Here is a 115,343-nt window from a genome sequence, read left to right as displayed (position 1 = left end):
CAGCGCCATCCCGGTAAAAACGGGATCGCGCCACGGGAGCGCTTTCAGCCAGCCGAAATACCCCTCACCGCCGCGCTGGCGAGCCCCGTGTTCCATGCTCGCGACGACGGTGAAGGCAGTCAAGAGACTCGGCAACAGCAGGAACATCGTGTTCGTCATCGCGATGAACTTGTACCCTTCCGCGATGCCGGGGTCGAGGTACTGGTGGTGGATACCGACCGGCGTCGACAACACCAGAAAGAGCACGAACACGACGCGGGCAAGCGGATCGCTAAACAGTTTCCCGCCCGAGAGCTTCGGCAGCATGATGTACCACATCATGTACGCCGGCATCAGCCAGAAGTAGACGACCGGATGCCCGAAGTACCAGAACAGCGTTCTGGTGAGCAGCGGGTTGACGGTGTCGATCAGGCCGAGCGACCACGGGAGCAGAAACGCGAGGATCGCGATGGCGACGCCGAGGCTCGAGAGGACCCAGAAGATGGTCGTCGTCAACACCATGAACGTCGGCAGCGGGATCCGTTCGTCCGGGTTGTCACGCCGCCAGGCGAGGAAGCTCCGGAACCAGTCGACGCCCGCGATCCACGTGCCGACGACGAACAGCGCGAGTCCCAGATAAAACAGCGGGTGGCCCTTCAGCGGCGCGTAGAAGGTAAACAGCACCGACGAACTCATGTCGATCGAGTCGGTGAAGCCGGCGAAGACCGGCACGATTGCCGTAATGGAGCCGAGTACCATCAGCCCGTACCAGCCCCACGAGAAGCGGAGATCCTCGAGCTCCCGGTCGAGACTGGTCGTCACTGCCCACGTGAAAATTCCCACGAGGAAGAAGATCGTGAACGTGATCGCGAGCAAGACCCCGTGAGCTGTGAGCACGGTGTAGTAGTCCGCAGAGTCGATAAACCGGTACACGTTCGTCCGGTGGAGCGTCTGGATGATGCCGAACAGTCCCCCCAGTGCGAGTGCCACGAACGAACTGTAAAACGCCGCACGGACGAGTTTCGCCTCGTCCGGGAAGTCGTCGATGTACGCGTTACTCATCGGCATCACCTCCGGCGGACTCGTCGGTGCTGTCGTCAGTCTCGTCTTCGAGTTCGTCGACGACCGTCACCGTTCCGCTCTCCTCGTAGCCGTCGACGGTGACCGTCCAGTCGTGCTCTCCCTCGCCGGGGTCCGTCGAGTCGAGCGTGAACGTCGTCTCGGCGGTTTCGTCGCCACCGACGGAGATGTCTTGCTCGCGCGTCTCGCCGTCGATCTCGAGCGTGACGGTCGTCTCGAGGTCCTCGAGCATCCCGTTCTCGACCGTGGCGTTGACCGTCGCGGTGTCGCCGATCGCGACTTCGTCGTCGGCCTCGACCGAGAGGTCGGTCATGTCGAACTCGTCTTCCGGGACGACGTGAAGTTGGCCCTCCATAGTGTGATGGCCCGGCCCGCAGTACTCACTGCAGACGATGCCGTACTCCTTCGGTTCGTCGAACTCGACGGTCATCTTCGACACCTCGCCCGGGAGGACCATCGTGTTGATGTTCGTCCCGGGGACGCTGAAGCTGTGTGTCACGTCGAAACTCGTCACGTAGAAGGTGACCGTGCTGTTTGCCGGCACTTCGATCGGATCGGGCTGGAACATGAACGTCTGTGCGATGACGGTGACCTCGTACTCGTTCTCGCCGACCTGTTCGACCCCGGGATCGCTGAACCGTTCGTCGTCGCCGAGGTTACTCGGGTTGACGGTTTCCTCCTGATCGCTGACCATCGCGATTCCGAGTCCGACCGATCCGTACGCGATCGTCGCGATGAAGCCGACGATCAACAGCATGGCCGCGACCAGCCACAGCTTCTCGTAGGTGTGGATGTTCATGCGAGCCCCCCCACCGCCAAGAAGCCGCTCACGACCGTCGGTCCGTTACCGAGGAACTCGACGAAGTACATGAAAAACCACAGGAACACCAAAATCAGGAAGTAAATCCCGATCAGCGCGAGCGTCCCTACGGGATCGTACTCGTCGTGTCCGATCTCTCGCGTTTGTGTTTGCGTTTCCACCGCTTTGCTCATACGGCGGTGTAGGGAAAGTCTCCCCTTAACCCATAGAGCCATTCCCAACCCGCAGGAACGGGGGTTATTATTTATATTCCGCTCGCCCGGAGACGCCCGTATGGAACTCGAGGAGCTTACGCCGCGGCACGCGCTGCCGTTCGGATTGCTGGCACTGGTGCCGCTCGCCCTGTACGGACTCGACAGTTCTCCGATCGCCGGCGTCGTCGCTACGACGAACGTCCTGATCATCATGGCCAGCCTCTACGTCGCGTTTCAGCCCGTTCCGGGACACCACGACCACGGCTCGAACGGCGCGTCGGTGTAACCGCACATGTTCAGTCTCGAGGTGCTGGCTTCGGCCCACGATCACGGAGGGAGTACGGCGGCCGCCGGGAACGCCGATCTGCTGGTGTTTCTGCTCGTCGGGCTGCTCGCGGGCGCACACTGTCTGGGGATGTGTGGTCCGTTGGTGAGCACGTACGCCGATCGGATGCGATCGCGAGGCGGCGACCACCGCGGCGGGACCGGCGTCGAGCGACGGGAGACGCTGTCGCTTTTCGAGGTCCGACAGCACGGCCTGTTCAACCTCGGCCGGACCGCAAGCTATGCGGCGCTTGGCGGCCTGTTCGGGCTGCTGGGCGGGCTCGCGATCACGTCGGCCGATGCCGTCACGGCCGTCGGCGACGCGGTCCGGGGAACGGTCGGCATCCTCGTCGGAATCGCGATCATCGCAAGCGGGTGCTACTACCTCCGGGGCCGGGCCGGTGTTCCGCACGGGCTCCCGCTGGTCGGCCCGCTCTTCCGGCGGCTCTCGGGGCTGCTCGCGAGCCGGGTCGACAGGCTCGCCGGCTCGCCCGGGATCGTCGGGCTCGGAGCGGTCCACGGGCTGCTTCCGTGTCCGATCATCTACCCGGCGTACCTCTATGCGTTCGCGCTCGGCGATCCGGTCCGGGGGGCGCTATCGCTTGCGGTGCTCGGGGTCGGAACGGTTCCGACGCTGTTCCTGTACGGAACGTTGCTTACATCGCTCGAGACGAACCACCGGGTCCGGCTTCACCGGGCACTCGGCGGCGCGTTTCTCGTCCTCGGCTACATCCCGTTACAACACGGGCTGATGCTGCACGGCGTCCACTCCCTCCCGCACCTTCCGGTCCCGTTCTACCAGCCGCTGTGACCACACCCACACACCGATGAATCGATCCTCCGCAAAGCCCGCATCCAACGAACGCGCCGCCGATTCCGGGTCCGCCGGAAACGAGTGTACGCTCTGTTCGTTTCCGACGCCGGCCGACCCGATCACCGCGGCCGACGTCGAGGGGCAGTTTTGCTGTCAGGGCTGTCTCGAGGTCCACCGGACGCTCGCGACCGTCGAGGACGCGGACGCCGAGGCGGTCCGGGAGCGCCTCGAGACCGACTCCAGCCTCGACGACCTGGAGGCCGACGGCGAGGAGACCTTCCTCGCCGTCGACGGCATGCACTGTTCGACCTGCGAGGCGTTTCTCGAGACGCGGGCGACCAACGCGGCGGGCGTGCTCGGGGCGGAAGCGAGTTACGCCACGGACACGCTACGGCTGGTGTACGATCCCGACGTCCGCGAGAAGGAGACGCTCGCGGATCTCGTCTCGGGATACGGATACGAAGCGCGCGACCGGGCGGCGGGACGCGACGAGGGGTCACGGGACGACGCGCTCGTGAAGTTCCTGATCGGCGGTGGGCTGTTCGGGATGATGGTGATGGTGTGGTACGCGGTCTTTCTGTATCCGACCTACTTCGGGTATCCGCCGCTCGCGGATTTCGGGGGGTATGACGGCTACTATCTGGTCGTGAACATCTGGCTCATGACGTCGTTCGTGCTCTTCTATACGGGGTATCCGATCCTGCGGGGGGCGTACGTGAGCCTGCGAGCCGGGATGCCGAACATGGATCTGCTCGTCTCGCTGGCCGCGGTAGGGGCCTACGCCTACAGCACGCTCGCGATGGTCCTCGGTCGGACGGACCTCTACTTCGACGTCTCGGTCGCGATCGTCCTCGTCGTGACGGCCGGTACCTACTACGAAGGACTGATCAAGCGCCGGGCGACGGGGCTGCTGTCCGATCTCACGGCGGCACAGGTCGACGAGGCCCGGCGGGCCGACACCGGCGAGACGGTCCCCCTGTCGGCAGTCGATCCCGGCGACCGACTCCTCGTTCGCCCCGGCGAGCGGGTGCCGCTCGACGGGACGATACGCGAGGGGCAAGCCGCGGTCGACGAATCGCTGATGACAGGCGAATCGCTCCCCGTCGAGAAAGCGCCCGGCGACCCGGTCCGCGGCGGCACCGTCGTCACGGACGCACCGCTGGTCGTCGAGGTCGGCGAGGAGGCCGAAAGCACCCACGACCGGCTGGTCTCGCTGCTCTGGTCGATCCAGAGCTCCCGGCCGGGCGTCCAGCGGCTCGCCGACAAACTCGCGACGATCTTCGTCCCGCTCGTCGTGGCGCTTGCCGTCGGCGTCACGGCCGGGCTGCTCGCGACCGGTTCGAGCCCCGGAACGGCGTTTCTCGTCGGTCTGACGGTCGTAATCGTCTCCTGTCCCTGCGCGCTGGGACTCGCGACGCCGCTTGCGATCGCGTCCGGGATACAGACGGCGGCGAAACGGGGGATCGTCGTCGCCGCGGAGACGATCTTCGAGGACGCACCCGACGTCGACGTCGTCGTGCTCGACAAGACGGGGACGCTCACCACGGGTGCGATGGCCGTCGAGTCGATCCACGTCGCAGATGTCGACGAAACCGGCCACGGTGACACGGCCGCGAGCGCGGAGTCGGACCGCGACGAGCCGACCCTCCTTCGGCACGCCGCGGCCGTCGAAGCACACTCGAAGCACCCGATCGGAACCGCTATCGTCGACGCCTGGTGTAAGCGGGAAGCAGTCGACGAGGGCGTGCCGGACGACGCCGCGAACGACGCTATCGGCGAGGTCGACGGCTTCGAACGACACGTCCGGGGGGTCAGCGGCCTCGTCGACGGCAACCGCGTCGTTGCCGGCCACCCCGACTGCTGTCGCGAACGGGGACAGACGATCCCCCCGACGCTCGAGTCGCGGATCGAACGGGCACGAGCCGACGGTAACGTCCCGGTCGTCGTCGGCTGGGACGGCCGTGCTCGCGGTGTGATCGTCGTCGGCGATACGCCGCGGGAACGCTGGCGAGAAACCGTCGAAACCCTCTCTTCGGACCGCGAAGTCGTCGTTCTCACCGGGGACGAGGGCGCGGCTGCGGACCGGTTCCGGGACGCCGTCGGCGTCGACGAGGTCTTCGCCGGCGTGCCGCCCGAGGCGAAAGCCGAAACGGTCCGGCGGCTTCGAAGCCGGGGCACCGTCGCGATGGTCGGCGACGGGAGCAACGACGCCCCCGCACTGGCCGCCGCGGACGTCGGGATCGCGATGGGGAGCGGGACCGAACTCGCGACCGACGCGGCCGACGCGGTAATCGTCGGCGACGACCTCGAGGCGGTGCCGGCGACGTTCGACATCGCGGCCGGGACGCACCGACGGATTCGCCAGAACCTCGGCTGGGCGTTCTGTTACAACGCGGTCGCGATTCCGCTTGCGGTCCTCGGGCTGTTGAACCCGCTATTTGCAGCCGTCGCGATGGCCGCAAGCAGCGCGCTCGTCGTGATCAACTCCGCGCGGTCGATCTGAACCCTCGGTTACTCGCCGGAGCACGCGGTGTCGTCGTCCTCGGCGGTGACGATCCGCTCGAGGACCCGTCGCTCGCTGTCCTCGTAGACGTAGGTCGTCCCCGGCTCTTCGTCTTCGGTTCGGCGGTGACTCCCGTCACAGAACGGAACGGACTCCGAAAGGCCACATTGACAGACCGCAATGTCACCCTTCTCGGGGTCGACGTCCGCCGGATCGAGCGTTCGTGGACCGGTTTCCTCGAGTTCGACGAGTCGCGTCATCGGTTGCCGTTCGGTCCGAACCGACGAAAACCTTCGCAGCCGTCGGTGACATCTGATCCGTTCGCTTCGGAATCCGACCGAACGTAAGCTACTTGACCGTCGTGCGTAATTTCGCTGATACCGGACGATGAGCCCCCACGCCGCAGGCACGATGACCGCGATCGCCCTCGCCATCGTCAAGACGCTGATCCTGCTCGTCGGCAGCGTCATCACGTTCTTCGCGTTCAGGGCCTACCGGCGCACGCGGCAGCCGGCGCTTGGCTATCTGACCGCCGGGTTCGGGCTCGTCACTCTCGGGCTGGTCTTTGCCGGGCTGCTCTATGAGATCCTTACGGTCCCGCTGCAACTGGGGATCCTGCTCGAGAGCCTGTTGACTCTCGGGGGCTTTCTCGTGATCGCCTACTCGCTGTATGTCACCTGAGAGGGAATCGGTCACCGTTCGTGACTACCCCCGAGCTACTTACCCACAGGACCGATAGTTGTGCGCTCGACACGAGTGGCACGGCACCCGGTACCGAGGCCGCCGGTCGTCGAACATGAACGAGGCCGCCGACTATCCGCGGACCCTCGATGCGACGCCGACAGCGAAAAGCCGCGGCACGGACGCGGGCGGGTACGGCTACGCGTTTCTCGCGAGCGCCGGGTATCTCCCGGACCCGAGTCGGGCCGAGGCGACGTACCTGCCCGGACACGACCTCGAGTACCTCGCCAGTACCGACGGTCTGGTTCGAGTCGGCTACTTCGAGTTCCCGCTGGCGTCGGTTCCGACCGAGACGCCCCGGCTGATCGTCCGGGCGCTCGCCCGCCGAACGCGGCTCCAGTATTTCTGGTTTTTCGATCCGGGCACCCGCGAAGTTCGCGCGTTCCGGACGTCTCGCCGCCCGGCCCGGTTTCGCTACGTTCCTGCCGCCCACACCGAGCACAAACGCGATGCACTCGAGCGGGCTCGGTCGGACCTCGACGCCGTGTTCGACGGGACAGCCGTCGTCGATCGGCTCGCCGACGACCTGCGAACGCACCGAGCGGCGCTCGCGGAGGCAGTGACCGGCGGCCGTGACTCCGGGACGGTCCCGACGGACCGGGTGAGACGGACCGTCGCGGGGCGGCTCATCGAACGGGTCCTCGTGTGTTATCTCCTCCTCGAGCGCGGACTCGTCGCCCCGGTCGACGGCGGGACCGCGACGGTTCCGGCCGCCCCTCGACTGGTACTCGAACGGCTTTTCCGGGACGGGGACGACATCGGGGCGATACTCCGGACGATCGTCGCCTCGCTCTCGAGCGGGCCGGACACGGTGACCGTTTCCGACTCGTTTCGGCTGCGGGTTCCGACGCTGGGGTGGACTCCCTTCCGGACGGCGCTCGAGACGACGGAACGCGGGGTCGACGATCGCGAAACGGACGCATCCGGCCGAACGGAAGCGATCGACGAGTCGGCACTCGTCGTCGAGGGATACGACTGGACCGAACTCCTCGCGGTCCTCGGGGAGTACGAGTGGCGACCCGGCGGAATCCAGCGCGATGTCGACACTGCGGACCACGCCGGTTCCGTCATGAACGCCGGAAGGGGCGACCACCGCGGGCGAATCACGCCGGCGGTGCTCGACGACCTGTACGATCGGGGAACTCTCGGCCCGACCGAACGCGAGGGCACCGGTCGAGACGACGGTCCGGACGGGAGGGACGATTCGCCGACCGACGAACGGGAGTCGACCGGGACACCGACGAGTCCGGCCGACGAGGTCGGGGCCTACTACACCGGCACCGAACTCACCTATTTCACGGTACGACGCGCGCTCTGGGCGGCGCTGTACGACCGGATCGAATCCGACTGCAAGACGGGGGTCGCTCCGTCCGCGATCCGGATCGACGACCTGCCGTCGCCGAACCGCGAGCGGCGTAACTGCCTCGAGCACGACCGGCGAGACGGGTTCGACGAACTCTACGAACGCTACGGGGACGACCGAGAGGTACTCGCGTACGTCGACTCGAAACTCCGGGATCTGACGGTCTGTGATCCCGCCGCTGGAACCGGGGCGTTCGTCCTCGCGGCCGCGAACGTCCTCTTCGAATGGCGGTCGATGTGTCGGCCCGACGCGGACGCCGCCGAGATCGGCTGTGGCATCGCCCGGTCGGTGTTCGGCGTTGATCTCCGCGATGACGCCGTCGAGCGCTGTCGACGGCGGCTGTGGCTCCGACTGGTGAGCCTGTGTCCGGTCACCGCCGACCGTCGGGACAGCTACACCACCGGCTGTTCGGGCGTCACCCTCCCGAATCTCACCGGGACCGTTCGATCGGGCAACAGCCTGCTCGGGTTCGTCGATCCGCCGTCCGGACGCGATCACCGGGAGCCGACCGACTCGAGGCCCCTCGAGGAACGACTCCGCGAGTACGGACACCGGCTTCGACGCAGCTATTCGGAAACCGGTCCCGACCGGACGACGCGGCGGCCCCTCGAGGAACGACGCGCCGAGCTGAAGCGGGTCCTCGATCGGCGATACGCCACGGCCCGGTGCGAGCGGGCGGACGGCTCGCCGCTTCGAGTGGACGATCGCGTTCGGACGGCGGCGGACGCCCGTCGGAGTCTCGAGGATGGCCGGGAACGGAACGATCGGGGCGGGTCCCGCGGAACCGACGGGTCGGGCGGTTCGCCGACCCTCGTCGTCGAGGTCCCCGAGGGGATTCCGGCTCCGGCCGAGACGGGCCTCGAAGCCATCGGGTTTACCACCTACACGTACCGTGCGCGACTCGAACAGCCCTCGAACGAACTCGATTCGGCAGCCCTCGGGGCGGTGTTCGACCGACTGGAGACGAGCGTCGCCGATCCGGAGGGGTGGTCCGTCCTGGTCGAACGCGAGTACGCTGGGCGTGACTTCAGGGCGGACGGACTCGATGCGCTTCACTGGCCGCTCGCGTTTCCACGGCCCGTTCTCGAGGACGGCGGCTTCGACGTCGTCGTCTCGAACCCGCCGTACGGAGCCGACGTCGCTCCGGAGGCGGAACCGATCGTGCGGTCGGAGACGAACTACGAGTGTCAGGGGGCGCGTGACACCTGTGAGTGGTTCCTCGAGCGAACGCTGCAGCTCGCTTGCGACCGCGGCGTCGTCGCCAACGTCGTCCCGAAGACCGTCGCGTTCTACCGATCCTGGGCGGCTATCCGGACGAAACTGCTCGCGAACACCTCGCTCGAACACGTCTTCGACGTGGGACTCGGGTTCGACGACGTCGATCTCGAGACGATCGTGATCGTGGGGCGGCTGGTCGACTCGGACGACGGCCACACCGCGAGAGCGGCGGCTCCCGCGACCGTTCATCGGAGCCGGGATCCACGTCGAGCCGACGAAAACGCGCCGGTCCACCTCGGTCGAGTCGATCAGCGGTTCATGCGGGACGCCGAAACGATCGCCTTCAGACCGATCGACGACGCTCAACGGGAGGTCCTGTCCCGAATCCGCTCGACCGATCGGCGGCTGGATGACGTCATCTCGGCGGCCGAACCGACGCGACAGCTGTACATCCCCGACAGCGAGAAAGAGCGCCTCGAACCGGGTCCCGACCCGTACATCGACAGGGTCCCCTGGGTCAGACCGTACCACCTGACCGGCGTCCGATACCTCGACCTCGGGGCGTACCGCGACGCCGTCAGGAGGTATGCCGTCCCGCGTGTCATGCTGAAAGTGTTACGGGGCTCCCGACTGCGAGCGTGGATCGATCCCACCGGAGCGGTCGTCGGAACCGAGAAGCTGGTGAGCGCGCCCCTCGAAGCGCACACACAGGCCGAAATCGCGTTCATCTACGCCGTGTTGAACCATCCGTTCGCGTCGTACTACCTCCAGAAGGTCGTCTTCTCGGAGACGACGGAGACGGCACGCGTCATGGACGGGCACTACTCCGCGTCGATTCCCGTCCCCGATCCGGATCCCACCACGACGGCTGCGGTCGCGCAACTCGTCTGGACGGTGACGCTTGCGACGCAGCTCGCACACGATCGGGCCGGCGGCGGGACGCTCGAACCGTCGATCGAGACGGTCACGAACGCGTTGCACGCCCTGCTTGCAGGGGTCTATCTCGAGGACGAGCGGACGCGTTCGCGCTGGGTTGCTCGTCTCGACCGATCGTGGCCGGACGAACGGACGGTTCGATCGCTCTTTACCGCGTTCTACGCCGAGCGGTTCGCAACGCGGCGCGGACGACCCGACGCGTACTGGACCGATATTCGCGACCTGCTCGAGTCGACGCGCGCCGTGACGGCGACCTGGGAGACCACCCGACTACTCGACGGACACGCGATGAATACGGTGATGGACGTGCTGGAATGACCGCGCCGGCGACGTTCGACGAGCCTCTCGCGATCGGCTGAGGAGACGACGACCGGGAGAAACGGACGGGGACGCGACCTGACGGATGGCAAGGCGAGTACTCATTGATCTATCACCCGTTGGATACACCTGTGACGGGCGACGAAACCGGACGAGACGACGAACGGGACCGGCGCAGTACGCTCCGGATCACCGACGGGACGCGCCCACCGGTTCGAGCGTTCCTCGACGTTTTCCCGGCCGGTCGAGCGCTCGATATCGCAACCGGGCAGGGTCGGAACGCGCTCGTCCTCGCGGAAGCGGGGTGGAACGTCGATGCGATCGACATCTCGACGATAAAGTTGTCACGTGCTCGCGAGCGTGCGAGCGAGTGGTCGGATTCCATCGCGTGGATTCTGGCCGACGTCGACAGCTACGCCTTCCCCGAAACGGCCTACGACGTTATCACGGTGAGCTTCTTCGACGCGCGTGACCGGCTTGCGGCCATCAAATCCGCCCTCAAACCCGGCGGCGTCCTCTTTTACGAACACTACCTCGAGTCGGAATCGGGGGCGAGCGGTCCGGGGGATCGGTATCGGTTCGAACCCGGTGAGTTGCTGACGGCGTGTACGGACCTGACGATCCTGTTCTATCTCGAACGCAGGATCGACGGAGAACCCCACGTCGTGCTCGTAGCGCGCAACGGTGCCGACGGGGAATCGATCGCCTGAGCGTGACGGTCTCCAGCCCAGCAACCGGTAGCGCCGGCCGGCCTCGAGTGCTTGCAGCCGCTTCCGTGTAACCGAGTGCGCTGACAGAAGATGTGTCAGATCGAAGCATTCGAGAATTGACATCGATGGCGGCAAAGTACAATAATCATACAATTATTGCATAAATTTTTCTTAGTCGCCGTTACTGTTTATTGACGAACACGAATAGGTAGCGCTAATACTGGCCTTAGCGTCGGATTATCGTCCGCATTCGGTAATAATTATACCAGCACATTCAATTCCACAAGACTTATTAGATGATGAGAAAGACTCCTCGAATACCCCTAACCCGGAGTGGTCGTGTCGGAACGCGACGGAATAGTTGGACGGACGCCGATGGTCGCCTCCGCCGATCGCACGCTAATCAACCCTAACCGAAACAGACAACATATACTATGACAGACAACCCGTCATATCGTGAAAAGGGACGTGCAGTGTTCCTGACCGCGATGATGGTGCTGTCCGTTGTCGCGACGTCCGCAGCGTTTGCGGGCGGTGCGGCGGCGGCAGCCAGCGACGAGATTACCGTCACGCTCAACGACGGTAATCTCACCATGGATGCTACAGTTCACATCGAAGCACAAGGTACGGACTTCTCCGATTCAGCCACCGTTGAGGACGGCGAACACACGTTCTCCGGCCTGGACGAGAGCGAGACGTACGACCTTACCGTCGAGGAGGACGCGTTCACTGCGTCCCCGGACCCGGCGACCGCCAGCCCCGGGGACGAGGTGAACATCGACCTCACTCCTGCTTTCAGCGGTAACTACTCGACTACCTTCGCCTACCAGGGCGAGGAGGTCATCGCTCAGCCGGACGCGGGCGAGATCGACACGGCTAGCAAGGACTATCAGGTCCGCCGCGTCACGGACACCTCCGACAGTAAGGTTACCGACAGCAAGCACATCGAGGACCTGACCGAGGCTGACCTGGTCGATCCGGAAGCCGCTGACGCGGACAAAGCGTTCGTCATCGACACGTCCGGCTTCCAAGAGGACGACTTCTTCGTCCGGAGCAGCGGTGACGAGTTCGGTGGCCACAACCCCGCTTCGTCCAACACCTTCGAAGTCGGTCTGCAGACGCTCAGCGCCGAGTTCGACGAGGACTCGGTTAACAACGAGCGGAACTCGGAAGTCGAGTTCGAACTCGACTCCAACCGTGGTACCTACGACCTGACCGTCAGCGCCGACGGCGACCTCGAAGCGTCCGAACTCGAGCGCATCTTCGAGGGCACCGACTTCGACAACGGTATCGACGTCGACGCCGACGACGACGAGATCACGCTCAACGACGTTACCGACGCAACCGACGACCTGAACTTCAGTGACATCGACGCGGGCACGTACACGCTCGAGTTCGATGCGACTGACACGGACGCCGAAGCAACCGCCGAGATCGAGGTTACGGAACTCGACGTCGACGGTGCTTTCTCCGAGGGCGTCTACACCCAGACCGCCGGTGATTACCTCGAGGTCTCCCTCGAGATGGATGACACCGACGACGCGTACATCCAGTTCGGTGACGAGGACGCCAAATTCGTCGACATTCTCCACGTCGAGGACGACGACGAAAACGACGAGGTGACCTTCTGGATCAACACTCGTACCCTCGGTGACGAGAACTTCGCGAGCAGCACCGAGAACGTGTACTACACCGAGGACGACAAGGTTCAGAGCCTCGTCCACGGAGACGACTTCGAGGCCAACTTCTGGGACGAAGAAGTCGGCGAAGAACTCGTCAACGGCGGCGCTGACTTCGCCGACTACCTCGAAGAGCTCGGCCTCATCAACGACGCCGACGACTGGCAGAACAACGAATACCAGCTCGCCCGGCCGCTCCAGCCGACGGAATACACGCTGACGGCCGACGCTGACGGTGACTTCATCGTCAACAGCGACGGCGAATCCGAAGTCGCTAACGAGATCGATCAGGCCACGGTCAACCTGAACGAGCCACGCGTCGAATCGATCAAGACGCACGTCGCTCCGTCGGACTCCGCCGACGAGGACGAACTCGACGAACTCCTCGGTGACGACGTGACGCTGACCGAGCGCACCGAGATCGCCGAAGAGGACCGTCTGGTCATCGAAGCGGAAGCGAGCGGCTTCATCGGCGCTCTGGCAGCCGCCTCCGGTGACGGTCACGACCTCCTCACCGACGGCACTAGCGCCGAATCGCTCGACACGCTCGTCAACGATGGTGCCTGGGAAGGCGAAGGTATCAACTTCGAGGTCACCGCCGACGACGCCGTCGGCAACCAGGACCCGACCAGCCTCAACCTCGACGGCGCTGACGACGGCGACGTCTACGTCTTCGTCGACAACGACGAGGGCGGCCTCTACGTCGTCGTCGACACCAGTTCGAGCAGCGCCTGGGACGGTAGCCTCGAGCCCGACCACGAGTTCACCGCCGAACTCGAGTACGAGACCCACGAGGACGAGCGCTATCACTTCAACAGCGATGGTGCCGAGAACACCGGCGAGGCAGCCTACCCGTACTTCGAGGCTGACTCGACCGAATCCGTGACCAAGGACTTCTCGGTCGTCGAACCCGCGGTCACGTTCGACAACCTCAACGAGGACGACGAACTCGTCGTCGCAAACTCCGAGGACGCCGAGATCACCGGCACGACGAACGTCGCACCCGGTGCGGACGCCAGCCTCCGACTCGACTCCGGTAGCGACGTCGAGCCGGCGTTCTTCGACACCTACGATGACGTCGAGATCGAGGACGACGGTGAGTGGACGGTCACTGCCGATTACAGCGACCAGTCCGAAGGCGACACGGCCGAAACGGCCTTCCGCGCCTACGGTAGCACCGTCGACTCCATCGACACCGTCTTCGCCGAAGACGTCTCCGAGAACGGTGACGAGAACGGCGTCGAGAACGGTGACGAGAACGGCGACGAAAACGGTGACGAGAACGGCGTCGAGAACGGTGACGAGAACGGCGACGAAAACGGTGACGAGAACGGTGCCGAAAACGGTGACGAGAACGGCGACGAAAACGGCGGCGAAGACGAGGGCGACGACGGAACGCCCGGCTTCGGCGTCGCTGTCGCGCTCGCTGCCATCCTCGGTGCCGCGATGCTCGCGCTCCGTCGCCAGCACTAACCGCTAACTACCGGCTTTCGCCGGCTCTTGAGACACGCTTTTTTATTAGACGCCGCTCTCGGAGAGCAACGGCAGTCACAACGGAACGTCCGAACACGGCCGTAGAGGCGGAGCTAAACGGACGAAGGGGGATCCGTCAGTAGCGAGTTCTCCGGACCACTTGCTCGAACGACTAGCGGGAGCCCAAGCATCGAGCCCAAGGTCGACCGTCCCGTGTCGCGATCCATCGATTCGCTTCTCGAGAGCGGACCGCTGGTCGACCGATAGCGACAGCGGCAGTCGTGGAGATCGTGACGAAACCGACGACGTGGTGGACGAGAGCGGCTTATTTCCCACACAATATGCATCGTACTAATCGAACAGGGGCCAGTAACCGACTATTTTGCCTCTGAGACGACGATCGATATAATATCAGAAATATATAAATCCCACATACATCTAGTAATCAGAATATAAACTATTATATCTAGAACACCGTATTATAGCCGTAACAGACCATATATTGGCTATCCTGATATTATGTTTGAGAAATACATTGCCAGAAGACTTATACTCAACATTGAAATACATGTCGAACACCCCTAACCCGGAGTGGCCGTGTCGGAACGCGATGGAGTTGTCGGACGGACGCCGATGGTCGCCTCACTGATCGCGCGCTAAGTAACCAATCAACGAAACTCAGACAACACATAACATGACAAGCGAAACGTCGTATCGCGAACAGGGACGTGCAGTGTTCCTGACCGCGATGATGGTACTGTCCGTTGTCGCGATGTCCGCAGCGTTTGCGGGCGGCGCGGCAGCAGTCAGTACTGCAGACGCCGAAAACGTGGAAACCACCGCTGGCTCCCAGAGCCAGGGAGTGACGTTCACAGCAGTAAACGGTACAGACTTCGATGATAGTGGATCTACTACGCCGAACGTCTCGTTCAGTGAGACCGCGAGTCTCACGTTCGAGAGCGTTAGCATCTCCAGCGCTGTCAACGGGAGCGGTGATGACGTCTCGGACAGCCTCGAAGCTAACGTCGTCGGCAGCAGCGTTGAGGTCCAGTTCGACGAGAGTTCGCTCGTCGAAGGTGGCGGCGACATCGACGTCGATCTCGACCTGCAGGTCGACGCCTCCGGCGCAAGCGAGGGTTCGGCCTCGTACAGCGTGGGCGGTGCCTCTGCTAACTTCGAGGTCACCTCGAACATCTACAGCCCCTCGTTCGCCTACGAAGGGCAGACGGTGAGTGCGACCCCGGAGACCGGGTCCGTCACGGACACCGACTACCAGCTCCGTGAAGTCACCGACACGTCCGACGGAAACGTCACCAGCAGCAGTCACATCGAGGACCTCGCCGGTGACGACGTCGACACGTCCAACAACGTGATCTCGATCGACACGACCGATCTCGAGGGCGGCGACTACTTCGTCCGCGGCGGCGACTTCGAACGGAACCCGCCCGTCGAGGACACCTTCGAAGTCGGCGTGCAGACGCTCACCACCGAGTTCGACTCGGCAACCGTCAACAATGACGAGCCGGGCGAAACCGTCGAACTCGATGTCGACTCCAACCGCGGTACCTACGACCTGAACGTCAGTGCGAACGGCGACCTCGATCACACCGAACTCGCGGGGCTTTTCGCCGGGAGTGACTTCGAGTCGCACGTCAGCACGTACGCCGACACCGAGGACAACTGGGACGAAAAGATCCTCCTCGAGGATCTCCCCGACACGGCGGACGATATCGACTTCACCGATATCGACGAAGGTAGCTACACGCTCGAGTTCGAAGCGGTCGACACGGCCGCCGAATCGACCGCCGAGATCGAAGTGACCGAGCCGAACGTCGACGGATCCTTCTCCAGCGGCGTCTACACCCAGACCGCCGGTGACCTCGTCGAGGTCACCCTCGAGCTCGAGGACACCGACGACGCCTACGTCCAGTTCGGTGACGAGAAGGCCGGCTTCGTCGACGTCATCTACGTCGAAGACGACAACGACGACGGCGAAGCGACCTTCTGGGTCAACACGCGAACGCTCGGTACCGACGCGGCCCTCGACGATGTCTACCACTCCGAAGACGACAACGTCGACAGCGCGATTCACGGTACCGTCGCCTACAGCACCGGTCAGTACGACGACGACAAGGACGTCGTCTTCTGGGACGAAGAAGTCGACGACGCCGGTGAGAACACCATCAGCTTCGACAGCTACGTCGACGACCTCGGCATCGGATCGGACGCAAGCGCACAGCTGACGCGCCCGCTCCAGCCGACCGACTACACCCTCACCGCCGAAGCTGACGGGAACTTCATCGTCAACGCCGACGGTGAATCCGAAGCGAACAACGAGATCGACCAGGCGACGCTCGATCTCATCGAGCCCGAGCTCAGTAGCGTGACGACCTACGTCGCGCCGTCGGACTCCGCCGACGAGGACGACACGCTCGACGAACTCAACGAGCAGATCACCGAGCGGACGGACATCGCGGAAGACGACCGTCTGGTCATCAAAGCCGAGGCAACCGGTCTCTACGGTGCGCTCGCTTACGAGTCCGATAACGACTTCAGCATCGTCGACGACGGCGCTGAAGCCGACGCACTGTACAACCTCGTCGAGAACAACGAGGGCGAAGGGATCAACTTCGAGGTCACCGCCGACGACGCCGTCGGCAATCAGGACCCGACGACGCTCGATCTCAACGGTGCCGACGACGGTGACGTCTACATCCTCGTCGACAACGACGCCGGCGAGTTCTACGTCGTCGTCGACACCAGTTCGACCAGCGCCTTCGACGGCGACGTCGAAGCCGGCCAGGAGTTCGACGTCACGCTCGAATACGAGACCAACGACGAGGACCGCTACGAGTTCGACGTCAACGGTCCGTTCGACGGTGGTGCCGCTGGTGACAACACTGAGGTTGCGTACCCGTACTTCGGTACGGACGAAACCCAGACGATCACCACGACGTACAGTATCGTCGAGCCTGCGGTCACGTTCGACAACCTCAACGAGGACGACGAAGTCGTCGTCCCGATCTCCGAAGAAGCCGAAATCACCGGCACGACGAACGTCGCACCCGGTGCGGACGCCAGCCTCCGACTCGACTCCGGTAGCGACGTCGAGCCGGCGTTCTTCGACACCCACGACGATGTCGAAATCACCGACGACGGAACGTGGTCGCTGACCGCCGACTACAGCGATCAGTCCGACGGTGATACTGCCGAGACGACCTTCCGTGCGTACGGCAGTAGCATCGACTCCATCGACGCCGTCTTCTCCGAAGACGCTGCCGAGAACGGCGACGAAAACGTCGAGAACGGCGAGGAGAACGGCGAAGAGAACGGTGACGAGAACGGCAACGAAAACGGTGCCGAAAACGGTGACGAGAACGGCAACGAAAACGGTGCCGAAAACGGTGACGAGAACGGCGACGAGAACGGCAACGAAAACGGCGGCGAAGACGAGAACGAAGACGGAACGCCCGGCTTCGGTGCCGCTGTCGCGCTCGCTGCCATCCTCGGTGCCGCGATGCTCGCGCTCCGTCGCCAGCACTAACCGCTAACTACCGGCTTTCGCCGGCCCCACGACAGTTCCTTTTTTAGTGACGGTCTGAACGACCCATCGACTGAAACCCAGTCACATCGCCGAATAGCGCGGTTCCGTTTGCACAACTCGTTCGATACGGGTACTCGAGAAACGGACGACGAGCCCACGCGATCGGAAAACCGTCCAGGAGCAGAAACAGGCGCTAACCCGGAGTGGCCAGTCGCCCCTGAGACGGCAGTGAGTCACTCGACCCCCTATTGTCGAGTGGCGTGGGGAAACCCCACAGTACAGTAATCCAATAATTTCTAAATTAGTCTTTTGGTCCTAGTACCGTAATTATCTAGATAGTAGGGAATATTTAGAGTTCGAAATCAGATATAATTCTTGTGGCGGCGGGAGACGCCATCGAGAGCCACACCAACAGTGATCGAATCGGGGACACGATTCACGTTCGTTCGATCACTCGCTCGAGACTGTCTCTCAACTGGTCTGTCCCGTCCCGTCGGTTCCGTCACCGATCCACTTCTCTCCCCACTCGTGGATCTCATCGAACGCGGCGAGCAGTTCCTCGCCTTTCGGCGTCAGCGAGTAGTAGACGGCCACTGGATTCCCCTCCTCGACGCGACGGTTGACGTATTCTTTCTCCTCTAAATCGTCGAGAACGCGGGAAAGCGTCTGTGAGTTCGCATCCGTCGCACGCTTGAGTTCGTTAAACCGGAGGTCGCCCTCCCGGAGGACGTGAATAACTGTCATCCGCCATCGAGATCCCACTTCTTCGAGGGTTTTGATCACCGGGCAATCGCCGTATTTCGATTCGAGGTTCGAGTGCGATGACATCGCTGTGACCTGGTCATTCCAACGTTCGCTGAACTATATCAAGATCACGATCCAATACCAGGTATGATAATATGATCTGGCATTCGGAACCGAACTGCGTATCGCGTGAAAACGACCAGCAAGACCATCCACCACAATGAACGTACTCTTACTCGGAGCAAGCGGGCGAATCGGACAGCGCATCGCAACTGAACTCCTCGAGCGCGGTCACGACGTGACCGGCGTCTCCCGGAACGGGGACGTCGAAGGGATCGACGACCCCGGCTTCGAGGCTGTCGCCGGGGACGCGACCGACCCCGACAGCATCGCCGCCCTCGCGGCAGGACACGACGCAGTCGCGTCGGCCCTTGGCCCGGGGGAAGACGAAGACGTCGACCGCCTCTCGGAGATGGCAACGGCCCTGATCGACGGCCTTCGGGAGACGCCCGTCGACCGGTTCGTCTGGACCGGCGGCGCAGGCGGGCTGGCCGTCGACTCCGACACGAAACTCATCGAGACCGACGAGTTCCCGGACGAACTCGTCGCGCTCGCGCAGGCGCACATCGACGCCCTCGAGATCATCCGCGACGTCGACGACCTCCGGTGGTCGTATCTCGCGCCGCCGGCACGGATCGAACCGGGCGAGCGGACCGGCGAGTACCGAACCGCAGCCGGGCAACTCGTCGTTGACGACGATGGCGAGAGCCAGATCTCGATGGCGGATTTCGCCGTCGCGTTCGCCGACGAACTCGAAACCGACGAGGCAGTCCACACACAACTCGGCGTCGGATACTAGCGGTATCGACGCGTAAGAGACCGGTTTTTGCGGTTGCAGTTCGTAGAACCGGACCGACCCACAGCGGAACTCCGGTTGAGCGCCCCTCACGGAGCAGCGGTTCGAAAGGGCTCGAGGAACGGGTGACGCGAAGCGACGATGACTCCGCTCAAAAGTCCTTCCAGCTGATTCCGTCGATCGTTGCGTTGAGTACCGCCTCGCCCGCTTCGTTCTCACAAACGACGTCCCACGTGATTTCGTAGCGGGCGTCCCGTTTTACAACCTTGTCGTCGGTCGCGAAACAGATGACGCGTTCGCCCGTATAGACGGACTGGAGGAATTCGAACCCCATTCTCGGAGCCATCACTTCACGGTCGCCGCCCGACTTCGTGGGTATCGTCGCTGTCAAAAGTCCATGGACCATCACGCGTCCATCCTCGTTCGGCTCGGTGTGTCGCGGTTGCGCGTCGCCGGAGAGGTCCGCAAACTGCTGTCCCTCTTCGGCTATGAACGTCCGTTCGTAGGTCACCGTTTCTCCTTCCCGTGGCTCTTCCATCGTGTCTTCCTCGGGGTTACGTTACTTGAACTACTCGTGCGGAGAAGCGATCGAACCGAGCACTCCGCCTGCCAACAGGGTTGTAAACTCCGCGGTGACCGTGGCGTGATGTGCTCCTAGACGGTTTCGTGCGTATCACTCCGATGTCTGTGAATTACGTGTGATATCCGTGGAAAAACGCGTATAGCTGAGTCGTAAATCGAAAAGAGCCTAGGCCGGGATTTGAACCCGGGCTCTCGTCCTTACCAAGGACGCGCTTTACCCAAGCACTCTCTGGCCTATTTTCGGGCAGGTATTGCCGGAGAGTGCCCCACTTCGGCCCTTCTTATGATATTATAGTAACTGTACTTTTATAAAATGTGGGGTGGGAGCAGTGTATGTCGAGCCAAGACCAATCCGTTTCCCTAACTTTCAAGATTGATTTGGCCTCGTTCGACTGCTTCTGGTGATGTGACCTTCGCCCACCGTGACTCCCTATGTGGTTGCCACCGACGAAAGGGATTCATTCGTTGAGAGTGATGGTTCCCATATGACCGACGAGAATCCCGATATTCGACTACCTGACGAAGAGGACGAGGCAATAGAGATTGCGGTAGCAGAGACGGACGAACAGAAGGCTCTGGCTGTCGCACAGGCTCGTCTGATTGGCGACCTTTAGACAGCAGATAGTATCTACTTTTATGTTAATTCGATCCGAGGTGTCGAGCAATGCCTTCGGAAAAACTCGTGCCTTACTCCTTCGAGATATACGAACATAGAAATCCAGATAACGGATATAATCTCACTCAACTGCGCGCTCACGATCCAGCATTTGATGAAAACCACATTCTGGATTTGATGGAGAACCTCTTCGAGAAACAGGAAACTAACCTTGAACCATCGAGCAACGACAAGACCTTCGTTATAGAAGAGTATCATCGAGAAGGGAATATTATCGAAGGTATTGTCTCTACTGGCTATCACGGTTACGAGGCTGAAATCCGTGATGTTGAATCAGGCGACATGACCCATCTGAAGGGAGAGGACGAAGCTGAACAAATGCCGCTGTACTTCCTCATCTATCTCCCACACACACGCGAGGGCAAGCCATACGATAATGGCCAGACTGCCCTAATTATACTTCACCAAGTTAACCGGATCGGCGTGAAGGGGAAGTTGAAGAAGCATATTGAAGAAACGTGCCTCTCGGGAGTAACCGATTATACGATGAAAATGGAGCCTGTCTCTACGGAAGAAGTACTTGAGAAAGTGATAGAGGCAGATAGGATCGCCAAGTTGGATATTAATGTCCGGAAGATTCCGGGAGACGATGAAAGTCGGATGGAATTGTTGAAGGGGTTAAGTACCGAAGAAGTCGGAACTCGATCTATCGTCCTACGCCCGGAACAAGGGGGAAGCTTCGAGAAGGTGAAACGAAAGGCGGCACGCCTCAAGGACCGAGATAAACACTTTGGGACTATTGTTAGCGATGGTGTGGAAGACTTTAGCGTGACTATTCAGAAGGATGGCGGAAGGACCGAAACGTTCTCGCTATTGAACGAGGAAGTGGCAATGCGGAAAGACCTCGATAGTGATGAACTCCGCACGAATTCTGGTCTTATCACTGCGCGTTCTCTTCGCAGTGAGGCAAACGATTTAGCCAACGACATTTTGGACCAGCAGATTGTAGAACCAGTTACCGGGACAGCCAACGTCGAAAAATGATATTTGGGAACATTGGGAGTATTATCAGCGACCACTACACATCTCTTGGCCAAGAGACAGGTCTGAAGAATCCATTTGATTATATCTTCTTGGCCGCGATCTTCGTCGCTTTCCCGGCAGTTGTCGGATTTGTACTCGCTAACTACGTCGTTCTATGGTCAGGCTTTATCACTGCCGCCGCTTCTGTCTTGAGCGTCCTAACAGGGTTTTCAATTAACACTATAATCTTGCTCATGAGGTATGACGAGGACGGTAGTCACCCCTACGAACAGAAAACGGTACGAAAGACGAAGGAGTTCACCCTTTATGCTATTTTAGCAGGTGTCGTCCTCATAATCTGCCTTGTCTTTGGAATCGTAGTATCTCGCATAGGAGGTACCGCTGGCTCGGGAGTTGCATTTGTCGTGAGCGGAGTTGTCTACAGCTTGATGGCGCACTACTTCTTGACGCTGTTAGTCATTACTCACCGATTCTGGTCTTTGATACATGGCGACGTTCTGTAAGAGTCGAGTTTACAGGATACTCGTATTCGTTCACAGGGATTGATATAGTGTCGGTAAGTCGTGACAGCATAGGATGAATAGGGACGCTATTCGGAACTACGTAGACCAGTCTGAATCCGTTCTCGACTCTTCTCCGCAGATGGACGAGGCCAACACGAAGGCCGCTGTCCTCCGTGACTTTTTGGGCCTTCTCGAGTGGGAGATTCCGACGAACACGCAACTCGAGTATTCCGTAGAAGCATTCGGGCAGACCTACAAGGTCGATTATGCGCTCATTCTTGAAGGCACGCCGGTCGCCTTTCTCGAAGCAAAAGGGGCGGACACCGCTCTGACTGCCAAACACAACGAACAACTCTCGTCCTATATGATGAACAAGAACGTCACCTATGGAATCCTCACGAATGGGAAGCAGTACCGCTTCTTTCAGCGCCGTGTAGACGCGTCTAACGTGGACGTTCAGAAAGTAGGTGATGTACCCCTCGAAGACCTTCCTAACCGTCTCGCCGTTCTGAAGGCCTATGAGAAAGACGCTATCGAGTCGGGCGAGTCCGGCAAAATCCTCGGTCGAATTAATGAATTCCGTGAAGCCCGACGAACCCTCGAAGCCGATAAGGACGACTTGGCAGTCGAACTCTCGAACGTGTTGGCCGACCATGTTTCAGAGACTATTTCCTCAATCGCAGAAATGCAGGCGAAAGAGATGGTTGACAGTGTGATACAGGATATTGAGGCAGAGATTGATTCTGATAGGCAGGATTCAGGTAATGAAGATAGGACATTTAACTCACAATCTGCTTCTGACAACCCCTCGAATACACGTCAGAAACCGGAGGAAGAGGATCAGCATAGCGGTGCGACCTCTACAAAAGTTCAGCGGTCATCCGAAGAAGAGGAACCATTCGACAAATCAGGAAGATGGGTCGTCACTTTTCTTGACAACGAGTCCGAAGTTGCGGCAGTCAGTGGTCATAAACAGGATGAAACGATGATAAATGCGACCAACTATCTTATTACACACCACAATCTTATTTCAAAAATAGAACCGCTACCGTGGGTTCCTGGTCGAACAAAAGCTATCATCAATGATGTGCCTGAACGGGAACAGGCAGATCCAGAATATAAGCCGTTGGTAAATGGCTACTATCTTGACACAAAATTGGCTAAAGGGGCAAAGAAAACTGAAATCCAGCGAATGGCGAAAAAGTGTGGTATCCACGTAGATTTCGAAGGCGACTGGTAAATCGCGGAAGGTCCTCAAAAGGTAATCACACATTCTGTGGGCCTTGTAGATGGCTACATCTTGAGAGAGTGGATACGCTCTATACGTATAAATCGGATAAAAGCGGGGCAAAAGACGATTTCAATATCTCGGTCAATATCGCGAGGGAAATACGGGCCTTCCGCCGACCACCACCAATCCGTTCCAGTCGCGCATTCCACTGTTCTCACCCTTGAAGACTTACGCCGTCACATTCCATGCCGCTGTGAAAATCGGTCGGCTCTGCTACCGTTGAAACGGACTCTCATGGGGAGAGTGTGACCGCTCACATATTTTGACACCGCTCGAACCCACCCAACGACTCGAGTGGTCCCCTTCGATCGCCTCCGATAACCCTTATCCCTACCCCGGCCAGACCCCGAAACCTCGGCTTCTCCCACCCCACCAGTCCCCCCATCTCGAGGGGGACCCCACTGGCCCCCTATGGGTGACAGGGATCACAGGGTTCTCTATACTATCACGGGGATGGGGGCTGGCCCTACCGGCTACCGACCCCAGAGGCCCGTAGCGGCCTTCTATGGCGTTCTCGCTCCATCTAAAACGGCATTAGAGGGATTTAGAGCCGGTTTCTTCCATTTCGCCCCCTTCGCGCGAGAGAAAGGTATCGGAAGAGCCGGTCAATTCAGTTTTTTCTTCTTCTACCCTTTCATCCCGATATAGGGAATGAACAAGGAAACCCCCGGTGGGTTCTCTGAAAACACCCCCGGTGGTGATTTCAGAACGAGTCGGTCGGAGTCCCATATCCCAACCTAATTTTGACCCGTTATACCTTGGCGCTTTGATTTTAGCCTTATTAGCGGATCAGGCTGACTCCTTCAAGCGGTGAACTCTCTTTAAGTACTCCCGAATAGGATTTGCTTGTTTCAGGCCCCCTATGACCGTTCCCGCATAATAACTGACTACTACTCTCCTTTAGGGGGCAAAGGAAGATCGTTATACTCGCTCGCTATACTTCGCAGTTGCTCGTGCGTAATCTCACGGTCGTACTGTTCTCCATACTGTTCCTGAAACCATTCGTCGGCCCCGTCCCAACCCCGGATATAGAGTAGACGGTTCGCAACTTTTCGACGCTTGTCGTGGCTCAAGGTTTCGACGCCGTCCTGTTCAGCCTGTTTCTGTAGTCGATAGGTATCGGTTATGCGGAAGTCTCGGCTGTTCGTACTATTCTCTCGTCTCGGGCCGTTCTTGCCCGCTGAACCGACTTCGTAGCCAAAGGCACAGAGGGCGTTTAGTGCCTCTTTCCGCCCGTCTGTGCTGTCGTCAATCCAATCCATATCAGGTAGGAGTTGGGACGCGACCCAATCACGCTCAAATGTGTCTTCGAGTTCGATAATCCGTGAACTGGTGCTATTCCCGCCAAGGAGAACGACAGTATCTCCCTGTTCGTAGTCCCACTTCTTGTGATCCTGCTTCGACAGTTGTACCGGCGCGTTTTCTTGCCATACTGTGTACTCGCTGTCGGCACTCACGGCTCCGTAGATGAATGTAGGGATGTAGGTGCGTCCGCTCTCTATGCCGTTGACGGTCGTCTTCCGACAGAAGGGTGTCCCCTTGATCTGTGCGACCACAATGCTTCGTCGCTGGTTCCCCGCGTTCGCGTAGGGGCAGAACGGGTGTCGATTGTACCGCTTCCACAGTTCGACGTTCCCTGTGCCGACCGGCTTGTCCCGCTGTTCGATGATTGGGGTCGGGATTTCTTTTATAAGTCCCAATTCTTCATAGAGGCTGTACCGGACGATTTCGGACGTTCCCGCATAATAACTGATTCCCTCTTCCCCTTCCGTGGCGTCACCACCAACCAGTTGAGCGATTCGGGCCTGTAACTTCTCGTCCGACGAGGTGGGCGAGATAGGAGCCTTCCTGATACCCGTATCATGATGTTTGGCACCGGGAAGTCGAACGAGACTCTTCTTCGTGAAGTTCGAGGCGTCAACCGTCACCGTGGCGTTCTTGTTGTACTGCTTCGTTTCCCGCCGTAACCGTTCGATCGCGTTCTCATTCACATAATACGGCAGATGAACGTGGAGCGAACTCCCACCCGAGAAGAACCACTTCGCCTCGGTCGGATCTACCTCAAGCACCTTACGGACGAAGCGCTTCAGCCCCTCTCGCATTTCGTAGTAATCAACGTCGGCGTCCGATTCGACAAAGACCGGATAACAGACGCGACCGTCGTCCTCACACTCGGTCTGAATCTTTGTGGCTATACTCTTGTAGTCTCGAACGTTGAATCGGTCATTCTTGGACACTAATTCGTCGTGCTTCGCTACTTGCTCGTCGGTGAGCAGGTAGACCGGCGAAACGAAATCAGCGACAGCCGGGACTGGCTCACGGATAGAATGGAGCCGGTGGAACTGATCGGGCTTCCCGTTGTCGCCTGTTTCGGCGTATCGAACGAAAGGGGAAAATCCATCTGGAATCCGGAGACTGTTTCGAGAGTTGTTGTCTTCTCTATGCGTTAGGGTTATATCCGTCGCGTTCGAATTACTCATGTCGTCCTCCCAACGACAAACTTCGTCCACAGGAAGGGCAATCCAATGCTCAATTCACCCTTCCAATTCCGTCCCTTGTGACTGCCTTCCGTAGACGTATTGCCGTTGTAGGAATTATGCAATTCGCCCGTAAATCGCTTTTGCAGGCGCTCATTCCGCTATTGGGGATGTCTTCAGATATGGCTATTTAGAGCGGATCGCCAGTTGCTTCAGAACTCGCGCTCAAACTCTTCGTAGTTATTCAGTAGAACTTTACCATCCACGTATCAATTCGAAAATCATGACCGAAGAGTACCTGGCTAAAACTCTGAAAAGAATCTATGATGAGTGCCAACGTGCGCAAGATGACGATGATGAAAAGAACGTTGGTAAAACTCTAATTAGCAAGTTCAACGGGCTTCTCAATCAGTATAAGGAAGAATATCCTGAACACACTGTAATACAATCCATTGAGCCAGTAGATACAAGCGGTCCGCATGGTAGTGCGCATCCTCAAGACGTGCAAGAAATTAAACTGAATGTACTGGAAATAGCTGATAGCTTGGGTCTTGATACTGATGATTTCCAAGAACCCGTCTCTTCTGATAGCCTTACTACCATCAATATTCAACAACAGCAGTCAGTGAGCCAATCGGTCACTGTCAAGAATCTCTTGAAACAGGTAGATAATCGGATGATGAGTGAGTCGGACAAAGAGGAGTTAAAAGAGGTGATTCAGGAGTATCAGGATGAGATAGAGAGCAAAGACCCGGATGAGACTAAACTCCAAGAGTTGCTAAACAAAGCCCGCGATAAGAGTCCCGATATCGCGCTAAAGTTGGGAATGGCTGGTCTCGAGCGTGGTATTGATCTACTGATTTGAATCGAGACAGTCGTATACACAGTGATCTTGCCCAAGAATCTACCAGGATACTCTTATCCCCAAGCTCCACCGGAGCAAATAACATGCTCGCATGAAATGGGACGTGTATGAGTCTCTCGCTGGAAGAACTCGATTCACACCTCTTCAAATGTGCCGACATAATTCGTGACGCCGTAGACCCAACCGACTACAAAGAGTACATTCTGCCTCTCGTCTACTACAAGTCGATCTCGGATGAGTTCGTCAAGCAGTACGAATCGAATCTCGAGGAATACGGTGAAGACTTCGCGCGCAGAGAGAACCTGTACGATATTCCGGTCGTACCCGAGGGCTATCTGTGGGAGGACCTTCGATCGGTTTCGGACAATGTGGACAAGGAACTGAACGAGGCTTTCGACGCGCTGACCGAAGAAAACCCCGGACTCCAAGGCCTGTTCCGCGCGGACTACATTGACGCTGACGCCCTGGGTGACGATCGGCTCGGGAAACTGGTCGAACACCTCTCGAAATACGACCTCGACCGAGACAGTATCCCGCCGGACATGCTCGGTGAAGCATACATGGACCTCGTTCGGCACTTTGCCGAAGAGGAAGGGAAGTCGGGCGGTCAGTTCTTCACACCGCCACACATCGTGAACCTCTGCGTTCGTCTCGTGGATGAGTTTGAGGACGGCATGACATTCCACGATCCGACTGTCGGCTCTGGTGGTATGCTCATTGAGGCCGCCCGGTACTACCGTGAAGAGCAGGGTGGCGACCCGTCGAAGCTTACGTTCACCGGACAGGAAATCAATCCGGATATTGCGGCGATCGCCAAGATGAACCTCTCCATTCACGGCCTAAATGGGACTATCGAGCGCGAAGATTCGCTATCAAATCCAGCGTTCAAGAACGAGGAAACGAACGAACTCACGCGGTTCGATCGGGTACTGGCTAACTTCCCGTTCTCGGCGGATTGGGCTAAAAGTGATCTTCAGGATGATAAATGGGGACGCTTCGATTGGGCCGACAAACTCCCTCGAGCCGACCGAGGTGACTACGCCTTCATCATGCATATGGCCGAGCAACTGAAGGACCTTGATCGAGGTGACGACGCTGGTGGGAAGGCGGCTATCGTCATTCCGCACGGCGTGCTGTTCCGTAAACACGAGAGCAAATTCCGTAAGCCAATGCTCGAAGACGACCTTGTGGAAGCAATCGTCGGGCTTCCCGAGAATCTCTTTCAGAATAACAGTATCCCGTCGGCTATCCTCGTGCTGAACACCGACAAGCCTGCCGAGCGGGAAAACGAGGTGCAATTCGTACACGCTGCCGACGAGGACTTCTACCGTGAACTCTCGAACCAGAACGAGCTGACCGACGAGGGCCTCAACCATATCGTTGAGAACTTCCGCAACTGGACGACCGAAGAGCGGGTCAGTCGAACGGTGTCGCTGGACGAGATTCAGGAGAATGATTACAACTTGAATATCGCGCTCTACGTCGATACCACGGAGCCAGAGGAAGACATTGACGTTCAGGAAGAACTCGGTAAACTACGCGAGTTGCAGGCCGAGCGCGACGAGATAGAAGCCCGAATAGATAGCCACATGGAGGCGCTAAACTATGAGTGAAGAGGCTACAGTGGACGAATACATTGAAGACGAAGATGAACAAGATCCGGAGCAAGAAGTAGAAGGGTTAGACCAAGAGCAATTTGGTCCCTTCACTCTTTCAACACCCGGTGAGTGGACCGCAAAAAGACTCGGTGAGATAAAACAACTCGTCACCAGAGGTAAACAGCCAACGTATGCCGATGAGGGAGTCCCTGTAATCAATCAGGAGTGTATCTACTGGGATGGTTGGCATTTTGAGAATCTGCGATACCTGGATGAAGAAGTCGCAGAAGATTGGAAGGAAAAATATTTCCCACAGTTGGGGGACGTAATTCTGAACTCTACAGGCCAGGGTACTCTCGGGCGGGCACAGGTATATCCCGACGATGAACGAAGAGCAATTGACTCACACGTAACTCTTCTCCGGACAGAAGAAGACCTGAATCCCTACTTTCATCGGTACTTTCTGGAAAGTTATCTTGGACAGGCTCTACTATATTCGATGTGTGTGAACGGGTCCACTGGCCAGATCGAACTCTCAAAAACACGGCTTGACTTACTTCCTGTACCACTTCCGCCACTGGATGAACAGCGTCGAATCGCTACTGTACTCCGCTCCGTTGACCAAGCGATTCAGAAGACCCAAGAAATCGAATCGCAAATTGAACAGACTCGAGAAGGACTTGTACAGGACTTCTTAAGTCAAGGTGTAGAAGATTCCGAGGTGCATGAAACTGGTACAAAACTGGGACAATTACCTGCACACTGGGAAACAGTAGCAATTGAAGACATTATTAGTGATGAGAAAAACGCTTTCACAGATGGGGCGCGATACGCGCTTTCATCAGCTGAAATACATGAAGAGGGAGACGCTCGTGCGATTCTGTTAGAAGAAGTTGGGGTAGGTGAGTTTAATGATTCGAATCCAAAATTCGCAACACAAGAGAAATACGAGGAAATCACTCACCGGGCTATTTATCCTGGCGAAGTAGTCGTCGCAAAGATGGCTGAACCTGTAGCCCGCGCGTGTATCGTTCCCAATACTTATGACAAATATCTACTCGGATGTGCAGATGTAGTCCGAATTGTCCCCAATGAGGAGATTGAGGACCGATTCCTAATGTACTGTATGAACTCCCATAAGGTCTGGCGGCAGGCAGTTGCTCACTTACGCGGAACAGGCCGTAGTAGAATCAATCTCGAAAACATCTCTGAACTTAAAATACCGAAGCCGCCAATCTCTGAACAGCAAGAAATTGTAGATGTTTTGCGAGAATTCGACACAAAAGTTCAGAATGAGCGGAACTATCGTAGGCACCTACAACGCCTCAAGCGCAGCCTCATGCAAGACCTGCTGTCGGGAACAGTCCGAACAACTGACACGGATATAGAGGTTCCAGAGGAAATCGCACAGCATGGCTGACCATCCATCCGAAGAAGGCGTTGAACACTCACTTCTCTCGTGGCTCAACACCGTCGGGTGGGACGCCTACGGGCAGGACAGTGATCGTGGTGCAAGCGCTCTCGACGCCGAGTACGACCGACAGAGTCACGAAGTCGTTTACTGGGACTTACTGGCCGAACAAGTCATCGCGCTCAACAAGGACATTACCAAGGACAACGTCGAGGAATTCGTTTCATCGCTAAAGCGCGACCTCGACGCCGAAAACCTCATGGACGGCAATCGAGCCTTCCACCAGTTACTCACCAAGGGCAAGACCTTCACTGTTCGACGCGACGACGGTGTGACGAAAACAGTCTACGTGGATCTGATAGACTACGAGAACCCTGAAAACAATTCATTCCATGCGGTCAACCAGTTTTCGATCTCGAGGGAGACAACCATCCGCCCGGACGTGAATCTCTTCATCAACGGGATTCCCCTTGTGACGATGGAACTGAAGAGTCGGGCGCAGGACAACGACTGGCACGACGCCGTGAGCGACCTGCTGGCCTACGAAGACGATGTTCCCCGGCTGTTCGTCCCCGGACTGTTCAACGTCGCCGCTGACACGATGGAACTGCGCTATGGCGCAGTCGGCTCACCAAAGGAGTTCTACGAACCGTGGAACGACGCCCCCGACGAATACGCCGACGACAACGAAATGCGACAGGCCGTCAAGGCACTGTGCAATCCGGGCTCTCTTCTCGACCTGCTGAAAAATTTCGTCTTCTACGAACGCCGAGCCGGTGGAGACGCCAAAATCGTCCCACGGTACATGCAGTACTACGCAGTGAACGCGATTCTCAATCGCGTGGACAAGGGCGAGGATAAGACCGGCCTCATTTGGCACACTCAAGGATCGGGCAAATCCTTCACCATGCTCTACGCTGCCGAGAACCTGCTTTCCCGTAACGTGGCCGACAATCCGCAGGTGTTCATCATCGTCGATACGGACAAGCTGAACTCCCAAATGCGGGATCAATTGGCGAATCTCTCCCTCGAACGGTGGACCGAAGCCAAAGGAATCGACCACCTTGAGGAACTCATTGAAGAGGGCCAGAGCGAACTCGTCCTCACGACGATTCAGAAATTCCAAGACGTAGAGCCGGATGTGCAGGGTAACGACGAGGTGATCGTTATGAGCGATGAGGCCCATCGCTTCATGGAAGCCGACCTTGGCAGTCGTCTCGACAACGCACTTCCGGACTGCTACCACTTCGGCTTCACCGGCACACCCGTCAGGGAAGGCGAGACGCAGAAGGCCCGGAACACCTTCCGCGAGTTTTCACCCGACGGTGAAGACTACCGAACCGGCGAGCGATACCTACATCAATATACCGTCAAGCAAGGTATCGAGGACGAGCTGATTCTGCCCGTCTACTTCACGCTCCGGCACGAAATGGAGTGGAAGATAGATGAAGCCGGACTGGACGAAGAGTTCGACCAGGAATTTCGGGGCCTCACCAAAGACGAGAAGCGCGAGTTCATCCGCGAGACGGTCAACACGACTACGCTCGCGGAAATAGAACCTCGCGTAGACAAGGCTGTCGAAGAAATCGACCGCCACTATGACGAACACGTTTCCCCGAACGGGTGGAAAGGGATGGTCGTCACACCGAGCCGCCGGTCAGCCGCGATGTACGGTCAGCGGCTCATAGACCGTCGCAGCGAGGACGAAGTGGAAGTCCTCTATACGACGAACAATGACGATCCCGACCTGATACAGCAGTTCCACACTGACCCCGACGAGCGGGACAGTATCATCAAGTCGTTCAAAGAAGACGAGAACCCGAAACTGCTGGTCGTCCACAACATGCTATTGACGGGCTTCGATGCCCCGATCCTGAAGACGATATACCTCGATCGGAATCTGAAGAACCACACGCTTATGCAGGCGATTGCCCGCACGAACCGGCCTGCCGAGGGCAAGGAGAACGGCGAAATAGTGGATTTCCAAGGAGTCTTCGAGAATATAGATGAAGCGCTGGACTACGACGACGAGACGAAAGCCTATGCCGCCCGCGATAAGAGCGAACTCTTCGAAGACCTGAAGGACCAGTTAGAAACGGTCATGGGGATCTTCGAGGGGATTCCAAAGGACGACAGTCAAGAGTCCGCCTATGAGGCCGTTGAACGCGTCAGCACCCATCCTGAACGACGCCAGTTCAAACAGGGCTTCCGGCGACTCCAATCGCTCTACGAGTCCGTTGCGCCCGATAAACGGCTTATTCAGGAGGGTATCGAAGACGACTACAAGTGGTTGAGCCGGGTCCACGTCGCCTTCAAGCGAACTACCTCCGGGGACGACGACCCCGAAGAGGACATGCAGGAGAAGACCCGAGAGATAATCAGCGAGAACGTCGAAATCGGGGAAATCAAGCGGGACTTCCCGACGTACAAACTCGGTGAGGAATATCTTGAAGACGTGGAAGGGCTGGATAACCCCGGCGTGAAGGCGTCACAGATTGCCCACGCGACCCGCGAACACTTGCACCCTCGGGAGAACCAGAACCCTCGCTACAAGCGCTTGAGCGAGCGCGTGACGGACATAGTGGAACGCTGGCAGGGTGACGAGATAGGCGATCCCGAGGCCGTTGAAGCCCTGAAAGCCGTTGAGGAAGAGATTCTGGATGTGGAAGCCGAAGCCGAAGAGAAGGGGATGGAAGACGCCGAGTTCGCGATCTACACTCACTTGACCGAAGAGTCGTCCAATTCGATTGACTCCGAGGAAGAGGCTGAAACCGTAGCCGAGGAAATCGTCTCACAGTTCCGCGATCGAGTTGACCGTGGGTACCACGGCTGGAAAACGAATCAGCAGACCATTGCTGAAATTGAGCGTATCTTGCTGGACGTGCTGGTGAAACAGAACGACCTTGGACACTTGATTCAGGACGACGAAGACTTCATAGACGCGATTCGGAACTACCTCATTGCGAACAATGGCTAAAGCACAACCTCGACAAATCGATCTGTTGGGGAATCCCGTTGAGTACGAGGTACGCCACAGTGCCGACGCCAGTGAGCCGCGTATCGACGTGGACATACATGGCGTAACGGTCGTCCTTCCCGAGTCCGAAAATGCTCGTCCATCGAGGTTACTGAAGGAGAACGCGGCATGGGTGGTTGACCAGCAACGGAAGTACGACACCTACCGCGAGCAAGTACCCGACCGGACCTTCGAGGCTGGCGAGTGCTTCCCTTTCCTCGGTCAAGACCGAGAACTCGTCATAGAGTCCCGCCGGAAGCACGAGGTAGACGAGGACTCAATTCGTCTCCGAAAGAGCGCTGTCGAACAATCCTCGGTGAAACAAGTGCTGGAAAACTTCTACCGGAGCCGGGCGCGGGATTACCTCACCGACCGCACCGACCACTACGCTGAACGCATGAGTGTCAAGTACGAGAAGCTCGAACTCCGGAATCAGCGCACCCGGTGGGGTAGTTGTTCGACTGGCGGGACGATCAGTCTGAACTGGCGGCTTGTCATGGCTCCGCCCGACGTTGTTGATTACCTCGTCGTCCACGAACTCGCTCACCTGATCGAACAGCACCACGGGCGGGAGTTCTGGCAGTTGGTTGGTGAACACAGCCCGAACTACAAAGAGAAGGCCGAATGGCTTGAGCGGAACAGCGCGAAGTTGGTATTTAGTGAAGAAGACGTATGACTACACCTACATGAGTGAAGACTCAAAGAGGCCAGGTAGCGTTGATGTGACATTCTGGTCTATAATCGGCGCTCTCTTTGGAGGATTTATAGGTAGTTTAGCCTCAACTGCATTCGCAGATAGTGCAGTCTCGAATTTTGCTTCAACATTATTTGTATTTCTTACTGGAATTTTCATTGGACTTCTCATGGGGGTCGCGTTTCACGATGGGATAAGAAATACATATTCAGCAAATTGGGCAAGGCGTGCTGAATGGACAGGCAAAGGAGCCATTGCTGCCATTGGTGTCATTATTAGCTGCGTTGGTGTGTTTATTGCTGGTATCTCCTTCCGAGGTTTAGCATCCGATCCGAATGTTGGCATGATACTGGGTGCATTAGTGATTCTATTGGGCGTTCTTATTGCCATAGTTCCATTTGCCGATCATATTGAAATGATTAGCAACAGATAATGCGGCCTGATACTCCTATGCGGGATAGGTACAATTATTCGAGATACTGTTCTCGGCGTATATAGTATCGGCTGGGCGTCGGAATAATGAACTGATTGAAGGTGCGTTACGACTCAATACTGTAACGGACAAAATCCTACCAGTAGTATCAGGGTCGATTCCGATCTACCGTAGTCACACCGACAAGTCGATTACGCCAGACAACCGCTTCAATGACGACTTCATCGGCTCCGTCAGTCGGTAGACCGATACTCGTCTGGCCGCAGTCGGTACACGATACCCGCCGGACGATCCACCCGTCGCCATCGTAGTGCGTGGCGTAGGCGACCGCTTTGTCACCCGTTCGGATTCCTTTGTTGCACGAGTCGCAGGTGGTGCCCGTCTTCTCTCCGTTGAGTGCTTTTGCCGGAGGAAGTTTCGTCATTCGGAATCACCCGGAAGATCGCGCTGACTATCCCGATAGCAGTCGAAGCACGGGAAGTCGTGGTCGTCACACCAGCACTCGTTCTCGTTGGTGTCCTCGGTAGCGAACGAGTCGAGCGTCACACCACCGTCGGCGCGAACGGGCCGCTCCCGGCTGGCCGCTTCGAGGACTGATTCTCGAATAGCGACCGCAATCATGTGCTTGCACGGACCCGACTGATATTCGAAGGCCGGACAGGTGCAATCGCTCGGGATACCGCCCTCGACATGGACAGTATAGGTGTGATCGTCAGCGTCCTCGTGGGAGCCGTTGACTACCTCTACGTTGCCGTCTCCGAGCAGCGCAAACGAGAAGGCTTCCCACTGCGCTCGCTTCTCGACTGCCACGTCGGCATCAAGTACGTCCACCACATTGGTAGGGGAAATCGCCGCCATCGTTATCCCTCGATGTAGGTGACGAACTCGTTCCCGCACTCGGTACAACAGTGGGTGTACGTCACGAAGTCGCTGTAGCCGACCGACTTGCTCGTCTGAATGGCTTCGACACCACAGGCACACGGCGATCCGGAATCCAGATGGAATCCCGGTAGTTCTCGAAGTGTCTGCTGTTCGGTACGCTCTTGACTCTCGGCGTGCGTAGTTGGCATTGGCTTTCGTCTCCCGAAGGCCACCGCTCGCCTGTTCCAGCAGGCGGGCTTTTCGACGCGAATTACGCCCCGAGAAGCGGTTGCCCTCTATTGTATAATAGGGGCTGTAGGATTATTATTGTTGGGAATTATAACTCCATGGACAATGCATAGTGCGTATTCTACTTGTCTCATATCGCCGCTCAATGCCGTTGAGGCGGATCGGGAAATACGATGATCAAGACCACTCGCTTGAACGGCAACCGCACTCACGAGCCACTCACATCGCTCTCCCGGTCGTTGGCGACAAGGACACCTCCGGAAGTTGCGGTAAAAGAGTTCTCTTCCCGGTTTAGGGAACGAACATGGTCAGTCCTCGTCCGGCTCGAGTTCGGCGGCGTCAAGATCACCATCGAGATACTGTTGGCCTTCGTCGGTAAGGACGTACACCCCATTCCCGAGGAAACGAATCAATCCATACCGATCTAATTTCTTCATCCGCTGGTGTAGATGTGTACGGCTGAATCGGACGTATTCGTTTTGTGATAGACTTGTCGGTGTGCCTGACTCTTTCTCCTCAAGCGCCTCAAGAATCCGTTCGTCTGCGATACTCATCCAATCCGCCGATTTTCTCATTATCGGAAACTCGCGCCACTTGTCGTTACATATCACGAATAGTATACTTTAGTTAACTCTGCGTTAACTACAGCAACAATTATAAGCACTCTCTGTTTTGTGTTGAAATGAAATGTTCCGACGGAAGTATCTGGCAAGCATAGGTGCGACCGCTACCATCCTCGCCCTCGCGGGCTGTACCAGCGACGAAAATGATTCAGACGAAGGAACCGCCAACGGAAACAGCGGTGACAGCGATACCAGCGACTCTGGAAACAATAACGGAGACAACAACGGCGGCGACACCAACAACGGAGACAACGGTGACGACAACCAGTCGGACGTAGAGATTCTCGACCACGAGTTCTACGAGGAAGAATTTCAGTCGGGTGTCCGTGGCACTGCTGTCAACAACGCTGACCGGGAACTCTCATACGTCGAAGCGACCGCGACGTTCCTCGACGCCGATGGGACGCAGATCGGTGAAGGACTCGACAACGTGAATGACCTCGCGGCTGGTCGTGAATGGGAGTTCGACTGTATGTACACGAGTCAAGACGCGAGCCGTATCGAAGAGTACGAAGTCGAAGTCTCGGTCGGGTTCTGACTCGAGGATATTCTTTTGACGAAGCACTTCGAGAGATTATTACCGAACAACTTGAATTGAGAATTCCTACAATACCGATTGTAGGACAACAAATGCAGGAAAAAATCTTCAGGAGGTATTGTAATCTCCTACATTTGGGATATTTACGTAACGATTTGCATAAAACGTCAGAATGATTTAACTTTGTGGCCCGCCTCGAAGAATCTGCATGATTCCAGAATATGCGAAGCCCGGTGATACCGTGGTCGAATGTCCCCACTGTGGCTATGAATGGCCCTACAGCGGTAACAACGTGCGTGCCACCTGCCCGTCCTGTGGGTACAAGTGCAAAGTGGCAGAGAATCAGAAAGGAATGGTGCTGTCCTGTGAGGACGAGGTTTTGGTTGATATAGATGAGTACGATCAGACTGTACGGAGGGCGCTTTCACTCGGTCTGAAGCGAGGCGACCGAGATTATCGTGACGGTATCGCTGAAGCCTTCACTACGAAAGATGGTGGTTCTCATGAGTTTTGAAGCGCAGTGTCCGTCCTGTGGAACAGCGGTTGGCGAGTACGATATGGTGTGTTGGAAGTGCGAAGCAACGTTAAGCCCACCGAATAACTCATGAAAACGGGAAATCACGTACCGATCTGACTACCACCTACCAGATTTGCTCTACAGCACTATTCCGCGTCTCTGCATCCGAATGGAGATACTTCATAGTCGTGTTCAGACTCTTGTGGCGCAGTTGCTCTTTTGCGTGGTGAGGACCCACGTGGTTCGCCCAATAGGTCGCCACACCGTGCCGGATAGAGTACCACGAAATCTCCTTATGCTCGGGGATCGGAACGTTCCCACTCTCGATCACCCGATGGAGGAGTGCATTGCAGGACTTGGAACTGTACGATGACGATTTCTGCGTCAGCCACAACTCGTCCCTATCCTCGTACTTGTCCAGCGACGCCCGTTCATCGAGCCATCGCTTCAGAGCCTTCGCAGTTCGACCCTTGATCGCACAGTTCCAATGTGCCTCATTCTTCGTAGACTCGTCCTTGGGGATGTTCAACTCGTTGTCTTCGAGGTTCACCCACGACACCTTTGCCCGCCCAACCTCAATGGGACGTAATCCAGTGTCGAGAGTGACCGCAATCATAGACGGATACTTCCACGAGTTCGCTTCTTTGAACTCCGCCGGACCGACCTTCTCTTTCGGGATACCAAGCCGCTGTGCGACGAAGGCCTTCAGTTGACTACGTTCATCAGGCGAGACGGAGTGGTAACTTTTCACTGACGAGTGTTCGAGCGCCGCTTGATACAGCGGCTCGAACGTACTACGACGAAGGTAGTCTCGTTCGTCTCCGTTGGACTGCGAGAGTTCTACGTCGAGTTCCCACTCGTAATCCGTTCCCCGGACGTGGTTACTGAAGCGGAAGTACCGCTTAATGTCCTTGGCGTGGTGGAGAACGGTCGAGTCGATCATCCCGTCCGACTGGTCGAGGACTCGAACGAACTTGTCTGCGTGGTCGGGCGTGAACTGCGTGGTGTACTGGTTCTCGTACCGCCAGAGCCAGCGGAAGGCCGTTTCGAGTTTGTAGTGGGTGGATTCGAGCGTGGAACGAGCAAGTCCCTCGTGCTTCTCGGGGTTCTTCCCGTAGTTAGCGAGCCACGACAGCAGTTCACGCTTGAAGTCACGGTAGTCGTCTACCATGTTCAGCCCGAACTCTTGCAGGTCGCGCTTCGAGCGCTCGCTAACCAACGGATAATCGAACTCGCAGTCCTCGGGCGCGGGCGGGACCTCCGTGGACATGGTATCACCACTGCCGAGGTTATCGAGTGGGTCAGTCCGGTTCATCGAGAACGCTCACCCCCCGAATCGCCGGACGGCGTAACGTCTGACGTTATGGTGTCCTGACAGCTATACGAATCGCAAGACGGCGACGGGGTTCCCGTGTAGTGAAACGTAACGTTCCTGCGTTTCATTTGTTCTCTCCAAAGAAGGGCGTAAAATGGACGGAGAGGCGCTGAAACGCGCGGAAGCCTAGGCCGGGATTTGAACCCGGGCTCTCGTCCTTACCAAGGACGCGCTTTACCGCTAAGCTACCCAGGCGCGCATTCCTTCGTTGACGCGAGTCGTCTTTATGGGTTTCGATTCGGACCGGGGCATGGGGTGGGTTATCCCGGTTCGGTCGGGCAGTTACGGATCCGTCGCGGACGTCGCCCGATCGGTCGAGGAATCCTCGAGCGACGGATCGGATGCCCCCGGCTCGAGATCGGAGCGGTACTCCTCGGCCGGCGGGAACGACGTGCCGACGGTCTCGGCGAGTTCGTCGGTAAACGCGAGCAGCCGCGAGGATGGGGAGCCGTCGACGGCGGCCGCCCCGGTGCGGACGGCGAGTTCGAGGACGTCCCGCTCGAGGTTGGCGTCGATCGCGGCGGGGTCGGTGCCGGAGCCGGCAGCAGTGGTGGTATCCGGCTCGCCGTCGACGTCCTCGTCGAACGCGACGTCGCTGTTGGTGAGTTCGTGACGACGGGTCTGGTCGCGGCCGAACGCCTGCACGGTACGGACGGCCGTCCCGGCGGCCTCGGTCCGGGCGAGCAGGTAGAACCCCCGGGCGACGAGGATATCGGCGGCGAGGACTTCGAGGTCCGCGTCGCTTGTCGTTTCGGTCCCAGCGGCGTGACGAGTATCGGCGTTGATAGACGCATCGAGGGTCGTATCCGCGTCAGCGGTGGGTTCCTCCTGCGTCCAAGGTTCCTCGCGGGCGAGCGTTCTGGTGAGTCGCAGTCCTTCGTAGATCAACTGGACGCCAGCCGCGTGGGTGACGACGCCGGCGAGTTCGCGGTCGGGATCGTCCCCGGTCGGCTCTTCGAAGGGTCCGGTCGCGTCCGACGCTGCCGTGGTGGCACTCGCGATAGTAAGCGCTCCGGGAAGCATCGACGCGCCGTCGAGAACCGTCTCGACGAGGTCGTGCAACTGCGGTGGTTCGACGTCCGCGACGGCGTCGCAAGCGGCACGCCGACAGTTGTCGGCCGTCTCCATTAGCGGGGGGTTACGACGGGGGAGGCAAAGACCTTTGGAAACGCCGGATCGACTGCGCGCATGATCGACGTGGACGTCGATGCCGATCGATCGATTCGCACCGTTACGATCGACCGCCCCGCAGTCCGGAACGCCCTAACCGTCGACGGCCTCGCGGAACTCGAGACGGCGATCGCCGACGCCGACGAGTCGGTGATCTACCTCCGCGGGAGCGGGCCCGCCTTCTGTGCGGGTGCGGACCTCGAGACCGTCAGCGGTTTCGACGGGGACCGCGAGCGCGCCGAAGCGTTCGCCCGCCGGGGCCAGCGGGTCGCCCGGGCGATCGAGGACGCCCCTGCGGTCGTCGTGGCGGGTATCGACGGTCCGGCACGCGGCGGCGGGCTGGAACTCGCGCTGGCCTGTGACGTTCGTGTGGGGACTCCAGACTCGACCTACGGCGAGCCCGGCGTTACCTTCGGGCTGTTCGGCGCGTGGGGCGGAACCGTTCGGTTGCCCCGGATCGTCGGGGACGGGAACGCCCTCGAGATCGCCCTTTCGGGCCGGACCATCGACGCCGGGGACGCCCTTCGGATGGGACTAATATCTCGCATCGAGGACGACCCGCGAACGGTCGCAGAGGAAATCGCCGCAAACGCCGACGACGCCACGGCCGTGCTGAAACGACGGCTTCGGGACGATCGCGAGCGAGCGACCCAGGAACGACACGAGGCACAGGCGTTCGGGAAACTCGTCGCGGCCCATGCCGACGATATCGACGCCGTGCTCGAGTGAGAGGAATGTGTGTCGATAGCACTGTACAATCAGCTTTTTCGATACTCCGGCGAAACGGGAGGGCATGGCAGACGCGGTGTTTTTGTCCGGCGATCGCGTGGATCTGCGGCCGATCGAGGAGGACGATCTCGAGTTCTTGCGAAACCGGATCAACGATCCCCGGATCTGGCGGGCGATCGGTCGTTCGAGGCCGGTCAACCGCGAGCAGGAACAGGATTTCTTTGAGAACGTCGTCTGCGATGACGACACGGTGAACCTGCTGATCGTGGCCGATTCGACGCCGGTCGGGACGATCGGTTTCAACTCGATCGACTGGGAAGCACGGCGTGCGGAGATCGGCTACTGGGTCGCGCCCGACCACCACAAGCAGGGGTACGGCAGCGACGCCGCCGAGCGGATCGTCGCTTACGGCTTCGATCAGCTCGGACTGCACAAGATCGCCGCCCGAGTGTTCGAGTTCAACGACGCCTCGAGACGGCTCCTCGAGTCGATCGGGTTCACGCAGGAAGGCGTCCACCGCGACGGCGAGTTCATCGACGGCGAGTTTCAGGACGTCTACTGGTACGGACTGCTGGAATCCGAGTGGCGAACCGCATAGTGAGCGACATCGGACCGACGGGCGGCCGTGTTACTCGAGCGGTTCCGGAGCCGGCGGAACGCTCCGTTTGTGTTCGCTGCGTTCGTACATTCCGCGGACGGTCGCGACGGTTTCCTCGTCGATCTCGAGCAGGCGGGCGGTCGCGGCCACCGACAGGGGGCCGTCGACGTGTGCCGCGAGGATCGAGTCGAGCGTCTCGTAGCTGACGCCCAGTTCCTCCTCGTCGGTCTGGTCGGCCCACAGCTCCGCGGTCGCGGTCTTGGCCGCGAGGTCCTCGGGAACGCCGACGTGGCGGGCGAGCTGGCGGACCTGACCCTTGTAGAGGTTGCCGATCGGATGGCAGTCGACGGCCCCGTCGCCGTATTTCGTGAAGTAGCCGACCGCGGCCTCGCTGCGGTTGCCGGTGCCGACGACGAGCCGGTTTTCGTGGTTCGCGACGAGGTAGTTCAGGACGGCCCGGACGCGCGCTCGAGCGTTGCCGACCGCTTCGCGGTCGCCCTCGGCTTCGGGATAGGCCTGAAGCAGCGAGTCGACGATCGGTTCGATCTCGATGACGTCGTAACTGATCTCGAGGTTCTGGGCAACCCGTTCGGCGTCGCTCATGTTGTCGTCGCTGCTGACGTGTGCCGGAAGGACGAGTCCGTGGACGCGCTCGGTACCGAGTGCGTCGACGGTGAGATAGGCGGTGAGCGTGCTATCGATGCCGCCGGAGAGGCCGAGGACGGCACCCTCCGCGCCGGCGGTTTCGACCTGCTCGCGGATGAAGGTCGTGATGTGGTCGCGTCGCCGTGCTAACTCCGCGTCCGAAAACCGGAGGTCGAGCATGGCCGTCCCTACGGGTGGGCCGTCCTAATAGTCTCTCCCTCCGGACGAAACGAAATCCGCGTCGGCGGCCGATTCGCCGGCGGGGTCGACCGAGAGCGCTACGTTGAAGTACAATCGGCGGGTACGTTCGAGACGCGAACGAATCCGGCGCGCCGGTGGTCTAGTGGTAGGACATGAGCTTCCCAAGCTCATAGCCCGGGTTCAATTCCCGGCCGGCGCATGTTTTCACGCGAGTCCCTGTTCGAGCGGTGTCGCTCCGCAGCGTGGACATAACTCAGTTCTGCCGACTTCTGTGGTAGGTGCTAACATCCGCCAATAACTAAATACGTAGTCGGGGAACGGCTAGGTATGCAGGCACTCGAGCAACGCGACTTCGAGACCGACGTTCAGCGACAGGTGTACGACTTCGTCGAGCAAAACGGTGCCGTCGAGCGAACGTGGCTCGAGGAGGAGTTTGCGATCGACGCCGCGGAACTCGAGGAGATCCTGACGAGTCTCGAGGAGAAATCGGTTCTGGAGACCGACGAGGAACTCGTACGGTTGGCCATCGATATCGGCGAGGGGACGACCCACACGACCGACGAGTTCGAGTACACCATTCGGCCGGCCGAACAGAGCGACCTGAAGGGGATCGTGGGCGTGATGCGGCAGGTCGCGGAGGAGAACGACTACCTCGTCGCCGAGACGGTCGTCGACCTGCTGGACCACGAAGAGGTCGTGTTCCGGCACAACGATATCGGATCGCGGATCTTCTTCGTCGCAACCGTCGACGAGGACGTCGTCGGCTGGCTCCACCTCGAAGCGCCGAACTACGAAAAGCTGGCCCATACCGCGGAGTTGACTATGGGGGTCCTCGAGAAGTTCCGGGGCCACGGCATCGGAAGCACGCTCATGGAGCGTGGCCTCCAGTGGGCGACCGAGAACGGATACGAGAAGGTGTACCAGAGCGTCCCCGCGACGAACCAGGACGCGATCAGGTTCCTCGAGGACCACCGTTGGGAGACCGAGGCGATCCGGAAGGCCCACTACAAGATCGACGACTCGTACGTCGCCGAGCAGATGATGGCCGTCATGATCGGATAATCCCCCCGCCGGAGGGGAGCGAACGGCGGGTTCGTTCGTGGCGGCGGCTGCCAGCGACTCAGAGATAGCCCAGCAGCGTTCCGACCAGCACCAGCGTCCACATCGTTACGCCGCCGATGAGGAGTGCATTGAGCCGCGAGTCCCGCGTCGCCCGTCTGGCCGCGCCGGCGGCGATCGATCCGAACGCGATGACGACGAGCATCCGCTGGACGACGACGTCGATCGGCAGGACGTCGACGCCCAGCAGGCTGTAATCGAGCCAGATGGCGATCGCAAGCGAAAGGGATGCGGCAACGGCCGCGTCGAGTCGCCGCTCGAGCCCGTTCGCGATGGCATACGCCGCGACGGGAAGGCCAACGGCGAGACACGGATAGAGCACCGCCGCGATCCCGTGGGCGGACAACGAATCGACCGTCCGGTCGAGTGCGATACCGGCGATTCGAACGCCCAGAACGATCGCGATGACCGTGGCGGCAAGAAGCAAGTGGCGAGCGTCGAGTCGATCGGCCGCCGCGCGAAGGCGGACCCGGTCCGATTCGGTCAGATAGGCCTCGAGCGGCCCACCCAGTACGCGACCGGGATCGCGGTTGCGGCCGGCCGCCAGCCCGACGACGAGTGCGACGGCCGCGAGATCGAGTTTCGTCGCCCATCCGTTCGCGTCGGACGGCCCCTCGTTGCCGAGGTAGATCCGACGGACGTCCTCCCGCGTGTCGACTCCGGGAATCGCCATCAGATCGGATTCGAGCCGCGACTGGGCCTGTTCGACGCCGTCGACGCGGTGACGGAGCGTAAACCAGTCGAAATGTTCCGAGTGGGTCTGCATGATGATCCATCGGTCGTCGGGGTTGGGGCTCTCGTAGGCCCGGATATGATACCGGTAGCCGTAGTACTCCCCGTCCTCGAGTTGGACCGTCTCCGTGGTCCAGTAGGCCGGCTCGTCCGGGCCGGGATCGAGGTAGGCGTGGCGGGTCGCGCCGTCGGCCTGCGACCACGGGATGGCAGTCGGCGAGATCGGTCCCAGCGAAGTCCCGTTCGAGTCGGCCGACTCGTTGGCGTCTCCCTCCGTCGGCGTCTCGTTCGCGGCCGCAGCGGCGAACTCGTCGGTCGAGAAGTGGTCCTGATCCGTTGCCCGCCAGTCGCCGTCGCCGTGTTCGGCCAACAGTTCGACGATCGTGGTGGTGTTGCCCCGGACGATGACGTTGACCGGACTCCGCTTCTCGTGGGCTTTCCGATCGTTGAGATAGGGCCAGAAGCCGCTGTCGCTGTCCTCGAGCGAGACGATTTCGGGGTCCGACTGTGATGCGGTGTCGGGTGCGACCGCGTCGGTCGATGGCGAAAACAACAGTGATGGACCGCCGACGAACAGCAGTGAGATACCCAGCAAAACGAACACGATAACGAGCGAGCGACGCATCAGCACCCTACTAGCGACGGCCCCTATATCAATCTAGGCGATTCTCACGCGAGCCGGGTCGGTCACGGCCGACAACCGTATGGTGCTCGATTCAGACGTCGGGACCGACGGTGAGGACGGGAATCGGAGCGTCCCGGACGACCCGCTGGGAGACGCTCCCGACGACGTTTTGTTCGTACTCGTCGCCGCTCGTTCCCATGACGATCAGGTCGATCCCGTTCGCGTCGGCGTAGTCGACGATACACTCCGCGGGGTGGCCGGTGTCGACTGCCGTCTCGACGTCCAGCCCCTCGTCGGTCGCGCGCGTGGCCGCCTCGTCGGTCGCCTCGAGCGCGTTCGCTCGGAGATCCTCGCGAACGGACTCGACGCGGTCGTCGTCGAGTACGAGGAACGCACGATCGTCGACTACCGAGAAGACGTGTAACGACGCATTTCTCGTCCGTGCGACGTCGATCGCGTGGTCGGCGACGGTCGCCGCGTGGTCGCTTCCGTCCGTGGGAAAGAGGATCGTTTCGTACATCTAGTCGGACCACTCGCGTGGGAGGAAAAAGAACTTCGCTATTCTCCACACGGCCGGGAACTGCCCGTCGGGTCACGCGCCCGGTACGCCCAGCGCCTCGGGCGCGACGAACCCAGCCAGCGCGGCCGCATAGACGATCCCGACGGCGACGACCCAGGCGACGAACCCGATCGCGACGGCGGACCCCCAGCCGCCGGGGTATCGCCAGTTGATGACCCCGACCCAGACGGCGAGCATCAACACGACCCCCACGAGCGGAAGCCACCCGACGAAGTAACTCGAGGCTGCCCAGACGGCGGCACCGATAAGCGCCGTCAAGACGGCATTGAAGAAGCCGGCCTCCGTGTCGAGCACCAGTCGCGCGCCGGTCAGGATCGCGACCGTCCCGATAAGCAGGCTGAAAACGAACACCAGAACGGTATCGATGAGGGCCATTCGAACGACGAGTCGTTAGGGTTTCCAGCTGAGTTCGATCGTAACCGTTTCCCGGTTGCCCCGGAGCATGGTCGAGCGTTCGACGACGTCGACCGAGGTTTCGACCGATTCCGGGGGATGGAGCGTGACGCTTTTGTTACCGACCCTGACATTGATCCCCTCGTCGGCCGCGCCGAATTCGGCCGCGAGTTCCTCGAAGTACGAGGCCAGTTCCTCCCGCGAAAGCGTTTCGTCGGCCGTCGTCCGTTGTGCCATGCGGGCAGATGACGACTCGTCCCGGAAAAGTATGGACAGCGAACGCGGGCGTAGTCAGTAGTTACTCGGCCCGGGAACGGACCGAGACCGCCACCCGCCGCTCCGTTCGAAAGGGAGGTTTTTGACGACGGGACGGGTACTCGTCGACGATGGACGTCGACGTGGGAATCGTCGCCCAGCGCGACAACGAACGCGCACACGAGCTCGCCGACGCGCTCGTCGATGCGCTCGAGCGGGAGTCGGAGTCGGTCGTCGTCGACGAGAGTACCGGCGATGCGATCGACGCCCCGGGCGTTCCAGTCGCCGAGATGGCGACCTGTGACATCGTTGTGAGCATCGGCGGCGACGGGACGCTGTTGTTCGTCGCCCGCGAGGTCGATTCGACGCCGATCCTCGGAGTCAACCTCGGCGAGGTCGGCTTTCTCAACGCCGTCGCGCCCGCGGACGCGATCGAGGTCGTCACAGATGTCGTCGCGCGGCTGCGCAACCGCGAGGCCCTCGAGGAACGGACGCTGTGCCGGCTCCGGGCGACCGGTCTCGAGGGCGAGTGGACGCTCGAGCCGGCGCTCAACGAGGTGGTCGTCCACGGTCCGCGACGCGGCCACGGCGGCGGCGCGACGATCGAGGTCCGGGTCGGCGGACAGCTGTACGCCGAGAGCCACGCCGACGGTGTCCTCGTGGCGACGCCGACCGGGTCGACGGCCTACAACCTGAGCGAGGGCGGACCGGTGGTCCATCCGACGGTCGACGCCCTCGTCGTGACGCAGATGGCCGCGACCGACGCGATGCCGCCGCTCGTTCTCGACCCGGGAGCCGAACTGACACTTTCGATCTCGGGAAGCGACACCGCCTACGCGATCAGCGACGGCCGTAACCGACGCCGGCTCGAGCCGCCCGCGACGGTGTCGGTTTCGCTGGCGGACGACCCCGTCACGCTCGTCGGGCCGGAAGCGAACTTCGTCGCGGGGCTCGAGAAACTCGAGTAACCGCACGCAAGCGGCGGTCGTTACCAACCGGCAGTCGAGGCGCGATCCTCGATCAACCGTTCGAGCCGATCCGGCGATACGGCACCGCGAGCGGCGGTTCCGTCGACCACGAAGGTCGGAACGCCCGTGATCCCTCGCCGCCGCGCGTCGGCAAACCGCGCTTCGAGGTCCTCCTGAAGCGGTTGGCTCTCGATCGCCGACCGGATCTCCGCGTCCGGGAGTCCCGCCCCTTCGGCGAGTTCGGTCACGACCGAGACGTCGCCGATGTCGCGACCGTCCTGCCAGAGGGCCTCGTAGATCGACTCGTCGAACGCCGCCCACCGCTCGGGGAACTCCCGTTTGACGTACCACGACGCGCGCTGCGTGACAAGCGAGTCGACGCCGGTCGCGAGTTCCTGTGCCATCTCGACGTCGTAGCGGTCCTGAAGCCGGCGGACGTTTCGCCTTGCCTGCTCGAAGTACGCGTCGTCTTTCCCGTCGTCGGCGTCGTTATCGATCGATCCGTCCGGGTTCCGTTTGCCCCGTCGAAGGTCGAACGGCTGCCAGTCGATCACCAGTAGTCTCTCGCTGGTGTCGCGATACCGCTCGAGCGACCGGCGACCGAGATAGCAGAACGGACAGACGTAATCCGCATAGAGTTCGAGTCGAACCGCCGGCTCCGATTCCGTTTCCGCGTTCGAGTCGCTCATAGCGCCGGTAGGGATTCGGAACGGAAAAGTCGCCGGCCGCCGGCAGTCGTCTCGAGCCGGTTCAGCGATCGAACCCGCCCGAGTCCGCGTTCCCGTTCGGGCGGTCCTCGTCGGAGGGTGAGTCAGGAACCGACCCGGCCTCGTCCCGTTCGGTCGAGGCCGGCAGGTTGGGGTCCCGGAAGGGGTTGCGGCCGTACGCCGGCAGGTCGTCGTCGAGTTGCGCTTTCAGAACGCGGCGAAGCCGGTTGAGGCTCGTCGTATCGAGCCCGTACTGGGCCGCGAGTCGCTCGAACGTCGGTTCCTCGGTGATATCGTGCGCGCGGTACTTGGCGAAGAGTTCCTCCATTCGGTCGGCCGACAGCTCCTGGGCGTCGATATCGTCGAGCCCGAAGTACGCCTGCCGGTCGACATCGACGACGTGGCGGATCACGACCAGAGCGACCTTCGGGATCGCCCGCTGACTACCGAACTCGGTGAGGTCGATCTCGTCCATAACGCCCAGCGCGAGGTCGCGCTGCCACGGCGTCAACTCGAGGGCGTTACACAGCGCCTGGGTCGTTCGGAGCCGATCGAGGTGGTGGGCGCGTTCGCTGTAGCCGGGGGTCGCCGCGTGTTGTTCGTCGTGAAGGCGGCGAACGCTCTCCGAGAGGTCCGCCTCGGGGGAGTCCGGGCGACCGATGACGGTTGCACTCGGCGTGACGATCCCCCACTGGCGGACCGTCGAATCCCGCTGGACGTCCGCCCGGGAGAGCGACCCGGAGCCGGGACGCGTTTCGAGGCGACGCTCTGGGTCGGGACCGGAACTGAAACCGCCGGCCGCGGCTCCAGCCCGCTCGAGTCCCGTACCGGAACCGGGGTCGGCACCGTCGTCTCTCATCTCGTCTGTCGCTCGGACAGGGAGACGGAAAAAGGCTCGCTCCGCGGGGGGCGGCCGTTCAAATCTTCGCGGCGACCTCGCCGGCGACGGACGCGTCGACGAAGACGATGACCCTATCTCCGGCCTGAATGATCCTGTTACCGCGCGGAATCTGTAACTGATCGTTGCGAACGATCGCACCGATCACGATGTCTGCCGGGAGCTGATCGGTCGCATCCTGCAGGGCCTTCCCGGTGAGCGCGCTCTCCTCGTCGACGACGACTTCGAGCACTTCCGCGCTATCGTGCTCCAGTACGCTGACCTCCTCCGGTCCCGTACCGTAAATCACCCGGAGCGTTTCGCTGACGATACTGTCTTCCGGATGCACGATCACGTCGAGCCCGGTTTCCTCGAACAGTTCGACGACGTCGGGGTCGTCGACGACGGCTGCAGTCCGATCGACGTCGAACTCGGTCGCCAGCTGTGCAAGCAGATAGTTCGTGTCGTCGTCGACCGCCCCGACGGCCAGATCCGCCCCGGAGAGGACGTCCGGATTGAATCCGCCGACGTTCGTCGCATCCGTCTCCGTGACCGACGAACTGCGGAGTCGTGTGGCCAGTCGGTTCGCTTGATCGGGGTCGCGCTCGATGATGGTCGGCGACCACCCTCGAGATTCGAACTGCTGGGCGATCTGATACCCCAGTTCGTCCCCGCCGACGATGACGACGTTCGCGTCGGATTCCAGTGCCGGCTGATCGGAGACGGCCTCCGCAAACTGGCTGATACTGGTAAGACTCCCGATAGCGACGACGCGGTCGCCCTGCCGAATGACCGTTTCGCCCGTCGGGATGATGACCTCGTCGTCACGGAGCACGGCGACGAACGTCGTCGATGCGTATCGATCGGCTTCCGCGACGCTCCGGCCGGTGATCGGGGTGTCCGCCCCGATTTCGAACTCGGCGACCTCGACTTTCCCCCCAGCGAAGGTATCGACCGACAGGGCCCCCGGGAGTGCGATGGTCCGGGCGACCGCTTCGGCGGCGAGTCTGTCGATACAGAGCATCGTGTCGACGCCGAGACCCCCCTCGAGCGATCGCCACGTTTCGAACAAGCCGACTTCCTTGACGCGAGCGATGGTGTAGGGATCGCCGGAGTGTTTGGCCGCGTTACAGACCATCACGTTGGCGGCGTCGCTGTCGGTGCTTGCGACGACGATCTCCGCCCGATCGATGTCCGCCTCGCGCAGCGTGGCGATCGAGCGACCGTCGCCGACGACCCCGGTGACGTCGTATCGAGCGGTGAGGGAATCGATCCGATCCGGGTCCCGATCGACGACCGTAACCTCGTGTGAGTCCTCGAGATCGGAGACGAGGTTCGACCCGACGTCTCCCGCACCAATGACGAGAATCATTTGTATCTTGTCATAACTGAGAAGCGGGAGTGTTGTAAACTTTATCAGTGGCGGAGAGAACGTTCATCCATACTATATAAGCCGCAGGCGATAGCCGTCGCTCGTTCAACCTCGGTTGCGCCGCGAAAAGCCCTTCGTAGCTTTACCTTGTGACGGGAAGCACTTAAGGCCGGTCGGGCCGCGAGCGAACGCCCGACTGCTCGTCGAACGCCGCGCTCCCGTCGGTCCGCAGCCGTCTGCGGCCGGCCTCACCCAACCGCGGCGATCATCGCCTCAATGAACTCGTTTAGCCGCTCGGTATCGGGACCGTTGCGGGCGTGAACCGCCGGATCGATGTCGATCGGCGGGTGTGCGAACTTGCGGTCGACGGAATCGGCGAGGATCGCGTCGCCATCGCCGCGTCGTTTCCGCTCGAGCAACTCCCGTGCGCGTTCGATCCGCGCGTCGTCGAAGACCGCCGGTGCCTGTTCGGTCAGGAAGGACTCGAACTCGAGGGCCGGGAGGTCGTGGTCGCCGCGCTCGCCGGTCGCTTTCAGGTAGCGGGCGGCCATCGCCGCACGGTAGATCGCGAGGGTGCGCTTTACCGTCGGCTTCGTCTGCGTTTCGCGAAACCGTTCGTCGTCGGCCGACACCGTCGTCGTGCCGTCGTCGGTCTCGACGACGTACCCGGCCGGGGTTTCGTCGACGATCGGAAACGTCTCGTCGTCGGTCCGGACCAGATGATGGGAGACGTACTTCCGGTAGTTACTCGATGCGATCCCGCGCCACGTGTGATAGAGATCGATCGGGTTGTAGGTTCGCTGGACGTACGCGGCGAGATCGTCGAGGTCGTACGCGAGTCGATAGCGGATGGGACTGCGAAGCATGTCGATCGCACCCTCGTTCGACGCCGCGAGCAGACTCGCGAACTTGCGGACGTCCCAGCCGAGGAACTCGAACTCGCCGCGATCGGTGACGATCGTCTCCGGCGGCCCCTCGAGGTGGGCATACCGGCGGAGATCGGCGGGGACGAAGACGAACCCGACGTCGTAATCGCTGTCGGGACTCGCCGCGCCCCACGCGTGGCTGCCGCGTGCGACCGCGAAAACGACCTCGACGTCGTGGGTCGCCGCGAGGGAGTCGAGCGCATCGTCGACGGCCTCGAAGGCGCTATCCGGGAGGGAGACAGCGGTCATGCGGAAAAGAACACGGACGAATTTCCCTTCGTAGCTTCACCTTGTGACCAGAGCTACTTAAACGACGATCGGTGGGGCACGCCGTCGAGGGCAACGCGAAAGCGCCGCGGCTACCGAACGAGCAACCTCGAGAACGAGCGTCGTCCCGTCATAGCTCTACCTTGTGACCAGAGCCACTTAAAGAACGTCGCGGTGGACGGAAAGCGGTGAGACGGGACCGGAGTCCCGATCGCGTTCGTTCCGGGCCGTCGACGGGTGGTATCGAGGACCGAATTGTGGGTTCCGAAAGGCATAATCGGTCGCTGTACCGAATGCGGGCAATGAGTCACCAGCTTCCGGACGTGCAGGCAACGTCGCCCGACGTCACCGTCGGCCTGAGTCAGGTCGGCGTCACCGGCGTCGAAAAACTCGTCAAGATCGCGCGCGAGGACAAGCGACCGATCGTTCTCACCGCCGAGTTCGAGGTCTTCGTCGATCTCCCCGCCTGGCGAAAGGGCGCGGACATGAGCCGCAACATGGAGGTCATCGACGAAATCCTCGAGGACGCGACCCGCGAGGAGGCCTACCGCGTCGAGGAGGTCTGTGGCGACGCCGCCGAGCGACTCCTCGAGAAACACGACTACACCTCGAAGGCGGAGGTGTCCATGGAGGCGGAGTTCATGCGGCGCGAACAGACGCCGGCGAGCGACCGCGAAACCCAACACACCGTCGACATCGTCGCCTCCGCAACCGCGACGGACGAGGGCACCCGCGAGGAGATCGGCGCGAAGGTCACGGGGATGACGGTCTGTCCCTGCTCGCAGGGCATGTCCGCCGCGCGCGCAAAACAGACGCTCGAGGACCTCGGCGTCGAAGGGGAAACGATCGAGACGTTCCTCGAGGAGGTCCCGCAGCCGGGACACTCCCAGCGTGGACATGCCACGCTGACCGTCGAGTCAAGCGGCGATCCCGCGGTCGATCTCAACGATATCATCGACGTGGCCAGAGACTCGATGAGCGCACGGATCTACAACCTCGCGAAGCGGCCCGACGAGGATCACATGACCTACGAGGCCCACGCGGACGCGAAGTTCGTCGAGGACTGCGTCCGGTCGATGGCCGAGGGCGTCGTCGAGGAGTTCGATCACCTGCCGGACGACGCAGTGATCACGATGAGCCAGTCGAACGACGAGTCGATCCACCAGCACAACGCCCACGCCGAACGCGTCGTCGAGATGGCGACGCTGCGGGAAGAAATCAGTAGCTAGAACGTAAGCGGATCGGCCGCTTCCCACCGCGGGACGAACTCCTCGTGGACGTTCGCGGCGAACTCCGGATCCTTGAGGTCGATCATTCCGAACGCGTCGCCCGACGACAGCGGGTTCGGGACCTGAATACAGACCTCGACGCTGTCGATGACGTTGAACGAACCGGTGACGTCGTCGTTCGTTCGGACGTCGAAGTCGTCGCGGGCCTGAAGCGTCTCCCGGTAGCGTTTTCCGACGTTCTCGGAGAGGGACGCGACCAGTTCGCGCGTCATCAACACGTTGACGGAGACGCCGCGGTCGAGGGCGTGTTCGAGCTGTGCGAGCACGTCCTCGCCGGCGGTCTGCATGTCCCGCTGGGGAACCGGGTTCGCCGCGATCATCACGATGTCCTGATCGGCGGCCGCGAGCCGTTCTAACAGGAGATCCTTCGTCTCATCCGGGCCGACGGCGGCGGTCCAGAACTGCTCTTCGACGGGGTCGGCCGCGTCGAGTTCGTTGGAGAGTTCGTCGACGATCGACTCGTACTGTTCGGCTTTCTCCTCGAGTTCGCGTTTCTTGTCGTCGAGCAGCCGATCCAGCGCGGTCGACGGTTCGACGGCGACGTACTTCTTCGGACGGCTCGCGGTCTGGGTGCGGACGAGGTTGTACTGCTCGATGCTGTTGAGCACGTCGTAGATCCGCCCCATCGGCACGTCGCTGGCGCGCGACAACTCTTTGGCCGTTGTCGGGCCGGTATTGAGGAGTGCCCGATAGGCTCGAGCTTCGTATTCGGAGAGGCCGAGATCCCTGAGACTGGCCATATGCGGAGCAACCCACCGGAGAAACATAAACACTGTGGTTGTTTGACAAACGCCGATTTCGAAATCGGAGTGTGCGGACCCTGAGATCACTCCAGAACGGAGCCGACGCGTTCGCTCAACTGCTCCGGAGTTTCGGCCCGGTCGGACGTTCGCTCACCCAGCTCGACCCGCGCCGTTCCCGACGGGAGATCGGCGGTCGAATCCGGGACGACGATTTTCTCGTGGTCCGCGAGCCGTACCGCAGCGCGGTGGAGTTCCGACCCGGGTTCGTCACCGACGAAGATCACGAGCGGTCCCTCGAGCAGCCGGGACGTAACCGTCGCGTACCGGGCGATCTGGACGCCGAACCGATCGCTCGCGCCCGCGAAGTCCTCGAGCGTCTCCCGGGCGATATCGCGGTAGCGCTCGTCGCCGGTGAGAACGGCGAGGTCGACGAGTGCGTCGGCGAACGAGACGTTTGCGTCCAGCGGTCGAAGCGGCCGATCGAGCAAGCCGGCCCCCACAGCCGGCCCGTCGTGGAACGAGTCCCCGTCGCGGAGCCGGTCGATCGTCGCGTCGGCAACCGCGGTTGCATCGGCGAGAGCGCCCGTCTCGAGGGTGGTTGCGGCCGTCGTCAGGGCAGCCAGCGCCCGTGCTTGATTCGTGAGGAGACACGCCGGATCGTCCACATCCACATCGGCGCGCTCGATCGTGGCGGGGTGTGCGTGAGCCACGACGCCGTCCTCGATCAGGTCCTCGCGAAGCGTCGCGAGGGCACGCTCGGCGTACCGACGGGCGCGGTCGTCGTCGGTGTAGGCGGCGTAGGTCAACAACCCCTCGATCGCCAGCGCGTTCGGGCCGGCGAAAACTCTCTCGTCGACCGGCGGCTCCGGGGCCGCTGTACGGTCGGTCGCGTCGAGGCTGTAGGCATCCGGCTCCCCGGGGGCCTGACTGTTCGCGAAGGCGTCGACATCGCCGTTCCACAGCGTCGTCGTGAGGAATTCGATCGTCCGTTCGGCAGGCTCGCGATACTCGTCGTCGCCCGTGTGCAGGTAGGCGTTCGCGAACGCACGCACGAGCGCCCCGTTCGAGTCCAGTAGCTTCTCGCGTTGCAGTCCCGCCCAGTCGCGGTCGGTCGCAAACCGGAAAAACCCGCCATCGTACTCGTCCAGCAGGTTCGCACTCACCGCGTCGAACGACCGCAGCGCCATCTCCCGGTCGCGCTTGAGCGTGAACTCGAGCGCGTCGGGCAACGGGAACTTCGGGCTGTCACCCCATCCGCCCGCGACCTCGTCGTAGGTCTCGGTCAGTTGGCCGAGCATCGAGGCTTCGATGTCGCCGGTGAGGTCGCCGGCGGGTGGATTATCCTCCCGGAGCGGGCGCGGGATACGGGCAGCACCGCTGCCTTTCGTCTCCCACATCGTCCGGACGCTGTCGAGCACCTGACGCATCCCGTCGGGGCCGAGATACCCCGCGCCGGTCAAAACGTTGCCGTCGGGGGCGAGAAAGACCGTCGACGGAAAGCCACCCATGTTGTATCGATCACGTACGCGCGGGCGACGGTCGACGTCGACCCGGACCGGGACGAAACTGTCGTTGATGTTCGCCGCGATCCGTGGCTCCCCGTAGGTCGCTTCGTCCATCTCGTGACAGTGGTCACACCACGTCGCGGTAAGCGAGAGCAACACGGGGATCTCGTCTCGCTCGGCCGCGTCGAAGGCGTCCTGACCCCATTCGCGCCACTCGACCCGCGTGACGTCATCCATACTCGGTTCGAGGGTCGGTATCGGGGTAAGGGCTTCGTTCGCCACGTACGACCGCTCGAGACGGCGCTTGCCGGTAGCTGTCTCGCGTCGTTTGGCGACAGTCGTCCGCGTCGAATCGGGCTCAGTTCCCGATCAAAAATGCGTTGGCTCGATAGTCGGCGGTCGTCCTACAGCGCGCCCCAGCGAACGATGCCCGGATAGTCGAGGAAGAGCCCGTCGACGCCGGCGTCGATGAGTTCTTCGACTTCGTGCCAGGTTTCGACCGTATAGGCGTTGACCGGGAGGTCGCGATCGTGTGCTTCGGCGACGAGGTCGACGTCGGTTTCGTCGGCGTACATTTCCGCGTCGAACATCGATGTTCCCTGAATCATGCCCGTCGACGGGTTGAGTGCGGCGAGGTCGTACTTGTCGGCCATGTCGAGGCCTTCCCGGATGGAGTACCACATCAGGAACCCGACCGGGAAGTCGTGGTCGATGTCGTTCTCGAGCGCCCAGATGGCACCCTCCCAGAACGTCGACAGCAGGATCTCGTTGTTGTACTCGGCCGCGATGTCGACCATCGTCTGGAGCCACTGCCACTGCTCGAGTTCCTCCTCGGGATGGTCGTAGTCGTGTGGGTCGTCACGGTCGTAGTACTTCGGATCCGTCGCGCCCCACGCCCAGTCGAGTTCCTCGGCTGCGACCTTGATCTCGATGTTCACACCGACGCTGTTCGGGATCGCGTCCAGCGCCTCCTCGAGCGACGGTATCGTCTCCCCGCTCTCGAGAACTTCCGCCGAGAAGACCTCCTCGGAGGGTAGGTCGTAGATCTTGCCCTCGGTGTCGGTCTCTCCGCCCAGTTCGCGGTTGTGGAAGATCGCGATGTCGCCGTCGGCGGTCGGGTAGACGTCGAGTTCGATCCAGTCCGCACCACGGTTTGCAGCACGGTCGTTGGAGCCGCCTTTCGCCGCGAGTTCGAACGCTCCGACGGTGTTTTCGGGATACGCACCCGCGAAACCTCGGTGGGCGATGACCGTTGCCCGATCGTTACGCGAACCGCGTCCGTTGTTCTTCGTGGCTCGTTTCCCCTTCTTCGCACCGGCCGACGATGTGACTGCACTGCCGGCCACTGCCGCGCCCGTCCCGACCATGAACCGCCGTCGGTTGAGCATGCTTGCATTCGATTGCATTGCACTAGTACAAGACGCTAGACGAGATATATAATTTACTACGACATTCAATAATTCCATTAGTTTAATAAAAGTGATGGTGATCCGAGTACCACAATGACGTCATCGTTCGTGATAGTACGACAGATCGAACGAAACAGGGCGTCAAAACACACGGAACGAACGACATCCTGAACCCGGCGCTCGCAACGAGAGTAAAGGGTTTTGATCCTCCGCCGGCTATATCGGGGTATGCTCCGGTGGCTCTTCGCGTTATTGCTCATCCCCTTCCTCGATGCGGTGATCCTCGCAATCGTTGTCAGTCAGACCAGCTACATCGGATGGGCGGGGATGGTGCTGCTCGTCGTCCTGACCGGACTCATCGGCATGTTGCTCGTCCGTGCTGAGGGGAGACGAACCATCCGGAAGATGCAACGAACCCTCACCAGAGGGGAACCGCCGACGAACGAGCTGCTCGACGGCGGACTGCTCATCGCCTCCGGAGCCTTCCTGCTGACGCCCGGACTGGTAACCGACCTGCTCGGGTTCCTGCTCGTGGTCCCGCTCACGCGGATCCCCATCCGGATGGCGCTCAAACGATACGTGATCGTCCCCTACGCCGACAAGAAAACCGATGGCTTCGTGAGCGGCACCGTCTGGACCTACGGCTTCCCGGACGGAGAACGACGCGACGGGTCGACCACCGGCACCGAATCGACCGACGGCGGAACGTACGATCTCGGCACGGACGCCTACACCGTCGATACCGGCGACGAGGAGTCCTACCGAATCGATTTCGAATCCGACGACACGGACGACGACTCCGACGACACGTTCACGCGGTAGCGGTTCGCACGGCCCCGATGGAAAGAAACGCTTAAACATCCCACCGAGCAACTATTGAGTGCGGACGCGGGCCAATAGCTCAATTAGGTTGAGCGCCACTCTGATAAGGTGGAGGCTCTCGGTTCAAATCCGAGTTGGCCCACTTCTCTCGAGGGAGTAACCCGGTACTGCCCAGAGGAGTACCAACGTCGGTCGCTGCCGTTCGAATCCCCTCATTCACTTCTCCCGACGACTCCGGCCGAACAGCCGACGGCTCACGCTGATCGCGTGTGTGCGACGAGCCGCTCCGACGCAAGCGTTCGAAGGGAGAGTCCGGACGTGATTGAGGAGTACTCTAACAAACACCTCTTTTCGTAGTAGTACTTTGAACTTCGATATATAGATAGAATTAGACATGGGTGGACCGGTCGAGCGATCGGAGACGTACCGCATTTCTCGAGCGTTACAGACGGTTAGCGGCAGTAAGGCGGATTCGCGTATAGATATCTGAAAGTTACAACCATAACTGCATATTTCTGTCGACTACCTCCATTTTATACCACTATTCCCACAATATTTCCGAGATAGCCTTCGATCCCTAATCCAATCGCGCAGACACCCACTATATAGTCGGCTAGGATATTCGCTTTCCATAGCTACAAAATATCTGATTATTCTTCATTCCCATATTGAGTTCAACCACACTAGGTATTAGTTTGTCCCCATATATTATCCTATAATAGGCGGTGAGGGCATGACCGCGCGTTCGTCACCGGTCGACACTCGACGGCGGAGAAAACACTAATTCCGTCTGTGGTGTTGGTTGCACATGGCGATCCGCGAAGCGACGGTCGACGACATCGAGGCGATCCAGAACGTCGCACAGCAGTCGTGGACGACCGACTATCCCGAGTTTCTGAGCCGCGACTCGATCCGGGACGGACTCGACGAGTGGTACGCCGAAGACCGCCTCCGTGACGCCATCGCCTGGACGCGAGCGCTCGTGCTCGTCGCCGAACGGGACGGCGGGGTCGTCGGGTTCGCACACGCGACCTGGAACGTCGATGCGACCGACGGGACGATCCTTCGCGTGTACGTCGCTCCGGACCACCGTACCGACGGGTTCGGAACGCGGCTGCTCGAGGAGACGTGTCGCATCCTCTTCGAGCAGGGAGTCGATCGGATCGAGGCGATGGTCCTCGACGCGAACGAACTCGGCAAGCGCTTCTACCGGGAGTTCGGCTTCGAGAAAGCCGGAACCGAACCCGTTCCGGTCGGGGAGGACATCTCGCAGGAGTGTACGTTCGTCCTCGAGCGAGAGACCGCTTCCGACGCCGCGTGATCGGCGTCTCAGACGGGCGTCAGTTCCTCCTGGTAGGAGCCGTAGTGGTCCTCGAACACCTGCATGATCTCGCCCATCGTCGCGTACGCTTTCACCGCGTCGACGATGGACGGCATCACGTTCTCGTCGGTTTCGATGGCCTCCGAGAGGGCCTCGAGCGTCGCGTCGACGGCCTCGTCGTCGCGTTCGTCCTTGACGTGCTCGAGCCGCTCGAGTTGGCGCTCGCGCGTCGTGCCGTCGATCTGGAGGATTTCCGGGGAGGTATCCTCCTCGATCGTGTACTCGTTGACCCCGACGACGACTTCCTCGCCGCGCTCGACGCGTTGCTGATACTCGTAGCTGGCTTCGCCGATCTCCCGGTGGTAGTAGCCCTGATCGATGCCCGCGAGAACGCCGTCGCGAACCGAGCCGTCGCCGAGGGCTTTGATCTCCTCGATGTAGTCCATGATCTCCGCTTCCATCTCGTTGGTAAGCGCCTCGATCGCGAAACTGCCGCCCATCGGATCGACGATATCGGCCGCGCCGGACTCCTCGGCGATGATCTGCTGGGTCCGCAAAGCGACGCGCACTGCCTTTTCGCTGGGGAGGGCAAGCGCCTCGTCGAAACTGTTCGTATGGAGTGACTGGGTCCCCCCGAGAACGCCCGCGAGCGCCTGAATGGTAACCCGGACGATGTTGTTGAGCGGTTGCTGGGCGGTCAGGGACTGGCCCGCCGTCTGTGTGTGGAACTTCAGCCGTCTGGACTCGGGTTTCGACGCCCCGTACCACTCCTCCATGACCCGGGCATAGACGCGACGCGACGCGCGGAACTTCGCGATTTCCTCGAAGATCGAGTTGTGGGAGTTGAAGAAAAACGAGAGCAACGGTGCGAACTCGTCGACCTCGAGCCCGCGGTCGAGACAGTCCTCGACGTAAGCGAAGCCGTCGGCCAGCGTGAACGCGGCCTCCTGTGCTGCGGTCGAGCCGGCCTCGCGGATGTGATAGCCCGAGATCGAGATGGGGTGGAACTTCGGCGTCTCCTCGACGGCGAACTCGATCGTGTCGGTGACGATCTCGAGGGAAGGACGGGGCGGAACGACCCACTCCTTCTGAGCGATGAACTCCTTGAGCATGTCGTTCTGGAGGGTGCCCCTGATCTCCTCGCGGGGAACGCCCTGCTGGTCGGCCAGCGCGATGTACATCGCGTAGATGACCGCTGCCGAGGGGTTGATCGTAAACGAGGTCGAGACCTCGCCGATATCGATCCCGTCGAACAGGATCTCCATATCCCGCAAGGTGTCGACGGCGACGCCTTCCTTCCCGACTTCACCCTCGCTCATCGGGTGATCCGAGTCGATCCCCATCAGCGACGGCATGTCGAACGCCGTCGACAGCCCCGTTTGGCCCTGATCGATGAGATAGTGGAACCGCTCGTTCGTCTCCTCGGCGGTGCCAAATCCGGCGAACTGGCGCATCGTCCACGTGCGACCGCGGTACATCGTCGGATATGGGCCCCGCGTGTACGGCGGCTCGCCGGGAAACCCGAGATCAGTCTCCAAATCGAGGTCGGCAATATCCTCGGGGGTGTACAGCCGATCGACCTCGTGGTTCGACACCGTGGCGAACCGGTCCTTGCGCTCGCCGTGGCGCTCGAGTACCGGCTCGAGGGTGTCGGATTCCCATCGGTCGCGTTGCTCGCGGATCCGATCGATCTCGTCTGGGTCAAACATTGGTATGACTATGAGTGCCAAGAATCTAAAGTGTTGTTGTTACCGGACACGGAGCCGGAGTCCCGGTTCGACGGCGGTGACACGAACGACAAACTATTACTTACAGTATGAGATATGTGCCCAATCATGGGTGTGAATTACAATGCCACAGTCGAGGCGTTCGAATGGGACGTACCGGAGACGTACACGATCCCGTCGGTCGTCGCCGACTACGCCGACGAGATCGGCGATCGGGTCGCCGTCCGCTACCTGAACGAGTCGGGCGAGCGGGTGGAACGGACGTACGCCGACCTCCGGGACGGGATGTACCGCTTTGCCAGCGGGCTCGCACAACTGGGCGTCGGTCGGGGCGATCGCGTGATGCATCTGTTTCCTCGCCACCCGGACGCCTTCGCGGTCCAGCTGGGGGCGCTCTCGGTCGGGGCGCTGTTGGTCCCCTGCTCCTCGATGCTCCGGTCGAACGACATCGCGTTTCGGGCCCGCGACTGTGACGCGTCGACGATCGTCGTCCACGAGTCGTTGACCGAGATGGTCGAGCCCGTCCTCGAGGACACGCCGCTCGAGCGGGTCATCGTCCTCGATGGGACCGACGACCGTTCGGACGACCGGTGGTCGACGTATCGGTCCGTCGTCGCCGATCGGCCGACCGAGTACGACGGGCCGTCCCTCGGTGCCGAAGACCCGATGTCGATCAACTACACCAGTGGCACGACCGGCAAGCCGAAACCGGTCCTGCACAAACACCGCTGGATGTACTGTTTCAACCGGATCAACGCGCCGTACTGGTGGGGGATCGACGAGGATACCGACCTCGAGAACGAGTTGCTGTGGGCGACGACCGGGACCGGCTGGGCGAAGTGGTTCTGGAGTCCGGTCGGCGTCGGGCTCACGACCGGCGCGACCCAGCTCGTCTACGACGGCGAGTTCGATCCCGAGCGGTTCCTCCAGCTTCTCGAGGACGAAGGCGTCACGCGCCTCTGTGCGGTCCCGACGCAGTACCGTATGTTCGCAAACGCCGACCTCGAAGCCTACGATGTCGGGGTGCGTGACGCGCTGTCTGCCGGCGAACCGCTCAACCGCGAACCGATCGAGCGCATCGAGGAGGCGTGGGGCGTGACCCCCCGTGACGGCTACGGGCAGACCGAGACGGTCGCGCTCGTGACCAACTACCCCGGGATCGACGTCAAGCCGGGGAGTATGGGCAAGCCCGCCCCCGGCGTCGGGACGACGATCCTCGACGTCGATGCCGACGCGGAAGTCGAAACGGGGGAGATCGGCGAGATCGCCGTGCCGATCGACTCGCCGGCCATTTTCGACGGCTACTACGAGAAGCCCGACCTCGACGAGGCGAAACTCTCGGGCGAGTACTACCGTACGGGCGATCTGGCCTCGCGAGACGAAGACGGCTACTTCTTCTTCGAAGGCCGTGCCGACGACATCATCATCTCGTCAGGGTACCGGATCGGGCCGTTCGAGGTCGAGGACGCACTCGTCAGCCACGACGCCGTCGCCGAAGCCGCCGTCGTGGACAGCCCACACGAGCAACGGGGCAGCGTCGTCGCGGCGTACGTGATCCTCGCCGACGGCTACGAAGGCGGCGACGACCTCGAGGCCGAACTGCAGTCGTTCATGAAAGCGGAGACGGCTCCCTACAAGTACCCCCGCCGGATCGAGTTCGTCGACGAGCTTCCCAAGACCTCGAGCGGTAAGATCCGACGGGTCGAACTGCGCGAGCGCGAACGGGAGAAACACGCCTGACCGGACTGCCCGGCGGGTCGACTGCGGCCGATTCGAAACGCCGGGAACGTGCCGGCACACTTATATTCGTCGTCCGAGCAGAACCCGACGATGGTCCGAGAGACGATCGACCGCGTCGGCGTCGTCGGCGCGGGAACCATGGGCAGTGGCATCGCACAGGTCGCCGCCACCCACGGCTACGACGTCGTGATGCGCGACATCGAACAGGAGTTCGTCGACGGCGGGTTCGAGTCGATCGAGGCGAGTCTCGAACGGCTGGTCTCGAGCGACGAACTCACGACCGACGAGGCCGAGCGGATCCCCGACCGCATCACCGGGACGACCGACCTCGAGGCGCTGGCCGACTGTGACGTCATCGTCGAGGCGGCCGTCGAAGACCTCGAGGTCAAACGCGATATCTTCGGCGACCTCGACGAAATCGCGGCCGACGACGCCGTCCTCGCGACCAACACGAGCACGCTCTCGATCACCTCGATCGCGAGCGCGACCGATCGGGCGGGCGACGTCGTCGGGTTGCACTTCATGAACCCGGTACCGATCATGGACGGCGTCGAGGTCGTCGTCGGCGAGAAGACCGAGCCGGCGGTCGTCGAGTTCGCCCACGAGTTCGCCGCGGAACTCGACAAGACGACCTGGGAATCGGACGACAAACCCGGGTTCGTCACGAACCGCATCCTCATGCCCTGGATCAACGAAGGGATCCGGGCCTACGACGAGGGCGTCGCCACCAAGGAGGACATCGACGCGGGGATGGAACTGGGAACGAACGTGCCGATGGGGCCGTTGCGCCTCGCCGATCACATCGGCCTCGATATCTGTCTGCACGCCTCCGAGACCCTCCACGAGGAACTCGGCGATCGGTACAAACCCGCCTATCTGCTCAAACGAAAGGTCGAAGCCGGCGAACTCGGGAAGAAGTCCGGATCGGGGTTCTACGAGTACGAGTAACCTAGGCCGTCAGGTGGCGGGCGATGACCTCCTTTTGGATCTCGGAGGTCCCCTCGTAGATGGTCGTGATCTTGGCGTCGCGGTAGTAGCGTTCGACGTCGAAGTCCTTGGTGTAGCCGTAGCCGCCGTGGATCTGGACGGCCTCGTTTGCCACGTCGACTGCCGTCTCACTGGCGAAGTACTTCGCCATGCTCGCGGCCATCGGATCGACGTCGTCCTCGTTCCGGCGTGCGGCGTCGCGAGCGAGCAGGCGTGCAGCCTGCACGTCCGTCTGCATGTCCGCGAGTTTGTGGGCGATCGCCTGGTGCTCGCTGATCGGCTGACCGAACTGCTCGCGCTCGGTCGCATACTCGACCGCGTCGTCGAGGGCGGCCTGGGCCAGCCCGACCGCCTGACTGGCGATCGCGATCCGCCCGCCGGTCAGGATAGAGAACGCGGCTTTCAGGCCGTCACCGACCGGCGTCAGCCGGTACGACTCGGGAATTCGAACGTCGTCGAACAGCAGCGTCGTCGTGTCGCTGGCCCGGAGTCCGAGTTTGTCTTCCTTCTTGCCGACCTCGAGGCCGTCCGCGTCCTTGGGAACCAGAAACTGCGTGACGCTGTCGGGATCGTCACGGTCGGTTTTGGCAAAGAGGATGACCACGCCCGACCGCTCGCCGTTCGTGATCCACTGTTTCTTGCCGTTGATCACGTACTCGCCGTCCTCGAGTCGGGCTTCGGTGGTCATCTCCGCGGGGTTCGAGCCGGCGTTTTCCTCCGACAGGGCGAACGCGCCGACGGGGCGGCCGTCGACCATCTCGGGAAGCCACTCCGATTTGATCGACTCGGAGCCGAACTCGTTGATACACGACGTCGCGAGACAGTGGACCGACAGCGCCGTCGCAAGCGAAAGGTGGCCGTAGGCGAGTTCCTCGTTGGCGATGCTGTAGGTGAGTTGATCCGCCTCGAACCCGCCGTAAGTCTCGGGGACGGTAAGCCCGGTGAGGCCGAGTTCCGCGAGACCGTCCCAGACGGCTTCAGGAAATTCTTGGTTCGCGTCGGCGTCGTCGACGGCGGGCCGGACCTCCCGTTCGACGAAATCCCGAACGGTTTCCGCGATGAGTTCCTGCTCGTCTGAAAGCTCCATACCGGGACCATTGCGCGAGCGGGATAGTAAACGTGCCGACGAAGACGCGACTGGGGCCGTTCTCGAGCCGCGACGAGATGGGAACAATTAACCAACATCACCGAAACGGTACCGGATAGATGACGGCGTACGACAACCTCTCCGTCGAGCACGACGACGGGATCGCGACGGTCACGCTCGACAGTACCGCGGGTCGAAACGCGCTCCAGTTGGAGATGGCCAACGAACTGGTCTCCGCGGCCACGACGCTGGGCGAGGACCCGGAGACGCGATGTATCGTCCTCACCCACGAGGGCGAGTTCTTCGGTGCCGGGGCGGACCTCTCCCAGCTTTCGGGCGACGAGTCGGACGCGCCGCGACTCCGGCGACTGGCCGGCCGTGCCCACGAGGCGATCGTCCAGTTCCACCAGGCGGAGACGCCGGTCGTCGGCGGGGTAAACGGCATCGCCGCCGGGATCGGGTTCAGCCTCGCGCTCATGCCCGACCTCCTCGTCCTCGGCGACGACGCAACGCTGAAGTTCGCCTATCCGGGCATCGGACTGACGGGCGACGGCGGAGCCACGTTCTTCCTCCCGCGACTGGTCGGGCTCCGAGCCGCGAAGGAAATCGTCCTCCGAGACGATCCCATCGGCCCCGAGGAAGCCGTCGAACTGGGACTGGCGACCGAAGCCGTCCCGGCCGACGAGTTCGACGACCGCCTCGCGGAGGTCGCGGCCGACCTGGCCGCCGGGCCGACTCACGCGCTCGGAACGACGACGCGCCTGCTGACCGAAAGCTACGACCGCTCCCTCGAGTCACAGCTGGCCGCGGAAGCGAACGCCATCGCGGGTGCGACCCACACCGACGACTACGAACGCGGAGTCGAGGCGTTTTTCGGCGACGGGGACCCCGAGTTCACCGGCCGATAGGGCCGCGCGGACTCACCCGAATCGCGCGGGCGAATCACACGTAATCGAGGTTCACCTGCGTCACGTTCGCCGCCCGCTGGACGATGTCGGCGATTTCGTCGCGACGTTGCTCGTCGAGTCGGCTTCGCGGCCCACAGACACAGATCGCACCCCGGATCCGGTCGCGCCTGTCGAGTACCGGTGCCGCGATACAGATCATGCCCGCGATGCGTTCCCCGATGTCGACCGCGTACCCGCGTTCGCGGACCGTTTCGAGTTGCTCGAAGAGGGTTTCGGGATCGGTCACCGTTTGCGACGTCATCGCCGCAAGCCCGTGGCGGTCGATGATCCCCTCGACGCGTTCGGGAGACATGTGCGCGAGCATCGCCTTCCCGGGAGCCGTCGCGTGCAACGGCATCCGCGCACCCGGGTACGCGAACAGGTTGATCGCATCCGGCCCCTCTCGGACGGCGAGGATTACCGCCTGATCGTTCTCCTCGATCAGCAACGTTACGTGTTCGCCGGTCTCCTCGGCGACGGTCTCGAGTTCGTCACGGACGGCCTTGAACACCTCGAGCCGGTGGCGGTGTCGGTTTCCGACCTCGAGAAAACGCGTCGTCGTCCGGTAGGTCGCGTCCTGTTTCGTCACGTACCCCGACATAACGAGCGCCTGCAGGTAGTCGTGAACCGTGCTGACGGGCAAATCGAGACGGTCAGCCAGTTCCGAGACGCCACAGCCGCCGGTTGCCGTGAGTTCGTCGATGATCGTAAACGCCCGCTGGATCGACCGGTTCGGTGTGTCCGCCATTACTCGGAGTAGGTTCAGCTTATTCAAAGAGTGTTTCGACTATTCCGGACGAGCCACGGGACACGACCTCGCGTTCGACGGCGGCTGACCTGTATGGGAGTCATAAATCGACCGTAACAATGCATACATCTCGGTAGCCGAACCGAACCGAACACGACGGCGGCGGTCGACGACCACGCTTTCGATCCGCTATAATCGGAAGCTACTATCGCGTCGAGATATTTAACGGGTGATCGAACGGGGATGGATAGCCGTACTTCCGGGGACGAGCGTCGATTCGAGATCGTCGAAAACAGTCCGCCGAGAGACGAACGGCGGTCGCCGGTGTGGCACGCCGACAATTACAACGATACGGCTGTAAAAATCGAGTCGCGGCGAGCGCCGGCGTGGCTTTCGGTGGTGAGATGTCGATTTCCCCGAATTACGAACGGCACCTGCCGAAGACACCACCGATCACACATATCAGGTTCGAGTATACTACAGATCTGATACGGTTTCGAATGCGAATGAGTGGTCCAGACCGGTGGCTGGAATATCGGGTTGTGGTTCCACCTGCGTTCGGGACGCTTTCTGAAAGTTCATCTATCGAGTCGTTATTTACAGGATAATTGTACAGTCACCACACCGGACATGAGTCGTGACGAACGGCCGTTAACCCCGGCCCTATGTTCGATTCCTGGTAAAACGAAAGTCACGTCTTCTTTCAGATGGGCGTTCGATACTAGTCCGTCCCGAGATCATCGTTGTGATAACGTCTCCCGGTCGGAAACGAACGGTTCGAACGACGATCGTCCGTTCTCACCGTCGCTCTCGAGGCGCTGTTCGTTCCCCGACGGCAAATCGCCGTTGTCGGATCGAGTCGATAGTCGGGCGCGTGGCGTCTCGAGCGGCAGGGAGTCGGACGGAACGGGCGACGGTGGAAAGTGGCGACAAAACGAGCGAAACGATCGCTGGCGAGTCGATAACCCCTGTACGGGGCGTCAGGTGAGGTTCGCGATGACGATGCCCTCGGCCCGAAGGACGACTCCCACATCACCGGAGATGCCCTGAAAGACCTCCTCGTGTGCGGTGATGTCTTCGACGCCGGCACCGACTTTGAACTGATCGACGTTCGGCAGCGAGCCGAGATCGCGACGCTCCTCGGGGCGCAACTGCAGGTCCTCGAGCAGGACCGTCTCCTCGGCAGTCTGGCAGCGAACGCGTACCGTCGTCTCCTTGGGGAGGTCGTTTTGGACGATCAACGTCCCGGTCCCGAGTCCGACGAGGGTTTTCACGGCGGCCAGAACGGCGTCCGTATCGCCGGCTTTCAGCGCCGCGACCAGCCGCGTCGCGTGTCGCTTCGCGGCGGCAGCGCTCGCGCTCGCTTCCTCCCGCACCGCGGTCGGGACATCGGCCGGGTCCGGCGGGAACTCGTCCGGATCGTGTCGATACACCAGCACCACGACCGCGGAAACGACCACGACGAGAATACCGGGGAACAAAAGCCACCACGGCAGGCTGCTTTCGTCGCTTTCGTCGTCGGGATCCACCTCGCCGTCGGCCGAGTCGTTCGGTGCCGCGTCGGAATCGGGCTCCGGTTCGTCGTCCGGTTTGACGCCAACAGCGGCGACGTCGCTTGCCGTCTCGTTTTCGGTGACGACCTCGAAGTCGTATGCCCCGAGCCCGTCGGGTTCGATGGTCGTCGAGACGGTCTTCTCGGCCCACGGATCCAGAACGACCCTGTCGACGTACACGACCTCGCCATCGAGCAGGAACTCCACGTACTGATCTCCCGGTTCGGTCCCCGTGTTGTTGATGTCCGCGGACAGCGTGAGTTCGCCGGACTGCTCCGCGTACTCCGCCGCAGTACGGTGGACCCCGAACCGCGGAGCCTTGGCTCGAACGGTCGCGTTGCGAACGGCCTCGGCGTCGTCGCTGAGGACGGCGACTTCTACCTTCGGCGTGTCCGCACTGCTCGTCCGGTAGGAGAGTCGTTCGGTCGTTCGCTCCCCGACCTCGAGCGAGACGGTGGTTCGATCGCGAACGTGTCGGACCGTCCTATCCGGATCGTCGATCGCGCTGTCGATTCGCATTCTGACGTTCTGTTTGCCGGCGACGTCACCCGTATTCTCGATCGAAACGACGGCCTCCAGCCGTTCCGAGGCGTTGACGGGGGCGTTTATCGATTCGATCCGGACGTCGAACCCGCTTCCGTTCACGCGCGGCCGCGCGGAATCACCATCGCCCGGACTCACCAGGTCGACGTCGACCCGCGGCGCGTCGCCGCTTTCCGTTCGATAGGTAAACGTCTCGGTAACGACCTCGTCGCCGTGGAGCGTCACCGTCTTCTCGTCGGCAAGGTCACCGTCGACGTACAGTTCGATCGGATACTCCTGTGGATCGTCCGGGACGACGCCCGTATACTCGATTTGGCCCGTGATCTCGAGGTCCTCACCCTCGTTTGGGAGGTTCCGGTCGACGATGGTAGCCGAGACGCTTTCCTCGTGGGTTGCCTGTCCGAGCACGTCGATAGTCGCCGTATCGGCGTCGTCACCGCTCTTGAGTTCGACGTCGACCCGCGGCGAGTCCGCCTCCGACGTCTCGTAGGAGAACGTCTCGACCGCCTTCCCGCCCGGGGCTAACTCGACGGGTTTCGTCGTGACGTGTGAATCGTCGACACGAAGTTCGATCAGGAACTCCTGAGTGCCCTCCGGATAGTTCCCGCGGCGATCGATCTCGGCGGTGACCTCCAGCTCGTCGCCCGCGGCGGGCTGTGTCCAGTCCGTAATGGAAACGAGAGTCGCTGCCTCGTCGATCGTCACCGGTTCCGAATCGACGTTTCCGTCGTAGTCGACGACGACTTCGAGTTCGTCTATCCCGTGATCACCGGCGGTCGTCTCGTACTCGAACGTTTTCGTCGTCGACTCGCCGGCCGCCAACGAGACGTCCGACGTAACGTTTGCCCGTTTCGCACCGTCTTCGAGGAGTTGAAGCGTCACGTCCCGGGTCGCCTCGCCGTACTCCGTGTTCTCGAACTCGGCGGTGACCGACAGGGTCTCACCCTCGCCGGGACGGTTGACGTCAGTGATGTTCGGGACGAAATCCGTTTCGTCGTAGCCGGTAAACCGAACGGCTGTCCCGTCCTCGGTTCGAACGGGGGAACCACCCTCGACCGTTTTCACGATCCCGTTGTCGGATCGGTCGACCTCCATCGTGTCGTTGAGGACGTTCCCGTCGGTTACGACGAGGTTCGGATCCGTCTCCGCGACGCGTACCTGATTCCCGTCGACCTCGATAGCGTCCCCGTCTTCGGTTTCCACGACGCCGTCGACGACGACCAGGCGCTCGCCGCCGGCGGTGACGTTCGGGTCCGACGGCGTTTCGTCCGCGACCGTCTCGGTCACCACGTGGTCGTCCGCAAACCGGACGACCACGTGTGTCTCGGACGTGTTCGTCGACTGGTCCGCGATCGATCCGCTCGAGAGGAGTGACGGGGACGAGGTTGCGGCCACACCGGCGACGGAGCAACCCAGCACGGAGCCGACGAACAGGGCCGCGACGAGCCACGTGATCGCTCGCCGTCGCGTCTGCCGGCCAGCGGGTGCTGTCGATGGACCGGACGAGGTGTCCGTTGGCGACTCCTCGTCGACGCTCGCGTCAGCCATGGCACTCACCATCGAACGGCCACCAGTGGCCCTGTCCTTCCGTGACATAATTGTGTCTTCATAGCTTCGTTGGCCCTCGAATATCGTCGAGTGTTTCGTGTTGCCGACCAGTAGGGAATCCATTCATATCATATTGCCGGCCCACACGGGGGTATCGGCTCGGCGATGGCTGTGATTCACACACTAAAATCGGGGGTGACGGCCGACGCGTTTTTCACCTATTGGTGTGACGATATCGTAACGATGCCAAGATATCCTGGGTTTGCGACTGGCAACAATGGGGACGGCAGCCGCGATCGAACGCAACGGGGTGAGTCAAGCGCAGTGCGAGCGCCCGGTCGGACGAGTCGGCGACAGGCACTTGCGGCGCTGGGGACACTCTCTCTCGGCTCGATGGCCGGTTGCGTCGACTCGGTCCAGAGCCTCGGATTCGGTGGCAGCCGCGTCGCCGTCGAGCCGGAAGACCCAGGAGACGACCCCGACGCGACCCCCGGCGAGTTCTACTATCTACTCGAGGAAAACGGGATCACCGTCGACGAGCTCTATCACGATACGGAGGAGAACGATCTGATTCTGTTCTACGAATCGGACGCCGAGACGGAGGCGGAATCCGACAACGAGATCGGGCTGATATACATCGTCTACCGGGACGGACTCATCGACCGTGGTTCGGATATCGACCATCTGTATACGGAAGTCACGGACAGATTCGACGGACAGGTCGAAGGATGGGGCGTCAACACGGAGTGGGCACAGGAGGACATCGATGGCGAGATCAGCCGTCTCGACGTCTGGAACGCGATCATAAATACGATGGTGTATCCGGAGGGAGAGGAACGGTTCGCGGTCGACAACGAAACGGACGGCAACCTCGACGAAGACGGCTCCGCCGGCGACGCGGAATCGACGACCGGCGACGGCGAGGACGACGAGGACAGCGGAGACGGGTCGGACAGCGACGGTGGAGACGGCGGCGAGAGAGACGAGACGACTGACGAGTGATATGGCGATGCGAACCCAAGGCGGTAGGCAGCGAAAACGAGTACGGGACGCGAAGAGTCGGTGGTATCCGGAGGCGATCCGTCGCTTTTCACCGACGGGCCGGGTGAACGTGGTGCCGACGGTGTGGTTACCCGTTCCGAACAGGTGATCCAGCACTAATGACGCTATTTGAACTCGAGCGCAACGCGGAATTCGAGCAACTCATTACGCACCTCGAAGAGAGTTCGACCCCGAATATCCGGAAACGATCGGCGGAAATACTCGGGAGTCTGGAGTCGAAAGCAGGGGGGAACCAGTACCCCAGAGACGAAGTCATCGACGCGCTCGTGACAGCGTCACAGGACGACGAAAACGACGCGGTTCGGGCGGCGGCGATCGACGCGTTGGACCAGTACGGACAGGACGCCCTCGAACGGTTTATCGGGGAGGTTTCGGGCCAGGACATCGATACGCTGGCGGAGTGGAAGAAGGCGAAAGTACTGGCGCGAGGGCTAACCGCTGACCGGCCGGAGCTCCGGATGGCTGCGGCGACCGGGCTGGGACGAATCGGCGAGGACAACGTACTGAACGCGCTGGTCGACCGGCTAACCGATCCTGATCCACGGGTACGGAAACGTGTTGCGCGCGCGTTGGGTCGTATCGAATCGCCGGAGAGCGTCCCGACGCTCTCCCGACGATTGCACGAGGATCAGTACGACGTCCGGATCGAAATCGCGTACGCGCTGGCGGATATCGGCACCGACAACGCACTGCGTGAACTCGTCGACATCGCCGACGCCGAAAACGAAGTGCTTCGCCGGATCGCGGTCGATGCGTTGGGTCGACTCGGTAGCACCGACGCGGTCGAAGTGCTCGCGGGTGCGTTGAGCGACGAATCGGATACGGTTCGGCGGACGGCGATGTTCTCGCTGGTGCAACTCCTTTCGGAAGCGCCGGCGAACGCGAGCCATCAGGTTCGGGAAAAGATCGTCGGGGAACTGGAGGAGGCAAACGAACAGGAAGCAGTCCAACCGCTGATCGAGATCCTCGACCGGAGCACTGAAACGGCACAGCGTCGCAACGCAGCGTGGTTGCTGGGACGGATCGCGAGTTCGGAATACCGATCCCAGGCACAGGATGCGCTGGTGGAGACGTTGGCCGACGACGACGAAATGACATCGAAGTTCGCCGCAACGAGTTTGTCGTTGCTCGACGGAAACGGACTGGAGCAGCGGCTCCTGGAGCTAGTCGAAAGCGAAAACAAAGACGAGGAGATGCGTGTGAAGGCGTTGTTCGTGTTAGGGAAAATCGGCGGGGATAGAGCCCGAAAGCGACTGTCGAAGTTCGTCGAACGGACCGAAAGCGACCGGTTACGGAAACGCGGGTTTTCCGCGCTGTCGAAGCTGGGCGGTGTCGGGACAATCAACGGTGACTTCGCATGAGCAAGTCCGAGCGAAAACTCGCGGACGTAACTGGAAAATTTACGCAGGTAGTCCGCGACGGACAGAAGTTATCGGATACTAACTGGTCGAACGGTCGGATCGTCCTTTCGAACAAGCGGCTCGTCGTCGTAAGCAACAGCGGGAAAGAGACGATACCGCTCTCGAAGGTCCAATCCATCCGCGGCCGGTACGACGTCAATCAAACGGTCGCGAAAGTCTCGGACTACATCAGCGTCAACTACGGACAGAACGTGTTTCTGATCTCGATGGACGAGGTCGACGCGTTCGAACTGCAGATCCAGAAGGCGATTCTGGACGGCGAGATCGTCCTGGTAAAACATCCGGCCGTAAAGGGCGGCGTCGTTCAGGATTCGTCGTGGCGGAAAGCACGTGTCAAGATCGATACGGGGGTCGCGAACTTCGCGGTCGAAAGCGGCGAGTTCGTCCAGATCGAAGTCGACGATGTCGGCACCGTCGAAAGCGACGAGCGAAGCGTTCGCTCGAAAGAGCGGCCGGTGATCGAAGCCGAACACACGGAGGAGGGCTCGAGCGTCCAGACGTACCTCTCGGGTTCCCCACAGAACTGTGCGATCTTGAAGTCCGTGCTGGACCGGGGGGCAGAAAAGAACGCGTCACAGATCGACCTCTCCGGCAAAGAAGAGGAAGTGCTGATGGCCATTTACTCCGGCGTCTCTCCGTTCGAGGTGCCCGAGTTCCTCGATATCGATACGAACGAAGTCGAGGAGATCTACGAACGATTGATCGAACTCGACGTGCTGGAAGAAGTGCGGGTGCGACGAGAGGTCGCGTTGAAACCACGCGGCCGGAACATCGCGAGCGAAGCGATGAACAACAAGTGACTGAGTCGTCGGCAGTCGAGTACGGAACCAAGCCGTCCACAGCGGTTGCGGATGCCGACCCCGATGCGCTGTTTCCCTCGAGCGCAGTTACGTCTGTTTGAGGTAGCTTACGTCTCGCTCGAGCTCGTAGCCCTCCGGAACGCCAACGTTCTGGAGACACTCGTCACAGAGGGGTTTGGCATAGGACCGATTGTTGGCCTTCCCGAGAACGTTCGCGTCGTCCAGAGAGATGAGTTCGTCACAGCGGCTACATTCGACCTTGTCGCCGTCAACGATGTTCATGCAGGCCCTTGGTGGGAGTGAGGGGATAAGTGTCCCGGCCGGTGATGGTGGAGATAGATTAATATAGCTATCTCCCGAGTAATTTCAATCAACTGGTGAACTATCCGGCCACTATATTTAAATATTCGACCTATCGGCAAGTAGAGTTAAATAGTGTCAATTTCGGCGAATAGACTTAATAAGGGCCAGTTAGAACCTGTGCGCACTGCCCGGTATACCCGGGTGCAACCTACTATGCTTGCACAAAACACAGCCGACGATCGCGGTCAAGTGGGGATCGGCACCCTCATCGTATTCATTGCGATGGTGCTGGTCGCTGCAATCGCCGCGGGCGTCCTGATCAACACGGCTGGCTTCCTGCAGACGCAGGCGGAAGCCACCGGTGAGCAGAGTACCGAACAAGTTTCGAACAACCTCGAGATCGTAAGTACGACGGGTGTCGTCAACCAGAGCGACGTCGGTCCGATCAACGAGACGCGGATGGTCGTACAGATGTCCCCCGGTGCGGACGATATTGACCTCAGCGAGATGACGATTCAGGTCATCGGTCCCGACGGAGCGACGGACCTGATCGCGGAGGACAACGACTCCACGACGAACGACAATTCCGTGGCGAACTACACCGCTGACGCGGATCACTTCGGTCTGACCGAGATCACCGACGATACCGTCCCTGACGTGCTTCAGGAACGCAGTGATCGAGTCGCCGTCGAAATCGATCTCGCGGCGATCGATGCCGCCAGCGGAAACGGACTCGACGAAGGGGAAAGCGCCGACGTGACGCTTACCCTGCAGTCCGGCTCCCAGTCGGTGACCGTCCTCAGCGTCCCCGACTCGTTGAACGGCGAGGACGCCGGTAACGACGTCCGTCTATAAACGGTGATTCAAATGTACCGACACAATAACGACCGTGGTCAGGTGGGGATCGGCACCCTCATCGTGTTCATCTCGATGGTGCTGGTCGCTGCGATCGCCGCGGGCGTACTGATCAACACGGCTGGCTTCCTGCAGACGCAGGCGGAAGCCACCGGTGAAGAAAGTACTGCACAGGTCTCCGACAGCGTGCAGGTAATGACGGCCGTTGGCATCACGAACGCGACCACAGAGTACCACGATGGTGCCGAAAGTGCCGAGAACTGGTGGGCAGAAGACGACCCGGATCGAGACGAGATCGTCCACGTAGAGTTGTCGGTGCAGAAGAGCCCAGGAGCCGGCCCGATCGACATTAGCAAAGCCACCATCGAGTACCTCAACGACGAGGCGTTGACGCTCACCCACAACGGGACGTACAACGCAGGAGCGACCGATGGCTTCAACCAATCGAACTCCTTCCTGACCGAAGAGGTCAGAGGAACGTCCGGGCCGAACGTACTGATGGCCGACGACGATCGGCTGACTGTGCACATTCCGCTCGGTGATCTGAACAGCTCCAGCGCTTTCGGCGACAGTTCCGGTCACCCCTTCACGACTCAAGACCCGGGTGAAGACGTCAACCAGCCCGGATTCATCGGACAGGGCGACAACGTCGAACTAGTGCTAACAACGGCCCAGGGTTCCCAGACGCCGGTTTCCCTGCGTGCCCCGGATATCATTCGCGACGAACCGGCGGTTGCACTCTGAAGTGATCAAACGTGATACCAACAATCGATACTGACGACGATCGCGGTCAAGTGGGGATCGGCACCCTCATCGTGTTCATTGCGATGGTGCTGGTCGCCGCTATTGCGGCAGGCGTACTGATCAACACGGCCGGCTTCCTGCAGACGCAGGCGGAAGCCACCGGTGAAGAAAGTACCGAACAGGTCTCCGACAACATCCAGGTCGTGACCTCGGTCGGGATCACCAACGCGTCGGATAACCTCGACCCGAACGGCGACGGCTGGTGGGACGAACCGGTCGACGATAACGAAGTCGCGCTCGTGAAACTGGGCATCCAGAAGAGCCCCGGTGCCGACGCGATCGATATGAGCGAGGCGACCATCGAGTACCTCAACTCCGAAGCCGTGACGCTCACGCACAACGGTACCGTCGACGATAACGGCGACATCAACGGTGGGACCGGGTTCGCGAACAACAACTCGTTCGTCACGAAAGAGCTCCGGGGAGACTCCGGTCCGAACGTGCTGATCAACGACGACGACCGAATCGAGATCCACATCCCACTCGGTGACCTCAACGAGACGAACCACAAGTACGCAGAGAGTGGTGAAGACGTCGAGCAGCCACACTTCATCTCGGAGAGCCAGCAGATCGATCTGACGATCACGACGGCGCAGGGCTCCCAGACGCCGGTTACGCTGAAGGCCCCTGACATCATCCGCGACGATCCGGCCGTCGCGCTCTGATGGAGTGAGGGAACGACGTTCGACGGTTGCGGTCTTTTTTGGCTGATTGGGTTACGAATACCGTCCCGGTCGGCACCGAATTTGATAGCGGCCGGAGGGCTTTTGACCATCGCTTGCCTCACCACGAGACAATGGGGTTCAGTACGAGTGGCGCGGTAGCCGTTATGCTCATCGGCATCCTGGTAGCGGCGAGCGTCCTCCTCCCCACCCTTTTCACCATCGGGAACGCGACCGGAGACGCGTTTTCGGCACAGGCCGAACAGATACGCGAGCAGAAGAACACGGACGTGACGATCAACAGCGCCGAAAACGCCAGCGGGACGCTGACTGTAAACGTGACGAACGAAGGAACGGTGACGTTAGGAATTTCGAAAACGACGCTGCTTGTAAACGGGGACTACGTCTCCCCCGACAATACGACCGTCATCGACGACGGTACCGAAACGACCGAGACGCGGATCTGGCCGCCCGGAACGCACCTCGAGCTCGAGGTCGACTCCATCGGCGACGAAGTCGACGGCAACGTCGAGCGGGTGAAAGTCGTGACCGAGACGGCGGTCTCGGATGCAACGGAGGAGATCCAGTAGATGTCAGGTGCATCAGCGACACATCTCATCCTGTTCGTCGCGAGCCTCGTCGTGGCAGCCGGTATCGCAGGGACGGTCATCGTCGAGGTAAACCAGTTGAGCGATGCGATAGAGACGCGAGGGACAGGTGTTGCAGACGAGATACAGACGGAAATAGCGATCATTAGCGACGAGAAGCAAAGCGATGCGATCTACAACGACAGCGAGAACGAACTGACGGTACTGGTGAAAAACATCGGTTCGGAGACCGTTCCGGTGGATGCGCAAATCGTCGATACCCTGATCGACGGGCGGTACGTGTCAAACGACGAGGTGACGGTCGAGCGCGTCGACGTGTCCGGGAGCGATTCGTGGCGTCCGGGCGGCGTGATCGAGGTCACCATCGCGAACCAGAGCGTGAGCGGCGATACGGAGATCGCCGTCATCGTGAACGGCAACGAGGACAGCATCGACGTCCACGTATGAGGTAACTATGGTACTACTGATGAGCGGGTTACTCGGCGACGGGAACGACGAACCGGACGACGAGAGCGACGACGACGGCGATCTGATGGGTGGGGCTGACGACGGATTGATGGGCGACGATATGATGTTCGACGACGACGGTGACGATGGCGACGACGGGGACGTGGAGGGTGAACTCACCTACCGGTTGGACGAAGTCGAGAAAGAAATCGAATCACTGGGGAACAAGGTCGAAACCGTCCGCGGCGAAAACGAGCAGATCAGCGAGTCGATTACGACGGTCGAACGGAACGTCGACAAACTCGTCGAGATGTACGAGATCGTAACCCAGGGGATAAACCCGTTCGTCGGCGATCAGGAACTCGGCAACGCCTTCGAAAGCGCTGCCGAACAGGGCGGCGGGTTCGGGGCCGACCCGGGAGACGAAATCGACGACGACATCGTCAATTCGGACGCGGAAACTCTCCTCGACGACGACGAGTTCGAAGAGGCGGATGACGCGTTGGACGACGAGTTCGAAGAGGCGGATGACGCGTTGGACGACGAGTTCGAAGAGGCGGATGACGCGTTGGACGACGAGTTCGAGGCGGACGACGCCGATCTCGACGACGGAATCGACGCCGTTCCCGACGAACCGGACGACAACGCCGAGTTCGAGGAGGAACTGGCCGTCGAGGAAGAGCCGATCGTCGACGACCTCGACACCGAAGACGATCTCGAGGCCGACGACGGAGAGACCGATACCGTCGACGCCGGCGAGGATGGGGACGAGGACGCGGCCGTCGATCACGACCGCTCCGAGAAACGAGACGCCGCGAGCGACGACTCGACGGCAACAGCGCTCGAAAACGCCGTCAACGGTGAGATCGGTGACCCGCCGTATCTGGTTCGTCACCCGTCGAGAAACGACGCCGAAGTCGCGACCCTCGAGTGGATGCGGTTTCTGGTCGACACGGCGGGAGTCGACGGCGCGGCACAGACGATCGCGTACTACGAATCGGTCGGTTGGGTCTCGGACGCGGTCGAGACGTACCTGCAATCGCTGTTGAACGGGTTCCGCGACGAAACGGAGCCGCCGGCGGAGACGTCGGCGGCCGCGGACGACGGCGGTCCCGACCCGCGGTCGGTCCTGAGCACGAGCGAACACAAACGGAGCCTGCAGTACATCGCGTGGATCGCGACGCCGGAGAAAGAGCCGAGCCTGTTGCGTGATGACGACGAATCCGACGACGGCGCCGCTCCGAACCGGTAACCAGCCGGAAGCTTTGTATGGCGAGCATAAATACGTAGTTCGCACGAATCAACGATCACGGTCCGGCACGGATCCGGACCAGCACAGAACGTATCATGGGTATTACCGATAATACCAGCGCGCTAGGCGATTTCGGCAAGTCCATCATCCGGTCGTACGACGAGATGGATCTCCCCGCGCGGATCTACGTTCCTGCGGTGCTCTTTCCGGCGTTTTTGATCTTCCTCGCGACGATCGCCGGCGCGATCGTGGTGAACGTCTTCGGGTTCGTGCGGCTGTTGTTGCCGGTACTCGGACTGCTGGTTTTTCTGGCTGCGGTCGCGTATCCGCGTCTCGCGGTCGATCAGCGACGGATCGAGATGGAAAACCGGTTTCACCTGTTCGTGATCCACATGACGATTCTGTCGACGACGAACATCGACCGGATGGAGGTGCTCCGCCAGCTCGCAAAGGAAGACGAGTACGGCGAACTCGCGGCGGAGATGCAGCGGGTCGTCGATCTGGTCGACGTCTGGCATCTGAGCCTCGGCGATGCGTGTCGCCGCCGGTCGAAAGCGGTTCCCAGCGAGTCGGTGGCGGACCTGTTAGAGCGGATGGCGTATACCCTCGGGGCCGGACAGGAACTCGACGAGTTCCTCCATCAGGAACAGGACGTCCTGATCGAGAAGTACTCCACGGTGTACAGACAGTCGCTGGGGAACCTGGACGTGATCAAGGACCTGTACCTGTCGCTGATCATCTCGATGACGTTCGCGCTCGTGTTCGCGATCGTATTGCCGTTGCTGACCGGGAACGATCCGATGATGACGACGAGTACCGTGATCGTCCTCTTCGTGTTCGTCCAGCTCGGGTTTTTCTTCGTGATCCGGGCGATCGTTCCGGACGACCCGATCTGGTACCTCGAGGACGGCTACCGTACCATGACCAAGAAACGGTTGCTCGGTTCGACGGTCCTCGGGTTCGGGCTGAGCGTGATCCTCATCGTCGGGATGACGCTGGTGTTTTTCGGCCTCGTTCCCGGTTCGCAGGCCATCCCGGTCAAATCGATTCCGCCGTTGCTGTACCTGCCGATCGCGACGATACCGCTTTTGATCCCCGGCGGCGTGTTCATGTACGAAGAACGGCAGGTGTTCGATCGGGATCGGTCGTTCCCGAACTTCATCCGGGCGCTTGGGACCAGCGAGAGCGCGAAACAGAGTACGACCTCGGAAGTGCTCTCGACGCTCCGATCGAAGAACTTCGGCCCGCTGACCGAGAACATCGACGACCTTTATTGCCGGTTGAACATGCGGGTCAGTACCGAGAAGTCGTGGCGGTACTTTACGGGCGATACGCACTCGTTTTTGATCCAGAAGTTCAGCGAGATGTACCTCGTCGGCCGGGAGATGGGTGGTGGCCCGAAGCAACTCGGAGAACTCATCAGTACGAACATGAGCGCGATCGTCAACCTCCGGGAGGAGCGTCGCCAACAGACGACGACGCTCGTCGGCGTCGTCTACGGGATCACCGCAGCGTCGGCGTTCGCCTTTTTCATCGGACTCGAACTCGCGTTGATGCTCTCGAGTTTCGACATCGACCTCGAAGGGCAGATCATGGGCGGATCGCTGGTTCACACCGAGCAGTACGACGTGCCCGCCCTGCGGTTCCTGATCGTGCTCGTGTTGATCTTTAACGCGTTCATCTCGTCGCTGGTGCTCCGCGTGGCCGACGGCGGCCACTACGGCAACTCGTATATCCACTTTACGGCGTTGCTCTGGATCGGCGCGATCACGGGGACGGTCACGGAGCGGCTGGTGGGGCTGATCATCTCGGTGGACCTGTAGCGTGTCGCTCCCGGCCGGGCGATCTCGGAACGCGGCCCGGCAGGTGGCCAAAAGAGGGATTATCGCCGGTTCACAACTGGTGGCTGTTACAGATGCATCCCGATCCAGCACGATTCTGGCGCTCGGCGCGTGGGATCGAATCGATACACAGCGGCATACTCCTGTTCGGGTTTTCGGTCCTGTTGGCGCTTTTCATGGCCGCCGTCATCTTCCTGAACGGCGGCTGATGACCGCTACTCCAGTGCCTCGAGCAACTCCCCGATGGAGTCGGACTCGTCGAGACCCCGTTTCGCCGCGGCGGTACGGATCTGGGTCGGCGTAAGCGGCGCCGTGAACTCGGATTTCGCAAACAGCAGCGAGGCCGTTTTCGTCGTCGGCGTGTTCCGGGCGACGTTCTGGGCGTACCAGAGGACGAGATTGTCGAACGTCCCGACGACGTCGTCCGAGGTCGTCCGGTGGCGGATCGTATCGTTCCCGAACCGGGAGACGATGTCGACTGCCAGCCGGGAGTCGACGCGCTCGAGTTCGTCCGCGAGAACGGAGCGAGCGGCTTCGGGACTCGGTGGCGTTCGGGCGACGGTCTCGTCCGGTTCCGGGGGGAGACTGGCACGGTCGTCGGTATCCGGCGTGGCGGCCGGCCGTGGCGATTCGTCGTTCGATTCGGACTGGCCGTCGGGAACGCGTGGCGGGTTGTGATCGGCGGAGACGACGTAACGGCCGTCGGCCATCTCCGTGACGTACGGACTTTCGGTGAAATCGAGGTCCTCGGGCGAGAGGGCACCGCCAGCGTTGGCGCCGGTTGGCTGCTCACCCGGGAGGACGGGGGGTACGTCCGCGTTTCCTTTGGGATCGGTATCTTCGTTACTGTTTGTCATGGCCCGTTCGTTGGAGAGGGTTACACGCGAACCGAAAAGAAACCTTTGCTTGGACTGATACGAGGTTCGGACGGGACGTGTGCTGTGCATCGAACGCGTCTGCACACGGAAGAGACGCGATGCGAGGGCGTCTCGGAACAGCGAGGGGAACCTGCCTGTCGGCCACAATTACTTAATACGTAGGTTCGCAAAGTATTCGTGAATGACTACTCGTAGCCGAGCGGGACGGAGAGTGAACCATCTCTGGCGCGGCGGGTCTTCAGCCGGAGCAGGCTACGAGCGCAATCGAGACACGGGAGAGTGAGGCGTTCACCATGCTATTATCCATAATCGGGAACATACTCGGGGACGACGATGACGGGAGTACTGACTCCGGGAGCAGCGGCGATGATCTGATGGGTGGTGATTTCTCCGGCGGTACGAGCGACGAGGCGTTGATGCCCGGAACCAGTACCGATGGTGACGCGAACGGTGGCGGCGGGATGGGCGGCGGCGAGATGGACGGTGGCGACGATCTGTTCGGAGACGGCGGAGAGAGCGGTGGCGGCGACGACGATTTACTCGGCGACGACGCCGGAATGGGTGGTGGCGACGAGATGTCGATCGACGGGATGGATAGTATGGGCGGGATGGATGGTATGGACGGCATGGATGACGGCGGCGGCAGCGACGGCGGCGTTTCGAGCGAGATCGAGGCGCGCGTCGACGAGATGGAAAACGAGGTCGGGTCGCTGGCGTCGACGGTCAATACAGTCCAAAGCGAGAACGAAAACATAAGCGAGTCGCTCGACGAGATCGAGGAGAACATCCGGAAACTCCTCGAGGTCTACGAGATGGTGACCCAGGGTGTAAACCCGTTCGTCGAGGGTGACTCGCTGAGCGATACGTTCGATGGGGGCGGCGGTGGCGCTGCAGCAGGTGGCACGGGCGGGTTCGACGGCGGGAGCCTGTTCGACAGCGACGACGGCGACGACGAAGAAGAGGAGATGAGCGAAGACATCGCGAACGCGGAAGCGGAGGACTTCCTCGACGAGAGCATCGTCGACGACGAGGGTGTCGAAGACGACTTCGATGATTTCGAGGAGGAGGAGGACATGAGCATGGAATCCGATACTGAGAACGAGTCAGGAAACGGTTCGGACGACGAGGATCTGTCGTTCGACGAACTGAAATCCGAATACGAGTCCGGGGACGCCGACTGGGACGGCGGCTCCAAGGAGGAGAGCGAGGCCGTCGCCGAAGCGTTCGAGGAGGAATCCCCGGAAGACGAGGCCGAGTTCGACGACGCCGGTGACGACCTCGAGTTTGACGACGAACTCGACGCCGAGGCGGGCGACGAACCCGACGCCGGCTTCGACGACGCCAGCGACGAAACCGGAGACAGCGCCGTCGCGGACGCCGCCGACGGCCCGGATACGACCGAGTCACGCGACGAGGCGAGGACGACCGACGACGCTGGCGACACCGGGGCGCTGCCGTGGGACGACGGCGGTCGCCCGTATCTCGACCGCGTCCCCTCCGAGTACGACACGGAGTTCGTCGTGATGGACTGGCTCGAGTACCTCGTCGAGCAGGCCGGTCTCAACGGGGCAGCGCGGACGATCCGGTTCTACGGATCGATTCAGTGGGTGAGTCCGTCGGTCGAAGACCACTTGCAGACCGTACTGAACGGGTTCGGCGGCGGTCCGACAGTTACCGACCCCGAGCCACGCTCCTCGCTTGGGGTCAACCACAAGCGGAGTCTGTGGTGGATCAGCCAGATCGCGACCCCGGCGAAGAAACGCCAGACGTATGACGATTGGCTGTCGGAGGAAGGCATCGCGATCCGACAGGAGCTGTCCACGGTCGCCGGAAGCGAGGCCGAACGAGCCGGCTCCGGGCGGGAGTTGACGTATACCGAGACGGTCGGTGCGGACATCGACGCCGCGGGTGAGAACGACGGGGACGACGAGGACGGGCTGGACGGAACCCGTCCCGTCGAATCGGCCACCGACACGATCGACGAGGACGGATCGGCCGCCGATCAGTCGCCCGATACGAACGACGACGAGAGCGGGATCGACAACAGCGCCCAGAAAATCCACATCGACGAAGCGGACGAAACGGAATCCGGCGTCGAGGACGAACCCGTCCCCCGCGAGGCACGGGAGGTCGCCGAGCCGGAGATTACCGACGGCGGACAGATGATCTGGGTCGATTCCGACGTCATCCTCTCCGAGTCGGGAGCCGAACTGCGGACGCCCCAACGCGAGTACCGCCCCGAAGACGGGACCGAATACGATGCGACCGGAGCCGAGCCATCGGCCAACAAGTACGTAAAGCCGCTGGTCGTACCCGGAGAAAACACCGATCTAGATGGCTGGAAGATCGAACACATCAAACTGCTACTCGCACCGGACAACGACGGCGACCACGGGAGGTGAGCCATGAGTCTCAAGAATATCTTCTCTATCGGACTGGACGATCGCGATCGATTGAACAAGGAACTCGGTGGCGGGATTCCGACCGGGAGTATCGTACTGATGGAAGGTGACTACGGCGCAGGCAAAAGCGCGATCTCACAGCGGTTCACGTACGGACTGTGTGAAACGGGGAAGTCGGTGACGTTCCTGTCGACGGAACTCGAGATAAAGGGGTTCGTCGACCAAATGAACTCGTTGAACTACAACGTCGAGGAGCATCTGCTGTTCGAGAACCTGCTGTTTCTCCACGGCGACCTCGACAGCGGCGGCGTGCTCTCGGCGACCGACGAGGAGCAGTCGCGGCAGGATCTGCTGACGGATCTGATGGAAGAGGAGACGATCTGGTCGGCCGACGTCATCATCATCGACACGTTCGACGCGATTTTGCGCAACGATCCGAAGTTCGAAGCGCTGGTTAGACAGAACGAAGAGCGTCAGGCAGCCCTCGAGATCATCTCGTTTCTCCGTGACGTGATTTCACAGGGAAAGATCGTCGTATTGACCGTCGACCCGTCCACGGTCGGCGAGGAGGCGATCGGCCCGTTCAGATCGATCGCGGACGTCTTCATGGAACTCGAGATGATCGAGGTCGGAAACGACATTCGCCGGCAGTTGTTCATCAAGCGGTTTGCCGGAATGGGCGAACAGGTCGGCGACCGGATCGGGTACTCGGTTCGGTCGGGAACGGGAATCGTGATCGAAAACCGGAGTGTTGCCTAACACGGTGACGGTCGCATGACCGAAATGGGGACGCCGAAGCCCTCGGACGAATTGCAAGAGCTTGCGGCTCGTCGGCCGCATCTCCGCGAGCACTTGAAGAAGTTCAAACAGATCACCGGCGAGTTCCCGCTGTTGATCGACGAACCGTCGGCGGAGTACGAGTCGTCGCACCCGAACGTCCTGTACCCCGTCGGCGGCCCGATTTACAGCCACGTCTACGGCGACGTCGGGACGAAGATGCAGTATTTCGCCGTCGAGCCGACGCTCTCGGAGGAAGAGCAGGCAGTCTTCTCGACGGTCAAGGACTCGCTGCTTCGCCGAAGCGCGAACAAGAAAGCGCCGGAGAAGGATTCGGAGTACGACGACCGCATCGAGGAGCTGCTCAACGAATCGACCCATATCAAAAGCGAAGAACTCGACAGTCTGATCGAACGCCTGAAGGTCCGGTTTCACCCCGGCATTCAGGAGATCCCACAGGAGACCTACGAGAACATCCGGTACCGGTTGAACCGTGACATCGTCGGCCTCGGTCCGCTCGAGCCGGTCATGCGCGATCCGGCAAACGAGGACATTCACGTGATCGGTCCGAACGAGTGTTACGTCGACCACGGCGTCTACGGAATGGTCGAGACGACGGTCGATTTCGGAACGGACGAGGAGTTCGACCGCTGGCTGAGCAACATGGGCGAGCGGATCGGCAACCCGATGACCGACGCGGAACCGATCGTCGACTCGACGCTGCCGGACGGCTCGCGTCTGAACGTGATCTACAGCGACGACGTGAGCGTGAAAGGGCCGAGTCTCACGATCCGTCAGGGCGACGAGGTGCCGCTTTCAGTCACCCAGATTACGAACTGGGGGACGCTGTCGCCCAAGCTGGCGGCGTACCTGTGGCTGTGTCTCGAGAACGAACGAACGGTGTTCGTCGTCGGGGAAACGGCGTCGGGGAAGACGACGACGCTGAACAGCATCATGTCGTTCATTCCGCGGGACTCGAAGATTTACACGGCCGAGGACACGGCCGAGGTGTTGCCGCCACACGACACGTGGCAACAGCTGTTGACGCGGGAGAGCCGAAGCGAGGACAGCACCGACGTCGACATGTTCAAACTCGTCGAGGCGGCACTGCGGTCGCGCCCGGAGTACATCGTCGTGGGTGAGGTTCGTGGTGAGGAAGGTCGAATGGCGTTCCAGGCGGCACAGACGGGTCACCCGGTAATGCTGACGTTCCACGCGAGCGACATCGTCTCGATGATCCAGCGGTTTACCGGCGACCCGATCAACGTGCCGGAGACGTTCATGGACAACGCCGACGTGGCGCTGTTCCAGAACCGCGTCAAGCAGGGCGACGACGTGTTGCGACGCGTGACAAGCGTCCAGGAGATCGAGGGGTACTCCGACCAGATGGACGGGGTCGTGACCAGACAGGTCTTCTACTGGGACCCCGTCGAGGACGATATCATCTTCCAGGGGATGAACAACTCCTACGTACTGGAAGAACAGATCGCGACGCTGCTTGGGTACGCGGAGACGCGGGACATCTACGACGACCTGCAGTTCCGCGCCGACATCATCGAACGGATGATTCAGGAGAACATTCTGGAGTACCACGAGGTCAACTCCGCGATCGACTCGTTCCAGCGCGACGGCGTGGAAGGGTTGCCGTTCCATATCGCACGACCGGACTGACGCGGTTCGCGGCTCCGGCCCTGTTATCGAAGCCCAACCGCACGAGCGGGTGCAAAGGGCTAAGAGATTACACTCAATATAGGAGCGTATGACCGAAGACGTCGTCGCTGATTTCACTGGGCGGTTCTTTCTCAATCAACGTGGTGGGCAAAGCGGGACGCCGACCAAGGGTCGAATCATCATGACGAAACAGCGCCTCGTACTCGCCACGAACGACGGGAAAACGACGATTCCGCTCTCGAGCGTCATCGACATCAACGTCGGCACGGTCCCCAATCACGTCAAGCAGTTCTTCGACGATACGGTGACGATCGGCTACGACACCGACGAGGGGACACGGAGTGCCGTCATCGAGAGCAACGGCGAGACGGTCGAGACGTTCGTCGCGATCCTGTTTCGCTGTCTACTGAACGGCCGATCCGTTGCGGTGAAACACCCGGGGAAGGTCGGCGGGCGGGTGACGGACACGGCCGTCAGGACGGGAACGCTCCGAATCAAGGACCGACGGATCGAGATCAGTACCGACTCCGGAACGGTCGCGTTCGACATCGAGACGATCATGGGGATCACGCGCTCGAACACGCTCGGGGATCGCGACGACCGCATCACGCTGGTCGTCAAGTACATCGACCCCGACTCCGGGCGCTCGAAGACGTCGTTGCTCTCGCCGACGAAAGGCCAGTACGTGAACTTGCTCGCGCGGTATCTCCGCCTCGAGTTCGACGAGTTGCGCGAGGAGATCGAGGACATCGAACTGACCAACCCCGAAAAGCGGGTGCTGGTCAGCGTGCACGCGACGGGCGGCGACATCGATTTCACGAACATGCTCGACGGGGACCCGGCGTACGTGACAAACGTGTTGAACTCGGTCCAGAACAAGGAGCTGGTCGTCGAGAACGGCAACGGCATCTCGCTGACGCCGAAAGGACGGATCGTCGTGAGCCAGCGGATCGAAGACGTAAACGCGTAGGAACGGGAAGCTGCCGGTCCGTGGGGTCAGCGATCGAACAGTTCGTCCGGATCGATCCGCGTATTGTCCGAGTTCTCGATGAGGAGATCGTCGAGCGCCTGCTCGAGTTCGTCACGGCGTGGCAGGGCGAGCATCTGGCAGGTAAACACCTGATCGCTGTTGGTCTGAATGTTCGAATCGAGCATGAACGCGTGATCGTCGGTTTCCGCGATCTGTGTGGTGATCGGGTTCATGATCGAGGAGCCGGTGTCGGCGACGAACTCCGGCGGCGAGTGTTTGATTTCCGCGTTCAACACGTTCGCCCAGCCGTCGATGAACCCGCTTGTCATGATGTTGCCCAGCTCCTTCAGCGCGCCCTGTTCGACGTCGCCCCACTGCTCGTCGGTTTCCATCGGGACGAGCGAATCGACGACGGCGCGTCCGGAAGGTTGATCGAACAGGATCACGAGGTGGCCGCTGAACTTCCCGTTGAACTCCATGACGGTCCCGACGTAGCGTTTGTTCCCGACCTCCATCGGGATGTCCTCGATCGGAACGAGCGTCAGCCGGCTGATTTCGACGGTCGTGTCGATGCCGGTCATCGACGTGATGTTCGTCGCCGCCTTCTCGGCCCCCTCTTTGGTCATGTCGTTGAAGACCTTCAGCTTCTCGACGGAGACGATCTTGTCGGTCTGGGGCTTGAACGCACGCTCGAGCGAGGTCGAGTCGGGAACCAGCAGGATGCGGAAATCGACCGGTTCGTTGACGCCGTCCTGTGAGGCTTCGACGCGGCTGCGGAAGACGAACAGGTAGTTATCGTCCTGAGTTGCCGATTTCGGGAGGACATCGGTTCCGGTCCCCTCGATGTAGGTCGGCGGCGAACTCTTGATCTTCGCGTTCAGGTAGTTCGCCCAGCCGTCGACGAACCCGCTGGACATGATGTTCCCGACCTCTTTGATGCTGCTTTTTTTCTTCTCGGGATCGTCGGCCGGGACGAGTTCGTCGGTGATCGCCGTCCGTCCCTGTTCGTCGAACGCGAGGACGACTTCGCCCGAGATTTCGCCCCGGAGATCGATGTTGACGCCGGCGAACTCGTTGCCGATAAACTCGTACTCGAGGTCCGACGAGGACATCAGCGAGACGTTCGTGACCTGCACGGTCGTACTGATCCCCGTGAGTTGCGAGAGGGACTGGGCGGCGGACTCTGCGCCGTCGTGAGCGAGCTCCTGATACGTTTCGAGCTCGCGGATATCTATTTCCATGGCAGCTTACCCGGCAGCGATACTGTTCAGTTCCTCGAGCACGCTCTCCTTCTGGAACGGCTTCGTGATGTACCCTTCCGCGCCCGCCTTGATCGAGTCTTTCATCTGCTCGGCCTGCTCGACGCTCGTACACATGACGATCTTCGCGTCCGGATCCATATCCGTGATCTCGTCGGTCGCTTCGACGCCGTCTTTGATCGGCATCACGATGTCCATGAACACGATATCTGGTTCCTCTTCTCGGTAGAGTTCGACGGCCTCGACGCCGTTTTCGGCTTCCCCCACGATGTTGTGGTCCTCTTCGAGGATTTCCCGGAGGAGGTCCCGCATAAACCCGGAATCGTCCGTAATCAGTACGTCCATAGGCGGGTCAATACACGCAGATTACTTAATGATATTGACCAAGATAATGACATCCGCGATCGGTATAAACGGGCCGGCGGACGGACGACATCCCGAACGGTGATGGCCGAGCCGTGTAGATTCTCGGTCGGTGTCGCGCCCGGGACGGCCACAAGCTTTACAGACGTATGCGTATAAATTGGTCCACTATCTGATAACAGAAACGGTCGTGGCTGTTGGTCTATTCCCCGCAGGGGCCGAAACGAACGGGGGGTGAACCCACGGCCGATCCTGACGGACGTTGAGAGCGGTTACGTCCGCTCGTAGATGCGGTGGCGGTTATCCGTCGCGCTGAACTCGGATTTGAGCGCCGGCGGGATCGTCTCGCTTTTCCCGATGACGAGGTACCCATCGGGCCGAAGCGACCGTGCGATCGTCTCGAGCATGGTTCGTTTGTACTCGGTGTCGATGTAGATAAAGAGGTTCCGACAGGTGACGAGGTTGAACCCGGACTTCGGGCCGCCGTTGATGAGGTCGTGTCGCTCGAACGTGACGCGTTCCTTGACCGAGTCCCGAACGCGATAGGTTTCCGCGGTCGAGTCGTACTCGACGTACCGGTCTGGATTGGAGAGGTAGTCGAGTTCGCCTTCGATGTCGGTCGTCCGCGATTCCTCATAGACGCCGTTCCGGGCGACCTCGAGCGCGTCCTCGCTGATATCGGTCGCCAGAATGCGAACCGCGGATTCGTCGATCCGCGGGTCGTCGTGGGCCAGCATCGACAGCGAGTACGGTTCCCGGCCGTCGGCACAGGCGGCACTCCATATCTCGAGGCGATCCGTGGTCGACGACAGCGTCCGGAGAACGTCCCGAATGCCGTCCCAGACCCCGGGGTTTCGAAAGAAGCCCGTGACGTTGATACTCATCGAATCGAGCAACGCGGCCTGTTCGTCCGGGTCGGACTGCAGGAGATCGAAATACTCGTCGTAGTCGTCACACCTCGTTCGCCGTATCCGTGCCGTGATGCGGCGATCGAGGTAACTATCGTTGTAGTGACTCGTCGCGAACGACAGGTCGGTTTCCATATACTCGAGGAGGGCGGTAAATGAATCGTCCGTGGTCACAGTACGTTCACACAGGATTCAAATTCCGCAGCGCAATAAGTTTACGGCCCGAATCGTGGCGGTTCGTTGTGATGTCTCCGTTCGGTTTGCTCGCGTGCAGTCCGGCGACGCTCCGAGGCCCCGCCTGGAGGAGAACCGCACGCACCTCGCGTACTCACGGTGGTCGTGTCGCCCGCCCTCGGACTCACCGACGGCGGCTTCAGGTTCGCTCCGGAGCCGAACCCGGAGATAGTGTATTGCGGGCAGTGATCGGAAAACGGCGCGACGGTCGAACGGGTGAACAGCGACGGTCGGTCAGACGCGAACGTCGGTCGGATCGATCCAGAGGACGAACTCGTCTTCCTGTCGAACGACGCCGGCGATGCCTTTCCCTTCGACCGAGGTGTCGACGGTTTCGACGTTGAGTTGCCGGACCTGTCGGACCTCGTCGGCGAGCCAGCCGATCCGTTCGTCGGAGCCACGTTTGCGTTTGAAGACGATGATCCGGCTGCCGAGTTCGGCGTCGGCGGCGTCGTCGAAGATCGTCCGGAGGTTGACGATCTTCGTCGTTTCGCCCCGGAGATCCATGACCCCCTCGACGTGAGGGGGCGTGTTCGGAATCGCGGTCAGTTCGTCGGTGTTGACGATCTCCGCGACGTAGCCGATGTCGATGCAGTACCTGTTCTCGCCGAGATCGAACTCGAGTACGTGCGTGGTGGTTTCGGCTGCGTCCGCGTCGATAGTGTGTTCTGTCGTTGCCATGGGTTCTCAGTGTCTCAGTTGGTGCCGTCGGTCTCGAGACGGCGGACTTCGGTGTCGATCTCCTCGACCAGTTCGTTCAACCGGTCGGTCACGCCGGCGATCGTGTCGATCTCCTCGGCGACCGCCTGTGATTTCTCCATCGCCGTATCGGTCATACTGGCGACCTCCTCGGTGCTTGCGGCCTGATCGTCGGTCGCCGTTGCGACCTCCTGAATCCCGGTACTGGCCTCCGTGACCGACTCCGTGATCTGGGTCAGGTTCTCGACGGTCTCTTCGACGAGGTCGACGCCGTCGGCGATCTCCTCGTTTGCCTCCTCGAGGCTCTCGACGGTTTCTTGGGTGTCGTCCTGGATCTGGTCGACCAGTTGTTCGATGTTGGCCGCCTCCTCCTGGGACTCCTCGGCGAGGGATTTGACCTCGTTGGCGACGACGGCGAACCCGTCGCCGGCCTCGCCGGCCGTCGCTGCCTCGATCGACGCGTTCAGCGCAAGCAGGTTCGTCTGATCGGCGATGTTGTTGATCACCTCGACGATCTCGTCGATGCGCTGGACGCCCTGTCGAAGCTCCGCGACGTCTTCGGTGACCGTGGTCGCTGCCGTCTCGACGCGTTCCATCTTGTCGATGGCCTCCTCGGCGGTCTCGGTCGTCTCCGAGGCGATCTCCTCGGCCCGTTCGCTCGTCGCGCTGACCTCCTCCGCGTTGGACGCGATCTCCTCGACGGTCGCCGACAGCCCCGACACTTCGCTTGCGATCTCGCCCATCGACTCCGACTGCTCGGTCGCGAGTTCGTCGATCGTCGTCGTGCTCTCGGTGACCTCGTCGGTCGACGTCGAGATCCGCTCGAGCGTGTTCCGGATGTTCCGTCGAGCGTCCTCGATGTCGGTCCGGGCGCGCCGTTGCTCGTCGAGTTTCCGTTCGTACTCCTCGATCCGGGCGTCCTGTTCTTCGATCCGCGCTTCGCACTCCTCGAGTCGGGACTGCTGGGCGTTCGCGTACGCCCCCAGAGCGAGTTGCTGGTCGACCATCGTCATCCGCAGGAACGAAAGCGTCCGGTCGACGACGGCGTCGACGGCGGCCGCCGTGGGATCGGCCCCGTCCGCGGAGGGCGAGAGGGTCACGCCGCCGTCAGTGCGGTCGTCGGTCGCCGATTGTGCGTCGGTATCGGCCTCGTCGGCTCCGTACTCGGCCTTGACGTTTTCGGCGATCTCCCGCAGGACGCCCTCGTAGTAGACGCCGAACGAACCGAGATACACGTCCGGGCCGGCCGCGAGCAACGCCCCGACGCCGTCGCCGGTCACGCGCTGCTCGAAGAACCCGGCGTCGTAACGACCGCCGGCGATCGTCTCCAGGTACTCCCGTTGTTCCTGCTCGAGGCGCGAGCCGTCGGTGCCCGCTCGATCGAGTGCGTTCGCGACGCCGGACTGGGACTGGACGTCGTCGACGTACGCCTCGGAGAGGTCGCCGCTGACGGAATCGAACACGTCAGCCATGGATTCGAGACGCGATTCGTCCTCGGAGCGCAACGACACGCGTTCTTTCGCCCGGCTTACGTCGGCCCGATCGACGTCGGCCGTTGCGAGAGCGCTGAGGTAATCAGTGTCGATAGTGAACCCTCCACCGTCGGTTCTAGACATAGTCGTGAAAGCGACGGTCAGCCCAATAAGTGTTTTTGCAGATCCGTTAGCTGCCGGGGACGGACCCGGCGCTGACGGTCCGTCGCTGAAACCCGCAGGCGGGGCCGACCCCTCACCTACTCCGTGTTCGCGATGAGTTCGTCGATGTCCAGCCAGGCGACGAGGGTCGTCTGCTCGTCGGTCGTCTTTTTGATGATCCCCCTGACACACTCGTGCTGACTGGCACCCGCGTCGTCCATCAGGGTCCCCGTCTCGTCGATCTGGGATTCGCGGTAGGTGACCGCCTGCGAGACGTCCGTCACCCGAATCCCGAGTTTCTGCTTGTCGTCGTCCCGCTCGAGAACGACGATGTACTGATCGTCCGACAGCTCGTTTCGCTCGACGTCGAGCATGATCGTCGGATCGAGAATGCCGGTAATCTCGCCGCGAAGGTCGGTGACGCCGTCGATGGCCTCCGGCCCGCGGGGGAACCGCGTGATGTCTTTCATCTCGACGATCGCACTGATGCGATCGATCTCGACGGCGTACCGGTTCTCGTTGAGGAAGAACTCGAGCATCTGGACGGTATCTTCGCCGTCGTGAGTCGAGTGAACCAGCGTATCTCCCTGTTCGAACACGGCGTTCTCGCGGCCGACCGTCGCGGCCGCGTTCCCGTAGCCGTCCGTATCCTGCATGACGGCCGTGGTGTCGACCGTCGGCTCCCCGCCGACGTCATCGATCGCGGCCGCCATCGCAGACGTATCGGCGATCGCGCCCCGGAGCGCCGGATCGATGTCCTGCTGGGTCACCCGTCCCTCGTCGGTCCCGGCTGCCGGAACGGCACCGCCGCTTGCGGCTACGCTCGCGTCCGGTTCGGCCTCGCTCGCGGTGGCGTCGGCGTCCTGAGACCCACGCTCGGTCGACCGAGTGGGTTGGGGAGCGGGATCAGCAGCCGAGGGTTCGGGCGCTTCGTCGTCCTGATCGGCCGCCGAATCCGGCTGTTCGGCCGCCGATCCATCGGCGGCCGTTTCGGCTTCGTCGTACGACACCGTCTCGCCATCCCCCGATCCGTCCGCGTCCGTCTCGTCGGCCGACGCCTCGTCGGGGGCTGTTTCCGACTCCGTCGACGGCTCGTCGTGGTCGGGGTCGTCGGTCGACTCGGACGGCGTTCCCTCCTCGGGTTCGGAGTCGTCCGCAGTCGAGTCGCCGCCCGATTCCGCCCCATCTTCCGCTCCGTCCTCGTCGCCCCCGTTTGCAGCCCGGTTTCGCATCCGTCTGATCCGGCGGGCTCTGTCGTCGGTCATGCCGGCACCTCCGTCGGATCGAGTCGCTCGTCGATCGTTTCGGCCATCGAGGTAAAGACCGACTGCATGTCGGTCTCCTCCTCGGCGGCGAAGATCGAGGTCCCCGCAGCGAACGCACGCTGGAGAGCCACCCGCTTTCGGATCCGGTACAGCGGTACGTCCGGCAACGCGTCCTCGAACCACTCGAGCATGTCGGTCGCCGCCCGCGTGTTTTCGATGCGGTTGGCGACGAGCGCGCGCGGTTCGATCTGGACGTCGTGTTCCAGTTCGAGCGCGCCGACGTAATCGAACAGCAACTCGAGCGAGCGTTTGCTGGTCGGTTCGGCAAGCGCCGGAATCACGAGGTTCTCGGTCGCGTACAGCGCGTTGTCCGTAAGCAGACCGAGGTGGGGCGGACAGTCGACCACAACGACGTCGTAGTCGGTCTCGACGTGCTCGAGGAGCGCGTCGAGGCGCGCTTCGGGGTCCGATTCCTGCATGAGCGCCGACTCGGCCGCGTTCATATCTACGTTGCTCGTGATAACGTCCATCTCCGCGTGGGAATAGATGATTTCATCACGTGGGACGGCCGTCGGGTCGACGAGCGCATCGAGCAACGCCGGCGGCTCGGCGTCGTAGGCTTCCAGTAAGCCGAGCCCTTCGGTCGCGTTGCCCTGCGGATCGAGATCGACGAACAGTACGTCTCGACCGAGGTCGTTCAACGCACCGGCTAAGTTGATCGCTACGGTCGTCTTGCCGACGCCCCCTTTCTGATTTGTCACACACAGCCGAGCGGATCCCGCCATTCGCTTGGGTCGTTTCAACTCTGCCCACATAACTCACACGGCCAAAATCGGCCGCCCCAAGACCCTTGAAAGCGGAACGAACAGTACAACAAGAAACGGGGTTGGCCGAATTCTTTATGCAGGGATCTTCACAATCGAGTCCCATGGCAGTGAACGTATTGATCGTCGACAACTCCGAGGTGATGCGCGACGTCCTTCGGGAGGTGGTCTCCGACGAGTTTCACGTCGTCGCGGAGGCCGCAAACGGCGGCGAAGCCATCGAGATAACCGAACAACGCGACGTCGACGTAATCATGATGGATATCGTCATGCCGGAGGTCGACGGGATCGAAGCAACTGCCACGATCAAAGAGATGTATCCAGACGTCAAGATTATTTTCTGTACGAGCGTCACGCAACAGGACCGAATCAAGCCCGCTATCGAGGCCGGTGCCGACGGCTACATTATGAAACCGTTCGAGAACAGCACGGTCCAGCAAGCGATCAACGACGTTGTGCCCTAATGGTCCGAGCAGTCATCGCAGACGACTCCGCCGTGATGCGAGAAACGCTCGGGAAAATCCTCGAGGCCGGTGGGATCGACGTCGTGGGACGGGCGAAGAACGGCTACGAGGCCGTCAGCCTCATCGAGGACTGTGAACCCGACGTCGCGACGATCGACATCAACATGCCGGGTCTGAACGGCCACGAGGTGATCGATCGGGTCATGGACGAGCATCCGATCCCGATGCTCGTCATCAGTTCGGAGACGACCAAAAACGCGGAGGCGACGTTCGATGCGCTCGAGGCCGGCGCGGTCGACTTCATCGCGAAGCCGTCCGGCGACCAGTCGGTTGACATCTGGACGCAAAAGGATACCATCGTCGATCGGGTCCGTGCGGTCGCGACGGCGGACGTGACCGGACTGGACCGGGAACGGACCGATCACGAGCAGGTGTCGACGATCGACGTCGGCGAGGAGTTCCCCTGCGATCCCACGCTCGTTATCGGTGCATCGACCGGCGGCCCGCGCGTCGTTGAGCGGGTGTTGTCCGAACTTCCCAAACGAGCAGGGTTGCGAATTCTGGTGGTTCAACACATGGCAGATCATTACACGAAACGTTTCGCAAAACGTCTCGACGAACGAACGGCGTACGACTTTCGAGAAGCGGCCGACGGCGATACCGTCGGCCCCGGTGAGGGCGTCCTGGCGAAGGGCGGGTACCATCTCGAGGTGACCGACTTCACGACGGGCCAACTCACCGTCGTCCACGACGACGGTCCCGAGCGACACAACGTCAGGCCGGCGATCGACGTGACGATGGAGACCGCGGCGGAGACGGTTACCGGCAACCTCGCCGGCGTCGTACTGACCGGGATGGGTGCCGACGGCGCTGACGGGCTGGCGGCGATCAAGGCCGCCGGCGGCAAGGCGATCGTTCAAGACGAGGCGACGTCCCGCGTCTACGGCATGCCCAAGGTGGCCGCCGAGCAGGTCGACGTCGACATGGTCCTGCCGAAAGACCGAATCGCCGAGGGAATCACCAACGCCTTCCGGGGGTGGTCGTCATGAGCGACGCGACGAGCACGTTCGTACAGGAGAGTCAGGAGGACATCCAGAAACTCAACAACGCCTTGCTGGACCTCGAGGACGATCCGGAAAGCTCCGACGCCATCGAGACGGTCTTCCGGGTCGCACACAACCTCAAGGGGAACTTCGGCGTGATGGGGTATACGAGCGCGAGCAACCTGGCCCACGCGATCGAGGACCTCCTCGACTGTATCAGGGACGGCGAACTCGCGGTCACGCCCGAGCGGATGGACCTCATCTTCAGCGGCGTCGACCTCCTCGAGCAGATGGTCGACGAGATCTCCGAGACCGGCGAGACCGAGACGGATCCGGAGTCGACGATCGCGGCGATCCGCGCCTCGATCGACGACGAAACGGCGGCCGACGACTCGGCGGACGACGGGGAGACGCCGGACGACAACCGTGACGTCCCGACAGAAGCGCTGGCCGACGCGATCGAACTCGAGGACGCGGAGGACGTCTACCGCATTATCCTCGAGCTCGAGGACACCGGTTCCCCGCAGGTCGACGCGATGTTCGTCATCGATTCGACGAAAGACGAGTACGACTTCGTCCGGACGGCTCCGGAAGGCGAGGCGATCGAGTCCGGCGAGTTCGACGCGAGTTTCGACGCCTACGTGACGACGGCGGGCGACGTCGACAGCGACGACATCGAGACGTTCTACGAGGAGAACCGATACGTCGACGCGGTCGCCGTCGAGCGGATCACCGACGTCGTCGTCGCCGAGCAGACGGGCGAGACCGCCGACGAGGACGACGGGGACGACTCGAGTCTCAACCACAGCAGCAATGAAGTCGAGTCGATTCGCGTCAACGTCGAGCAGATCGATCAGCTGTACAACCAGGTCGAGGAGATGGTGACAAGCCGGATCAAGCTGCGCAAGATCATCGAGGGCAGCGGCCTGGTCGAAGCGGAGGACGAACTCGAGGAACACGGCAAGATCACCGCGAGCTTGCAGGATACGGTGCTCGAAATCCGGCTGGTGCCGCTGAAGAAGATCGTGGGCAACTTCCCGCGGGTCGTCCGCGACCTCGCCCGCGAGCAGGACAAGGAGATCGACTTCCAGATGGAGGGGGTCGACATCGAGATGGATCGGTCGATCCTCAACGAGTTGAGCGATCCGCTGATGCATCTCATCCGCAACGCCGTCGACCACGGGATCGAATCGCCCGAGGAGCGCGAACGGAAGGGCAAACCCCGCGAAGGGACGATCAGGCTCGTCGGCGAACGCGACCGGGATCGCGTCTCCGTGACCGTCGAGGACGACGGTGGCGGCCTCGACGTCGAAAAGATCCGGAACAAAGCGGTCGAACAGGGGATCATGGGCGAGGACGAGGTCAAACTCCTCGACGACTCGGAAGTGTACGACCTGATCTTCCACCCCGGCTTTTCGACCACCGACGAGGTGACCGAGGTAAGCGGTCGTGGCGTCGGGATGGACGTCGTCAATCAGGTCGTCCGCGGCGTGGACGGCTCGATCAACGTCGAGAGCGAACCCGACGAGGGGACCAGCATCACGCTGATGCTGCCGGTCAGCGTCGCCATCGTTCGTGTCCTGTTTGTCACCGTCGGGGACGAGACCTACGGCGTCCCGATCAAGAACATCGACGAAATCTCCGAGTTCGAAGATGTCACCGTCGAATCGGTCGAGGGACAGTCGACGATCACCCACGACAATCGCGTCTATCCGCTTCTGTCGCTTGGCGATCGGCTCGACGTACCGGACGCGGAGCACACCACCGACGACATGGTCGTTCGGATCAAAGACAGCGTCAGACAGGTCTGTCTCCGATGTTCCGACGTCGTCGGTCAGGAAGAGGTCGTGATCAAACCCTTCGAAGGCGTCCTGAGCGGTGCGCCCGGGATCAGCGGTGCCTCGGTGCTAGGCGAAGGGGAGGTCGTCATGATCCTCGACGTCGATACACTGTGAGCGAATCCATGGGCGTCCACGTCGATCTCGAGACACTGGAAGCGTTCGATCGGATGGCCGTCGACGGCGCGGCGAGCGCGACCAACCGACTCACCGGCTTGACCGGTATCGCAACCGGCGTCGACGCCTCCCGGCTCGGCGTCGTCTCCGCGACCGAACTCCGCGAGGAGTTCGAAAGCGACGCCACCGTCACGGTCAGCATCTCGCTCGAGGGTTCGCTCGCGGGCGACGCCGTGCTCGTGTTCGACCGCGAGAACGCACGCCGGTTGGCCGAGGCCTTCATGCCGGCGTTGCCGTCGGCGGACGGCTACACTGCGAAACACGAGGACGCCGTGACGGAACTCTGTAGCGTGATGGTCAGCGGGTATATCGACGGCTGGGCGGAGCAACGGGCCGACCCCGTCGAGATGTCGCCGCCGGTCGTCGTCTCGAGTCCGATTACCGACGGGCGACACGACGCGCCGTCGGTCGTCGCCGCCGGTCGCGACGGGGCGTCCGACTACGTCGTCACACAGCGCAGTTCGATCGCGACTCGTGACGGAACCGACGGGGAACCAGTTGCGTCTCTCTACCAGTTCCTCGATGCGCCGTCGACGATGGCGTTGCTCGGGTCCGACGACCCGGAGACCGAACCGATCGCCCCCTTCCGGGATGTCGTCGATGCCGGCGTCGACAGGCTCCTCGATCGGGCGCGAACCATGGCCGCGGGAACCGTCGACCCGACGACCTCGGCGTTCGAAATCGTTCCCGCGGAGCGGCTCTCGGAGACGGTTCCCGACGACGAGTACGCGGGCGTCGTCATCGAGTTGACCGGGACGCCGAAGGGGTACGTCCTCGCACTGACCGACCGGGCGTCAACGCAACGGGTAGCGAACGCGTTCACCCCGGAGCCGTCCACGCCGGCGTTCGAACGCGCCCCGTCGTCCGACGCGGAGGCCCTGACTGGGACCGTCGCAACGGAACTCGGCCGAGCGCTGGTTGGTGGCCTCGAGGATCGCCTCGACGCGCCGGTCGAGGCGAGCGCCCCGCAGTTCGTCGCGGACATGGCGTCGTCGATCGTCAACGACGCCGTCATCAACGCGAGTTCGACGGAGCGGTTCGTCTGTTCCTTCGAAACGCGGGTCGACGCGGCCGACGGCGATCTCGAGTGGATCGTGTATACGCTCATCAGGCCGAGCGACCTTCCCGAACGGAGGTGTGACTGATGAACGGAAACAGGGACGAACGAAACGCTGCCGACGTGTCCGCGCTCGGTGGGGACGAGGAGATCCCGATCTACTCGCCGGAGCTCGACGCCGGCGGTGACGATGCCGCGCGGACCGTCCATCGAGCCAACGGCGAGGCCGATCCCGACGCGATCCCGGTCGGGATCGCCGAGTACGCCCTGACCGACGAGCACGTCCCCTTGCGGACCAGCGGACTGGGGTCCTGTATCGGCGTCGCCGTCCACGACGAATCCGCGGGCGTCAGCGGCCTGTTACACTTCATGCTCCCGAAAGCAGCCGAGGCCAACAGCCGCCAACACCCGGCCGCGAAGTTCGCGGATACGGGCATCGAAGCCATGCTCTCGGAGTTTGCGGCGCTCGGCGGGGAGCCGTCCCGGGCGTGGGCCAAAGTCGCCGGCGGCGCGACGATGGTCGAGTTCCGCCAGACCGACCGGTCCATCGGCGAACGAAACGTCGACGCCGTTCGCCACGAGCTCCGGGCGTACGGCGTCTCGATCACCGAGGCCGATTTCGGCGGCAACTACGGCCGGTCGATCACGTTCGACCCGAAGACCGGGACGCTGACGATAAACAGCGCCGAGGGCGTCGAGCGGCGGCTGTGAGCCGTCGCTACCGCCGGCCGAACGGTATTTCGAAACACAATTTCACCAGAATCTATTTATCCGGTACGACCCTGATTCCCCACAATGCGAATTACCACGGGCGTACCAGGCTTCGATCAACTGGTCGACGGAGGGATCCTGAAAGATCGCCTGTACGTCATCAGCGGCCCGCCGGGTAGCGGAAAGACGACGTTTTGTTCACAGTTCGTCACGAAAGGCGCTATCGACGGCGAGACGACGCTGTTTCTGACCCTACACGAGTCCGAAGCGGAGCTCGTCAACGACATGGCGAACTTCGAGTTCGGCTTCGAACAGGCGGTCAGTTCCGGGCACGTGAAAGTGCTGAACGTCTTCGACAGCGAGGCCCAGCGACTGCTCTCGTCGTCTTCCCGAAGCAGCGGCGAGTTCCCCTCGAACGTCGAGAACCTCTCGAATCAACTGGTCGCCTTCATCGAATCCCGGGGCGTCGATCGGCTAGTGATTGACTCGACGATGCTGCTCGAGTACTACTTCTCGGACGACCTCAACGCGTTGATCAAGTTCCTGACGAAGCTCAAACGGGCCGACGTCACGGTGCTCCTGATCTCGGAGATGACCGATCCGAGTTCCTACTCCGACGGTCACTATCTGGCACACGGCGTCGTGTTCATGCACAACTACCTCGAGTCCGGCGGGATGACCCGTGGCGTCCAGATCATCAAAATGCGGGGCACCCGAACCGACTGTGACATCCGCAAGGTCGAGTTCACCGATCGTGGACTCCGGGTCGATCCGAGCGAGAAGATCCAGACCTGAGATGTACGAGGACACCTACGGAACCGACTGGGACGCGATTACGAGCCGCGAGGAGGCGGTCCAGCGGGCGTTCGCGCTCGGGGTTGCGGCCCAGTTAGGGGAGCGCTATCCCGGTGAACTCGACCGCATCGCCGAGGAGGTCACGACGACCTACGATCGGAGTTTCGTCAATCTCGCCTACCAGAAGGGACAAAATCAGGCCGGACAGGTCGGACAGCGGGCCGACGACGAGGCGGTCTGGACGGAACTGGTCGAGGAAAAAACCGAAATCGAACTGGTAGAACACGAGGATTCGTCCGATAGAACACCCGAGACGGACCGTGACGAGGACGACATGATTCCCGACGCGGTTCGTGGGTTCGACATCGATACGCTGCCCGACGACAGCACGGAGGTCGTCAAACGACCGGGCTTTCTCGAGCGCCAGAGCGCGGAACAGGCCGCTTCGAGCGACGGCGGCGATCCATCGTTGTTCGGCGACGGACGGACGGTGTTCGGCCGCTCCCTCGACGACGTTCAGCGAAGCCGCGACGTCCCGGGCGGTGCCGAGTCCGGAGACGCGGACGACGACTCGAGCGAGGAGCCGTCCCCAAGCGACGCGGACGACGGCAACGACGCCGACGGCCGACCGACCGCGGACGCGAAACGGCGTGGCGGTGAGCGTGACACGGCACCGTCGGAGAACGGAGCCGACGGTAGGACGGACGACGGGGAGTCCCAGCCGAGCGAGAAGTAACACGCACGACCCGACGTTTCAGGGGATTCGACTGGTGGACCGATCGATACGCGGAGAGCTATGCTAGCGGGAGAGCAGGGTGCCGGATCGAGCGCCGCGACAGGAAACAATATATAAAACATATCTGATATTCAAACACACTCCAACTACAGTTTTAGTATTGATTATTTTGAAGTTATAGCGATGTCGTTCCTTCGAGTCACGCGACCTCGATAGCGAGACAACCGATCAAACTCCCCAGAACAACAGCTTTAGAGCCGCTATCCGCACGCCTGATTCGATCGAGGCCCATTAGAATCAGGACGAGTGTTCCGGATTAGGCGGCCAGCTACAAAAATAATTATTTCGACATGGTGGTATAACTATCACTGTTGTGTATTGTATGCTCAATTGGTGATAAATCGTGAAACCGAACGCCGCAGACGCGGTTTCGTGTCGTCGACCGACGGGCGTTCCGCCACTAAAATATTTCTACTAATAACTGCTGTAGAAAATCGTCACTGCCGATAAGTCACATCGAGAAACGGGTTGGGTCGTAATGGCTCACCGCAAACACGGAGCGAACCGAACCATCGGTGACGGGGTCAGCCGACGACGAGTGTTGCGAAACGCCGCGGCAACGAGCACGGTCGCGGCCGGCGTTGCGACGCCGGTCGCGGCCGATTCCGACGTCACCGAACCGGTGTTCGACGAGGGACGCGCCCAGCCGGTGTTCGCCGACGACGAGGTGATCCGGGAGGACTACTGGGTCGAAACGCAACTCGACACCGACGGGACGGGCGATCCGGACCGGGTACACGTCGAAATCGCCCGCCCCGCGTCGACCCAATACGACGACCTCCAGCTGCCGGTCGTCATGGAACCCAGCCCATACTACGGGGAGAACCAGCCCGCGTGGGGGCATCCGACCGACGTCGAACTCTATCGTCCGGACAAACCCGGCCGGGACCTCGAGAAGGTGGTTTCGGACCGGCCACGGAAGGTGTACGACGACTACTCGGAGCTTGCGGAGTTCACGGGGGCGAACGCTCCCCGAATCGGCCCGAGCCCGTTCGAGGAACACCTCCTGCAGTGTGGGTTCGTCTGGGCGTACCCCGCGTCGATCGGCACCGAACAGTCGACCGGCTGTCCGTCGGTCGGCGGCCCCACCGAGATCGAGGGGATCGAAACCGTCGTCGACTGGCTGAACGGGCGGGCGACCGCCTACGACAGGCGGGAGGGCGGCGAGCCGGTCGACGCCGACTGGACGACCGGCAAGACCGGCGCGATCGGGATCTCCTACAACGGCACGCTGGCAAACGGTGTCGCCACGACCGGCGTCGACGGCCTCGAAGCGATCGTCCCGATAGCCGCGATCGCCAACTGGTACGACTACTACCGCGCGAACGGCCACGTTGCCGCGGCGCTGGATATGGACGGCCTCTTCGATTTCATCATGAGCCGGGAGAACGGGACGGTCTGTGAGCCCGCACGGGAAACGATCGTCGACCGGCAGGACCGCGTCACCGGCGACTACAACGACTGGTGGCACGAACGAAACTACCTCCCCGATGCGGGGAGCGTCGAGGCCGCCGTGCTCGTCTGTCACGGACTCACCGACTACAACGTCGAGACCGGCCAGTTCGCGAAGTGGATCGACGCCCTCGAAACTCACGACGTCCCGCACAAGGTCTGGATACACCGGGCCGGACACGGCGACTTCCTCGCCTTCGATCGCCACGCCGAGGAGTGGGTGGCGATGCTCAACCGCTGGTTTACCCGCTGGCTGTTCGGCCGCGAGAACGGCGTCATGGACGAACCGACCGCCGTCGTCGAACGCGAGAGCGAGGAACTCGCCAGCTATGCGGACTGGCCGGACCCAGCGGCCGAACACGTCACCCTCAACTTCACGCCCGGCGGCCGAACGGCGGGCGGGCTCACGCGGGAGCGTATCCGCGGCAAACCCGTCCAAGAGCGCCTCGTCGACGCCCCCCAAACGAGCATCGCGACCCACGCCCGTGCCGAGTCGTCGACACACCGGCTCGTCTATCGAACCGACCCGCTCGCGGAGCCGGTACGGATCAGCGGGACCGCGTTCCCGGAACTGCGCCTGTCGTTCGACGAACCGGCCGCGAACGTCACCGTCGCACTCGTCGAATACGCGGCGGACGGAACCGTCGAAGTCATCAACCGCGGCTGGATGGATCCCCAGAACCGCAAATCGCTCGACGAAACGTTCGCACTGCACCCGCCCGGCCGGCCGTATCACCTCGAGTTCGACCTGCAGGCCGTCGACAGGGTGTTCGACGCCGGCTCCCGGATCGGCGTCGTCGTCCTGTCGACCGACCCGGGGAGCCTCCTGCGACCGCCCGAGACGCGGGTCGAGATCGCCCTCGATCTCAAACGAAGCAGCGTCCGCGTGCCGGTCGTCGGCGGCGAGTCAGCGCTCGAATCGGCCCTTGCCGACTCGAGCGACGCCGGCGGCCGGTAACGACCCGCCGCTCGGAGAGTGCCGCCGACTCGCCGGCGTTCAGAACGCCTGCAGGTCCTCGAGTACCGCGCGGGCGCTGCCGTCGGCGATGACCTCGCGCGCTCGCTCGAGGCCAGCTTCGAGACTCGCCACGTCTTTGCGGGCGTACATCCGGAACGCGCCGTTGAGCGCGATGGCGTCGGCGAACTGATCCTCGCGCTCGCCGGCGAGCACCGCCTCGGTGATCGCCGCGGAGTCGGCGGTCACGTCCTCGACTTCCAGATCCTCGTTTTCCATCTCCATGCCGTACTCGCCGGTCTCGATCTCGTAATCCTCGAGACCGTCGTCTCCCGCGTCCCACTCGGCGACTTTGGTGTAGCCGGGGCGGATGTCGTCGTAGCCTTCCATTCCCTGGAAGAAGATGGCTCGCGAGTAGTCGAGACGCTCGCTTTCCTCGATCAGGTCGGTCATCTTCTTGGCGAACGCGAGGTGGTAGAACGAGCCCAGATGGACGTCGGCGTTCGCGGGGTTGGCGACAGTCTCGATCGTGTTGACGAACGTGCGCACACCCATCCGGTCGCGTCGGTCGTACAGGTCGTCGATGCCGGGGTTGAACGCGGGCTGGTAGTAGAAGCCGAACCCGGTCTCGTCGACCATGGCGGCGCTCTCTTCGGGGTCGATTTCGGTTCGGACGCCGAGTTCGTCGAGGACGTGCTTGTACGCCGTCGCCTTCTGTGTCGGCACGCGGTCACCGGAGTGAACGACGACGGGAGTCCCCGCAGCGGCGGCGACGAGGCCAGCACCGACGCCCAGCAGGGCGGAGGTGTGTTTCCCGTCGTAGTTGGCCCCGCAGTCGACCGGGTCCGCGTCCGGTTCGGCGGTGACGACCGACTCCTCGCGCATGACGTCGGTGTACGCCGCCAGTTCCGCGGGCGTGTTGCGCTTCCAGCGGTTCGCGAGCCAGAACGCACCCAGCGTCGTCCCGTCGGGTTCGCTCGCCAGAATCCGCTGGAGTGCCTCTCGAGCCTGCTCGCGGGTCATGTCGTCGGCGGACTTCGGCCCGGAGCCGACGACCTCCGTCATCAGCCGTTTCAGCGGCCACTCACCGAACTCTGATGCCTGCGCCATACGCGAGCGTTCGGACGGACGGCGCAAAAGCCTCCCGTTTCCGGCGGCCCAACCGCCGACGACCGGGGACGGCTACAACTCGATCGCCATCATCACCTCGTCGATGTACTCGTCGTCGAGTTTGTAGTGGTCCTCGCGGACGGCCTCGGTTACCCACCCGCGGTCCTCGAAGAACGAAACGGCCTCCTCGTTCGTCGAGGGGACGCTCTGATAGACTTTCTCGTGACCGCTCGAGCGCGCCCACTCGAGGGCGCTGTCGAGCAACTGGCTTCCGATCCCCATGTCGCGGTACTCCTCGAGGACGCCGACGGTAAGCTCCGCCGTGTGGGCCAGCTTCTCGAGGTTCGGGACGTGAAGGTGAGCCCAGCCGACGACCTCGCCGTCGACGGTCGCGACGAAGAACATCCGCGACTCGAACTCGTTGTGGCGTAACAGGACGTTCTCGTGGTCGAGTTCGTCCGCGACGGTTTCGGCCTCGATGTAGGTCAGCTCCTCGACGACCTGTCGCATCGCGCCGACGATCCCCGTCAGATCCTCCTGTCGGGCCGGCCTGATCGTCACGGAGAGGTCCTCGGTGGTAAACTCCTCGCCCTCGTCGGCGTCGATCGCGATACGCAGGGTCCCGTCGTCGGCTTCCTCGAGGTAGCCGTCGCGTTTCAGCACCGCGACGTTGTGCCTGAACGCCCGCGTGTGCTGGGGTTCACCCGGCGGGTCCGGCGGGAACAGCTCCTCGCGCGCCCGTGTTCGATCGACCGCCCCGTGGGCCTCGACGTACTCGTAGATCCGTACCCGGTCGTCGCCTTCGATGGACGTCGGTTCGGCTAGCTCCATGAATAATGATAACGAGTGACTCGGTTATAATCGTTTCAATGGTCGGAACGGTTGACAGTCTGGACGGAGCGAACGCACCGCGAGCGTGACGAACGCGGCTCGACGGCGTCGCGAGGAAAACCCGAAAACGATACGGCGGCGTTCTCCCTAGCTCCTCTCAATGAGCACCCTTTCGGGGGACTGGCGCGACGCGATCGACGACGTCGACGCGGCCCTCATCGACGGCTACCAAAGCGGCGTGCCGATCGCGGAACGGCCCTTTCGACACATCGGCTCGGAACTCGGCATCGACGAAGGTGACGCGCTCGAGCGCGTCGGTCGCCTCCACGACGCGGGTATCTTCCGGCGGTTCGGTCCCGTTCTCAACCCGCCAGTGATCGGCTCCTCGACGCTCGCGGCGGTACAGGCACCCGAAGACCGGTTCGCGGAGATCGCGGCGATCGTCAACGGCTACCGGCAGGTCAACCACAACTACGCCCGCGATCACGAGTGGAACATGTGGTTCGTCGTCACTGCCGGTTCGCGGGAACGGCGCGACGAGATCCTGTCCGAGATCGAGACGGAAACCGGCTGTACCGTGTTGAACCTGCCGATGCTGACCGACTACTACATCGACCTCGAGTTTCCGGTCGTCAACGCCGACCGGTTCGCCCGGGAGTCACTGGCGGACCGAACCGACTCCTCGGCGACGCGGATCAGCGAGGAGGCGACGGGCGACCTCTCGGCGTTCGAGGCCGATCTCCTGCTGGCGATTCAGAACGGGATTCCGCTCTCGAAGACGCCCTACCGCGACGTGGCGGCACAACTGGCTACCGATGTCGACGCGGTACTCGAGGGGATCGAACGCCTCTCGGCCGCCGGCTGTATCAAACGCATCGGCTGTGTCGTCAACCACGTCGTCACCGGCTTCGACGCCAACTGTATGGTCGTCTGGGACGTTCCGGACGAGCGCCTCGACGAGTTGGGCGAGCGCGTCGGCGGCCTCCCGTACGTGACGCTCTGTTACCACCGGCCCCGCAGGCCGGAACTGGACTGGCAGTACAACCTGTTTACGATGATCCACGGCCGCGACCCCGAGGCCGTCGACGCGAAGATCGACGAACTGGCCGCGGAGCAGCTGCCGGTCGACCACGAGCGGCTCTACTCGACGGAGACGCTGAAACAGACGGGAGCACGGTACGAGGCTCTGGTCGGCCACTGATTCATCGTCCGAACGCTCCGCGCCGAAGACGTGCGTTCGGCTGGCGTGGACGCGGACCCTACCCGAGCGCCGCGGCGACGAGTTCGATCGGCGTCGGCGGCTTCTCGTCGCCGCCGGGGCGATCCTCGAGTTGGGTGCGACAGGACGCGCCGGGGGCGACGACGCGGTCGCCCTCGCTTGCCTCGACCTGCTCGTACAGGAGCGCGGCGATGGCGTCGCTCATCGAGGCGTGTTCGGCCTCGTATCCGAAGCTGCCGGCCATGCCACAACAGCCGGAGTCGAGCGGATCGACGGCGTATCCCGCTCGACGCAAGACGCCGACCGCGTGGTGGTCCTTGGCGACGGCCTTCTGGTGGCAGTGGCCGTGATAGACCAGCGTCTCGCCCGCGTCGGGGTCGAACGCGATCGACTCGTCCAGCCGGAAGCGATCGATGTACTCGCAGACGCCGTAGGTCGCGGCCGCGACCCGTTCGGCCCTGTCTCCCGAGAGCAGATCCGAATAATCGAGCTGGAACATGACCGCGTCCGAGGGCTCGATCACGACCACGTCCCGGCCGTCCTCGACGAGCGGCGCGAGTTTCGAGACGTTCTCCCGGGCCCGCTCGCGGGCCTGCTCGAGAAAGCCCTTCGAGAACGCCGGCCGGCCCGTATCGCCCAGCACGTCGGGAACCGTGACGTGAACGTTCGCAGCCTCGAGCACCCGGACCGCGGCGATCCCCGCCTCGGGGTGACTGTAGTTGGTGTAGGTGTCGGGATAGAGGACGACACGGCGGGCCGCCTCGTGTTCGCGTACCGTCGCCCCGCCGCGGCGTTCGAACCAGTCGCGGAACGTCCGGCCCTGAAACGTCGGGAGCGGCCGATCGGACGCGATGCCGACGGTCGCCTCGAGCAGTTTGCGGGCACCCGGAAGCGACGGCAGCGCGTTCGAAAGCGGCGCGAGTCTCGAGCCCCACTTCGAGAGGGTCGCGACGTTCGCGAACAGTCGGTCGCGAAGCGTCGCCCCGTTTCGCTCGTGGTACTCGTGGGTGACTTCGGCCTTGAGCTTCGCCATGTCGACCTCGCTCGGACAGTCGATGGCACAGCCCTTACAGCCGATACACAGCCCCATCACCTCCTCGACGAACTCGTCGCTGAAGGCCTCGTCGGGATCGAGATCGCCGCTCATCGCCTGCCTGAGTGCGTTCGCCCGCCCGCGGGTCGCCGTGATCTCCTCCCGGCTCGCCCGGTAGGTCGGACACATCACCCCGCCGGTCGTCGACTGGTGGCCGCGACAGCCGCCACAGCCGTGACAGAGTTCGACCATCCCCTGAAAGCCGTTGTCGTTGTCCCACTCGAGGACGGGGTCAAAGTCGGGATCGAACGCGTAGTCGGGATCGAACCGCAGGTGCTCTCGGAGGTCGGTCGGATCGTCTTCGCGGAAGACGACCTGTCCCGGATTCAGGAGCCAGTCTGGGTCGAATGCCGTCTTGAGCTGCCGGAACGTCTCCCAGAGCCGGTCGCCGTACAGCTTTCGGTTCCACTGGGTGCGGGCCCGACCGTCGCCGTGCTCGCCCGAGACGGACCCACCCAGCTCGACGACGAGATCGGTCACGTCGTCCGCGATGCCGTGGAGTTGCTCGAGTCCGACCTCGGTTTTGGTGTTGACCAGCGGCCGAACGTGGAGCACGCCGGGTCCCGCGTGGGCGTAAAAGCTCGCGTAGGTGTCGTGGGCCTCGAGAATTTCCTCGAATCTCGCCACGAACTCGGGGAGTTTCGCGGGCGGGATCGCCGTGTCCTCGATAAACGAGATGTGTTTCTCGTCGGTCGTCCGCGAGAGGAGGATCGGCAGGCCCGACTTGCGGAGTTTCCAGAGCTTCGTGCGTTCTTCCTCCTCGTAGGCTTCGAGGGCGTCGATCGCGAGGGTCTCGGCGTTCGATCGCGGGGCGTCCGCGGCCGGGTCGTCGTCGGCGGATACGTTGGGACAGCGATCGGCGAGCAGGCCGGCGACCCGCTCGCGGCCGTGGGCGTCGTCGTCGGCGTAGAACTCGACGAGCAAGACGGCGTTTGTCCCGTCGGGCAGCATCTCGGTGACGGGACCGAACTCCGCGGTATCGCGCGCGAGGTCGATCAACACGTCGTCCAACACCTCGACCGCGGCGGGATCGTGCTCGAGAATCGGCTCGACGTCCGCCATCGCCTCGTGGAGGTCCCGATAACAAAGCAAGGCGACGGCTTTCGTCTCGGGGACCGGCTCGAGGGAGACGGTGGCCTCGGTGACGACCGCGAGCGTCCCCTCGCTGCCGGCCAGCAGGCGGGCGAGGTTGACGGTCCCCGGTTCGCCGGGGTCTTCCCCGCCCGGCAACGGGTCGCCTCGAGCCTCGGCGACGAGCCGATCGAGGTTGTATCCGGAGACGTTGCGTTTGAGATCCGGATACGTTTCCGCGATCAGATCTGCCTCGTTCTCGAGGATCCGGTTGACTTCGGCGTAGATCCGCCCTTCGAGGTCCCCCTCCGGATCGGCGCGTGCGTCGATCTCCGCGAGCGAAACCTCGCCGAAGGTCGTCACGGTGCCGTCGGCGAGAACGACCTCGCACTCCTCGACGTAGGCGTCGGTCTTCCCGTATTGCAGGGAGTGTGAGCCGGTCGAGTTGTTTCCGATCGCGCCGCCGATCGCGCTCTTGTCGCCCCACGCTGGATCGGGGGCGAACTTGAGGTCGTGGGGAGCGAGCGCCTCGTTGAGCGTCCCGAGGATCGTCCCCGGCTGGACCGTCGCCGTCCGGCCGTCGGGATCGATCTCGAGGATCTCGGTCATGTGCCGCGTGAAATCGAGCACGACGGCCCGGTTGACCGTCTGGCCGGCCAGACTCGTGCCGCCGCCCCGCGGGAGCAGCGCAATTCCGCGGGCCGCACAGTAGTCGACGATCCCGGCGACGTCGGCCGTCGATTCGGGAAAGGCGACCGCGATCGGCGTCACCTCGTAGGCGCTTGCATCCGTCGCGTACAGCTGTCGGGTGTACGAATCGGCACGGACCTCGCAGTCGACGAGTCGCTCGAGGTCGTCGACAAGCGCCGGACGGTCGACGGCGTCGCTCCGGTAATCGTAGTTCGCGCGTCGGTCGGCGGCCGGATCGGCGCTCGGCTCGAGGGACATACCTGTTCGTTGCCGCTCGAAGGCTTAAAGCGTCGGTCTTCCAGCAGGTCCAACGGTCGAGAACGCTACGGCCGACCGGCAAGCCCCCGCCCGGTCGGACGCCCCGTCGAGTTCGAACGCGTCGCTCGGAAAAAGACCGGAAGGGTGCCTCTGATCCCCCGCATACGCCCCCAGGCTTTCCCGTCCGATGGCTCGGACGGTACCCGAACCGACGTGCTCCGGCGGTACAACTCGTTCGCCTAACTAGTCAGGTACGCCGCGGCCCTCGGCCTCGAGACGCGGGGAACTGCGACGGCCGCAGCCGTCCGCTCCGATCGGACTCGTCGTTTCCGTTTCGGTACCGGTCTCCACTTCTACTACTTGCGTTATCTCTCTCTCGAGTCGTCACATCGCCCGAATCGTCGCGTTGACCGCACCGATTTGGACGGCCTACATTGACTTCGTTCGGCCGTTACAGACGTTATCGGCGTCATACGATCCGTACACGGCAGCGCACACACTGCAAGTCAAGGAGTGGTCATGCCTGCTGTCCACTCAGGAGAGAACCATTCTCAAGAAGGCGAACTGTCGACGGCGGTCCGTCGAGCGACCAGTGGGCGACGGCTGGCCCACGACCGGGCCGCCACGAGGACGGTCTCGGGTTCACGCTCGTCGATCCTCGCCGGTTCGAGTCCCGTTTCGGGACGCGACGGGGATCGCAATCGCGGTTACGATCGAGGCGTTACTCGCCCGTAAACTCCGGTTCGCGCCCCTCGAGGAAGGCGTCGATACCTTCGTCCTTGTCGTCGGTTGCAAACAACTGAACGAACAGTTCGGACTCGTATTGCAGGCCCTCCTCGAGTCCCATCCGCGAGCCGGCCTTGACGGCGTTTTTGGCGAACTCGAGGGCGATCGGGCTCTTTTCGGCCATCGAACTGGCGAGATCGTAGACACCCTCGTCGAGGGCGTCCTCCTCGTAGACCTCGTCGACGAGTCCGATCGATCTGGCCTCGGTCGCGTCGATGAGTTCCCCCGAAAGGACGAGTCGCATCGCCTGCCCCTCGCCGACGAGGCGGGTAAGCCGCTGTGTCCCGCCGCCGCCGGGGATGAGTCCGAGGTTGATCTCGGGCTGGCCGAGTTTCGCCCCGGCCGCGGCGATCCGGACGTCACAGGCCTGTGCGAGCTCGCAGCCGCCGCCGAGTGCGTGGCCGTTGATCCGCGCGATAACCGGGATCGAGGCGTCGTCGACGGTCTCGTAGACCCGCGGACGGTCGCTGGCCTCGCGCTGTTCGACGAGACCGCGGTCCCGAAACTCGGTGACGTCAGCGCCGGCGACGAACGCCCCCGAGTCCTCGCCGCCGGTGAGCACGAGCACGCGCACGTCGTCGTCGGCTTCGGCGGCGGCGACCGCGTCCTTGAGTTCGGACCGGACCTGCCCGTTGAGCGCGTTGCGGGCGTCGGGTCGTTCGATCGCGACCGTCGCGACGCGGTCGGCGTGGTCGCCGACCGCGACCGAGAGGACGTCGTACTCGTCGCGGAGTTCACTCATCGTCCCCACCCCAGTCGCCGCTCGTGCCGACGCGCTCGCCGTCCTCCCACACGTAAAAGCCCTCGCCGGTCTTCTTGCCGAGTTTGCCGGCGCGAACCTTCCGGCGCAGCGCCTGTGGCGGCTTGAACCGCTCGCCGAGTTCCTCCCGGAGGTGTTCGGCGATGTGTAATCGGACGTCGAGTCCGACGTGGTCGCCGAGTTCGATCGGCCCCATCGGGTAGCCGTAGCCGAGTTTCATTGCCTCGTCGATGTCGGCCGGACTGGCGACGCCCGCCTCGACCATCCGGATCGCCTCGAGCCCGGTCGCCAGACCGAGCCGCGAGGTGGCAAAGCCGGCGCTGTCACGGACGACGATGTCCTCCTTCTCGATGTCCCGGACGTAGTCGACGGCGACCGTCTCGGTTCGCTCGTCGGTCTGTTCGGCGACGACGATCTCGACGAGATCCATCAGGTGCGGCGGATTGAAAAAGTGCAATCCAACGGCGCGTTCGGGCCGGTCGAGGACGCTGGCCATCTCCGTCACCGACAGCGAGGAAGTGTTCGAAGCGATGACCGTCTCCTCGCCCGTCGCCGCCTCGACGTCGGCGAAGACCTCCCGTTTGAGGTCCATGTCCTCGGGCACCGCCTCGACGACGAGGTCCGCGTCGGCGACGGCCCCCTCGAGGTCGGTCGTCCCCTCGATGCGCTCGAGGGTCGCGTCCATCTCCGACTCGGTGAGTTTGTCACGATCGACGCCACCTTGCAGGTTCTCGCGGATCCCCTCGAGTCCGTCGGCGACGAGGTCGTCCTCGACGTCCCGCAGGACCACCTCGTGGCCCGCCATCGCGGAGACCTGTGCGATTCCGTGTCCCATACTGCCGGCTCCGAGGACTGCGATTTGCATGTGCAAATACAGGTTGGAAACTATCAAAAACGTTCCCCTTAGTCCGGTCGACGACGAGCGGAACGGTGTGACTTTACCCCCGGAGTACGAGTGACTCGGTACGATGAGCGACCGGCAGCCAGTTATCGTACAGGCAGTCAGGACGCCACAGGGCAAACAGGGCGGCGTCTTCGCCGAGACCGGCAGCGAGGAACTCTCGGTGCCGCTCGTGAATACCATGCTCGAGCGAACGGGTCTCACGGGCGAAGACGTCGACGACGTCCGCTGGGGCTGTGCGAAGCAAGTCGACGAACAGAGCAACAACATCGCGCGGGTGATCGCCCTCCTGTCGGAACTCGGCGAGGGCGTCCCCGGAACGACGATCGATCGCCTCTGTGCCTCCTCGGCGGAGGCGATCATGAGCGCCAGCGACGCCGTTCGCGCGGGCCAGCGGGAGGTCGTCGTCGCCGGCGGCGTCGAGAACATGTCCCGCAACGAGCGCCGGAAAGGGATCGGGTCCTACGACGGCATCGCCGACCAGTACGACGTCGCCGGCCTCCGGATGGGCCGGACCGCCGAGACGGTCGCCCGCGAGTACGACATCCCCCGCGAGCGTCAGGACGAGTACGGTGCTCGAAGTCAACGACGAGCCTGCGAAGCGACCGAGGCGGGCAGGTTCGACGACGAGATCGTCCCGATCGAGACGGACGACGGTCCCGTCGAGGAAGACGAGGGCCTCCGGCCGGGAACGACGGCGGAAAAGATCGCCGACCTCCCGCCGGCCTTCGAGGAGGGCGGGACCGTCACCGCCGCGAACGCCTCCCAGATCTCCGATGGAGCCGCCGCGGTCCTCGTCACGAGCCGGGAGTTCGCCGAGAAGCGGGGTCTCGAGATCATGGCCGCGATCGAGGACCACAACGTCGCGGGCGTCGATCCGCGCGTGATGGGGATCGGACCGGTCCCCGCCGTCAGGGGACTCTGGGAACGCAACGGGCGGTCGGCCGCGGACTACGATCTGGTCGAACTCAACGAAGCGTTCGCCAGCCAGACGCTGTACTGCAAGGACGAACTCGGCTTCGGCGACGACGTGTTCAACGTCAACGGCGGTGCCATCGCGATCGGCCACCCGCTCGGCGCGTCCGGCGCGCGCCTGCCGGTGACGTTGATCCACGAACTGCGACGCCGGGGTGGCGGGCTCGGACTGGCGACGATGTGTGTCGGCTACGGACAGGGCGCGGCCGTCGAACTGCGCGTTCCCGAGCAGTAATCGGAACCCCCACTCGAGACGCACCGCTGCCGGCCCGTGAAACCGGGCGTCGTGGCGGCGCTACAGGATGCGGTCGGCGATGATGTTCTTCTGGATCTCGCTGGTCCCCTCGTAGATCTTCGTGATGCGGGCGTCGCGGTAGTAGCGCTCGGCCGGGTAGTCGGTCACATAGCCCGACCCGCCGTGGATCTGGACCCCCTCGTCGGCGACCTCGACCGAGATCTCGGAGGCGAACAGCTTCGCCATGCTCGAGTACTGCGCGGCGATCTCCTGGTTTTCCTGCTCGACCTGGGTCGCGGCCCGGTAGGTCAGCGAGCGGGCGGCCTCGACCTTGGTGGCCATCTCGGCGACCTTGTGCTGGATGGCCTGAAACTCCGAGATCCGCTGGTCGAACTGTTCGCGCTGGTTCGCGTACTCGATGGCGGCATCGAGTGCGCCCTGTGCCGCGCCGACGGCCTGTGCGGCGACGTTGGTGCGCCCGGAGGCGAAAAACTCCATCAGCTGGTAAAAGCCCCGATCGACCTCGCCGATGACGTTTTCCTCGGGAACGCGAACCTCGTCGAGGACGACTTCGGCAAGGTCGGACGCGCGGATGCCGAGTTTGTTGTCGATCTTCTCGGTCCGGACGCCGTCGGCGTCCATCTCGACGAGGAAGGCGGTGATGCCGCGGTGGCCCTCGCCCGGGCTGGTCTTTGCCATGGCGACGCCGACGTCGGCGACGGTCCCGTTGGTGATCCACATCTTCGACCCGTCGAGGACGTACTCGTCGCCGTCTTTCTCCGCGACGGTCTCGATCCCGGCGACGTTCGAGCCGTGGGCCGGCTCGGAGATCATGGAACACGAGGCCGTCTCGCCGGCGGCGATTCGGGGAAGCCACTCCGCTTTCATCCACTCGTCGCCGAACTCGAGGATCATGTCCGTCCCGAAGCCGGCGGAGCCGACCGCCGAACCGATCCCGGGATCGGCACGCCAGAGTTCCTCGGTGACGATCGTCGAGGAGAGTTTGTCCATCCCTGCACCGCCGTACTCGATCGGGATAGTCGGTGCGACGAAGTCGTACTCGGCGGCTTTCTCCCGAAGCGCCTCGGGGTACGTTCCCTCGCGGTCGTGTTTCTCCGCAACCGGTTCGATCTCGTTTTCACCGAATTCGCGGACGGCGTCACGGATCGCCGTATGCTCGTCCGACAGACTAAACGCCATATGTAACGATTGTGGAGGCGTTACAAAACAGCTTCGATAGGTCCAAACGCTGCAAAGAATCGGCGTATGAAAGTAAACGTTGTAAGCTATTTCTTCGATTTAGCTAACGAAATTGTGTGGCGGGCGAAGAGCATCGACCCATCGTCGGACGACCCAGTTCTGACGTTGCTCGAACCGCCGACGCCGGCGGCCCCCGCCTCGTCCTTACTCGTCCTCGTCGCGAATCTTGAACTTCTGGACCTTGCCGGTGGTCGTCCGCGGGAGTTCCTCGACGAACTCCACCTCGCGGGGGTGTTTGTACTCCGCGAGGTTCTCGAGGCAGTACGCCTTGATGTCCGCGGGCGTCGCCTCGGCGTCCGGCGTGGGCACGACGAAGGCCTTGACGGTTTCTCCGCGGCGTTCGTCGGGAACGCCGACGACGGCGGCGTCAGCGATGTCAGGGTGTTCGAAGAGGAGTTCCTCGACTTCCCGCGGGTAGACGTTGTAGCCGCCGGTGACGATCATGTGCTTCTCGCGGTCGACGACGTAGAAGAAGCCGTCCTCGTCCCAGTAACAGATATCGCCGGTGTGGAACCATCGGTTCCCATCATCCTCGGTGAACGCCGCCTCGTTGGCCTCCGGCAGTTCGGAGTAGCCTTTCATCACGTTCGGACCGGAGATGACGAGTTCGCCGGTGATCTCGTGGAGATCGGCCGCCTCCTCGTCGATCGGCCCCTCCTCGACGCGGGGGACCGGGTCGAACTCGTCGTCGACGACCTTCGCGTCGACGCCGTCAAGCGGCGTGCCGATGCTGCCCTTCCGGCGGGCCTCCCCGCGGTTTGCGTGGGTTACCGGGCTGGTCTCCGTGAGGCCGTAGCCCTCGTAGAGTTCGACGCCGTAGAGCTCCTCGAACCGTTCTAAGACCTCGAGCGGCAGGCTCGAGCCGCCGGAGTTGACGAACCGCAGCGCCTCGAACTCGTACGCGTCGGCGTCGGGGTGGTTGATCATGTCGTTGAACATCGCCGGCACGCCGAACATGACGGTCAGGTCCTCGGACTCGATCAGGTCCATCACGGTCTGGGCGTCCCATTCGGGGACGGGGTAGTAGGTACCGCCGCTGTACATCGCCCCGTTCATCACGACGGACATCCCGTAGATGTGAAAGAGCGGGAGCGTTCCGACGAGTCGATCCGACGCCTGGAAGCCCCCGTGTGGGACCTCGGCGTTTGCGTGTGTCGTCCAGTTGATGTTTCGGTGGGTAAGAAGCACGCCCTTCGGCGTGCCCGTCGTTCCCGACGTGTACGGCTGGACGGCGACGTCGTCGTCCGCACGGTCGACGATCTCGTTCGTGTCGTCGGCGAGAAACGCGTCGAAGCCGGTTACGTCGGCCGACGCCTCGCCGTCTGCGGAGTGCGGGCCGACGCTGATGACCTGTTCGACGTCGGTCTCCGCGAGCACGTCGCGGACCTGAGAAACGTTGTCCGAAAGGGAGACGACCGCCTTGGCCCCGCTGTCGCCCAGCAGGTGCCCGATCTCGCGGGCCTTGTACTGGGGGTTCATCGGAACGACGATACCACCGGCCCGAAGCGTCCCGTAAAACGCCGTCACGAACTGCGGCAGGTTGGGGAGATAGATCCCGACGCGGTCGCCCTCGCCGATACCGCGGTTCTCGAGGGCCGCGGCGAACTGGCCGGCTCGGGTCCAGAATTCCTCGTAGGTCAGTTCGGTGTCGTCGTAGACGATCGCGTTCGCGTCCGGTCGCGTTTCGACGGTCTCGACGACCTCCGTCACGAGATTTGTCATGCCTTGTGTAGGAGTGACCGGAACACCACTAAAACGTTGTTACTCGGAAAGTCCATTTATTTCGGTTGTTGGGGGTAACGGGGCGGAAAACGGCCGAAACGGAAGCTACAGTCAGTCGACCGTTGCCGCATCGAGGTCCGGTTGCTCGGCGACCTCGTAGCCGACGACGTATCTGGCGTGGCCCAATGCGGCGACGACGAGCGCCGCCGCGACGACCTGCAGTCCGACGTGGACGACCGACCCGAACATCGCACACAGCGAGGCGACGGCGTAGAGACCGCGGACGGGAACCGAGAGGTCGCGGGCACCGTCGAAGCCGACCGTGGCGACGATCAGGCCGACGGTACCGGCCATGACGACGGGGAACGCGAGCAGCGTCTCCCCGGACCAGTAGATGAGACTGTTGTTCGCGACGAAGGCGTACGGGATGACGAACCCGGGTGCGCCGAGTCGCAGCGACTGGACGCACGATCGGATGAAACTCGCCCCCGCGATCCGTGAACCGATCGCGACCGAAATCGCGACCGGCGGCGTGATCGCCGACAGCATCGCGAAATAGAACACGAACATGTGCATCGTAATATCCGGGACGCCCATCTCGGTGACCGGTTTGGCGACCAGCACGGCAACGAGGATGTACGCCGCGGGCGTCGGCATTCCGAGTCCGAACAGAATGCTGGCGAGCATCGCGAGGAACAACACGACGAACAGGCCGCCGCCGATTCCCAACAGGGAGATATCGCCCATTCCGATGAGGGTCGTCGCGACACGGGCCGTCAATCCGGTTCCCTCGACGAGTTCGATGATCACACCCATCGCCGCGAGAACGCCGACGAGCGGGGCCATCTCGACACCCCCCTGTTTGAACCCGTCGAACGTCTGTTTGGTCGTCTCGAGGAGGTTCCGAACGATCGCTTCGACCGTGACGTTCTCTTTGCCGGCTCCGTCCCGTTCGTCGTCACCGATGGCGAAGACGTGAACGAGGAGGTTTCGAACGTACATCACGCCGATGATCGCAAATATCGTGTACATTCCGGCCGTAAACGGCGTGTACCGGAGGTACACGAGCGTAATAAGGAGGAC

General features: G+C 61.8%; 101 protein-coding genes and 4 tRNA genes (2 of these 105 running past the window's edge). 59 read left to right on the top strand and 46 right to left on the bottom strand.

The genetic code is table 11. From position 1 onward, the window contains the following. The 3 genes in view from TX80_RS08080 to TX80_RS08070 are tightly spaced (each overlapping or abutting the next) and all read right to left on the bottom strand, a layout consistent with a single transcriptional unit that may run on beyond the window. A protein-coding gene (locus tag TX80_RS08080; protein ID WP_049923193.1) for a b(o/a)3-type cytochrome-c oxidase subunit 1 crosses the window boundary here: on the bottom strand, window positions 1–1,041 show its 5' portion. 753 nt of this gene lie to the left of the window's left edge; the window shows 1,041 of its 1,794 coding nt (coding positions 1–1,041); the start codon lies at window positions 1,039–1,041; the stop codon falls past the left edge of the window. Next, window positions 1,034–1,858 (bottom strand): cytochrome c oxidase subunit II, encoded by an 825-nt coding sequence (locus TX80_RS08075; protein WP_049922605.1) that lies wholly within the window; start codon window positions 1,856–1,858, stop codon window positions 1,034–1,036. The genes TX80_RS08080 and TX80_RS08075 overlap by 8 nt, the downstream gene beginning before the upstream one ends. After that, window positions 1,855–2,052 (bottom strand): hypothetical protein, encoded by a 198-nt coding sequence (locus tag TX80_RS08070; RefSeq protein ID WP_049922604.1) that lies wholly within the window; start codon window positions 2,050–2,052, stop codon window positions 1,855–1,857. Before TX80_RS08070 ends, TX80_RS08075 begins: the two co-directional genes overlap by 4 nt. Window positions 2,053–2,152: 100 nt before the next feature. On the opposite strand from TX80_RS08070, the gene TX80_RS08065 reads away from it, so the two are divergent. From TX80_RS08065 to TX80_RS08055, 3 genes are read left to right on the top strand one after another with little or no spacing between them, the layout of a single operon-like run. Then, complete coding sequence (locus TX80_RS08065) at window positions 2,153–2,359, top strand: hypothetical protein (protein ID WP_049922603.1); 207 nt, start codon at window positions 2,153–2,155, stop codon at window positions 2,357–2,359. 6 nt (window positions 2,360–2,365) lie between these two features. Then, the gene (locus TX80_RS08060; RefSeq protein WP_081661510.1) at window positions 2,366–3,208 is read left to right on the top strand and encodes a sulfite exporter TauE/SafE family protein; all 843 of its coding nucleotides are present in this window, start codon (window positions 2,366–2,368) and stop codon (window positions 3,206–3,208) included. A 16-nt stretch (window positions 3,209–3,224) separates the two neighbouring features. Next, on the top strand, window positions 3,225–5,714 hold the full coding sequence (locus TX80_RS08055) for a heavy metal translocating P-type ATPase (protein WP_049922602.1): 2,490 nt from the start codon (window positions 3,225–3,227) through the stop codon (window positions 5,712–5,714). A gap of 8 nt (window positions 5,715–5,722) precedes the next feature. On the opposite strand, the gene TX80_RS08050 is transcribed toward TX80_RS08055, so the two are convergent. Further along, entirely contained in the window at window positions 5,723–5,974 is a 252-nt protein-coding gene (locus tag TX80_RS08050; protein ID WP_049922601.1) for a CDGSH iron-sulfur domain-containing protein, read from the bottom strand. Between the two features lie 127 nt (window positions 5,975–6,101). On the opposite strand from TX80_RS08050, the gene TX80_RS08045 reads away from it, so the two are divergent. From TX80_RS08045 to TX80_RS08025, 5 genes are all read left to right on the top strand, one after another. Then, window positions 6,102–6,395: a DUF7521 family protein gene (locus TX80_RS08045; protein ID WP_049922600.1), complete on the top strand. Its 294-nt coding sequence runs from the start codon at window positions 6,102–6,104 to the stop codon at window positions 6,393–6,395. Window positions 6,396–6,510: 115 nt separating this feature from the next. Further along, window positions 6,511–10,290 (top strand): Eco57I restriction-modification methylase domain-containing protein, encoded by a 3,780-nt coding sequence (locus TX80_RS08040; protein ID WP_049922599.1) that lies wholly within the window; start codon window positions 6,511–6,513, stop codon window positions 10,288–10,290. A 131-nt stretch (window positions 10,291–10,421) separates the two neighbouring features. Continuing rightward, window positions 10,422–11,000 (top strand): class I SAM-dependent methyltransferase, encoded by a 579-nt coding sequence (locus TX80_RS08035; RefSeq protein ID WP_049922598.1) that lies wholly within the window; start codon window positions 10,422–10,424, stop codon window positions 10,998–11,000. A gap of 434 nt (window positions 11,001–11,434) precedes the next feature. After that, window positions 11,435–14,152 carry a BGTF surface domain-containing protein gene (locus TX80_RS08030; protein ID WP_081661508.1) on the top strand — a complete coding sequence of 906 codons (2,718 nt, stop codon included), beginning with the start codon at window positions 11,435–11,437 and terminating at the stop codon, window positions 14,150–14,152. A 694-nt stretch (window positions 14,153–14,846) separates the two neighbouring features. Continuing rightward, complete coding sequence (locus TX80_RS08025; RefSeq protein WP_049922596.1) at window positions 14,847–17,696, top strand: BGTF surface domain-containing protein; 2,850 nt, start codon at window positions 14,847–14,849, stop codon at window positions 17,694–17,696. A 471-nt stretch (window positions 17,697–18,167) separates the two neighbouring features. On the opposite strand, the gene TX80_RS08020 is transcribed toward TX80_RS08025, so the two are convergent. Then, entirely contained in the window at window positions 18,168–18,524 is a 357-nt protein-coding gene (locus TX80_RS08020; protein ID WP_049922595.1) for a winged helix-turn-helix transcriptional regulator, read from the bottom strand. Window positions 18,525–18,660: 136 nt separating this feature from the next. Between TX80_RS08020 and TX80_RS08015 the strand changes: the two genes are divergently transcribed. Beyond that, window positions 18,661–19,299 (top strand): NAD(P)-dependent oxidoreductase, encoded by a 639-nt coding sequence (locus TX80_RS08015; RefSeq protein ID WP_049922594.1) that lies wholly within the window; start codon window positions 18,661–18,663, stop codon window positions 19,297–19,299. 148 nt (window positions 19,300–19,447) lie between these two features. Here TX80_RS08015 and TX80_RS08010 read toward each other — a convergent pair whose 3' ends face one another. Both TX80_RS08010 and TX80_RS08005 read right to left on the bottom strand, forming a co-directional pair. Then, on the bottom strand, window positions 19,448–19,834 hold the full coding sequence (locus tag TX80_RS08010; RefSeq protein WP_049922593.1) for a MaoC family dehydratase: 387 nt from the start codon (window positions 19,832–19,834) through the stop codon (window positions 19,448–19,450). 204 nt (window positions 19,835–20,038) lie between these two features. Next, window positions 20,039–20,107: transfer RNA gene (locus TX80_RS08005), tRNA-Thr, on the bottom strand. A 256-nt stretch (window positions 20,108–20,363) separates the two neighbouring features. On the opposite strand from TX80_RS08005, the gene TX80_RS19960 reads away from it, so the two are divergent. The 4 genes from TX80_RS19960 to TX80_RS07990 all read left to right on the top strand — a co-directional run bounded on the left by TX80_RS19960 (window position 20,364) and on the right by TX80_RS07990 (window position 23,281). Next, window positions 20,364–20,492, top strand: coding sequence for a hypothetical protein (locus TX80_RS19960; RefSeq protein ID WP_268258136.1), 129 nt, complete (start codon window positions 20,364–20,366; stop codon window positions 20,490–20,492). A gap of 50 nt (window positions 20,493–20,542) precedes the next feature. Beyond that, window positions 20,543–21,538: a hypothetical protein gene (locus TX80_RS08000; RefSeq protein WP_154658606.1), complete on the top strand. Its 996-nt coding sequence runs from the start codon at window positions 20,543–20,545 to the stop codon at window positions 21,536–21,538. Further along, complete coding sequence (locus tag TX80_RS07995) at window positions 21,535–22,041, top strand: hypothetical protein (RefSeq protein ID WP_049922591.1); 507 nt, start codon at window positions 21,535–21,537, stop codon at window positions 22,039–22,041. Before TX80_RS08000 ends, TX80_RS07995 begins: the two co-directional genes overlap by 4 nt. A gap of 139 nt (window positions 22,042–22,180) precedes the next feature. Continuing rightward, entirely contained in the window at window positions 22,181–23,281 is a 1,101-nt protein-coding gene (locus TX80_RS07990; protein WP_230198694.1) for a type I restriction enzyme HsdR N-terminal domain-containing protein, read from the top strand. 941 nt (window positions 23,282–24,222) lie between these two features. Here TX80_RS07990 and TX80_RS07985 read toward each other — a convergent pair. Continuing rightward, on the bottom strand, window positions 24,223–25,812 hold the full coding sequence (locus TX80_RS07985) for a hypothetical protein (RefSeq protein ID WP_049922589.1): 1,590 nt from the start codon (window positions 25,810–25,812) through the stop codon (window positions 24,223–24,225). Window positions 25,813–26,092: 280 nt separating this feature from the next. Here TX80_RS07985 and TX80_RS18955 point away from each other — a divergent pair, with 280 nt between their 5' ends. The 6 genes from TX80_RS18955 (at window position 26,093) to TX80_RS18950 (ending at window position 33,826) form a co-directional block, all read left to right on the top strand. After that, window positions 26,093–26,674, top strand: a complete 582-nt coding sequence (locus tag TX80_RS18955; RefSeq protein ID WP_154658605.1) for a hypothetical protein — start codon at window positions 26,093–26,095, stop codon at window positions 26,672–26,674. Between the two features lie 107 nt (window positions 26,675–26,781). Beyond that, the gene (locus tag TX80_RS07970) at window positions 26,782–28,287 is read left to right on the top strand and encodes a type I restriction-modification system subunit M (RefSeq protein WP_049922586.1); all 1,506 of its coding nucleotides are present in this window, start codon (window positions 26,782–26,784) and stop codon (window positions 28,285–28,287) included. Continuing rightward, on the top strand, window positions 28,280–29,692 hold the full coding sequence (locus tag TX80_RS18570) for a restriction endonuclease subunit S (protein WP_081661506.1): 1,413 nt from the start codon (window positions 28,280–28,282) through the stop codon (window positions 29,690–29,692). Before TX80_RS07970 ends, TX80_RS18570 begins: the two co-directional genes overlap by 8 nt. Next, window positions 29,685–32,660: a type I restriction endonuclease subunit R gene (locus TX80_RS07965; protein WP_049922585.1), complete on the top strand. Its 2,976-nt coding sequence runs from the start codon at window positions 29,685–29,687 to the stop codon at window positions 32,658–32,660. Before TX80_RS18570 ends, TX80_RS07965 begins: the two co-directional genes overlap by 8 nt. Beyond that, the gene (locus tag TX80_RS07960; RefSeq protein ID WP_049922584.1) at window positions 32,653–33,375 is read left to right on the top strand and encodes a M48 family metallopeptidase; all 723 of its coding nucleotides are present in this window, start codon (window positions 32,653–32,655) and stop codon (window positions 33,373–33,375) included. Before TX80_RS07965 ends, TX80_RS07960 begins: the two co-directional genes overlap by 8 nt. A 10-nt stretch (window positions 33,376–33,385) precedes the next feature. After that, on the top strand, window positions 33,386–33,826 hold the full coding sequence (locus TX80_RS18950; RefSeq protein ID WP_154658604.1) for a hypothetical protein: 441 nt from the start codon (window positions 33,386–33,388) through the stop codon (window positions 33,824–33,826). 420 nt (window positions 33,827–34,246) lie between these two features. Here TX80_RS18950 and TX80_RS07955 read toward each other — a convergent pair whose 3' ends face one another. Next, window positions 34,247–34,657: an SWIM zinc finger family protein gene (locus TX80_RS07955; protein ID WP_081661564.1), complete on the bottom strand. Its 411-nt coding sequence runs from the start codon at window positions 34,655–34,657 to the stop codon at window positions 34,247–34,249. Between the two features lie 29 nt (window positions 34,658–34,686). After that, window positions 34,687–34,896, bottom strand: coding sequence for a hypothetical protein (locus TX80_RS07950; RefSeq protein WP_049922582.1), 210 nt, complete (start codon window positions 34,894–34,896; stop codon window positions 34,687–34,689). A 213-nt stretch (window positions 34,897–35,109) separates the two neighbouring features. Between TX80_RS07950 and TX80_RS18945 the strand changes: the two genes are divergently transcribed. From TX80_RS18945 to TX80_RS19360, 3 genes are all read left to right on the top strand, one after another. Beyond that, complete coding sequence (locus TX80_RS18945) at window positions 35,110–35,364, top strand: hypothetical protein (RefSeq protein WP_154658603.1); 255 nt, start codon at window positions 35,110–35,112, stop codon at window positions 35,362–35,364. Window positions 35,365–35,623: 259 nt separating this feature from the next. After that, window positions 35,624–36,097, top strand: coding sequence for an FxLYD domain-containing protein (locus TX80_RS07940; protein ID WP_049922580.1), 474 nt, complete (start codon window positions 35,624–35,626; stop codon window positions 36,095–36,097). A gap of 208 nt (window positions 36,098–36,305) precedes the next feature. Continuing rightward, window positions 36,306–36,611: a hypothetical protein gene (locus TX80_RS19360; RefSeq protein ID WP_081661502.1), complete on the top strand. Its 306-nt coding sequence runs from the start codon at window positions 36,306–36,308 to the stop codon at window positions 36,609–36,611. A 127-nt stretch (window positions 36,612–36,738) separates the two neighbouring features. Here TX80_RS19360 and TX80_RS07935 read toward each other — a convergent pair whose 3' ends face one another. The 3 genes from TX80_RS07935 to TX80_RS07925 all read right to left on the bottom strand — a co-directional run bounded on the left by TX80_RS07935 (window position 36,739) and on the right by TX80_RS07925 (window position 39,117). Next, window positions 36,739–37,884: a tyrosine-type recombinase/integrase gene (locus TX80_RS07935; protein ID WP_081661500.1), complete on the bottom strand. Its 1,146-nt coding sequence runs from the start codon at window positions 37,882–37,884 to the stop codon at window positions 36,739–36,741. A gap of 228 nt (window positions 37,885–38,112) precedes the next feature. Continuing rightward, window positions 38,113–38,184, bottom strand: a tRNA-Thr gene (locus tag TX80_RS07930). Between the two features lie 87 nt (window positions 38,185–38,271). Continuing rightward, window positions 38,272–39,117, bottom strand: a complete 846-nt coding sequence (locus TX80_RS07925) for a DUF7114 family protein (RefSeq protein ID WP_049922578.1) — start codon at window positions 39,115–39,117, stop codon at window positions 38,272–38,274. Between the two features lie 60 nt (window positions 39,118–39,177). On the opposite strand from TX80_RS07925, the gene TX80_RS07920 reads away from it, so the two are divergent. Further along, the gene (locus TX80_RS07920; RefSeq protein ID WP_049922577.1) at window positions 39,178–39,888 is read left to right on the top strand and encodes an enoyl-CoA hydratase/isomerase family protein; all 711 of its coding nucleotides are present in this window, start codon (window positions 39,178–39,180) and stop codon (window positions 39,886–39,888) included. A gap of 64 nt (window positions 39,889–39,952) precedes the next feature. Beyond that, window positions 39,953–40,486 carry a GNAT family N-acetyltransferase gene (locus tag TX80_RS07915; RefSeq protein WP_049922576.1) on the top strand — a complete coding sequence of 178 codons (534 nt, stop codon included), beginning with the start codon at window positions 39,953–39,955 and terminating at the stop codon, window positions 40,484–40,486. A 30-nt stretch (window positions 40,487–40,516) separates the two neighbouring features. On the opposite strand, the gene TX80_RS07910 is transcribed toward TX80_RS07915, so the two are convergent. Continuing rightward, window positions 40,517–41,311: an NAD+ synthase gene (locus tag TX80_RS07910; RefSeq protein ID WP_049922575.1), complete on the bottom strand. Its 795-nt coding sequence runs from the start codon at window positions 41,309–41,311 to the stop codon at window positions 40,517–40,519. Window positions 41,312–41,460: 149 nt separating this feature from the next. Here TX80_RS07910 and TX80_RS07905 point away from each other — a divergent pair. Continuing rightward, window positions 41,461–41,531, top strand: a tRNA-Gly gene (locus tag TX80_RS07905). A 128-nt stretch (window positions 41,532–41,659) separates the two neighbouring features. Then, window positions 41,660–42,394, top strand: coding sequence for a GNAT family N-acetyltransferase (locus TX80_RS07900; RefSeq protein ID WP_049922574.1), 735 nt, complete (start codon window positions 41,660–41,662; stop codon window positions 42,392–42,394). A gap of 58 nt (window positions 42,395–42,452) precedes the next feature. Here the strand turns inward: TX80_RS07900 and TX80_RS07895 are convergent, their stop codons facing one another. The 4 genes from TX80_RS07895 to TX80_RS07880 form a co-directional block, all read right to left on the bottom strand. Next, complete coding sequence (locus tag TX80_RS07895) at window positions 42,453–43,808, bottom strand: hypothetical protein (protein ID WP_049922573.1); 1,356 nt, start codon at window positions 43,806–43,808, stop codon at window positions 42,453–42,455. 91 nt (window positions 43,809–43,899) lie between these two features. After that, a complete protein-coding gene (locus TX80_RS07890; RefSeq protein WP_049922572.1) occupies window positions 43,900–44,328 on the bottom strand; it encodes a universal stress protein in 429 nt (142 codons plus the stop codon). A 72-nt stretch (window positions 44,329–44,400) separates the two neighbouring features. Then, window positions 44,401–44,763, bottom strand: coding sequence for a hypothetical protein (locus TX80_RS07885; protein WP_049922571.1), 363 nt, complete (start codon window positions 44,761–44,763; stop codon window positions 44,401–44,403). Between the two features lie 15 nt (window positions 44,764–44,778). Continuing rightward, window positions 44,779–45,018 carry an amphi-Trp domain-containing protein gene (locus tag TX80_RS07880; RefSeq protein ID WP_049922570.1) on the bottom strand — a complete coding sequence of 80 codons (240 nt, stop codon included), beginning with the start codon at window positions 45,016–45,018 and terminating at the stop codon, window positions 44,779–44,781. 149 nt (window positions 45,019–45,167) lie between these two features. Here TX80_RS07880 and TX80_RS07875 point away from each other — a divergent pair, with 149 nt between their 5' ends. Beyond that, entirely contained in the window at window positions 45,168–46,004 is an 837-nt protein-coding gene (locus tag TX80_RS07875; protein WP_049922569.1) for an NAD(+)/NADH kinase, read from the top strand. A gap of 20 nt (window positions 46,005–46,024) precedes the next feature. Here the strand turns inward: TX80_RS07875 and TX80_RS07870 are convergent, their stop codons facing one another. The 4 genes from TX80_RS07870 to TX80_RS07855 all read right to left on the bottom strand — a co-directional run bounded on the left by TX80_RS07870 (window position 46,025) and on the right by TX80_RS07855 (window position 50,135). Further along, complete coding sequence (locus TX80_RS07870) at window positions 46,025–46,693, bottom strand: DsbA family oxidoreductase (protein ID WP_049922568.1); 669 nt, start codon at window positions 46,691–46,693, stop codon at window positions 46,025–46,027. A 61-nt stretch (window positions 46,694–46,754) separates the two neighbouring features. Beyond that, complete coding sequence (locus TX80_RS07865) at window positions 46,755–47,570, bottom strand: hypothetical protein (RefSeq protein WP_049922567.1); 816 nt, start codon at window positions 47,568–47,570, stop codon at window positions 46,755–46,757. A 58-nt stretch (window positions 47,571–47,628) separates the two neighbouring features. Then, window positions 47,629–48,960, bottom strand: a complete 1,332-nt coding sequence (gene trkA, locus TX80_RS07860) for a Trk system potassium transporter TrkA (protein ID WP_049922566.1) — start codon at window positions 48,958–48,960, stop codon at window positions 47,629–47,631. 248 nt (window positions 48,961–49,208) lie between these two features. After that, complete coding sequence (locus TX80_RS07855; RefSeq protein ID WP_049922565.1) at window positions 49,209–50,135, bottom strand: nucleotidyltransferase domain-containing protein; 927 nt, start codon at window positions 50,133–50,135, stop codon at window positions 49,209–49,211. A gap of 320 nt (window positions 50,136–50,455) precedes the next feature. On the opposite strand from TX80_RS07855, the gene mptA reads away from it, so the two are divergent. Beyond that, on the top strand, window positions 50,456–51,382 hold the full coding sequence (mptA, locus tag TX80_RS07850) for a GTP cyclohydrolase MptA (protein WP_049922564.1): 927 nt from the start codon (window positions 50,456–50,458) through the stop codon (window positions 51,380–51,382). Here the strand turns inward: mptA and TX80_RS07845 are convergent. The 3 genes from TX80_RS07845 to TX80_RS07835 form a co-directional block, all read right to left on the bottom strand. Beyond that, the gene (locus tag TX80_RS07845; RefSeq protein WP_049922563.1) at window positions 51,379–52,182 is read right to left on the bottom strand and encodes a TrmB family transcriptional regulator; all 804 of its coding nucleotides are present in this window, start codon (window positions 52,180–52,182) and stop codon (window positions 51,379–51,381) included. The two genes, mptA and TX80_RS07845, sit on opposite strands and share 4 nt — an antisense overlap. Before the next feature lie 86 nt (window positions 52,183–52,268). Continuing rightward, a complete protein-coding gene (locus tag TX80_RS07840; RefSeq protein WP_049922562.1) occupies window positions 52,269–53,927 on the bottom strand; it encodes a DUF255 domain-containing protein in 1,659 nt (552 codons plus the stop codon). Between the two features lie 167 nt (window positions 53,928–54,094). Then, complete coding sequence (locus TX80_RS07835) at window positions 54,095–55,096, bottom strand: glycerophosphodiester phosphodiesterase (RefSeq protein WP_230198693.1); 1,002 nt, start codon at window positions 55,094–55,096, stop codon at window positions 54,095–54,097. 231 nt (window positions 55,097–55,327) lie between these two features. On the opposite strand from TX80_RS07835, the gene TX80_RS07830 reads away from it, so the two are divergent. The 3 genes from TX80_RS07830 (at window position 55,328) to TX80_RS07820 (ending at window position 57,242) form a co-directional block, all read left to right on the top strand. After that, a complete protein-coding gene (locus TX80_RS07830) occupies window positions 55,328–55,921 on the top strand; it encodes an FxsA family protein (protein WP_049922560.1) in 594 nt (197 codons plus the stop codon). A gap of 68 nt (window positions 55,922–55,989) precedes the next feature. Further along, window positions 55,990–56,063 (top strand) — tRNA-Ile (locus TX80_RS07825). Window positions 56,064–56,729: 666 nt separating this feature from the next. Further along, window positions 56,730–57,242, top strand: a complete 513-nt coding sequence (locus TX80_RS07820; RefSeq protein WP_049922559.1) for a GNAT family N-acetyltransferase — start codon at window positions 56,730–56,732, stop codon at window positions 57,240–57,242. Window positions 57,243–57,250: 8 nt separating this feature from the next. On the opposite strand, the gene TX80_RS07815 is transcribed toward TX80_RS07820, so the two are convergent. Next, window positions 57,251–58,951, bottom strand: coding sequence for an acyl-CoA mutase large subunit family protein (locus TX80_RS07815; RefSeq protein ID WP_049922558.1), 1,701 nt, complete (start codon window positions 58,949–58,951; stop codon window positions 57,251–57,253). Between the two features lie 126 nt (window positions 58,952–59,077). On the opposite strand from TX80_RS07815, the gene TX80_RS07810 reads away from it, so the two are divergent. Together TX80_RS07810 and TX80_RS07805 are read left to right on the top strand one after the other, a co-directional pair. After that, on the top strand, window positions 59,078–60,709 hold the full coding sequence (locus TX80_RS07810) for an acyl-CoA synthetase (RefSeq protein WP_049922557.1): 1,632 nt from the start codon (window positions 59,078–59,080) through the stop codon (window positions 60,707–60,709). Between the two features lie 90 nt (window positions 60,710–60,799). Continuing rightward, entirely contained in the window at window positions 60,800–61,657 is an 858-nt protein-coding gene (locus TX80_RS07805; RefSeq protein ID WP_049922556.1) for a 3-hydroxyacyl-CoA dehydrogenase family protein, read from the top strand. A 1-nt stretch (window position 61,658) separates the two neighbouring features. On the opposite strand, the gene TX80_RS07800 is transcribed toward TX80_RS07805, so the two are convergent. Beyond that, the gene (locus tag TX80_RS07800) at window positions 61,659–62,783 is read right to left on the bottom strand and encodes an acyl-CoA dehydrogenase family protein (protein WP_049922555.1); all 1,125 of its coding nucleotides are present in this window, start codon (window positions 62,781–62,783) and stop codon (window positions 61,659–61,661) included. 119 nt (window positions 62,784–62,902) lie between these two features. On the opposite strand from TX80_RS07800, the gene TX80_RS07795 reads away from it, so the two are divergent. After that, on the top strand, window positions 62,903–63,691 hold the full coding sequence (locus TX80_RS07795; RefSeq protein ID WP_049922554.1) for an enoyl-CoA hydratase/isomerase family protein: 789 nt from the start codon (window positions 62,903–62,905) through the stop codon (window positions 63,689–63,691). A 34-nt stretch (window positions 63,692–63,725) separates the two neighbouring features. On the opposite strand, the gene TX80_RS07790 is transcribed toward TX80_RS07795, so the two are convergent. Together TX80_RS07790 and TX80_RS07785 are read right to left on the bottom strand one after the other, a co-directional pair. Then, the gene (locus tag TX80_RS07790) at window positions 63,726–64,478 is read right to left on the bottom strand and encodes an IclR family transcriptional regulator (RefSeq protein WP_049922553.1); all 753 of its coding nucleotides are present in this window, start codon (window positions 64,476–64,478) and stop codon (window positions 63,726–63,728) included. 980 nt (window positions 64,479–65,458) lie between these two features. Then, window positions 65,459–68,122 (bottom strand): hypothetical protein, encoded by a 2,664-nt coding sequence (locus TX80_RS07785; RefSeq protein ID WP_230198692.1) that lies wholly within the window; start codon window positions 68,120–68,122, stop codon window positions 65,459–65,461. A 324-nt stretch (window positions 68,123–68,446) separates the two neighbouring features. Between TX80_RS07785 and TX80_RS07780 the strand changes: the two genes are divergently transcribed. The 3 genes from TX80_RS07780 (at window position 68,447) to TX80_RS07770 (ending at window position 71,405) form a co-directional block, all read left to right on the top strand. After that, on the top strand, window positions 68,447–69,124 hold the full coding sequence (locus tag TX80_RS07780) for a hypothetical protein (RefSeq protein WP_154658602.1): 678 nt from the start codon (window positions 68,447–68,449) through the stop codon (window positions 69,122–69,124). Between the two features lie 158 nt (window positions 69,125–69,282). Next, on the top strand, window positions 69,283–70,545 hold the full coding sequence (locus TX80_RS07775) for a HEAT repeat domain-containing protein (RefSeq protein WP_049922551.1): 1,263 nt from the start codon (window positions 69,283–69,285) through the stop codon (window positions 70,543–70,545). Next, window positions 70,542–71,405: a CheF family chemotaxis protein gene (locus tag TX80_RS07770; protein WP_049922550.1), complete on the top strand. Its 864-nt coding sequence runs from the start codon at window positions 70,542–70,544 to the stop codon at window positions 71,403–71,405. The genes TX80_RS07775 and TX80_RS07770 overlap by 4 nt, the downstream gene beginning before the upstream one ends. A gap of 87 nt (window positions 71,406–71,492) precedes the next feature. On the opposite strand, the gene TX80_RS07765 is transcribed toward TX80_RS07770, so the two are convergent. Then, a complete protein-coding gene (locus TX80_RS07765) occupies window positions 71,493–71,687 on the bottom strand; it encodes a hypothetical protein (RefSeq protein WP_049922549.1) in 195 nt (64 codons plus the stop codon). A gap of 234 nt (window positions 71,688–71,921) precedes the next feature. Here TX80_RS07765 and TX80_RS07760 point away from each other — a divergent pair, with 234 nt between their 5' ends. The 8 genes from TX80_RS07760 (at window position 71,922) to TX80_RS19950 (ending at window position 78,386) form a co-directional block, all read left to right on the top strand. Next, entirely contained in the window at window positions 71,922–72,563 is a 642-nt protein-coding gene (locus TX80_RS07760; protein WP_081661498.1) for an archaellin/type IV pilin N-terminal domain-containing protein, read from the top strand. Between the two features lie 12 nt (window positions 72,564–72,575). Further along, on the top strand, window positions 72,576–73,307 hold the full coding sequence (locus tag TX80_RS19955; protein WP_049922547.1) for an archaellin/type IV pilin N-terminal domain-containing protein: 732 nt from the start codon (window positions 72,576–72,578) through the stop codon (window positions 73,305–73,307). Between the two features lie 14 nt (window positions 73,308–73,321). Further along, window positions 73,322–74,032 (top strand): archaellin/type IV pilin N-terminal domain-containing protein, encoded by a 711-nt coding sequence (locus TX80_RS07750; protein ID WP_449271532.1) that lies wholly within the window; start codon window positions 73,322–73,324, stop codon window positions 74,030–74,032. A 131-nt stretch (window positions 74,033–74,163) separates the two neighbouring features. Further along, window positions 74,164–74,619 (top strand): CARDB domain-containing protein, encoded by a 456-nt coding sequence (locus TX80_RS07745; RefSeq protein WP_049922545.1) that lies wholly within the window; start codon window positions 74,164–74,166, stop codon window positions 74,617–74,619. After that, entirely contained in the window at window positions 74,620–75,084 is a 465-nt protein-coding gene (locus tag TX80_RS07740; RefSeq protein WP_049922544.1) for a flagellin, read from the top strand. It abuts the gene before it with no gap. A 19-nt stretch (window positions 75,085–75,103) separates the two neighbouring features. Further along, entirely contained in the window at window positions 75,104–76,336 is a 1,233-nt protein-coding gene (locus TX80_RS07735; protein ID WP_049922543.1) for a FlaD/FlaE family flagellar protein, read from the top strand. A 95-nt stretch (window positions 76,337–76,431) separates the two neighbouring features. Then, entirely contained in the window at window positions 76,432–78,159 is a 1,728-nt protein-coding gene (gene flaJ / locus TX80_RS07730; protein WP_049922542.1) for an archaellar assembly protein FlaJ, read from the top strand. Between the two features lie 92 nt (window positions 78,160–78,251). Beyond that, window positions 78,252–78,386 (top strand): hypothetical protein, encoded by a 135-nt coding sequence (locus TX80_RS19950; protein ID WP_268258134.1) that lies wholly within the window; start codon window positions 78,252–78,254, stop codon window positions 78,384–78,386. A gap of 6 nt (window positions 78,387–78,392) precedes the next feature. On the opposite strand, the gene TX80_RS07725 is transcribed toward TX80_RS19950, so the two are convergent. Then, window positions 78,393–79,034 carry a DUF7500 family protein gene (locus TX80_RS07725; protein WP_049922541.1) on the bottom strand — a complete coding sequence of 214 codons (642 nt, stop codon included), beginning with the start codon at window positions 79,032–79,034 and terminating at the stop codon, window positions 78,393–78,395. Between the two features lie 314 nt (window positions 79,035–79,348). Here TX80_RS07725 and TX80_RS07720 point away from each other — a divergent pair, with 314 nt between their 5' ends. The 4 genes from TX80_RS07720 to TX80_RS07705 all read left to right on the top strand — a co-directional run bounded on the left by TX80_RS07720 (window position 79,349) and on the right by TX80_RS07705 (window position 84,875). Beyond that, entirely contained in the window at window positions 79,349–81,457 is a 2,109-nt protein-coding gene (locus TX80_RS07720) for a FlaD/FlaE family flagellar protein (RefSeq protein ID WP_081661492.1), read from the top strand. 3 nt (window positions 81,458–81,460) lie between these two features. Next, entirely contained in the window at window positions 81,461–82,216 is a 756-nt protein-coding gene (locus TX80_RS07715) for an ATPase domain-containing protein (protein WP_049922539.1), read from the top strand. 15 nt (window positions 82,217–82,231) lie between these two features. Next, window positions 82,232–83,905, top strand: coding sequence for a type II/IV secretion system ATPase subunit (locus TX80_RS07710; RefSeq protein WP_049922538.1), 1,674 nt, complete (start codon window positions 82,232–82,234; stop codon window positions 83,903–83,905). 88 nt (window positions 83,906–83,993) lie between these two features. After that, the gene (locus tag TX80_RS07705) at window positions 83,994–84,875 is read left to right on the top strand and encodes a CheF family chemotaxis protein (protein ID WP_049922537.1); all 882 of its coding nucleotides are present in this window, start codon (window positions 83,994–83,996) and stop codon (window positions 84,873–84,875) included. Window positions 84,876–84,901: 26 nt separating this feature from the next. On the opposite strand, the gene TX80_RS07700 is transcribed toward TX80_RS07705, so the two are convergent. The 7 genes from TX80_RS07700 to TX80_RS07670 all read right to left on the bottom strand — a co-directional run bounded on the left by TX80_RS07700 (window position 84,902) and on the right by TX80_RS07670 (window position 92,022). Beyond that, window positions 84,902–86,116, bottom strand: a complete 1,215-nt coding sequence (locus TX80_RS07700) for a chemotaxis protein CheC (protein ID WP_049922536.1) — start codon at window positions 86,114–86,116, stop codon at window positions 84,902–84,904. A 6-nt stretch (window positions 86,117–86,122) separates the two neighbouring features. Then, window positions 86,123–86,479, bottom strand: coding sequence for a chemotaxis protein CheY (gene cheY / locus TX80_RS07695; RefSeq protein ID WP_049922535.1), 357 nt, complete (start codon window positions 86,477–86,479; stop codon window positions 86,123–86,125). A 290-nt stretch (window positions 86,480–86,769) separates the two neighbouring features. Then, window positions 86,770–87,579 carry a CheR family methyltransferase gene (locus tag TX80_RS07690; RefSeq protein ID WP_081661490.1) on the bottom strand — a complete coding sequence of 270 codons (810 nt, stop codon included), beginning with the start codon at window positions 87,577–87,579 and terminating at the stop codon, window positions 86,770–86,772. A gap of 294 nt (window positions 87,580–87,873) precedes the next feature. Then, window positions 87,874–88,320, bottom strand: coding sequence for a chemotaxis protein CheW (locus TX80_RS07685; protein ID WP_049922534.1), 447 nt, complete (start codon window positions 88,318–88,320; stop codon window positions 87,874–87,876). 14 nt (window positions 88,321–88,334) lie between these two features. Then, window positions 88,335–89,954, bottom strand: coding sequence for a globin-coupled sensor protein (locus tag TX80_RS07680; RefSeq protein WP_049922533.1), 1,620 nt, complete (start codon window positions 89,952–89,954; stop codon window positions 88,335–88,337). 116 nt (window positions 89,955–90,070) lie between these two features. Further along, window positions 90,071–91,237 (bottom strand): chemotaxis protein CheW, encoded by a 1,167-nt coding sequence (locus tag TX80_RS07675; RefSeq protein WP_049922532.1) that lies wholly within the window; start codon window positions 91,235–91,237, stop codon window positions 90,071–90,073. After that, complete coding sequence (locus TX80_RS07670; RefSeq protein WP_049922531.1) at window positions 91,234–92,022, bottom strand: ParA family protein; 789 nt, start codon at window positions 92,020–92,022, stop codon at window positions 91,234–91,236. Before TX80_RS07670 ends, TX80_RS07675 begins: the two co-directional genes overlap by 4 nt. 143 nt (window positions 92,023–92,165) lie before the next feature. Here TX80_RS07670 and TX80_RS07665 point away from each other — a divergent pair, with 143 nt between their 5' ends. From TX80_RS07665 to TX80_RS07630, 8 genes are all read left to right on the top strand, one after another. Then, on the top strand, window positions 92,166–92,525 hold the full coding sequence (locus TX80_RS07665; protein WP_049922530.1) for a response regulator: 360 nt from the start codon (window positions 92,166–92,168) through the stop codon (window positions 92,523–92,525). Continuing rightward, complete coding sequence (gene cheB, locus TX80_RS07660; RefSeq protein WP_049922529.1) at window positions 92,525–93,574, top strand: chemotaxis-specific protein-glutamate methyltransferase CheB; 1,050 nt, start codon at window positions 92,525–92,527, stop codon at window positions 93,572–93,574. Before TX80_RS07665 ends, cheB begins: the two co-directional genes overlap by 1 nt. Beyond that, window positions 93,562–95,523, top strand: a complete 1,962-nt coding sequence (gene cheA, locus TX80_RS07655) for a chemotaxis protein CheA (protein WP_049922528.1) — start codon at window positions 93,562–93,564, stop codon at window positions 95,521–95,523. Before cheB ends, cheA begins: the two co-directional genes overlap by 13 nt. Further along, a complete protein-coding gene (locus TX80_RS07650; protein ID WP_154658601.1) occupies window positions 95,520–96,728 on the top strand; it encodes a taxis cluster protein CheC in 1,209 nt (402 codons plus the stop codon). The genes cheA and TX80_RS07650 overlap by 4 nt, the downstream gene beginning before the upstream one ends. After that, window positions 96,728–97,351 (top strand): chemotaxis protein CheD, encoded by a 624-nt coding sequence (locus TX80_RS07645; protein WP_081661488.1) that lies wholly within the window; start codon window positions 96,728–96,730, stop codon window positions 97,349–97,351. Before TX80_RS07650 ends, TX80_RS07645 begins: the two co-directional genes overlap by 1 nt. A gap of 84 nt (window positions 97,352–97,435) precedes the next feature. Then, entirely contained in the window at window positions 97,436–98,146 is a 711-nt protein-coding gene (locus TX80_RS07640; protein WP_049922526.1) for an RAD55 family ATPase, read from the top strand. Window position 98,147: 1 nt separating this feature from the next. Next, on the top strand, window positions 98,148–98,882 hold the full coding sequence (locus TX80_RS07635) for a hypothetical protein (RefSeq protein WP_049922525.1): 735 nt from the start codon (window positions 98,148–98,150) through the stop codon (window positions 98,880–98,882). A 538-nt stretch (window positions 98,883–99,420) separates the two neighbouring features. Next, window positions 99,421–101,352, top strand: coding sequence for a Xaa-Pro dipeptidyl-peptidase (locus tag TX80_RS07630; protein WP_049922524.1), 1,932 nt, complete (start codon window positions 99,421–99,423; stop codon window positions 101,350–101,352). Window positions 101,353–101,391: 39 nt separating this feature from the next. Here TX80_RS07630 and TX80_RS07625 read toward each other — a convergent pair whose 3' ends face one another. Further along, window positions 101,392–102,459, bottom strand: a complete 1,068-nt coding sequence (locus TX80_RS07625; RefSeq protein WP_049922523.1) for an anthranilate phosphoribosyltransferase — start codon at window positions 102,457–102,459, stop codon at window positions 101,392–101,394. A gap of 72 nt (window positions 102,460–102,531) precedes the next feature. Beyond that, window positions 102,532–103,290, bottom strand: coding sequence for a GNAT family N-acetyltransferase (locus tag TX80_RS07620; RefSeq protein WP_049922522.1), 759 nt, complete (start codon window positions 103,288–103,290; stop codon window positions 102,532–102,534). A 160-nt stretch (window positions 103,291–103,450) separates the two neighbouring features. Between TX80_RS07620 and ahbB the strand changes: the two genes are divergently transcribed. Further along, window positions 103,451–104,491 (top strand): siroheme decarboxylase subunit beta, encoded by a 1,041-nt coding sequence (gene ahbB / locus TX80_RS07615; RefSeq protein ID WP_049922521.1) that lies wholly within the window; start codon window positions 103,451–103,453, stop codon window positions 104,489–104,491. A gap of 58 nt (window positions 104,492–104,549) precedes the next feature. On the opposite strand, the gene TX80_RS07610 is transcribed toward ahbB, so the two are convergent. The 3 genes from TX80_RS07610 to TX80_RS07600 all read right to left on the bottom strand — a co-directional run bounded on the left by TX80_RS07610 (window position 104,550) and on the right by TX80_RS07600 (window position 110,032). Further along, the gene (locus TX80_RS07610; protein WP_049922520.1) at window positions 104,550–107,621 is read right to left on the bottom strand and encodes an FAD-binding and (Fe-S)-binding domain-containing protein; all 3,072 of its coding nucleotides are present in this window, start codon (window positions 107,619–107,621) and stop codon (window positions 104,550–104,552) included. Window positions 107,622–108,342: 721 nt separating this feature from the next. Then, the gene (locus TX80_RS07605; RefSeq protein WP_049922519.1) at window positions 108,343–109,149 is read right to left on the bottom strand and encodes an enoyl-CoA hydratase/isomerase family protein; all 807 of its coding nucleotides are present in this window, start codon (window positions 109,147–109,149) and stop codon (window positions 108,343–108,345) included. Continuing rightward, window positions 109,142–110,032 (bottom strand): 3-hydroxyacyl-CoA dehydrogenase family protein, encoded by an 891-nt coding sequence (locus tag TX80_RS07600; RefSeq protein WP_049922518.1) that lies wholly within the window; start codon window positions 110,030–110,032, stop codon window positions 109,142–109,144. Before TX80_RS07600 ends, TX80_RS07605 begins: the two co-directional genes overlap by 8 nt. Window positions 110,033–110,135: 103 nt before the next feature. Here TX80_RS07600 and TX80_RS07595 point away from each other — a divergent pair, with 103 nt between their 5' ends. Continuing rightward, window positions 110,136–111,278, top strand: coding sequence for a thiolase family protein (locus tag TX80_RS07595; RefSeq protein WP_049922517.1), 1,143 nt, complete (start codon window positions 110,136–110,138; stop codon window positions 111,276–111,278). A 60-nt stretch (window positions 111,279–111,338) separates the two neighbouring features. Here the strand turns inward: TX80_RS07595 and TX80_RS07590 are convergent, their stop codons facing one another. The 3 genes from TX80_RS07590 to TX80_RS07580 all read right to left on the bottom strand — a co-directional run. Next, window positions 111,339–112,478 carry an acyl-CoA dehydrogenase family protein gene (locus tag TX80_RS07590; protein ID WP_049922516.1) on the bottom strand — a complete coding sequence of 380 codons (1,140 nt, stop codon included), beginning with the start codon at window positions 112,476–112,478 and terminating at the stop codon, window positions 111,339–111,341. A gap of 204 nt (window positions 112,479–112,682) precedes the next feature. Then, window positions 112,683–114,260: a long-chain-fatty-acid--CoA ligase gene (locus tag TX80_RS07585; protein WP_049922515.1), complete on the bottom strand. Its 1,578-nt coding sequence runs from the start codon at window positions 114,258–114,260 to the stop codon at window positions 112,683–112,685. 111 nt (window positions 114,261–114,371) lie between these two features. Continuing rightward, window positions 114,372–115,343, bottom strand: the final stretch of a protein-coding gene (locus TX80_RS07580; RefSeq protein WP_049922514.1) for a TRAP transporter permease. Its footprint extends 1,188 nt past the window's final position; 972 of the gene's 2,160 nt are visible here — the last part of the coding sequence; its start codon lies beyond the right edge, outside the window; its stop codon occupies window positions 114,372–114,374.

It is taken from the genome of Halopiger djelfimassiliensis (assembly GCF_000455365.1).
Taxonomy (GTDB): Archaea; Halobacteriota; Halobacteria; order Halobacteriales; family Natrialbaceae; genus Halopiger_B; species Halopiger_B djelfimassiliensis.
This window is presented reverse-complemented; position numbering and strand designations above follow the sequence as displayed.

What these genes read in the sequence shown, in the direction of transcription:
- TX80_RS07610 (WP_049922520.1), bottom strand. Translation starts at nt 107,621, where the DNA reads ATGTCCCTCGAGCCGAGCGCCGATCCGGCCGCCGACCGACGCGCGAAC.
- TX80_RS07855 (WP_049922565.1), bottom strand. Translation starts at nt 50,135, where the DNA reads ATGACCGCTGTCTCCCTCCCGGATAGCGCCTTCGAGGCCGTCGACGAT.
- TX80_RS07960 (WP_049922584.1), top strand. Translation starts at nt 32,653, where the DNA reads ATGGCTAAAGCACAACCTCGACAAATCGATCTGTTGGGGAATCCCGTT.
- TX80_RS07735 (WP_049922543.1), top strand. Translation starts at nt 75,104, where the DNA reads ATGAGCGGGTTACTCGGCGACGGGAACGACGAACCGGACGACGAGAGC.
- TX80_RS07970 (WP_049922586.1), top strand. Translation starts at nt 26,782, where the DNA reads ATGAGTCTCTCGCTGGAAGAACTCGATTCACACCTCTTCAAATGTGCC.
- TX80_RS07630 (WP_049922524.1), top strand. Translation starts at nt 99,421, where the DNA reads ATGGCTCACCGCAAACACGGAGCGAACCGAACCATCGGTGACGGGGTC.
- TX80_RS07985 (WP_049922589.1), bottom strand. Translation starts at nt 25,812, where the DNA reads ATGAGTAATTCGAACGCGACGGATATAACCCTAACGCATAGAGAAGAC.
- TX80_RS07820 (WP_049922559.1), top strand. Translation starts at nt 56,730, where the DNA reads ATGGCGATCCGCGAAGCGACGGTCGACGACATCGAGGCGATCCAGAAC.
- TX80_RS07590 (WP_049922516.1), bottom strand. Translation starts at nt 112,478, where the DNA reads ATGGCGTTTAGTCTGTCGGACGAGCATACGGCGATCCGTGACGCCGTC.
- TX80_RS18570 (WP_081661506.1), top strand. Translation starts at nt 28,280, where the DNA reads ATGAGTGAAGAGGCTACAGTGGACGAATACATTGAAGACGAAGATGAA.
- TX80_RS07585 (WP_049922515.1), bottom strand. Translation starts at nt 114,260, where the DNA reads ATGACAAATCTCGTGACGGAGGTCGTCGAGACCGTCGAAACGCGACCG.
- TX80_RS07765 (WP_049922549.1), bottom strand. Translation starts at nt 71,687, where the DNA reads ATGAACATCGTTGACGGCGACAAGGTCGAATGTAGCCGCTGTGACGAA.
- TX80_RS19950 (WP_268258134.1), top strand. Translation starts at nt 78,252, where the DNA reads ATGCATCCCGATCCAGCACGATTCTGGCGCTCGGCGCGTGGGATCGAA.
- TX80_RS07700 (WP_049922536.1), bottom strand. Translation starts at nt 86,116, where the DNA reads ATGGAAATAGATATCCGCGAGCTCGAAACGTATCAGGAGCTCGCTCAC.
- TX80_RS19960 (WP_268258136.1), top strand. Translation starts at nt 20,364, where the DNA reads ATGACCGACGAGAATCCCGATATTCGACTACCTGACGAAGAGGACGAG.
- flaJ (WP_049922542.1), top strand. Translation starts at nt 76,432, where the DNA reads ATGGGTATTACCGATAATACCAGCGCGCTAGGCGATTTCGGCAAGTCC.
- TX80_RS18955 (WP_154658605.1), top strand. Translation starts at nt 26,093, where the DNA reads ATGACCGAAGAGTACCTGGCTAAAACTCTGAAAAGAATCTATGATGAG.
- TX80_RS07770 (WP_049922550.1), top strand. Translation starts at nt 70,542, where the DNA reads ATGAGCAAGTCCGAGCGAAAACTCGCGGACGTAACTGGAAAATTTACG.
- TX80_RS07915 (WP_049922576.1), top strand. Translation starts at nt 39,953, where the DNA reads ATGGCAGACGCGGTGTTTTTGTCCGGCGATCGCGTGGATCTGCGGCCG.
- TX80_RS07935 (WP_081661500.1), bottom strand. Translation starts at nt 37,884, where the DNA reads ATGTCCACGGAGGTCCCGCCCGCGCCCGAGGACTGCGAGTTCGATTAT.
- TX80_RS07775 (WP_049922551.1), top strand. Translation starts at nt 69,283, where the DNA reads ATGACGCTATTTGAACTCGAGCGCAACGCGGAATTCGAGCAACTCATT.
- TX80_RS07685 (WP_049922534.1), bottom strand. Translation starts at nt 88,320, where the DNA reads ATGGCAACGACAGAACACACTATCGACGCGGACGCAGCCGAAACCACC.
- TX80_RS07910 (WP_049922575.1), bottom strand. Translation starts at nt 41,311, where the DNA reads ATGCTCGACCTCCGGTTTTCGGACGCGGAGTTAGCACGGCGACGCGAC.
- TX80_RS07965 (WP_049922585.1), top strand. Translation starts at nt 29,685, where the DNA reads ATGGCTGACCATCCATCCGAAGAAGGCGTTGAACACTCACTTCTCTCG.
- ahbB (WP_049922521.1), top strand. Translation starts at nt 103,451, where the DNA reads ATGAGCACCCTTTCGGGGGACTGGCGCGACGCGATCGACGACGTCGAC.
- TX80_RS07835 (WP_230198693.1), bottom strand. Translation starts at nt 55,096, where the DNA reads ATGCAATCGAATGCAAGCATGCTCAACCGACGGCGGTTCATGGTCGGG.
- TX80_RS07990 (WP_230198694.1), top strand. Translation starts at nt 22,181, where the DNA reads ATGGACGAGGCCAACACGAAGGCCGCTGTCCTCCGTGACTTTTTGGGC.
- TX80_RS08050 (WP_049922601.1), bottom strand. Translation starts at nt 5,974, where the DNA reads ATGACGCGACTCGTCGAACTCGAGGAAACCGGTCCACGAACGCTCGAT.
- TX80_RS08040 (WP_049922599.1), top strand. Translation starts at nt 6,511, where the DNA reads ATGAACGAGGCCGCCGACTATCCGCGGACCCTCGATGCGACGCCGACA.
- TX80_RS07715 (WP_049922539.1), top strand. Translation starts at nt 81,461, where the DNA reads ATGAGTCTCAAGAATATCTTCTCTATCGGACTGGACGATCGCGATCGA.
- TX80_RS07595 (WP_049922517.1), top strand. Translation starts at nt 110,136, where the DNA reads ATGAGCGACCGGCAGCCAGTTATCGTACAGGCAGTCAGGACGCCACAG.
- TX80_RS07625 (WP_049922523.1), bottom strand. Translation starts at nt 102,459, where the DNA reads ATGGCGCAGGCATCAGAGTTCGGTGAGTGGCCGCTGAAACGGCTGATG.
- TX80_RS07940 (WP_049922580.1), top strand. Translation starts at nt 35,624, where the DNA reads ATGTTCCGACGGAAGTATCTGGCAAGCATAGGTGCGACCGCTACCATC.
- TX80_RS07865 (WP_049922567.1), bottom strand. Translation starts at nt 47,570, where the DNA reads ATGAGAGACGACGGTGCCGACCCCGGTTCCGGTACGGGACTCGAGCGG.
- TX80_RS18950 (WP_154658604.1), top strand. Translation starts at nt 33,386, where the DNA reads ATGAGTGAAGACTCAAAGAGGCCAGGTAGCGTTGATGTGACATTCTGG.
- TX80_RS07680 (WP_049922533.1), bottom strand. Translation starts at nt 89,954, where the DNA reads ATGTCTAGAACCGACGGTGGAGGGTTCACTATCGACACTGATTACCTC.
- TX80_RS07880 (WP_049922570.1), bottom strand. Translation starts at nt 45,018, where the DNA reads ATGGCACAACGGACGACGGCCGACGAAACGCTTTCGCGGGAGGAACTG.
- TX80_RS07710 (WP_049922538.1), top strand. Translation starts at nt 82,232, where the DNA reads ATGACCGAAATGGGGACGCCGAAGCCCTCGGACGAATTGCAAGAGCTT.
- TX80_RS07815 (WP_049922558.1), bottom strand. Translation starts at nt 58,951, where the DNA reads ATGTTTGACCCAGACGAGATCGATCGGATCCGCGAGCAACGCGACCGA.
- TX80_RS07640 (WP_049922526.1), top strand. Translation starts at nt 97,436, where the DNA reads ATGCGAATTACCACGGGCGTACCAGGCTTCGATCAACTGGTCGACGGA.
- TX80_RS07635 (WP_049922525.1), top strand. Translation starts at nt 98,148, where the DNA reads ATGTACGAGGACACCTACGGAACCGACTGGGACGCGATTACGAGCCGC.
- TX80_RS07670 (WP_049922531.1), bottom strand. Translation starts at nt 92,022, where the DNA reads ATGGCGGGATCCGCTCGGCTGTGTGTGACAAATCAGAAAGGGGGCGTC.
- TX80_RS07725 (WP_049922541.1), bottom strand. Translation starts at nt 79,034, where the DNA reads ATGACAAACAGTAACGAAGATACCGATCCCAAAGGAAACGCGGACGTA.
- TX80_RS07760 (WP_081661498.1), top strand. Translation starts at nt 71,922, where the DNA reads ATGCTTGCACAAAACACAGCCGACGATCGCGGTCAAGTGGGGATCGGC.
- TX80_RS08045 (WP_049922600.1), top strand. Translation starts at nt 6,102, where the DNA reads ATGAGCCCCCACGCCGCAGGCACGATGACCGCGATCGCCCTCGCCATC.
- TX80_RS07810 (WP_049922557.1), top strand. Translation starts at nt 59,078, where the DNA reads ATGGGTGTGAATTACAATGCCACAGTCGAGGCGTTCGAATGGGACGTA.
- TX80_RS07605 (WP_049922519.1), bottom strand. Translation starts at nt 109,149, where the DNA reads ATGAGTGAACTCCGCGACGAGTACGACGTCCTCTCGGTCGCGGTCGGC.
- TX80_RS08025 (WP_049922596.1), top strand. Translation starts at nt 14,847, where the DNA reads ATGACAAGCGAAACGTCGTATCGCGAACAGGGACGTGCAGTGTTCCTG.
- TX80_RS07805 (WP_049922556.1), top strand. Translation starts at nt 60,800, where the DNA reads ATGGTCCGAGAGACGATCGACCGCGTCGGCGTCGTCGGCGCGGGAACC.
- TX80_RS07995 (WP_049922591.1), top strand. Translation starts at nt 21,535, where the DNA reads ATGATATTTGGGAACATTGGGAGTATTATCAGCGACCACTACACATCT.
- TX80_RS07705 (WP_049922537.1), top strand. Translation starts at nt 83,994, where the DNA reads ATGACCGAAGACGTCGTCGCTGATTTCACTGGGCGGTTCTTTCTCAAT.
- TX80_RS07665 (WP_049922530.1), top strand. Translation starts at nt 92,166, where the DNA reads ATGGCAGTGAACGTATTGATCGTCGACAACTCCGAGGTGATGCGCGAC.
- TX80_RS07920 (WP_049922577.1), top strand. Translation starts at nt 39,178, where the DNA reads ATGATCGACGTGGACGTCGATGCCGATCGATCGATTCGCACCGTTACG.
- mptA (WP_049922564.1), top strand. Translation starts at nt 50,456, where the DNA reads ATGAGTCACCAGCTTCCGGACGTGCAGGCAACGTCGCCCGACGTCACC.
- TX80_RS07925 (WP_049922578.1), bottom strand. Translation starts at nt 39,117, where the DNA reads ATGGAGACGGCCGACAACTGTCGGCGTGCCGCTTGCGACGCCGTCGCG.
- TX80_RS08015 (WP_049922594.1), top strand. Translation starts at nt 18,661, where the DNA reads ATGAACGTACTCTTACTCGGAGCAAGCGGGCGAATCGGACAGCGCATC.
- trkA (WP_049922566.1), bottom strand. Translation starts at nt 48,960, where the DNA reads ATGATTCTCGTCATTGGTGCGGGAGACGTCGGGTCGAACCTCGTCTCC.
- TX80_RS07870 (WP_049922568.1), bottom strand. Translation starts at nt 46,693, where the DNA reads ATGAGCGACTCGAACGCGGAAACGGAATCGGAGCCGGCGGTTCGACTC.
- TX80_RS07745 (WP_049922545.1), top strand. Translation starts at nt 74,164, where the DNA reads ATGGGGTTCAGTACGAGTGGCGCGGTAGCCGTTATGCTCATCGGCATC.
- TX80_RS07795 (WP_049922554.1), top strand. Translation starts at nt 62,903, where the DNA reads ATGACGGCGTACGACAACCTCTCCGTCGAGCACGACGACGGGATCGCG.
- TX80_RS07785 (WP_230198692.1), bottom strand. Translation starts at nt 68,122, where the DNA reads ATGGCTGACGCGAGCGTCGACGAGGAGTCGCCAACGGACACCTCGTCC.
- TX80_RS08070 (WP_049922604.1), bottom strand. Translation starts at nt 2,052, where the DNA reads ATGAGCAAAGCGGTGGAAACGCAAACACAAACGCGAGAGATCGGACAC.
- TX80_RS08075 (WP_049922605.1), bottom strand. Translation starts at nt 1,858, where the DNA reads ATGAACATCCACACCTACGAGAAGCTGTGGCTGGTCGCGGCCATGCTG.
- TX80_RS07950 (WP_049922582.1), bottom strand. Translation starts at nt 34,896, where the DNA reads ATGCCAACTACGCACGCCGAGAGTCAAGAGCGTACCGAACAGCAGACA.
- cheB (WP_049922529.1), top strand. Translation starts at nt 92,525, where the DNA reads ATGGTCCGAGCAGTCATCGCAGACGACTCCGCCGTGATGCGAGAAACG.
- TX80_RS19360 (WP_081661502.1), top strand. Translation starts at nt 36,306, where the DNA reads ATGATTCCAGAATATGCGAAGCCCGGTGATACCGTGGTCGAATGTCCC.
- TX80_RS08055 (WP_049922602.1), top strand. Translation starts at nt 3,225, where the DNA reads ATGAATCGATCCTCCGCAAAGCCCGCATCCAACGAACGCGCCGCCGAT.
- TX80_RS18945 (WP_154658603.1), top strand. Translation starts at nt 35,110, where the DNA reads ATGATCAAGACCACTCGCTTGAACGGCAACCGCACTCACGAGCCACTC.
- cheY (WP_049922535.1), bottom strand. Translation starts at nt 86,479, where the DNA reads ATGGACGTACTGATTACGGACGATTCCGGGTTTATGCGGGACCTCCTC.
- TX80_RS07645 (WP_081661488.1), top strand. Translation starts at nt 96,728, where the DNA reads ATGAACGGAAACAGGGACGAACGAAACGCTGCCGACGTGTCCGCGCTC.
- TX80_RS07720 (WP_081661492.1), top strand. Translation starts at nt 79,349, where the DNA reads ATGCTATTATCCATAATCGGGAACATACTCGGGGACGACGATGACGGG.
- TX80_RS07800 (WP_049922555.1), bottom strand. Translation starts at nt 62,783, where the DNA reads ATGGAGCTTTCAGACGAGCAGGAACTCATCGCGGAAACCGTTCGGGAT.
- TX80_RS08065 (WP_049922603.1), top strand. Translation starts at nt 2,153, where the DNA reads ATGGAACTCGAGGAGCTTACGCCGCGGCACGCGCTGCCGTTCGGATTG.
- TX80_RS07600 (WP_049922518.1), bottom strand. Translation starts at nt 110,032, where the DNA reads ATGCAAATCGCAGTCCTCGGAGCCGGCAGTATGGGACACGGAATCGCA.
- TX80_RS07875 (WP_049922569.1), top strand. Translation starts at nt 45,168, where the DNA reads ATGGACGTCGACGTGGGAATCGTCGCCCAGCGCGACAACGAACGCGCA.
- TX80_RS07620 (WP_049922522.1), bottom strand. Translation starts at nt 103,290, where the DNA reads ATGGAGCTAGCCGAACCGACGTCCATCGAAGGCGACGACCGGGTACGG.
- TX80_RS07890 (WP_049922572.1), bottom strand. Translation starts at nt 44,328, where the DNA reads ATGTACGAAACGATCCTCTTTCCCACGGACGGAAGCGACCACGCGGCG.
- TX80_RS07900 (WP_049922574.1), top strand. Translation starts at nt 41,660, where the DNA reads ATGCAGGCACTCGAGCAACGCGACTTCGAGACCGACGTTCAGCGACAG.
- TX80_RS08000 (WP_154658606.1), top strand. Translation starts at nt 20,543, where the DNA reads ATGCCTTCGGAAAAACTCGTGCCTTACTCCTTCGAGATATACGAACAT.
- TX80_RS07790 (WP_049922553.1), bottom strand. Translation starts at nt 64,478, where the DNA reads ATGGCGGACACACCGAACCGGTCGATCCAGCGGGCGTTTACGATCATC.
- TX80_RS08030 (WP_081661508.1), top strand. Translation starts at nt 11,435, where the DNA reads ATGACAGACAACCCGTCATATCGTGAAAAGGGACGTGCAGTGTTCCTG.
- TX80_RS07830 (WP_049922560.1), top strand. Translation starts at nt 55,328, where the DNA reads ATGCTCCGGTGGCTCTTCGCGTTATTGCTCATCCCCTTCCTCGATGCG.
- TX80_RS08010 (WP_049922593.1), bottom strand. Translation starts at nt 19,834, where the DNA reads ATGGAAGAGCCACGGGAAGGAGAAACGGTGACCTACGAACGGACGTTC.
- TX80_RS07845 (WP_049922563.1), bottom strand. Translation starts at nt 52,182, where the DNA reads ATGGCCAGTCTCAGGGATCTCGGCCTCTCCGAATACGAAGCTCGAGCC.
- TX80_RS07895 (WP_049922573.1), bottom strand. Translation starts at nt 43,808, where the DNA reads ATGCGTCGCTCGCTCGTTATCGTGTTCGTTTTGCTGGGTATCTCACTG.
- TX80_RS08020 (WP_049922595.1), bottom strand. Translation starts at nt 18,524, where the DNA reads ATGTCATCGCACTCGAACCTCGAATCGAAATACGGCGATTGCCCGGTG.
- TX80_RS07840 (WP_049922562.1), bottom strand. Translation starts at nt 53,927, where the DNA reads ATGGATGACGTCACGCGGGTCGAGTGGCGCGAATGGGGTCAGGACGCC.
- TX80_RS08060 (WP_081661510.1), top strand. Translation starts at nt 2,366, where the DNA reads ATGTTCAGTCTCGAGGTGCTGGCTTCGGCCCACGATCACGGAGGGAGT.
- TX80_RS19955 (WP_049922547.1), top strand. Translation starts at nt 72,576, where the DNA reads ATGTACCGACACAATAACGACCGTGGTCAGGTGGGGATCGGCACCCTC.
- TX80_RS07740 (WP_049922544.1), top strand. Translation starts at nt 74,620, where the DNA reads ATGTCAGGTGCATCAGCGACACATCTCATCCTGTTCGTCGCGAGCCTC.
- TX80_RS07885 (WP_049922571.1), bottom strand. Translation starts at nt 44,763, where the DNA reads ATGGCCCTCATCGATACCGTTCTGGTGTTCGTTTTCAGCCTGCTTATC.
- TX80_RS07675 (WP_049922532.1), bottom strand. Translation starts at nt 91,237, where the DNA reads ATGACCGACGACAGAGCCCGCCGGATCAGACGGATGCGAAACCGGGCT.